General features: G+C 67.1%; 92 protein-coding genes and 3 pseudogenes (2 of these 95 running past the window's edge). 44 read left to right on the top strand and 51 right to left on the bottom strand.

The window, feature by feature from the left end:
• A protein-coding gene (dnaG, locus tag MFM001_RS07085) for a DNA primase (protein WP_116374546.1) crosses the window boundary here: on the bottom strand, positions 1–102 show its start. The gene continues 1,785 nt to the left of window position 1, outside the view; only the first 102 of its 1,887 coding nucleotides appear in the window; the start codon lies at positions 100–102; its stop codon lies beyond the left edge, outside the window.
• Positions 103–106: 4 nt separating this feature from the next.
• The gene (locus MFM001_RS07090) at positions 107–1,354 is read right to left on the bottom strand and encodes a deoxyguanosinetriphosphate triphosphohydrolase (protein ID WP_116374547.1); all 1,248 of its coding nucleotides are present in this window, start codon (positions 1,352–1,354) and stop codon (positions 107–109) included.
• 48 nt (positions 1,355–1,402) lie between these two features.
• Between MFM001_RS07090 and MFM001_RS07095 the strand changes: the two genes are divergently transcribed.
• A complete protein-coding gene (locus MFM001_RS07095) occupies positions 1,403–3,400 on the top strand; it encodes a TPM domain-containing protein (RefSeq protein ID WP_116374548.1) in 1,998 nt (665 codons plus the stop codon).
• A gap of 15 nt (positions 3,401–3,415) precedes the next feature.
• On the opposite strand, the gene MFM001_RS07100 is transcribed toward MFM001_RS07095, so the two are convergent.
• The gene (locus MFM001_RS07100) at positions 3,416–4,807 is read right to left on the bottom strand and encodes a glycine--tRNA ligase (RefSeq protein WP_116374549.1); all 1,392 of its coding nucleotides are present in this window, start codon (positions 4,805–4,807) and stop codon (positions 3,416–3,418) included.
• Positions 4,808–4,918: 111 nt separating this feature from the next.
• On the opposite strand from MFM001_RS07100, the gene MFM001_RS07105 reads away from it, so the two are divergent.
• Both MFM001_RS07105 and MFM001_RS07110 read left to right on the top strand, forming a co-directional pair.
• Complete coding sequence (locus MFM001_RS07105; protein WP_116374550.1) at positions 4,919–5,296, top strand: metalloregulator ArsR/SmtB family transcription factor; 378 nt, start codon at positions 4,919–4,921, stop codon at positions 5,294–5,296.
• Positions 5,293–5,685 (top strand): Fur family transcriptional regulator, encoded by a 393-nt coding sequence (locus MFM001_RS07110; protein ID WP_116374551.1) that lies wholly within the window; start codon positions 5,293–5,295, stop codon positions 5,683–5,685. Before MFM001_RS07105 ends, MFM001_RS07110 begins: the two co-directional genes overlap by 4 nt.
• A gap of 9 nt (positions 5,686–5,694) precedes the next feature.
• On the opposite strand, the gene MFM001_RS07115 is transcribed toward MFM001_RS07110, so the two are convergent.
• The 3 genes from MFM001_RS07115 to recO are packed head-to-tail and all read right to left on the bottom strand — an operon-like array spanning position 5,695 to position 7,767.
• Positions 5,695–6,096: a hypothetical protein gene (locus MFM001_RS07115; protein ID WP_116374552.1), complete on the bottom strand. Its 402-nt coding sequence runs from the start codon at positions 6,094–6,096 to the stop codon at positions 5,695–5,697.
• Positions 6,096–6,977 carry a decaprenyl diphosphate synthase gene (locus tag MFM001_RS07120; protein ID WP_116374728.1) on the bottom strand — a complete coding sequence of 294 codons (882 nt, stop codon included), beginning with the start codon at positions 6,975–6,977 and terminating at the stop codon, positions 6,096–6,098. Before MFM001_RS07120 ends, MFM001_RS07115 begins: the two co-directional genes overlap by 1 nt.
• Complete coding sequence (gene recO / locus MFM001_RS07125) at positions 6,952–7,767, bottom strand: DNA repair protein RecO (RefSeq protein ID WP_116374553.1); 816 nt, start codon at positions 7,765–7,767, stop codon at positions 6,952–6,954. Before recO ends, MFM001_RS07120 begins: the two co-directional genes overlap by 26 nt.
• A gap of 62 nt (positions 7,768–7,829) precedes the next feature.
• On the opposite strand from recO, the gene MFM001_RS07130 reads away from it, so the two are divergent.
• Positions 7,830–9,287, top strand: coding sequence for an amidase (locus MFM001_RS07130; protein WP_238158984.1), 1,458 nt, complete (start codon positions 7,830–7,832; stop codon positions 9,285–9,287).
• 4 nt (positions 9,288–9,291) lie between these two features.
• Here MFM001_RS07130 and MFM001_RS07135 read toward each other — a convergent pair whose 3' ends face one another.
• Positions 9,292–9,936, bottom strand: a complete 645-nt coding sequence (locus tag MFM001_RS07135; RefSeq protein WP_116374555.1) for a TetR/AcrR family transcriptional regulator — start codon at positions 9,934–9,936, stop codon at positions 9,292–9,294.
• A 64-nt stretch (positions 9,937–10,000) separates the two neighbouring features.
• Between MFM001_RS07135 and MFM001_RS07140 the strand changes: the two genes are divergently transcribed.
• Both MFM001_RS07140 and MFM001_RS07145 read left to right on the top strand, forming a co-directional pair.
• Positions 10,001–11,044 carry an oxygenase MpaB family protein gene (locus MFM001_RS07140; RefSeq protein WP_116374556.1) on the top strand — a complete coding sequence of 348 codons (1,044 nt, stop codon included), beginning with the start codon at positions 10,001–10,003 and terminating at the stop codon, positions 11,042–11,044.
• Entirely contained in the window at positions 11,044–11,520 is a 477-nt protein-coding gene (locus MFM001_RS07145; RefSeq protein ID WP_238158986.1) for an LGFP repeat-containing protein, read from the top strand. The genes MFM001_RS07140 and MFM001_RS07145 overlap by 1 nt, the downstream gene beginning before the upstream one ends.
• Positions 11,521–11,524: 4 nt before the next feature.
• Here MFM001_RS07145 and era read toward each other — a convergent pair whose 3' ends face one another.
• From era to hrcA, 8 genes and pseudogenes are all read right to left on the bottom strand, one after another.
• Positions 11,525–12,421, bottom strand: coding sequence for a GTPase Era (era, locus tag MFM001_RS07150; RefSeq protein WP_116374558.1), 897 nt, complete (start codon positions 12,419–12,421; stop codon positions 11,525–11,527).
• The gene (locus MFM001_RS07155) at positions 12,418–12,681 is read right to left on the bottom strand and encodes a cytidine deaminase (protein ID WP_238159010.1); all 264 of its coding nucleotides are present in this window, start codon (positions 12,679–12,681) and stop codon (positions 12,418–12,420) included. The genes era and MFM001_RS07155 overlap by 4 nt, the downstream gene beginning before the upstream one ends.
• Positions 12,682–12,730: 49 nt before the next feature.
• Complete coding sequence (locus tag MFM001_RS07160) at positions 12,731–14,029, bottom strand: hemolysin family protein (RefSeq protein ID WP_116374560.1); 1,299 nt, start codon at positions 14,027–14,029, stop codon at positions 12,731–12,733.
• Positions 14,026–14,562, bottom strand: a complete 537-nt coding sequence (ybeY, locus tag MFM001_RS07165; RefSeq protein ID WP_116374561.1) for an rRNA maturation RNase YbeY — start codon at positions 14,560–14,562, stop codon at positions 14,026–14,028. The genes MFM001_RS07160 and ybeY overlap by 4 nt, the downstream gene beginning before the upstream one ends.
• Positions 14,563–14,569: 7 nt before the next feature.
• Complete coding sequence (locus tag MFM001_RS07170) at positions 14,570–15,613, bottom strand: PhoH family protein (protein ID WP_116374562.1); 1,044 nt, start codon at positions 15,611–15,613, stop codon at positions 14,570–14,572.
• A gap of 7 nt (positions 15,614–15,620) precedes the next feature.
• Positions 15,621–16,497, bottom strand: a pseudogene (locus tag MFM001_RS07175) (16S rRNA (uracil(1498)-N(3))-methyltransferase).
• Positions 16,498–17,634 carry a molecular chaperone DnaJ gene (dnaJ, locus tag MFM001_RS07180; protein WP_116374564.1) on the bottom strand — a complete coding sequence of 379 codons (1,137 nt, stop codon included), beginning with the start codon at positions 17,632–17,634 and terminating at the stop codon, positions 16,498–16,500.
• Between the two features lie 34 nt (positions 17,635–17,668).
• Positions 17,669–18,712, bottom strand: coding sequence for a heat-inducible transcriptional repressor HrcA (hrcA, locus tag MFM001_RS07185; RefSeq protein ID WP_116374565.1), 1,044 nt, complete (start codon positions 18,710–18,712; stop codon positions 17,669–17,671).
• A 126-nt stretch (positions 18,713–18,838) separates the two neighbouring features.
• Between hrcA and MFM001_RS07190 the strand changes: the two genes are divergently transcribed.
• The 3 genes from MFM001_RS07190 to MFM001_RS07200 all read left to right on the top strand — a co-directional run bounded on the left by MFM001_RS07190 (position 18,839) and on the right by MFM001_RS07200 (position 20,674).
• A complete protein-coding gene (locus MFM001_RS07190) occupies positions 18,839–19,144 on the top strand; it encodes a type II toxin-antitoxin system VapB family antitoxin (RefSeq protein ID WP_116374566.1) in 306 nt (101 codons plus the stop codon).
• Between the two features lie 67 nt (positions 19,145–19,211).
• Positions 19,212–19,808, top strand: coding sequence for a carboxymuconolactone decarboxylase family protein (locus MFM001_RS07195; RefSeq protein ID WP_116374567.1), 597 nt, complete (start codon positions 19,212–19,214; stop codon positions 19,806–19,808).
• Entirely contained in the window at positions 19,805–20,674 is an 870-nt protein-coding gene (locus MFM001_RS07200; protein ID WP_116374729.1) for a sigma-70 family RNA polymerase sigma factor, read from the top strand. The genes MFM001_RS07195 and MFM001_RS07200 overlap by 4 nt, the downstream gene beginning before the upstream one ends.
• On the opposite strand, the gene MFM001_RS07205 is transcribed toward MFM001_RS07200, so the two are convergent.
• Complete coding sequence (locus MFM001_RS07205) at positions 20,671–21,180, bottom strand: hypothetical protein (protein WP_116374568.1); 510 nt, start codon at positions 21,178–21,180, stop codon at positions 20,671–20,673. The two genes, MFM001_RS07200 and MFM001_RS07205, sit on opposite strands and share 4 nt — an antisense overlap.
• A 37-nt stretch (positions 21,181–21,217) precedes the next feature.
• Complete coding sequence (locus MFM001_RS07210; RefSeq protein WP_116374569.1) at positions 21,218–21,715, bottom strand: hypothetical protein; 498 nt, start codon at positions 21,713–21,715, stop codon at positions 21,218–21,220.
• A 147-nt stretch (positions 21,716–21,862) separates the two neighbouring features.
• On the opposite strand from MFM001_RS07210, the gene MFM001_RS07215 reads away from it, so the two are divergent.
• Positions 21,863–23,221, top strand: coding sequence for a SagB family peptide dehydrogenase (locus MFM001_RS07215; RefSeq protein ID WP_192886874.1), 1,359 nt, complete (start codon positions 21,863–21,865; stop codon positions 23,219–23,221).
• On the opposite strand, the gene MFM001_RS07220 is transcribed toward MFM001_RS07215, so the two are convergent.
• From MFM001_RS07220 to MFM001_RS07230, 3 genes are read right to left on the bottom strand one after another with little or no spacing between them, the layout of a single operon-like run.
• The gene (locus MFM001_RS07220) at positions 23,222–26,635 is read right to left on the bottom strand and encodes a non-ribosomal peptide synthetase (RefSeq protein ID WP_116374570.1); all 3,414 of its coding nucleotides are present in this window, start codon (positions 26,633–26,635) and stop codon (positions 23,222–23,224) included.
• Entirely contained in the window at positions 26,632–31,158 is a 4,527-nt protein-coding gene (locus tag MFM001_RS07225) for a non-ribosomal peptide synthetase (RefSeq protein ID WP_192886875.1), read from the bottom strand. The genes MFM001_RS07220 and MFM001_RS07225 overlap by 4 nt, the downstream gene beginning before the upstream one ends.
• Entirely contained in the window at positions 31,140–36,131 is a 4,992-nt protein-coding gene (locus MFM001_RS07230) for a non-ribosomal peptide synthetase (RefSeq protein ID WP_116374572.1), read from the bottom strand. Before MFM001_RS07230 ends, MFM001_RS07225 begins: the two co-directional genes overlap by 19 nt.
• Positions 36,132–36,232: 101 nt before the next feature.
• Here MFM001_RS07230 and MFM001_RS07235 point away from each other — a divergent pair, with 101 nt between their 5' ends.
• The 4 genes from MFM001_RS07235 (at position 36,233) to nbtC (ending at position 42,048) form a co-directional block, all read left to right on the top strand.
• Positions 36,233–36,838, top strand: a complete 606-nt coding sequence (locus MFM001_RS07235; RefSeq protein WP_238158988.1) for a GNAT family N-acetyltransferase — start codon at positions 36,233–36,235, stop codon at positions 36,836–36,838.
• Between the two features lie 71 nt (positions 36,839–36,909).
• Entirely contained in the window at positions 36,910–37,737 is an 828-nt protein-coding gene (locus tag MFM001_RS07240; RefSeq protein WP_116374732.1) for a thioesterase II family protein, read from the top strand.
• Positions 37,734–39,047, top strand: a complete 1,314-nt coding sequence (locus tag MFM001_RS07245) for a polyketide synthase (RefSeq protein ID WP_116374573.1) — start codon at positions 37,734–37,736, stop codon at positions 39,045–39,047. Before MFM001_RS07240 ends, MFM001_RS07245 begins: the two co-directional genes overlap by 4 nt.
• Positions 39,034–42,048 carry a nocobactin polyketide synthase NbtC gene (gene nbtC / locus MFM001_RS07250; RefSeq protein ID WP_116374574.1) on the top strand — a complete coding sequence of 1,005 codons (3,015 nt, stop codon included), beginning with the start codon at positions 39,034–39,036 and terminating at the stop codon, positions 42,046–42,048. Before MFM001_RS07245 ends, nbtC begins: the two co-directional genes overlap by 14 nt.
• A gap of 16 nt (positions 42,049–42,064) precedes the next feature.
• Here nbtC and mbtG read toward each other — a convergent pair whose 3' ends face one another.
• On the bottom strand, positions 42,065–43,351 hold the full coding sequence (gene mbtG / locus MFM001_RS07255) for an NADPH-dependent L-lysine N(6)-monooxygenase MbtG (protein WP_116374575.1): 1,287 nt from the start codon (positions 43,349–43,351) through the stop codon (positions 42,065–42,067).
• Between the two features lie 70 nt (positions 43,352–43,421).
• On the opposite strand from mbtG, the gene MFM001_RS07260 reads away from it, so the two are divergent.
• Complete coding sequence (locus MFM001_RS07260) at positions 43,422–45,071, top strand: AMP-binding protein (protein WP_116374576.1); 1,650 nt, start codon at positions 43,422–43,424, stop codon at positions 45,069–45,071.
• A 3-nt stretch (positions 45,072–45,074) separates the two neighbouring features.
• Here MFM001_RS07260 and MFM001_RS07265 read toward each other — a convergent pair whose 3' ends face one another.
• Complete coding sequence (locus MFM001_RS07265) at positions 45,075–45,692, bottom strand: TetR/AcrR family transcriptional regulator (protein ID WP_116374577.1); 618 nt, start codon at positions 45,690–45,692, stop codon at positions 45,075–45,077.
• 68 nt (positions 45,693–45,760) lie between these two features.
• Positions 45,761–46,507 carry a maleylpyruvate isomerase family mycothiol-dependent enzyme gene (locus MFM001_RS07270; protein WP_116374578.1) on the bottom strand — a complete coding sequence of 249 codons (747 nt, stop codon included), beginning with the start codon at positions 46,505–46,507 and terminating at the stop codon, positions 45,761–45,763.
• 116 nt (positions 46,508–46,623) lie between these two features.
• On the opposite strand from MFM001_RS07270, the gene MFM001_RS07275 reads away from it, so the two are divergent.
• The 5 genes from MFM001_RS07275 (at position 46,624) to MFM001_RS07295 (ending at position 52,174) form a co-directional block, all read left to right on the top strand.
• Positions 46,624–47,493 carry an SDR family NAD(P)-dependent oxidoreductase gene (locus tag MFM001_RS07275; RefSeq protein WP_116374579.1) on the top strand — a complete coding sequence of 290 codons (870 nt, stop codon included), beginning with the start codon at positions 46,624–46,626 and terminating at the stop codon, positions 47,491–47,493.
• 24 nt (positions 47,494–47,517) lie between these two features.
• Positions 47,518–48,438 carry a ferritin-like domain-containing protein gene (locus MFM001_RS07280; RefSeq protein WP_116374580.1) on the top strand — a complete coding sequence of 307 codons (921 nt, stop codon included), beginning with the start codon at positions 47,518–47,520 and terminating at the stop codon, positions 48,436–48,438.
• A gap of 3 nt (positions 48,439–48,441) precedes the next feature.
• Positions 48,442–49,938: an NAD(P)/FAD-dependent oxidoreductase gene (locus MFM001_RS07285; protein ID WP_116374581.1), complete on the top strand. Its 1,497-nt coding sequence runs from the start codon at positions 48,442–48,444 to the stop codon at positions 49,936–49,938.
• Complete coding sequence (locus MFM001_RS07290) at positions 49,938–50,864, top strand: MerR family transcriptional regulator (protein ID WP_116374582.1); 927 nt, start codon at positions 49,938–49,940, stop codon at positions 50,862–50,864. Before MFM001_RS07285 ends, MFM001_RS07290 begins: the two co-directional genes overlap by 1 nt.
• A 122-nt stretch (positions 50,865–50,986) precedes the next feature.
• Entirely contained in the window at positions 50,987–52,174 is a 1,188-nt protein-coding gene (locus tag MFM001_RS07295; protein WP_116374583.1) for a sodium-dependent bicarbonate transport family permease, read from the top strand.
• Positions 52,175–52,183: 9 nt separating this feature from the next.
• On the opposite strand, the gene MFM001_RS07300 is transcribed toward MFM001_RS07295, so the two are convergent.
• On the bottom strand, positions 52,184–53,533 hold the full coding sequence (locus tag MFM001_RS07300) for a salicylate synthase (protein WP_116374584.1): 1,350 nt from the start codon (positions 53,531–53,533) through the stop codon (positions 52,184–52,186).
• A gap of 352 nt (positions 53,534–53,885) precedes the next feature.
• Between MFM001_RS07300 and MFM001_RS07305 the strand changes: the two genes are divergently transcribed.
• Complete coding sequence (locus MFM001_RS07305) at positions 53,886–54,086, top strand: hypothetical protein (protein WP_116374585.1); 201 nt, start codon at positions 53,886–53,888, stop codon at positions 54,084–54,086.
• On the opposite strand, the gene MFM001_RS07310 is transcribed toward MFM001_RS07305, so the two are convergent.
• The 4 genes from MFM001_RS07310 to MFM001_RS07325 all read right to left on the bottom strand — a co-directional run bounded on the left by MFM001_RS07310 (position 54,083) and on the right by MFM001_RS07325 (position 59,847).
• Positions 54,083–55,390, bottom strand: coding sequence for a cytochrome P450 (locus MFM001_RS07310; RefSeq protein ID WP_116374586.1), 1,308 nt, complete (start codon positions 55,388–55,390; stop codon positions 54,083–54,085). The genes MFM001_RS07305 and MFM001_RS07310 overlap by 4 nt on opposite strands.
• A complete protein-coding gene (locus MFM001_RS07315) occupies positions 55,387–57,108 on the bottom strand; it encodes an amidohydrolase family protein (RefSeq protein WP_116374587.1) in 1,722 nt (573 codons plus the stop codon). The genes MFM001_RS07310 and MFM001_RS07315 overlap by 4 nt, the downstream gene beginning before the upstream one ends.
• A complete protein-coding gene (locus tag MFM001_RS07320; RefSeq protein WP_116374588.1) occupies positions 57,093–58,289 on the bottom strand; it encodes an amidohydrolase family protein in 1,197 nt (398 codons plus the stop codon). Before MFM001_RS07320 ends, MFM001_RS07315 begins: the two co-directional genes overlap by 16 nt.
• 115 nt (positions 58,290–58,404) lie before the next feature.
• Positions 58,405–59,847 (bottom strand): aldehyde dehydrogenase family protein, encoded by a 1,443-nt coding sequence (locus tag MFM001_RS07325; RefSeq protein ID WP_116374589.1) that lies wholly within the window; start codon positions 59,845–59,847, stop codon positions 58,405–58,407.
• Positions 59,848–59,896: 49 nt separating this feature from the next.
• On the opposite strand from MFM001_RS07325, the gene MFM001_RS07330 reads away from it, so the two are divergent.
• On the top strand, positions 59,897–60,976 hold the full coding sequence (locus MFM001_RS07330; protein WP_116374590.1) for a Zn-dependent alcohol dehydrogenase: 1,080 nt from the start codon (positions 59,897–59,899) through the stop codon (positions 60,974–60,976).
• Here the strand turns inward: MFM001_RS07330 and MFM001_RS07335 are convergent.
• Entirely contained in the window at positions 60,973–61,287 is a 315-nt protein-coding gene (locus MFM001_RS07335) for a hypothetical protein (RefSeq protein ID WP_116374591.1), read from the bottom strand. The two genes, MFM001_RS07330 and MFM001_RS07335, sit on opposite strands and share 4 nt — an antisense overlap.
• Positions 61,288–61,426: 139 nt before the next feature.
• On the opposite strand from MFM001_RS07335, the gene MFM001_RS07340 reads away from it, so the two are divergent.
• Positions 61,427–62,077, top strand: a complete 651-nt coding sequence (locus tag MFM001_RS07340; protein WP_238158991.1) for a TetR/AcrR family transcriptional regulator — start codon at positions 61,427–61,429, stop codon at positions 62,075–62,077.
• Here the strand turns inward: MFM001_RS07340 and hemW are convergent.
• The 3 genes from hemW to MFM001_RS07355 are packed head-to-tail and all read right to left on the bottom strand — an operon-like array spanning position 62,074 to position 64,188.
• Positions 62,074–63,246, bottom strand: coding sequence for a radical SAM family heme chaperone HemW (gene hemW, locus MFM001_RS07345; protein WP_116374592.1), 1,173 nt, complete (start codon positions 63,244–63,246; stop codon positions 62,074–62,076). The two genes, MFM001_RS07340 and hemW, sit on opposite strands and share 4 nt — an antisense overlap.
• 31 nt (positions 63,247–63,277) lie before the next feature.
• Positions 63,278–63,658, bottom strand: coding sequence for a transglycosylase family protein (locus MFM001_RS07350; RefSeq protein WP_116374593.1), 381 nt, complete (start codon positions 63,656–63,658; stop codon positions 63,278–63,280).
• Positions 63,655–64,188, bottom strand: a complete 534-nt coding sequence (locus MFM001_RS07355; protein ID WP_116374594.1) for an Mce protein — start codon at positions 64,186–64,188, stop codon at positions 63,655–63,657. Before MFM001_RS07355 ends, MFM001_RS07350 begins: the two co-directional genes overlap by 4 nt.
• Positions 64,189–64,353: 165 nt before the next feature.
• Here MFM001_RS07355 and MFM001_RS25145 point away from each other — a divergent pair, with 165 nt between their 5' ends.
• The 4 genes from MFM001_RS25145 (at position 64,354) to MFM001_RS07375 (ending at position 67,647) form a co-directional block, all read left to right on the top strand.
• A complete protein-coding gene (locus MFM001_RS25145) occupies positions 64,354–64,449 on the top strand; it encodes an Ms4527A family Cys-rich leader peptide (protein ID WP_369386622.1) in 96 nt (31 codons plus the stop codon).
• A 113-nt stretch (positions 64,450–64,562) separates the two neighbouring features.
• Positions 64,563–66,230: a nitrite/sulfite reductase gene (locus MFM001_RS07365; RefSeq protein ID WP_116374595.1), complete on the top strand. Its 1,668-nt coding sequence runs from the start codon at positions 64,563–64,565 to the stop codon at positions 66,228–66,230.
• On the top strand, positions 66,227–66,955 hold the full coding sequence (locus tag MFM001_RS07370) for a phosphoadenylyl-sulfate reductase (protein WP_116374596.1): 729 nt from the start codon (positions 66,227–66,229) through the stop codon (positions 66,953–66,955). The genes MFM001_RS07365 and MFM001_RS07370 overlap by 4 nt, the downstream gene beginning before the upstream one ends.
• Positions 66,952–67,647, top strand: coding sequence for a sirohydrochlorin chelatase (locus MFM001_RS07375; RefSeq protein ID WP_116374597.1), 696 nt, complete (start codon positions 66,952–66,954; stop codon positions 67,645–67,647). Before MFM001_RS07370 ends, MFM001_RS07375 begins: the two co-directional genes overlap by 4 nt.
• Before the next feature lie 58 nt (positions 67,648–67,705).
• On the opposite strand, the gene MFM001_RS07380 is transcribed toward MFM001_RS07375, so the two are convergent.
• The 6 genes from MFM001_RS07380 to MFM001_RS07400 all read right to left on the bottom strand — a co-directional run bounded on the left by MFM001_RS07380 (position 67,706) and on the right by MFM001_RS07400 (position 71,948).
• The gene (locus MFM001_RS07380; protein ID WP_116374598.1) at positions 67,706–68,758 is read right to left on the bottom strand and encodes a sulfate/molybdate ABC transporter ATP-binding protein; all 1,053 of its coding nucleotides are present in this window, start codon (positions 68,756–68,758) and stop codon (positions 67,706–67,708) included.
• Entirely contained in the window at positions 68,755–69,570 is an 816-nt protein-coding gene (cysW, locus tag MFM001_RS07385; protein ID WP_116374599.1) for a sulfate ABC transporter permease subunit CysW, read from the bottom strand. The genes MFM001_RS07380 and cysW overlap by 4 nt, the downstream gene beginning before the upstream one ends.
• Positions 69,567–70,400 carry a sulfate ABC transporter permease subunit CysT gene (cysT, locus tag MFM001_RS07390; protein ID WP_238158995.1) on the bottom strand — a complete coding sequence of 278 codons (834 nt, stop codon included), beginning with the start codon at positions 70,398–70,400 and terminating at the stop codon, positions 69,567–69,569. Before cysT ends, cysW begins: the two co-directional genes overlap by 4 nt.
• Complete coding sequence (locus MFM001_RS07395; RefSeq protein ID WP_116374600.1) at positions 70,397–71,425, bottom strand: extracellular solute-binding protein; 1,029 nt, start codon at positions 71,423–71,425, stop codon at positions 70,397–70,399. The genes cysT and MFM001_RS07395 overlap by 4 nt, the downstream gene beginning before the upstream one ends.
• A gap of 124 nt (positions 71,426–71,549) precedes the next feature.
• Positions 71,550–71,642, bottom strand: a complete 93-nt coding sequence (locus MFM001_RS25150; protein WP_371685378.1) for an Ms4533A family Cys-rich leader peptide — start codon at positions 71,640–71,642, stop codon at positions 71,550–71,552.
• A 111-nt stretch (positions 71,643–71,753) separates the two neighbouring features.
• A complete protein-coding gene (locus MFM001_RS07400; RefSeq protein ID WP_116374601.1) occupies positions 71,754–71,948 on the bottom strand; it encodes a hypothetical protein in 195 nt (64 codons plus the stop codon).
• 113 nt (positions 71,949–72,061) lie between these two features.
• On the opposite strand from MFM001_RS07400, the gene MFM001_RS07405 reads away from it, so the two are divergent.
• Together MFM001_RS07405 and MFM001_RS07410 are read left to right on the top strand one after the other, a co-directional pair.
• Positions 72,062–74,062, top strand: a complete 2,001-nt coding sequence (locus tag MFM001_RS07405) for a glycoside hydrolase family 15 protein (protein ID WP_116374602.1) — start codon at positions 72,062–72,064, stop codon at positions 74,060–74,062.
• A gap of 114 nt (positions 74,063–74,176) precedes the next feature.
• Complete coding sequence (locus MFM001_RS07410) at positions 74,177–74,764, top strand: PepSY domain-containing protein (protein WP_142760676.1); 588 nt, start codon at positions 74,177–74,179, stop codon at positions 74,762–74,764.
• Here MFM001_RS07410 and lepA read toward each other — a convergent pair.
• Positions 74,765–76,724, bottom strand: a pseudogene (gene lepA, locus MFM001_RS07415) (translation elongation factor 4). It abuts the gene before it with no gap.
• Between lepA and MFM001_RS07420 the strand changes: the two are divergent.
• The gene (locus tag MFM001_RS07420) at positions 76,715–77,293 is read left to right on the top strand and encodes a type II toxin-antitoxin system PemK/MazF family toxin (protein WP_192886876.1); all 579 of its coding nucleotides are present in this window, start codon (positions 76,715–76,717) and stop codon (positions 77,291–77,293) included. The pseudogene lepA and the gene MFM001_RS07420 overlap by 10 nt on opposite strands.
• Before the next feature lie 4 nt (positions 77,294–77,297).
• Here the strand turns inward: MFM001_RS07420 and MFM001_RS07425 are convergent, their stop codons facing one another.
• Entirely contained in the window at positions 77,298–77,726 is a 429-nt protein-coding gene (locus MFM001_RS07425; protein WP_116374604.1) for a CBS domain-containing protein, read from the bottom strand.
• 157 nt (positions 77,727–77,883) lie between these two features.
• On the opposite strand from MFM001_RS07425, the gene MFM001_RS07430 reads away from it, so the two are divergent.
• The gene (locus MFM001_RS07430) at positions 77,884–78,726 is read left to right on the top strand and encodes a ribonuclease Z (protein WP_116374605.1); all 843 of its coding nucleotides are present in this window, start codon (positions 77,884–77,886) and stop codon (positions 78,724–78,726) included.
• Between the two features lie 7 nt (positions 78,727–78,733).
• Here the strand turns inward: MFM001_RS07430 and MFM001_RS07435 are convergent, their stop codons facing one another.
• The gene (locus tag MFM001_RS07435; protein WP_238158998.1) at positions 78,734–79,396 is read right to left on the bottom strand and encodes a hypothetical protein; all 663 of its coding nucleotides are present in this window, start codon (positions 79,394–79,396) and stop codon (positions 78,734–78,736) included.
• A gap of 166 nt (positions 79,397–79,562) precedes the next feature.
• Between MFM001_RS07435 and rpsT the strand changes: the two genes are divergently transcribed.
• Positions 79,563–79,823: a 30S ribosomal protein S20 gene (gene rpsT / locus MFM001_RS07440; RefSeq protein WP_116374606.1), complete on the top strand. Its 261-nt coding sequence runs from the start codon at positions 79,563–79,565 to the stop codon at positions 79,821–79,823.
• A 64-nt stretch (positions 79,824–79,887) separates the two neighbouring features.
• Here rpsT and holA read toward each other — a convergent pair whose 3' ends face one another.
• From holA to MFM001_RS07455, 3 genes are read right to left on the bottom strand one after another with little or no spacing between them, the layout of a single operon-like run.
• On the bottom strand, positions 79,888–80,838 hold the full coding sequence (gene holA, locus MFM001_RS07445) for a DNA polymerase III subunit delta (RefSeq protein ID WP_116374737.1): 951 nt from the start codon (positions 80,836–80,838) through the stop codon (positions 79,888–79,890).
• 8 nt (positions 80,839–80,846) lie between these two features.
• Positions 80,847–82,370 carry a ComEC/Rec2 family competence protein gene (locus MFM001_RS07450; protein ID WP_116374738.1) on the bottom strand — a complete coding sequence of 508 codons (1,524 nt, stop codon included), beginning with the start codon at positions 82,368–82,370 and terminating at the stop codon, positions 80,847–80,849.
• 47 nt (positions 82,371–82,417) lie between these two features.
• Positions 82,418–83,242: a ComEA family DNA-binding protein gene (locus MFM001_RS07455; protein WP_116374607.1), complete on the bottom strand. Its 825-nt coding sequence runs from the start codon at positions 83,240–83,242 to the stop codon at positions 82,418–82,420.
• A gap of 128 nt (positions 83,243–83,370) precedes the next feature.
• Here MFM001_RS07455 and MFM001_RS07460 point away from each other — a divergent pair, with 128 nt between their 5' ends.
• From MFM001_RS07460 to MFM001_RS07475, 4 genes are read left to right on the top strand one after another with little or no spacing between them, the layout of a single operon-like run.
• Positions 83,371–84,357: an NAD-dependent epimerase/dehydratase family protein gene (locus tag MFM001_RS07460; protein WP_116374608.1), complete on the top strand. Its 987-nt coding sequence runs from the start codon at positions 83,371–83,373 to the stop codon at positions 84,355–84,357.
• Positions 84,358–84,403: 46 nt separating this feature from the next.
• Positions 84,404–85,561 (top strand): acyl-CoA dehydrogenase family protein, encoded by a 1,158-nt coding sequence (locus MFM001_RS07465; RefSeq protein ID WP_116374609.1) that lies wholly within the window; start codon positions 84,404–84,406, stop codon positions 85,559–85,561.
• Between the two features lie 8 nt (positions 85,562–85,569).
• Positions 85,570–86,661, top strand: a complete 1,092-nt coding sequence (locus tag MFM001_RS07470; RefSeq protein ID WP_116374610.1) for an acyl-CoA dehydrogenase family protein — start codon at positions 85,570–85,572, stop codon at positions 86,659–86,661.
• Positions 86,662–86,663: 2 nt separating this feature from the next.
• Complete coding sequence (locus MFM001_RS07475) at positions 86,664–87,086, top strand: PPOX class F420-dependent oxidoreductase (RefSeq protein WP_116374611.1); 423 nt, start codon at positions 86,664–86,666, stop codon at positions 87,084–87,086.
• 14 nt (positions 87,087–87,100) lie between these two features.
• Here the strand turns inward: MFM001_RS07475 and MFM001_RS07480 are convergent, their stop codons facing one another.
• Positions 87,101–97,981 (bottom strand): type I polyketide synthase, encoded by a 10,881-nt coding sequence (locus MFM001_RS07480; RefSeq protein WP_116374612.1) that lies wholly within the window; start codon positions 97,979–97,981, stop codon positions 87,101–87,103.
• A gap of 292 nt (positions 97,982–98,273) precedes the next feature.
• Between MFM001_RS07480 and MFM001_RS07485 the strand changes: the two genes are divergently transcribed.
• The 5 genes from MFM001_RS07485 to MFM001_RS07505 are packed head-to-tail and all read left to right on the top strand — an operon-like array spanning position 98,274 to position 106,269.
• Positions 98,274–99,695, top strand: a complete 1,422-nt coding sequence (locus tag MFM001_RS07485; protein ID WP_116374613.1) for a condensation domain-containing protein — start codon at positions 98,274–98,276, stop codon at positions 99,693–99,695.
• A 7-nt stretch (positions 99,696–99,702) separates the two neighbouring features.
• On the top strand, positions 99,703–102,681 hold the full coding sequence (locus MFM001_RS07490) for an RND family transporter (RefSeq protein WP_192886877.1): 2,979 nt from the start codon (positions 99,703–99,705) through the stop codon (positions 102,679–102,681).
• Positions 102,682–102,725: 44 nt separating this feature from the next.
• Entirely contained in the window at positions 102,726–103,844 is a 1,119-nt protein-coding gene (pe, locus tag MFM001_RS07495) for an acyltransferase PE (RefSeq protein ID WP_116374614.1), read from the top strand.
• 9 nt (positions 103,845–103,853) lie between these two features.
• On the top strand, positions 103,854–105,587 hold the full coding sequence (locus MFM001_RS07500) for an AMP-binding protein (protein WP_116374615.1): 1,734 nt from the start codon (positions 103,854–103,856) through the stop codon (positions 105,585–105,587).
• Between the two features lie 31 nt (positions 105,588–105,618).
• Positions 105,619–106,269, top strand: coding sequence for a GAP family protein (locus MFM001_RS07505; RefSeq protein ID WP_116374616.1), 651 nt, complete (start codon positions 105,619–105,621; stop codon positions 106,267–106,269).
• Here the strand turns inward: MFM001_RS07505 and MFM001_RS07510 are convergent, their stop codons facing one another.
• Positions 106,270–107,130 (bottom strand): ParB N-terminal domain-containing protein, encoded by an 861-nt coding sequence (locus MFM001_RS07510; protein ID WP_160118000.1) that lies wholly within the window; start codon positions 107,128–107,130, stop codon positions 106,270–106,272.
• Positions 107,131–107,363: 233 nt separating this feature from the next.
• The gene (locus MFM001_RS07515; RefSeq protein WP_371685387.1) at positions 107,364–108,584 is read right to left on the bottom strand and encodes an enhanced intracellular survival protein Eis; all 1,221 of its coding nucleotides are present in this window, start codon (positions 108,582–108,584) and stop codon (positions 107,364–107,366) included.
• A gap of 36 nt (positions 108,585–108,620) precedes the next feature.
• On the opposite strand from MFM001_RS07515, the gene MFM001_RS07520 reads away from it, so the two are divergent.
• From MFM001_RS07520 to MFM001_RS07530, 3 genes are all read left to right on the top strand, one after another.
• Entirely contained in the window at positions 108,621–109,658 is a 1,038-nt protein-coding gene (locus MFM001_RS07520) for a dihydrodipicolinate reductase (protein WP_116374618.1), read from the top strand.
• Positions 109,659–109,885: 227 nt separating this feature from the next.
• Positions 109,886–110,314, top strand: a complete 429-nt coding sequence (locus tag MFM001_RS07525; RefSeq protein ID WP_116374741.1) for an MmpS family transport accessory protein — start codon at positions 109,886–109,888, stop codon at positions 110,312–110,314.
• Positions 110,311–113,190, top strand: a complete 2,880-nt coding sequence (locus MFM001_RS07530) for an RND family transporter (RefSeq protein ID WP_116374619.1) — start codon at positions 110,311–110,313, stop codon at positions 113,188–113,190. The genes MFM001_RS07525 and MFM001_RS07530 overlap by 4 nt, the downstream gene beginning before the upstream one ends.
• 64 nt (positions 113,191–113,254) lie before the next feature.
• Here the strand turns inward: MFM001_RS07530 and MFM001_RS25155 are convergent.
• The 4 genes and pseudogenes from MFM001_RS25155 to gpgP form a co-directional block, all read right to left on the bottom strand.
• Positions 113,255–113,410 (bottom strand): annotated as a pseudogene (locus MFM001_RS25155) (cytochrome P450); the annotation flags it as partial.
• A gap of 15 nt (positions 113,411–113,425) precedes the next feature.
• On the bottom strand, positions 113,426–114,259 hold the full coding sequence (locus tag MFM001_RS07540; RefSeq protein ID WP_116374620.1) for a DegV family protein: 834 nt from the start codon (positions 114,257–114,259) through the stop codon (positions 113,426–113,428).
• On the bottom strand, positions 114,247–114,978 hold the full coding sequence (gene octT / locus MFM001_RS07545; protein ID WP_116374621.1) for a diglucosylglycerate octanoyltransferase: 732 nt from the start codon (positions 114,976–114,978) through the stop codon (positions 114,247–114,249). Before octT ends, MFM001_RS07540 begins: the two co-directional genes overlap by 13 nt.
• Positions 114,968–115,343 carry the 3' portion of a glucosyl-3-phosphoglycerate phosphatase gene (gpgP, locus tag MFM001_RS07550; RefSeq protein WP_116374622.1) on the bottom strand. The gene runs 287 nt beyond the window's last position, so the window shows 376 of its 663 coding nt (coding positions 288–663); the start codon falls outside the window, past its right edge; the stop codon is at positions 114,968–114,970. The genes octT and gpgP overlap by 11 nt, the downstream gene beginning before the upstream one ends.

A 115,343-nucleotide genomic window follows, 5' to 3' on the forward strand; every position in this document is an offset into this window, starting at 1 on the left:
GGCGCCGGCGCGGCGCAGCTGGACGTAGTCGCCGACCACCTCGTCGATGCGGACTCGTTCACGGATGGCGGCGATATCGCGATCGGAGATACGGCCGGCCATCGGGTCAGTGTAAGGCGATCCGTTCCAGCCGTCCTTCGGTATACGAGGCGATCTGGTCGACGATCACCCGCAGTCGGGCCGCGTCGTCGGCGGCCGTGTTGAACGCCGGCACGAACACCGGGTCGAGGGTTCTCGGCGCACCCGCCAGCAGCCACTGCGCCACCCGGTGAATCCGTTCACGCTGGGCGACCTGCATTTCCAGATGCCGCGGGTCGGACATGATGAACTGCAGCGCCAAGATCTTCAGCACCGCGACCTCGGCGCGAACCAGATCGGGCACGTGCAGGTCTGCCCGATAGCGCCCCAGTGGGCCGGGCCCGGCTGCCTCACGGGTGGCCGCTATTGCCGCGGAGGCGAACCTGCCCACCAGCTCGCTGGTCAACCGTTTGAGCGCCACCGACGCCGCGAGCGTCCCGTCGTACTTGCCGACCGCAGCGACGACCGGCAGCCCTGACAGCCGCTGCGCGGCGGCCATCAGGTCGTCGGCAGCCACCCTCGAGAATTCCCGCTCCCCCAGCTTGGCCAGCGTGGCGGCTTCGTCGTCGTCGGCGAGCACCCGCAGGTCGATGCGGCCGGAGATGACGCCGTCCTCGACGTCGTGCACCGAATACGCGACGTCGTCGGCCCAGTCCATCACCTGCGCTTCCAGGCAGGCCCGCTCGGCCGGCGCTTGTGCGCGTACCCAGGCGGCCGGTTCGCTGTCGACGGCGTAGAAGCCGAACTTGCGTTTGCTGCTGCCGCGGGTCCACGGATATTTGGTGACCGCGTCCAGTGCGGCTCGAGTCAGGTTCAACCCGGCGCTACGCCCTTGCGGGTCAAGGACTTTGGGCTCGAGGCTGGTCAGGATCCGGAAGTTCTGCGCGTTGCCCTCGAATCCGCCGCAGGAGGCGGCGACTTCGTCGAGCGCCTGTTCCCCGTTATGTCCGTAGGGCGGATGTCCGATGTCGTGCGCCAGGCCGGCCAGGTCGACAAGGTCCGGGTCGCAGCCCAGCCCGATCGCCATCCCCCGCCCGATCTGGGCAACCTCCAGCGAGTGGGTCAACCGGGTCCGCGGGGTTTCGCTTTCCCGCGGCCCGACGACCTGCGTCTTGTCGGCCAGGCGGCGCAGCGCGGCACTGTGTAACACCCGGGCACGATCCCGGGCGAAGTCGGTGCGGTGCTGCCCCTCGGTGCCCGGTAGGCCGGCGGTCTTCGGCGCTTCGGGCACCAGCCGCTCACGGTCGTACTCGCTGTAGGGGTCCTGCGGGGTCATTGCCGTTCAGTCTGCCAGCACAGTCCAGCCCGCATTAGATTGGCGAGCATGCGCGTTGTCCGCCTGCTGGCCGTGTTGCTGGCAACCCTGACCACCGGAGTGCTGCTGGCGCCGTCGGCCACCGCAGAGCCGCCGTTCCGCCTCTCCGGTTACGTCACCGACAAGGCGGGCGCGTTGAGTGGGTCGGGTCGCGGCGCGGTCGGGTCGGCGGTGAACAAGCTCTACGGCGACCGCCACATCCGGCTGTGGGTGGTCTACGTCGACGACTTCTCGGGCCAACCGCCGACGAGCTGGGCCCAGAACACCTGGCGCGCCAGCGACTTGGACGGCAACGATGCGCTGCTGGCGGTGGCCACCGTCGACCATGCGTACGCATTTTTGGTGCCGTCGAGCGTGAAGAGCGTCAGCTCCAGCCAAGTCGACGACTTGCGGCGCAACCAGATTGAGCCCGCGCTGCATCGCGGCGACTGGGGCGGCGCGGCGGTTGCCGCGGCCAACGGGCTGAACCCCCCGCCCGGCTCGCCGAACTGGGTGCCGCTGCTGATCGCGCTGGGCGTGGTCGCGATCGCTGTCCTGGCTCTAGTGCTGGTGATGCGGTATCGGCGGCGACGACGGCGGGCCGCCGAGTTGGAGGCGGCGCGACGGGTCGATCCGACCGACCCGGATGCGCTGGCCGCCGTGCCGCTGGGAGCCCTCGACGATTTGTCGCGGTCGATGGTGGTCAACGTCGACAACGCGGTTCGCACCAGCGCCAACGAGCTGGCGCTGGCGATCGAGGAGTTCGGCGAGCAGCGAACCGAACCGTTCACCCGTGCCGTCGATAAGGCTAAAGAGGCTCTGGCCCAAGCTTTTTCGGTCCGCCAGCAACTCGACGACGCGATCCCGGAAACGCCGGCGCAACGGCGTGAGCTGCTGACCCGGGTGATCGTCTCGGCGGCACGGGCCGATCGCGAGCTCGAAGAACAGCGTGAGGCGTTCGAGCAATTGCGCGACCTGTTGATCAACGCGCCGACGCGGCTCGACGGGCTCACCCAGCAGCTGGTCGAGCTGACCGCGCGAATCTCACCGTCGGAGCAGCGATTGGCCGCGCTGCACGACGAGTTCGTCGCTGCCGCACTGACTTCGGTGTCAGGCAACGTGGCGTCGGCCAAAGAGCGGCTGGCCTTCGCCGAGCAGAACATCACCCGGGCACGCGATTTGGCGGCGCGACCGATCAGCGGCGCTCAGACCGGGCTGGTCGACGCGGTCCGCGCCGCCGAGTCGTCGCTGCGGCAAGCCCGTGCGCTGCTCGACGCCGTCGACAGCGCCGAAAGCGACATCCACCACGCCGTCGCCACCCTGCCGTCGCTGATCGCCGACATCCAGTCCGGGATCGAACACGCCAACACGCATCTGGCCCAGAATCTCAAGGCGCCGCATGCCCGCGAACTGGCCGGCGCACGCGATGCCGCGGTCAAGGCCGTCGACGCCGCGCGCGCAGGCGGCTCGGCCGACCCGCTCGGCGCGTTCACCCGATTGACCAAGGCCGACGCCGATCTGGACCGCCTGCTGGCCACCGTGGCCGAGGAGCAGGCCACCGCCGAACGGCTCAACCGCACGCTGGAGCAGGCGTTGTTCACCGCGCAGTCGCGGGTGCGGGCGGTGTCGGAATTCATCGACACCCGTCGCGGCAGCATCGGGCCGGAAGCACGGACCCGGCTCGCCGAAGCGAACCGGCAATTGCAAGCAGCCCTTGACAAACGGTCGACCGACGTCAGCGACGCAATCGCGACTGCAAACGCTGCGGCCGCGCTGGCCGCTCAGGCGCAGTCGCTTGCCAACGACGACGTCCAGTCGGTTCAGCGCGCCTACGCCGGCCGATATGGCGGCAACGACATGGGCGCCATGATGGGCGGGATCATCATCGGCGACCTGCTCGGCGGGGCGATGCGCGGTGGCTACGGCGGCTGGGGCGGCAGTGGCGGCTGGGGCGATGGCGGTTGGGGCCCAACGTCTTTCGGCGGTTCATCCGACGGCGGCTTCATGGGCGGCGGCGGGAGGTTCTAGAGCATCCCGTTGGGCTTAGCAGCCCTTGAGGCGCTTGGCCAGATAGTCGGCGACGGCGTCGATCGCCACCCGCTCCTGCGTCATCGCGTCACGCTCGCGCACGGTTACCGCTTGGTCGTCGAGCGTGTCGAAGTCCACCGTCACACAGAACGGCGTGCCGATCTCGTCCTGGCGCCGGTACCGCCGCCCGATCGCGCCGGCGTCGTCGAACTCGACATTCCAGCACTGCCGCAACTCGGCGGCCAGGGCGCGCGCCTTGGGGCTCAGGTCGGCGTGCCGGCTCAACGGCAACACCGCGGCCTTCACCGGCGCCAGCCGCGGATCCAGCCGCAGCACCGTGCGCTTGTCCATGCCGCCCTTGGCGTTTGGCGCCTCGTCCTCGCTGTACGCATCGATCAGAAACGCCATGAACGAGCGGGTCAGCCCCGCCGCCGGTTCGATCACATACGGCACATATCGGGTGTCGCTGCCCTGGTCGTAGAACGACAGGTCGACACCGGAATGCTTTGAGTGCGTGGACAAGTCGAAGTCGGTTCGGTTGGCCACACCTTCCAACTCGCCCCACGGGTTGCCCTGGAAGCCGAACCTGTACTCGATGTCGACCGTGCGGTCGGAGTAGTGCGACAGCTTGTCCTTCGGATGCTCCCACAGCCGCAGATTGTCGGGGTTGATGCCGAGGTCGATGTACCACTGCAACCGGGTGTCGATCCAATACTGGTGCCACTCCGGCGCGGTCGACGGCTCGACGAAGAACTCCATCTCCATCTGCTCGAACTCGCGCGTGCGGAAGATGAAGTTGCCCGGGGTGATCTCGTTGCGAAAGCTCTTGCCGATCTGCCCGATACCGAACGGCGGCTTGCGGCGCGCCGTCGTCACCACGTTGGCAAAGTTGACGAAGATGCCCTGTGCGGTCTCCGGCCGCAAGTAGTGCAGCCCCTCCTCGGTCTCGATCGGCCCGAGGTAGGTCTTGAGCATCATGTTGAACTCGCGCGGCTCGGTCCACTGGCCGGGTTCACCGGTCTCCGGGTCGCGGATGTCGGCCAAGCCGTTGGGCGGTGGATGCCCGTGCTTTTGCTCGTACGCCTCGATGAGGTGGTCGGCGCGATAGCGCTTGTGGGTGATCAGCGATTCGACCAGCGGGTCGTGGAACACCTCGACATGCCCGGAGGCGACCCACACCTCGCGCGGCAGGATGATCGAGGAATCCAGGCCGACAACGTCGTCGCGGCCGGTGACCACAGCGCGCCACCACTGCCGTTTGATGTTCTCCTTGAGTTCCACCCCCAACGGCCCGTAGTCCCAGGCCGATTTGGTGCCGCCGTAGATCTCCCCGGAGGGATAGACCAGCCCCCGCCGTTTGGCCAGGTTGACGACGGTGTCGATGACGGACGCCACGAGGTGGTGCACTCCTTGTCTACGGATGGTCTACGGATGAGGGGGCGGTGAGCAACCGTCATCGTAGCGAGCCACCCCGCAGTCTTTGACATGCGTCATTACGCATGTGACAGTGGAACCAACATGTCCCCCACCACATCAACGGCCGCCGACGGCGACGAGCTCGTCGAAAGCCATGACCACGGCGGATCGGCCGCCTTTCCGCCGCCCCCTCCGCGGGAGATTCTCGACGCCGCCGGCGAGTTGCTTCGTGCGCTGGCCGCACCGGTACGCATCGCGATCGTGCTGCAGTTACGCGAATCCCAGCGCTGCGTGCACGAGCTGGTCGACGCGCTGGGTGTGCCGCAGCCGCTGGTCAGCCAGCATTTGAAGATCCTCAAGGCGGCGGGCGTGGTGGCCGGGGAGCGCTCAGGCCGCGAAGTGCTCTACCGGCTGGCCGATCACCACCTCGCGCACATCGTGATCGACGCCGTGGCGCACGCGGGTGAGGACCACTCGTGACGCGGCCCAGCGTGCGCGCCACCCGGCAGCGGGCGGCGATTTCGACGCTGCTGGACAGCCTCGACGACTTCCGCTCGGCCCAGGAACTGCACGACGAGTTGCGCCGGCGCGGCGAGAACATCGGCCTGACGACCGTGTACCGCACGCTGCAGTCGATGTCGGCGGCGGGACTGCTCGACACGCTGCGCACCGACACCGGCGAATCCGTCTACCGGCGCTGCTCGGACGACCATCACCACCACCTGGTGTGCCGCAGCTGCGGGTCGACGGTCGAGGTCGGCGGTAACGACATCGAGAAGTGGGCCGCGCAGGTCGCGGCCGAGCACGGGTTTTCCGACGTCAGCCACACCATCGAGATCTTCGGCACCTGCGGAGCGTGCCAAGGCTGATTGGCGCACCTAAGCCGTTAGCGCGCGGCGGATTTCGGCGCCCCGCTCCAGCACCATCAGAATCAAGGTGCGCAGCGCCTCGTCGGTCAGGCCGTTGCCCGGGAAGTTGTAGCGCAGCATCACATCGGCAGTTTTGCCGGCGTCCTTCTCGACCAGCGCCACCGAGCCCAGCAGCGTGTTGTGCGCGGCGTCGGCCACCCGGTCACGAATCTTCTTGCCCAGCACCAGATCCCACGCCAGAACCTGGGTGAGCGAGATCAGGTCGAGGTCCTCGACGATGCTCACCACCCGCAACGACGCATAGGTGCCGTCGTGACGGATGGTCAGCGCGCCGTCGGCTTCTTCCTCGACGGACAGGATCTCGCGGAGCACCGCCGTCAACCGTTGCTGCAACTCAGGCCCTTCAGGCATCACGCGCTCCCGAAGCGACGGTGCCGCGAGGCGTATTCCTCGCAGGCCGCCCACAGGTCGCGACGATCGTAATCGGGCCACAGCTTGTCCTGAAAAATGAACTCCGCGTAGGCCGCTTGCCACAGCATGAAATTGCTGGAGCGCTGTTCACCGGAGGTTCGCAGCAGCAGGTCGACGTCGGGGATGTCGGGGCGCTGCATGTGACGTGCGATCGTCGCCTCGGTGATCCGCTCCGGGTTCAGCCTGCCTGCCGCAGCTTCGCGCGCGATATCCCTTGCCGCTTCGGTGATTTCGGTGCGGCCGCCGTAGTTGACGCAGTAGTTGACGGTGATGACGTCGTTGTCGCGGGTCATCTCCTCGGCGATCGCCAATTCCTTGATGACGCTGCGCCACAACCGCGGACGCGAACCGACCCACCGGATCTTGACACCCATCGCCTTGAGATTCACCCGCCGGCGTCGCACCACGTCGCGGTTGAACCCCATCAGGAACCGGACCTCCTCGGCTGAGCGCTTCCAGTTCTCGGTGGAAAACGCATACAGGCTGAGCCACTTGATGCCCATTTCGATTGCGCCGCAGACAATGTCGATGACCACCGCCTCCCCCATCTTGTGGCCCTCGACACGCGGCAGTCCACGCGCCGTGGCCCAGCGTCCGTTGCCGTCCATCACGATCGCCACGTGAACAGGCAACTGGTCGGCCGGGATTCGCGGCGCGACAGCTTTCGACCTGTGCTGCGGCGGGCGGCACGGGCCGCCGTCGGGCGACGGTGGCAGCTCCGGGAAGACGACGGGCCAGGTGGAGGTGTCGGGGAAAGTCGGGTAGTCGTCGGGGGCAGGGGGTAGTTGCGGGAATTCAGCCGGCTTCTGATTCCGCACCATGCGCCACATCCTGCCCGACCAGCGGAATCCTGCGGTCGGCGACCGTTCGATCAACCCAATAGACCCGCTCCACCAGCGGCAATGTCCGCAGCTGCCGCTCCAAATGCCACTGCAGATGCGCGGCCACCAATCCGCTGACGTGGCTGCGATGCGACGCCGGAGCGGCCTCCGCCGCCTCCCAGTCGCCGTCGCGCAGCGCAGACATCAGCTCGAGCACACCCACCGGCGGCGTGGTGGAGCCGGCCGGGCGGCAATACCCGCAGACGCTGCCGCCGGCGGCGATGTGAAACGCCCGATGCGGGCCGGGGGTGGCGCAGCGGGCGCACTCCGTCAGCGCCGGCGCCCACCCGGCGATGCTCATGGCGCGCAGCAGGTAGGCGTCCAGTACCAGTTCGCGAGGCCGTCGTCCGTCGGCCACCGCCCGCAGCGCGCCGACGGTCAGCCGGTGCAGCGCCGGGGCCGGTGCCCGTTCCTCACCGGCCAGGCGTTCGGCGGTCTCCAGCATGGCGCACGCGCAGGTGTACCGACCGTAGTCGCTGACGATGTCGGTGGCGAACGCGTCCAGCGAGACGACCTGGGTGACGATGTCGAGGTTGCGGCCCGGGTGCAGCTGCACGTCGATGTGGGCGAACGGCTCGAGCCGCGCACCGAACTTGCTGCGGGTACGGCGAACGCCCTTGGCCACCGCGCGGACCAGCCCGTGGTCGCGGGTGAGCAGGGTGACAATCCGGTCGGCCTCGCCGAGCTTGTGCTGGCGGCACACCACCGCCCGGTCCCGGTACAGCCGCATCACACCAGTCTGTCATCGCGCCGAGACATCACCGGGACCACGCGCCGATAATGTCGGTACCGATGAGTAACGCCGTTAACCCCCGCTTTCCCACCCTGACCGAGCAGCTCTACCAGCTGGCCAACGGCGAGGTGACCTCGGACGAACTGGTCCGCCGCTCGCTGCATGCGATCGACCTGAGCCAGTCCACGCTGAACGCCTTCCGGGTGGTGCTCACCGAGTCGGCGCTGGCCGATGCCGCCGAGGCCGACCGTCGCCGCGCCGCCGGCGACCAGGCGCCGCTGCTGGGAGTGCCGATCGCGGTCAAGGACGACACCGACATTGCGGGCGTCGCCACCTTTTTCGGCACGTCGGGGTATGTGCCCCCCGCGACCGCCGACGCCGAGGTGGTGCGTCGGCTCAAGGCGGCCGGTGCGGTGATCGTCGGCAAGACCAACACCTGCGAGCTGGGCCAATGGCCGTTCACCAGCGGGCCCGGGTTCGGGCACACCCGCAACCCGTGGTCGCGCAAGCACACGCCGGGCGGGTCGTCGGGCGGCAGCGCGGCCGCGGTGGCCGCCGGCCTGGTGGCCGCCGCCATCGGCTCCGACGGCGCCGGCAGCGTGCGCATCCCGGCGGCGTGGACGCATCTGGTGGGCATCAAGCCGCAGCGCGGCCGCATCTCGACCTGGCCGCTGCCGGAGGCGTTCAACGGCATCACGGTCAACGGTGTGCTGGCCCGAACCGTCGAGGACGCGGCGCTGGTGCTCGACGCCGTCTCCGGCAACGCCGAGGGTGACCTGCACAAGCCGCCGCCCGTGCAGGTGTCCGACCACGTGGGCACCGCACCCGGCGAACTGCGGATCGCGGTGTCAACCCGGTTCCCGTTCACCGGTTTTCGGGCCAAGCTGCATCCCGAGATCCGCGCCGCGGTGCACTCGGTGGCCGATCAACTGCAGCTGCTCGGCCACAGCACGGTGCCCGCCAACCCCGACTACGGGCTGTGGTTGTCGTGGAACTTCCTGTCGCGGTCCACGTCGGGACTGCTGGACTGGGCAGAGCGCCTCGGCGACGGCGTCGAATGGGATCAACGAACCCTGGCCAACATGCGGATGGGCCGGCTGCTGTCGCAGTGGATCTTGCGCTCCGCCCGTGCGCGTGAAGCAGCCGACCAGCGTCGGGTGGGCTCGATCTTCCGCTTCGTCGACGTCGTGCTGGCACCGACCACTGCACAGCCACCGCCTCCGGTGCACGCGTTCGACGGGCTGAGCGGCCTGCAAACCGACCGCGTGATGATCGCGGCGTGCCCGGTGACGTGGCCGTGGAACCTGCTGGGCTGGCCGTCGATCAACATTCCGGCGGGATTCACCTCCGAGGGGCTGCCGATCGGTGTGCAGTTGATGGGGCCGGCGAACAGCGAGCCGCTGCTGGTGTCGCTGGCCGCCGAATTGGAAGCGGTCGGCGGCTGGGCCGCCAAGCAGCCCGAGGTGTGGTGGAACACCGGCACCGATACCCCGCCACTGCCCAGCGGCCGAACGTGACGTCTCAGGCCAGTTCCCGGATTGCCCGATAGGCGGCGCGTCCGACCATCTCGCCGAGTTCGTCGGGCGTGTATGTGTTCTCCGGGGCGAGCAGGCTGCGCACACCGGCTTCGCCCATCGAGACGAACAACTCGACGACGACGGGCAGCCTGCGGTCGATGTCCTCGGTGCCCCAGCGCCGCAGGTCGGGTCTGACCAACTCGGCGAATTGCTCGGCGGCCCGGCGGCGTCCGCGGGCAAACAGCTCCGCGACGTCGGGTCCGGGGTTGCAGCAGAACAGGGTGCGCCAGGTATCGGGCTGGTCGGCGACCGTGCGCAGCCATGCCCGCATGCCGCCGATGTACGCGTCCTGGGTGCTGGCGTAACCGCCCCGGGTCGGATACGCGGCCAACATGCCGCTGAGCAACTTCTGCTCCTCGCGCGCCAGCAGTGCCTTGATCAGTGCGATCCGGTCCGGATAGCAGGCGTAGACGACGGGCCGGGTCACGCCGAGACGCTCGGCGACCGCACCGATGGTCACCGCCGGAAAGCCCCCTTGCAGCGCGATCTCTTTGGCGGCGTCAAGGACTTGGGGACGCCGCCGTTGCGGGCCCAGGTGGGCCGCGCGGGGCCGGTGAAGTGCCGGCCTCGAAACGGTTGCGTCACTCATAGCAGACAATGCTACAGTGCTGTAGGAATGGGCATTAACATTGGCCCGCGGAAGGACAACACTCATGCCTCAGCCCGCCGAGGACTACGGCTTCTTCGGTCCCGACTCGGTCACCTGGAAAGTGTGGAGCTACCCGACATCGCTGACTGTCGGATTCATCCGCTCGGTGGTGATCGAGGAACTCGACCCGGCGCTGGTCGCGTCCGTCGACCAAACCCACGACATCTACAAGCGGCCGCGCACCCGCTACGACCGGACGCTGCGTTATTTCGCGATGGTGGCATTCAGCGATTCCCGTTCCACCTCGCAGGCCGCCGACGTGCTGGTGAAAGTCCACTCCAAGGCGATCGGCACCGAGCCGTACAGCGGGCAGCGCTACGACGCGAACGATCCGCAGTCCCAGTTGTGGATCCACCTGACCGCGTGGCACTCGATCCTCTACGCCTACGAGAAATACGGGCCCGGCAAGCTCTCGGCCGAGGAGGAAGCCCGGTACTGGGAGGAATGCGCCGTTGCCGCGGAGCTGCAGACCTGCGATCCGGCCGACGTGCCGCGCAGCCGGGAGGGCATCCGGGCCTACTTCGAGCGAATGCGTCCGCAGCTGTCCGGTTCGCCGATCGCCCGCCAGGCCATGAAGCACCTGATCAACGGCGCCGCGTTGATCTCGCCGCTGCCGCGCTACCTTGCGCCGGTCACCTGGGTCATCAACCGCACCCTGCAAGCCGGCGTGATGGCGACCATGCCGCACTGGATGCGCGCGATGGGCGGCCTGAAACAGCCCCGGCTCTTCGACATCGCCGTCGTCCCGATGCTGCGGATTGCCTTTGCCGCGCTCAACGCCAGCCCGCCCACGATTCGGCTGTGGGTGCTGCGGCTGTTGTCGCCGGCGACGGTGCCGGTGGTGGCTCCGGTGCTGCTCGGCGTCCCGCCGCGGAACCCGGTCGTGGTTTCTCCTGCGGAGGCGCGCGCCCTGTACGGCTACGACAAGCCGGCCGAAGCACATCGGGAGTGGCGTGCCAAGCAGTACCGGCGGGTGTTCGCGGAAGGCAGCGCGCCCAGCGACGACGGGCTGATCGAGTCACAAGCGATCCTGGGGTCGATCGGTTGATGGCTCGTTATCGAAAAGCCTTGGCCTGCATCGCCGTTTCGGTGGCTGCGACGGCGGCTGCCGGCTGCAACAGCGTCGATCCGTCCAGTCTGGCCGAGTCCGGGACACCGGTGTCGACCAGCCGAATCCCCACTCCCAGCGGGCAATACGTGGTGCAGGGCGAAATCTTGCGCAAGTACGCCGACTCGGGCGGCCCGAGCGGGCCGCTGGGCACGCCGATCTCTAACGAGCTGCCGGCGCCAAACGGAGGCCAGTACACCAAGTTTCAGACCGGCGTCATCTACTGGTCGCCGCGTAGCGGCGCCCACATCCTGTCGGGAGCCATCCGGGCGGCGTGGGAAAGCAACGGCGGCCCCGACGGGCCACTGGGGTACCCGGTGAGCGATCAACGGCCCATCCCGGGCGGATCGGTGGCGGATTTCGAGCACGGCACCATCACCGACACCGGCGGCCAGGCGCATGTGGTGACCCGCTAGGTCGTCAAAACCCCAGCCTGCCAAGCTGTTTGGGGTCACGCTGCCAGTTCTTGGCGACCTTGACCCGCAGGTCGAGGTAGACCTTGGTGCCCAGCAGCTTCTCGATCTGGCCGCGCGCGGCGGTGCCGACGTGCCGCAGCCTCTCGCCCCCCTTGCCGATCACGATGCCCTTCTGGCTGTCGCGTTCGACATACAGCACCGCGTGCACGTCGATCAGATCGTCGCGCCCTTCCCGCGGTTCGACCTCGTCGATCACCACCGCGAGCGAATGCGGCAGCTCGTCGCGCACACCTTCCAAGGCCGCCTCGCGGATAAACTCGGCCATCAGAACTTCTTCGGGCTCGTCGGTCAACTCCCCGTCGGGGTAGAACGCCGGCCCGGGCGGCAGTGCGGCGGCCAGCACGTCGATCAGCACGTCGATCTGCTCGCCGGAGACCGCGGAGACCGGCACGATCTCGGCGTGATCGACGAGTTCGCCGACCGCCGCGAGTTGAGCGGCCAGCTTGTCCTTGGGCACCTTGTCGATCTTGGTGACGACGACAACCAGGGTGGTCTTGGGTGCGACGGAACGGATCTGCTCGACGATCCACCGATCCCCCGGGCCGATAGCCTCGTCGGCCGGAATGCACAACCCGATGGCGTCAACCTGGGAATAGGTGTCGCGGACAAGGTCGTTGAGCCGCTTGCCCAACAGTGTGCGCGGGCGGTGCAGCCCCGGTGTGTCGACCAGGATGATCTGGAAGTCGTCCCGATGCACGATGCCGCGAATCGTATGGCGGGTGGTCTGCGGCCGGTTCGACGTGATCGCGACCTTGGAACCGACCAGCGCATTGGTCAGCGTCGACTTGCCGGTGTTGGGCCGGCCGACGAAACAGACGAAGCCGGAATGGAATTCGCTCACACGACGACACCGTCGCGGTCGGTCACGATGATCGCTGCCGTCGGGGTGAGCTCCCGGACCGCGGCGATGCCGGCGTCGTCGGCCGAACCGGCCACCAGCACCGCGGCCTCCAGACCGGCGGCGCCGCTGGACACCGCCGCGGCCACCGCCGTCTGCAGTGCGGTCAGTTGCAGCGCCGAGAGGTTCACCGGCGCACCGGCGTAGGTGCGGCCGTCGAGGTCGCGCACCGCTGCGCCACTGCCGGACTCGGCGCGGGCCATCGCCGAGCGGGCCAGCACCACCAGTTTCGCATCTTCGGCGTCGAGCGGCTCAGCCGTCACCGTTGGTCTCCTGTCCGTCGGAGTCGATGCGGCTCAGCAAGACCGTGCCGACTCGGACCCGGCCTCGATGGTCGGGGCCGCCTTCCGCGCGCAGCCGCAATCCGTGTGATACCACTTCGGCGCCGGGCAGCGGAACCCGGCCCAGCTCTAGTGCCAGCAGGCCGCCGACGGTGTCGACGTCGAGGTCGTCGTCGAATTCCACGCCGCACAGCTCGCCGACGTCTTCGATGGGCAACCGAGCCGAGACCCGGAACCGGTTGTCGCCCAACTCTTCTATCGGCGCGGTTTCGGCCTGGTCGTACTCGTCGGCGATTTCGCCGACGATCTCCTCCAGCACGTCCTCGATGGTCACCAGCCCGGCGATCGCGCCGTACTCGTCGACGAGCAGCGCCATGTGGTTGCGGTCGCGCTGCATTTCGCGCAGCAGCGCATCGAGTGGCTTGGAGTCCGGCACGAACACCGCAGGGCGCATGACTTGTGCCACCGTGGTGTCCCGGCCGCCGTTAGTCGAGTAATACGTCTGCTGGACAAGGTCTTTCAGGTAGACGACGCCGACGATGTCGTCCACGTTCTCACCGATCACCGGGATGCGGGAGTGTCCGCTGCGCACCGCCAGCGAGGTCGCCTGGCCGGCCGATTTGTCGCTTTCGATCCAGATCATCTCGGTGCGCGGCACCATCACCTCCCGGGCCGGTGTGTCGCCGAGTTCGAAAACCGACTGGATCATGCGGCGTTCGTCGGCGGCGACCACGCCGCGTTGCTGGGCTAGGTCGACGACCTCACGCAGTTCGATCTCGGACGCGAACGGTCCGTTGCGAAATCCGCGGCCGGGGGTGAGCGCGTTACCGAGGACCACCAGTAGCCGGCTGAGCGGCATCAGCAGCCACGAAATCGCCTGCAGCGGAAAGGCTGCCGCCAATGAGATGGAGTAGGCGTTCTGGCGGCCGAGGGTACGCGGGCCGACGCCGACAACCACGAAGCTGGTCACCACCATGATCGCGGCGGCCAGTATCCGGCCCCATTCCAGCTGAAGGCTTGCCCGCAGGAAGACCACCAGCAGTACGGTGGCGGTGATTTCACAGGTGATGCGCAGCAGCACAACCAGGTTGATGTAGCGCGGCCGATCGGCCATCAGCTTGGCCAGCCTCACCGCACCGGGCCGCGCGTCACGTACCAGTTCTTGGACCCGGGCCATCGACACCGTGCTGATCGCGGCGTCGATCGCCGCGAAAAGCCCGCCCAGGCCTATCAATACGATCGCGCCGAGCAGCGGAGCAAATACGTTCACGGTTCGTCGAAGTACCTTGACTTGTCCAGCAACCGGCGATCTCTCTCGCTCTGGCGATCCAGGTGGTAGGCCTCGACCTGATCGGCAACCCACTCCTCGAGCAGCCGGTTCTGCAGAGCGAACATCTCTTTTTCCTCGTCCGGCTCGCCGTGGTCGTATCCCAGCAGGTGCAGCACGCCGTGGATGGTGAGCAGCGCCAGTTCGTGGCCCAGGGAATGCCCTGCGGCAGCGGCCTGTTCGGCGGCGAATTCGGGGCACAGCACGATGTCGCCGAGCATGGCCGGTCCCGGCTCGGGCGCATCGGGGCGGCCGCCCGGCTCGAGCTCGTCCATCGGGAAGCTCATTACGTCGGTGGGGCCGGGCAGGTCCATCCAGCGCATGTGCAGGTCTGCCATCGCCGCGGTGTCCAGCAGCATCATCGACAGCTCGGCGGCCGGGTTGACGTCCATCTTGGCCAGGACGAACCGCGCGACGCTGACCAGTTCGGTCTCGGAGACGTCAACGCCCGATTCGTTGGATACCTCGATGCTCATGGCGTCCTCACCGGCGGTGGCGCACGCTCGACGCGCGCCGGGCGGCCCGGTTCATCGTCAGACCGGGCTCTTCGTATTTGGCGTAGGCGTCGACGATTTCGGAAACCAGGCGATGGCGCACCACGTCGGCGCTGGTCAGCTCCGAAAGGTGGATGTCGTCGATGCCCTCGAGGATGTCGGCCGCGACGCGCAGGCCCGAGCGCGCGCCACCAGGAAGGTCGATCTGCGTAACGTCGCCGGTGACAACGACTTTGGAGCCGAAGCCCAGGCGAGTGAGGAACATCTTCATCTGTTCGGCGGTGGTGTTCTGCGCCTCGTCGAGAATGATAAAGGCATCATTGAGCGTGCGGCCACGCATATATGCGAGCGGTGCGACCTCAATTACCCCGGCGCTCATCAACTTTGGGATCAGTTCGGGATCCATCATGTCGTAGAGAGCGTCGTAGAGCGGCCGCAGATACGGGTCGATCTTTTCGCTCAGTGTGCCCGGCAGAAAGCCGAGGCGTTCACCGGCTTCCACCGCGGGCCGGGTCAGGATGATCCGGGTGACCTGTTTGGTCTGTAATGCATTGACCGCCTTCGCCATTGCCAGATAGGTCTTACCGGTTCCTGCCGGGCCAATCCCGAAGACGATGGTGTTGGCATCGATCGCGTCGACATAGCGTTTCTGGTTGAGCGTCTTGGGCCGAATCGTCTTGCCGCGACGCGAAAGGATGTCCAGGGTCAGGACCTCTGCGGGTGACTCGTTACCGGTGCCGACCAACATCGCGACACTGTGGCGCACCGCCTCCGGCGTCAGGGCGTGGCCTGTGGCGACGATCGTCACCAACTCCGAGATCACCCGCTCGCCCAGTGCGACGTCGGCCGGCTCACCGGCCAGGGTGACTGCGTTGCCTCGCACGTGCAGATCGGCGGCCAGGATCCGCTCGAGTGCGCGCAAATTTTCGTCAGCCGAACCGAGCAGGCCCACGACGAGGTCGGGCGGAACATCGATGCTGCTGCGAACCTGAGACGAGGAAGGGTCAGCGGCGTTGGTCTCGCGGGGCGTCACGTGGTTTCTAATGCCTGCTTTCTGGGTTGTCGGGTGACGACGCTCGGTAGTTCAGTTTACCGCTGGCAGCGTTCCTGGTCTCCAGTGTGAATTTGACGACGCCGCCGCGGCGTGCCGCGTCGTGAAATTCACAGTCGGGCGAGAAGGGCTCACGTCCATCGCGGCGTCAGGACGCCCAGCGCGCCCAAAGCCACCGCGGCCGCCGTCGACGTCCGCAATACGGTGGGCCCCAAGCGGACCGCGACCGCACCCGCATCGGTGAGCGCGTCGATCTCCTCGGGCGCAATGCCCCCTTCGGGGCCGACCACAAGCGTCACCGAATTCGCTTGCGCCACATCGATATCCGTCAGCCGGTCGGTCGCCGACTCGTGCAGCGCCAACACCACCGCCCCCTCGTCGCGCACGCGCTCGACCAGCTCCGCCGTCGACAAGACACCGTCGACCGGCGGGATGTGTGCGCGACGGGATTGCTGCGCCGCCGCACGGACCACCGCCCGCCAGCGTCGCAGACCCTTGTCCAGGCGCGGCCCGTCCCAGCGCGCCACGCAGCGCGCGGCCTGCCAGGCCACAAACGCATCCGCGCCCGCCTCGGTGGCCAGCTCGATCGCCAACTCGGAGCGATCGGCCTTCGGCAACGCCTGTACCACCGTCACCGGAGGTTGGGCGGGCGCGACGCTCCAGCGGTCGACCACGCGGGCGGTCAGTTGGTCGCGCCCCGCCTGCTCGACGACGCAGCTGGCCAAGCCGCCAGCGCCGTCGCCGAGCGTCAGCCGCTCGCCGGGACGGATCCGCCGCACGGTCGCGGCGTGGAAGCCCTCGTCGCCGCCGACGACGGCCAGTGCACCGGTTTCGGGCAGCACGTCGACGTAGAAAAGACCGGGCAATTAGCGACCGGAGAAGGTTTCGCGCAGCCGGCTGAACAATCCGCTGGTGGCGCCGGCGTGCGTCGAGCGGACTTCGGCAACGTCGCGGCCGCGGCGGCTCTTGAACTCGCGCAACAGTTCCGCGTCGCGGTGGTCGAGCCGCTCCGGCACCACCACTTCGACGTGTACGTGCAGATCACCGCGCACTCCGGAACGCAGGTGCGGCATGCCGTGACCGCGCAAGGTGACCACCGAACCGGGCTGGGTACCGGGCGGGACGGTGATCTCGGTGAGCCCGTCGAGGATCGCGTCGACCGTGACCGTGGTGCCCAGCGCGGCGTCGACCATCGGCACCGAGATGGTGCAGTGCAGGTCGTCGCCGTCGCGCATGAAGATGTCGTGCGGCTGCTCGTGCACCTCGACATAGAGGTCGCCGGCCGGTCCCCCGCCGGGCCCGACCTCGCCCTGGGCCGCCAGCCGCACTCGCATGCCGTCGCCGACACCGGCGGGAATCTTGACGCTGATCTCCCGGCGGGCGCGCACCCGGCCGTCGCCGCCGCACTGATTGCACGGGTCGAGGATGACCTCACCGACACCGCGGCAGGTCGGACACGGCCGCGACGTCATCACCTGCCCCAGCAGCGAACGCTGCACGGTTTGTACCTCGCCGCGGCCGCCGCAGGTGTCGCATTTCACCGGGCCGGAATTGCCGTTGGTGCCCCGCCCCTGGCATCGGTCGCACAGCACCGCGGTGTCGACGGTGACCTGCTTGGTGACGCCGGTGGCGCATTCGGTGAGGTCCAGCCGCATCCGCAGCAGCGAATCGGAGCCAGGCCGGACCCGGCCGACGGGACCGCGGGAGGTGGAGCCGCCACCGAAGAAGGCCTCGAACACGTCGCCGAGCCCGCCGAAGCCCGGGAAGCCGTTGGCCGTCGCCGCGTTCTCCAGCGGGTCGCCGCCCATGTCGACGATGCGCCGCTTCTCAGGGTCGGACAGCACCTCGTAGGCGACGCTGATCTCCTTGAACTTCGCCTGAGCTTGTTCGTCGGGATTGATGTCGGGGTGCAGCTCGCGCGCCAGCTTGCGATAGGCGCGTTTGATTTCCGTATCGCTGGCGTTCGGGCTGACGCCGAGCAGACCGTAGTAATCGCGTGCCACGCCTGACCTTTCCTATGCCTTGTATGGCCGCTTGTTATCGAGCACCCAGCACTTCGCCGATGTACATAGCAACCGCAGCGACACTAGCGATAGTTCCCGGATAGTCCATCCGGGTGGGCCCCAGTACACCCATCCCGCCGTAAACGGTGTCCGAGGTTCCGTAGGCGGTGGACACCACTGCTGCACCCGCTATCTGCTCGGCTTCGGTCTCGTGGCCGATGCGTACCGTCACTTTGCCGGCTTCCTGCTGCGCGGCCAGCAGTCGCAACACCACGACCTGCTCCTCGAGAGCTTCCAGAATCGACCGCAGCGAACCGCCGAAATCGGCGGTGTTCCGGGTCAGGTTGGCCGTTCCGCCCAGCAGCAGCCGTTCTTCGGTGTGCTCGACCAGCGACTCCAGCAACACCGTCGCCGAGCGGCCGACCGCGTCCGACAGGCTGTTGGTTTGCCCGCCGTGTCCGTTGAGCTGTCCGGCCAGCTCGGCGACCGCGGCCGAGGCCGCCGAGAGCTTTTTGCCCTCCAGCGCCTGGCCGAGCATTTCCCGCAGCTGGGAGAGCTGATGGTCGTCGATGACGTCGCCGAGTTCGACGACGCGCTGGTCGACCCGGCCGGTGTCGGTGATCACCACCATCAGCAGCCGCGCGGGTGTCAGCGCGATCACTTCCAGGTGCCGCACGGTCGACGTCGACAGCGTCGGGTACTGCACGATGGCCACCTGCCGGGTCAGCTGGGCCAGCAGCCGCACCGCACGACGCAGCACGTCGTCGAGGTCGACGCCGGACTCGAGGAACTTCTGAATGGCGCGCCGCTCCGCCGAGGACAGCGGTTTGACGTCGTGCAGCCGGTCGACGAATTCGCGATAGCCCTTCTCGGTCGGCACCCGTCCGGAGCTGGTATGCGGCTGTGTGATGTAGCCCTCGGCCTCCAGGACCGCCATGTCGTTGCGCACAGTGGCGGACGAGACTCCGAGGTTGTGGCGCTCCACCAATGACTTCGAGCCGATGGGCTCCTTGGTGGCGACGAAGTCGGCGACGATGGCGCGCAGCACTTCGAAGCGACGATCGTCGGCACTTCCCATTCCGAGTCCACCTCCTTAGCCGCGTCCATTTTACGGTGATCAGCAGCGGGTTACGGTCACCGGCAATCGGGGGTTAGCCTTATCAACCATGCTCACGTCGGACCGGGCACCGGAAACGGTCGGCGAATGATCTTCAAAGGAGTGCGGGAAGGCAAGCCGTACCCCGACCATGGCCTGTCGTATCGGGAGTGGTCGCAGATACCGCCGCGCCAGATCAGGCTCGACGAGCTGGTCACCACCACCACCGTGCTGGCCCTGGACCGGCTGCTCTCGGAGGACTCCACCTTTTACGGCGATCTGTTCCCACACGCGGTGAAGTGGCGGGGAATCATGTACCTCGAAGACGGCCTGCACCGGGCGGTGCGCGCAGCGCTGCGGAATCGCACGGTATTGCACGCAAGGCTTCTCGACATGGACGGGGCGCAGGCTTAAACACAGTCACGTTTCGACGACCGGCGGTGTCGAACTTGGTGAGACCACTTGCTGTAGGAGGACCACCATGGCACGACTTCCCGGAGTCTCCGACCGCGACGCGGGGCTGGGCGCCCGGATCGCCTTCTTCTTCACCAAGCGCCGGTTCAAGCAGATGACCGGCCTGCAAACCGCGACGATGCTCGAACCACTGCGGATGTACGCCCACATTCCCAAGCTGCTCAACGCAATCGGCCGGCTGGAACTGGCGGAGTCGAAACTGGACATGCTCAGCGCCCGCCACCGCGCGCTGGCCGAGCTCAAGGCGGCGACCACGGTGCGCTGCGAATACTGCATCGACTTGGGTTCGCAGATCGCGCGCGAGTGGGGCATCACCGACGAGGAATTGCTCGCGCTGTCCGACTACAAGAGTGCGTCGTGCTTCTCCGACGTCGAGAAGTTGATCCTCGAGTACGCCACGGCGATGAGCCGCACCCCGGTCGAGGTGAGCGACGAGTTATTCGACGCTCTGCGTGCGCGTTTCGACACCCCGCAACTGGTCGCCCTCACCCACGTCATCAATCTGGGCAACTTTCGGGCCCGGTTCAACCTGGCACTCGGGATCGGGTCATCCGGCTTCAGCGAGGGCAGGGTGTGCGCACTGCCGGACACGGCTGGCCGGTGACGACCTCACTGGCGGCCCGATTCGAGGCAGCTCGCCCCCAGCTGGGCGCACTCGCCTACCGCATGCTGGGTTCGGTCGACGACGCGCAGGACGCGGTGCAGGAGGCCTGGCTGCGGCTGAGCCGGGATCGCGCCGACGACATCGAGAACCTGGATGCGTGGCTGACCACCGTGGTGGCGCGGATCTGCCTGAACACGCTGCGCAGCCGGCGCGCCCGACGGGACGAGGAGCTCGTCGCGCATGTGCCGGATCCGGTGGTCGACGCGGTCGGGGAATTCGACCCCGAACACCAGGCGCTGCTGGCCGACGCGGTCGGACTGGCCCTGTTCGTCGTGCTGGACACCTTGCCGCCGGCCGAGCGGCTGGCGTTCGTGCTGCACGACGTCTTCGCGGTGCCGTTCGACCAGATCGCCGGGATCGTCGACCGGTCGCCGGAGGCGGCCCGCAAACTGGCCAGCCGGGCACGGCGGCGCATCCACGATGCGGCGCCGGACCCGGACGCCGACCTGAGCGCCCAACACGCGGTCGTCGACGCCTTTTTCGCGGCCGGTCGCTCCGGTGATCTCGACCGCTTGGTCGCGGTCCTGGACCCCGAGGTGGTGCTGCGCGGCGACTTCGGCCCCGACCAAACCCGCTGGGTGCGTGGCGCGTCGGCGGTGGCCGGCCTGGCACGCAGCTACGCCGCCCCCGAGCGCGAAGCGCGGCCCGCCACCGTCAACGGCGCCGCCGGCGCGGTGATCTTCGTCGACGGACACCCCGCCGCGATCATGGGCTTCGTGGTACGCGGCGAACGCGTCGCCGCGATCGACGTGCTGGCCGACCCGGCACGCATCGCGCGGATCGACCTGAGCGCGCTGTCCGGCTAATTGGTGGCCGTGGCCGCCTGGATCAGTGCGATCGCGGCGTCATGCTGCATGATCCAGTTGCCGTTTTCGTTAACGAACGCGAGTTGCTTGGTGACCGGCCCGGCGAACTTCGGACCCGAGATGGCCACGTCGGCGGTGGCCGCGTTCGGCCCAGCCGGTGCAATGTTCGTCACGTTGAACTGCTCCGGGAAGTTCCCGTTGCGGTAGGCCTTCCTCAGGTCGTGGTCGGCCACCATGCCCTCATTCTGAGGGATGCCGCCTTGGACGAGATTGTTCTTGTCGGTGTACCTCTCGCCGGGATCGGTGACCTGGTTGCACAAGTTTGCCAACTGGTCGGCGCTGGGCAGCTGCTCCTGCCCCGGCGGGGGCGGCGGCGGGTCCAGCGGTGCGCTGAAGACCACGGGCTGCACCTGGGCCGGCGCCGAGCTGGCCGGCATGTATCCGACTGCTGCGGCGCCGAGCGCGGCGACGGCTGCCACACCGGTGGCGAGAGCTTTGACAGTCATGGATGTCCCTTCGATTAGGAGGTCGGTGTGCAAAAGATTAGTGCCCCGAGGCCGCGTGGAGGAGCGTCATGGCCGAGTCGCGTGACAACATCCAGCTGCCCTGGTTCACGAACGTGACGTTCTGCGTGACAGGCGCGGTCAGCTTGGGACCCGAGACCGCCACGTCGGCGGTGGCGCTACCCGGAGCGGCAGCCTGGATGTTCGAGATGTTGAACGACAGCGGCAACTGACCCTTTTTGGCCGCCTTTTGCAGCGCGTGGTCGGCAAGCGCGGCCTCGGACGGGCTGACGCCACCCTCCACGAGCCCGGACTTGTTCGCGAACGGGACGTTGGGGTCGGCGAGACTGCTCAGCACGGTGGAAAGCTGCCCGACCGTCGGCAACGCGGTGGTCTGGTCCAGCGGCAGCGGCGCGCCGAAGACGACGGGCTGCACCTGGGGTGCGGCCGGGCCGCTGAAACTGGAGGTCAGGCCGGCGGCTGCGGCCCCGATCGCGGCTACGGCCGCCACACCGGTGGCGAGGGCTTTCACGGTCATGGTTGTCCCTTCGGAGCTGTTGTTGGTGGTGACGCTGATACTGGTGTGTCGTTTCGTCGGCCCGTCGTGTTACACCTGCTCGCCGCTGCCCTACGCTCATGGGCTTGGCACGGTGAATCCCGTGAGAGCAGCGAAAGAGGTCGCGGATTGTCCGCCGTCAGGTACCCCGATCAGACCACCTACGCGTTTCGGTCCGGCGTCACCTGCCTGACCACACCGGCGGGCGCCGTGCTGCTGAACCCTCCCCGCAGCGAGAAGCTGACCCGATTGAGCCCGGGCCAACTGCGCGCGCTCAAGACCCTCAACGTCGGGCCGGCGACGATCTCGGAACTATCGGAGGGCGGCGACGTCGGCGCATTGATAGAGCAGCTCACCACGGGCGGCTGGCTGACCGTCACGGTGCGCGACGGCGCACGCGCGCTGTACTCCATACTGCCGTTCGGCCGGCCCGCAGCGCGTCCAGAATCACTGCCGCCCGATACCACTCTGTCGAAATTCGCTGTCCTGCACCGGGATTCACAGGGATTCGTGCTCGAGCATCCGCTGGCGTGGTGTGATCTGCGGATCCATGAGCCGGCGCTGCTCCCGCTACTGGACGGACCTGTATCGGCCGAGCCGCCGGTGCCGGCTGACATTGCCGCACAGTTCGTCGACGACCTGCACTGGTGCGGCTTTCGGCGACCGCCCGGCGAGGAAGACCACAGCTTCGATTCGCTGGCCTGGAGCGCGCCGGACCTGTGGTTTCACCGCCGCAGCACACTCGGTGAACGCACCGTCACCTGGGAGCACTTCGGGCCGACCAAATGGGCCAAGGACCGATTCCCGCAGCCGCCGGCGCGCAGACCGGCTTACCCGGGCGAACCGATCGCCCTGTTCGTCCCCGACTTGACGGTCACACGAACGCAGGACCCGACCCTGACAGCTGTTCTCGAAGACCGTGTTTCGACAAGAGCCTTCGACGACGCCCACCCGATCACCGTCGAGCAACTCGGCGAGTTGCTGTACCGCACAGCGCGCACGCGGCGGACTGAGCCGGTCGGCCCCGGTGAGGAACTGCTGTCGCGGCCCTACCCGTCCGGCGGCGGTCTCTACGAACTCGAGCTGTACCCCGTGGTGCGGAATGTCGCCGGACTCGAGCCGGGCATGTACCACTACGACTCGTTCGACCACGCGCTGCGGCCAGTGGCCGGCGCGGAGTCGAAGGCGGTGTCCCGGCTTCTCAAGCCGGCTTCGGCGACGTTGACCGGTGGCGCCGAGCCGCAGGTGCTCGTCGCGATGGCCGCACGCAGCGGTCGCATCATGTGGACCTACGAGCAGATCGGCTACGCGGCGATTCTGAAAGATGTCGGCGTGCTGATGCAGACGATCTACTTGGCGGCAACCGCGATGGGACTCGGCGCGTGCGCCCAGGGATTCGGCGACACCGCCGCGTTCGTCGCGGCCACCGGAGTCGACGAGCGACAGGAATGCAACGTAGGCAGCATCATCGTCGGCTCCGTTGGCTGACTATTCCTGGGCGAGAACTTCTTCGTCGGTCAGCGCCGCAACCTCGAGGTAGGCACGCGCAATGACGGCAAGGCGATCCGGCGTACCACGCCCCGCCTCACGTTCGTTGAGTCGCTCGGCCAACGCTGCGACGGTTCGTGCGGCGAACAGGTCGACGACCACCGCATGGTCGATTTCCAGCCAGTAGCGCAGCCGGGCGATCACGGTGGTGGCCAGCACCGAATCGCCGCCCATCGCGAAGAAATCCTGATGCACGCCAACCGAATCCGCACCCAGCACCTCGGCGACAATCGCGGCGAGTGCGGCCTCCACGTCGTTTCTCGGCGCGCTGTCCTCGGTGGTATCCGGTTCGAGCCGCCTTGTGACTGCTTTGCGGTCCAGCTTTCCGTTGGGCGTCAACGGAATTCGGTCGAATGTCACGATGCGCTTGGGAACCATGTAGCTCGGCAGCAGCTCGGCCACCGCCCCGGCTACGTCATCCACCTCACCTGACACCGCAGCCACCAGTGTCGGAGCCGTGTCGCCGACCACCGCGGCGACGGCGTGACGCACTCCGGGCACGGTGCGCAGCGCACTCTCCACCTCGCCGAGTTCGACGCGGTAGCCGCGTATCTGGACCTGGTTGTCGGCCCGGCCCAAAAACTCGATGGTGCCATCGGGCCAGTATCGGGCCATGTCGCCGGTTTTGTACCAACGAACACCGTCATGCTCGACGAAGCGCTCCGCGGTTCGCTGTGGGTCGTTGCGGTATCCTGCTGCGACATTCGCGCCGCCGACCCACAGTTCGCCGGCCACCCAATCGGGGCAGTCGCGGCCCGACGGCGAGACAACCCGGCACCGCACATTTCGTAACGGGATGCCGAATGGCACCGTCGCCCAGTGTGCCGGCGGTTCGCCGACGACCTCGCAGATGGTGTGGTGAATCGACGTCTCGGTGGCACCACCCAGACCGGCGAACCGGCAGCCCGGCACTTGCCGGGCGAGTCTGCGCGCCAGCTCGGCGCCGACCCAGTCACCGCCGAGGGTGACGGCCCGCAACGAGTCGCCGAGCCGATCACCGCCGAGCTCCAAGATCATGTCGAGCATGCTCGGCACGCAGTTGAGGATCGAAACTCGGTGCCGCCGAAGCAGTTCGACCCACGTGGTGGCCGCGGCTCGCTGTTCGGAATCGACCGCAACCAGCGACCCGCCCACCGAGAACATGCCGAAGATGTCGTAGACGGATGCGTCGAACTCGAGGGCGGAGAGCGCGAGCACCCGGTCGGCGGCGCCGACGCCGAACCAGTCGTTGACGGCGTCGATGGTGTTCATCGCCCCGCTGTGCCGCACGTCGACTCCCTTGGGCAGCCCCGTCGAGCCGGAGGTGAAGATGACGTAGGCGATCTGGTCGGCGTCGGGGTAGACCGGCGCCGGCAGCGGTTCGGGGTGGCTGACCGCGGCGTCGATGGACAGGCTCGGAACCGAGTCCATCTGGACGCTCTCGGTGGTGATCGCCGCCACGATGTCAGCCGTTTGAAGTATCTTGGCGCGCCGCGCAATTGGCTGATCAAACCCGATCGGCACATACGTTGCCCCGGCGGCGAGCACCCCGAGCACGGCCAGTACTTGGTCGCGCCCCTTGGGGAGCTGGACGGCGACGGCGTCACCGCGACCCACACCTCGGGCATGCAGCGCCCCGGCAACCGCCAGCGCGCGCTCGGCAAGTTCGGCGTAACTCCATGCGCCCGCGTCATCGCCGAGTCCCCACATCACGGCCGGCGCGTCCGGCTTGGCGGCGGCATGGTCGAAGAACCCCTGGTGCAGGCAGCGGCCGCTGACCGGTCCGTCGGTCGCGTTGACCGCCGCACGCACCTTCGCCTGGGCGCTCGGCAACCGCACCGCCGCCTCGGCCTCCCACCCGGCATCGCCGTCGGCGAGGCGTTCGACGGCGTCGGTGAACCTGGCGAACATCGCGTCGATCAGTCCCGGTGGGAACGCCGCGTCCCGCACATCCCAGTTGAGCAGCAGTCCGCCTCGCAGCTCGGTGATTTGGGCGTCGAGCAGGACCTGGGGACCTTGCGACACGATCCACACCGGTTCGCCGAACGTGTCGACGACGGTGTCGGCGAACAACTCGCCGAGGTCGAGCGCGCTGGTGAACACGACCGGTGCCAGCACCGGTTCGCCGCGGTGTCTGCCGAGATCACGCAACACGTCCAGTCCGGAATAGGCGGCGTGGGCCGCACTTTCGTACATGCGGCGCTGAATGTCGCGGGCGCGGTCGGTGACCGACATGTTCTCGGTGACGTCGACCTCCAGCATGATCGACGAGGTGAAGTCGCCCACCACCCGATCAATGTCGGGGTGGATCGAGTCTCGGTGGAACAAGGGCACGTTCAGCAAGAACCTGCTCTGTGCGGACCAACCGCCGATGGTGTCGGCAAACAGCCCCGCCACAGCCATCGCCGGTGTGACGCCGCGGCGATGCGCGCCGGCCAGCAGCCGTTGCTTGGCGTCGGGCCCGAGCCAGTGCGCGTATCGGACGGTGCGATGCGACGTCGTGGCGACGGTGGGAAGTTCGGGCGCGCCGGGCATCTCGGCTATCCGCTGCTGCCACCACTGGCGGTCCTGCTCACGTGCGGCGCTGTCGCCGGTGCGCTCGGTGCGGTAGCGCCGGTAGGTATAGCCGGGTGCCGGCACGGTGGCGCCCCGGTACAACTCGGCCAGGTCGGAAACCAGCACCCGGTAACTCATCGCGTCGCCGGCCAGCATGTCGATGTCTAGATGCAGCCGGGTGCGGTCGCCGTCGCACACGGTCAGCGTGACGTCGATAACCTGTCCGTCTGCTATTGCCAGGCGCTGGTGGGTTTTGCGGTCGCGCAACTGTTCCAACGTGGCGTCAGGGCTTTGGCCGCGGAGGTCGACGACGCTGAATACCGGCCGGCCCGGCTTGGGCATCGTTTGCTGCGTCCCGTCGGGCAGGAAGCGGGTGCGAAGCATCGGGTGGGCGGCGACCAGGTCGGTTACCGCATGCTCCAACCGCGCGGGATCGACCGCACAGCCGTCGAATTCGACGTAGAGGTGGGCCGCGACCCCGCCGAGTTGTTGCTCATCGGAGCGACCGATCCAGTACGCGTGCTGCATGGTGGCCATCGGGAAGGGGGCGTCCTCGGGGGCGACGGGCTCGTCGGGAACCGGCTCTGCCGTGGTGGCCGTTCCGTCCACCAGGAGACCGTGCCACGACTCGACGGTCGGGTTGGCGGCGAGCTGGGCGAACGTGATGTCGGCCCCGCGTTTGCGCCACCCTCCCGCCAGTGCCATCATCCGAATCGAGTTGAGCCCCAGTTGGATGAGATCGTCGTGGTCGGCGACATCGGCGGCGGCGCACTCGAGTTGGGCCGCAACCGTTGCCCTGATCTCCTCCCTGCTGATCATGACGTGCGCTCCAGCCCGGCCGCCAGCGCCGCGATGCCGCGCCGCCAGAAACCTGCCAACACGTCGATGTCGGAGGCATCGAACAGGGCGTTGCTCCAGCGCAAATTGGTGATCAGTTGCGAGCCTTGCTCCGTGGTGCCCACCAGCGTGCTGATGTTCAGCGCGAAACGCAGCGGCAGGTCCGGTTCGGGGTCGATCGGCAGGGCGCCGATGTAGGGCTCGGTGAGCAACGACCACGGTTGGTCGCTGATGCCGCTGAGGTCCAACCGGCCCAGATAGCCGAACTGGATCTGCGGTTCGGCGGCGTCCTGCAATTCAGGGACGCGCTCGACGTAACGCAACAGCCCGTAATCCAGGCCGTCGTATGGGATCGCGCTCAGATGTGCTGTGACCGAATCGAAGAGCGTGAGGGCCACGCGGGGATCCTGTTCGGCTTGCTCGACGTCGACCGCCGACTCGCCCGCTCCGAGGCGCACCGGAAATGCCGTGGTGAACCAGCCGACGGTGTTGGTGGTGTCGGTGTCCAGGATCGCATCGGCTCGCCCGTGGCCTTCCAGCGCGAGAAGGGTGCCCGAAGCCGGATCCTGCCCCCGAACAGCGCGCCAGCTCGCCACCGCCATCGCGGTGACGGTGAGCAGGAATCCGCGCATGTTCTCGACTCGGGTGACAGACTCGGTGGTCTCGACAGGCGTGATCACCGGGGTGACGCGCAGGCTGGACCAGGTGTCGCGGGTGGGGTCCGGATGCCGTACACCCAATGCGGGATCGGGGTCGCGGACCTGCGCAGCCCAGTAGTCGCGTTGCGCGGCCGCCTCCGCCGTCGCCGCCCGCCGCCACATCAACTCCGACCACTGCCGGTAGGAAGTGAACTCCGGCAACGTCTTCGGCGCCGCACCGGACTGCACCGCGCGCCACGCCTCCGCGAGATTGCCCAGCATGATGTGCCAGGACACCACGTCGACCACCAAGTGGTGAGCGCTGATCAGCAGTACCGGTACGTGATCGGTACCGGATAGCCAGACCGCTCGCACCATGTCGCCGCGGCGCGGGTCGATGCCGTCGTTGGCCTGGCGTGCGTAACGCGTTATGGCGGTGGTCAGTTCGGCATCGGCCGACAGCTCTACACGGGTCAGGACGTCGGCGGCGCGAACCAAACCGGGTTCGCGGGTGACCAGCCTCGGTCCCTCCGGAGTGTCGTGCAGGACCGCGCGCAACGTGTCGTGGCCGTCGAGCAGCAATTGCAGCATCGACTGGATCGATGATTCGTCGATGCCGGCGGGCAGCCGCAGCAAGACGGTGTGGGTGAAGCGGCGGTAGTTGCCGTACTCGTAGAGCCAGGACACCATGGGCAGCGGCAGCACTTCGCCGTATTCGGCACTTTCCGCGGAGGCAGGTGCGTTGAGGCCTTCGTCGATGGCAGCCGCGAGCTGGCGAATTGTCGGGAAGGCGAACACCATTCGTGGGCTCACGGTCAGGCCGCGCCGCTGAGCCTTGTGCACCAACGAGATGGCCACGATGCTGTCCAGCCCGAGCGCAAAAAAGTCGTCGTCGATGTGTGGTGTCGCGCCGCCCAGCTGCTCTGCGAAAACGTCGCACAACAATCGTTCGGTCTCGGTGCTTGCCGACACCGCGCCGTCCGCGGTGCCGGCAAGCGCTTCCTCAGCCAGCCGAGCCAGGGCATGGCCGTCGAGCTTGCCGTTGGCGTTCACCGGTAACGCGGGCAGCGCGACGATCCGCGCCGGAACCATGTACAGCGGCAACAGCTCGGTGAGCCTGGCCCGCAACCGAACCGGATCACCTGCGGTGTTCTGCTGCCACACAACGAAACTCACTAATTGGGCGCCGCCGCCACGGCGCAGCACCGAAACCGCTGCGTCGTGCACCTCGGGCCGGCTACGCAGCGCAGCCTCGATCTCGCCGACTTCGACGCGGTAGCCGCGGATCTTGACCTGGGTGTCGGCGCGGCCCACATATGAGTAGCCGCCGTGCGGGAGCCGGCGGACCAGGTCACCGGTGCGATACATGCGTTGTCCCGGACGCAGCGGGTCGGCCACAAAGCGGCCGGCGGTCAACGCCGGCCGGCCGACGTAGCAGCGGGTCAGCTGCGCGCCCGACAAATACAGCTCGCCGACCACCCCGGTGGGGACCATCCGCAACGACGAATCCAGCACGTAGCCAACCGTTCCTGCGTTCGGCGTGCCGATCGTCGGCGCGGGATAGTCCGCGACCGAGGCCACCACCGCCTCGACCGTCATCTCGGTGGGCCCGTAGCAGTTGTAGACCTCGGTCGGTGACAGCGCGCGCAGTTGCTCCCACAGCGCGGTGTCGATCGCTTCGCCTCCCAGCGCAAGCACGGACAGCGGGCAGTCCAGCAGTCCGGCGGCACGGAGTTGGACGAACATCGACGGCGTGGTGTCGATCATGTCGATCCGCTGCGCGGCCATTCCGGACACCAGCCGGTCCGCGTCGCGCATCTCGTCGGCGTCGAACAGGTGCAGGGCGTGGCCGTCGAGCAGGCCGACCATGGGCTGCCAGGAGGCGTCGAAGCTGAACGACCAGGCGTGCGCGATCCGCAGGGCGCGGCCGAGCCGCACCCGGGCCGGCCGGTAGACCCGCTCGCGGTGATCGGCGAAATAGCCCAGTAGCGCTGCGTTGGTGCCGACAACCCCTTTGGGCTCGCCGGTGGAACCGGAGGTGAAGATGACGTATGCGCTGTGCTCGGGGTGGCGGCAAACGGGGGGTGCGACGGCCGGATGCTGGGAAAGACGGTCGGCCACAGCGTGATCGTCGAGAAGTAGCGACGACAATCCGGCCGGCAGCAGGTTGCGGCAACCGGCTACGGAAATCGCCATCACCGGGTTGGCCTGGGCCACAATGGATTCGATGCGCGCCTCGGGAAGTGTGATGTCGACCGGCAGGTAGGCGCCGCCGGCGGCGAGCACCGCCAGGATGGCGACGATGTATCGCGGCGAGCGTGGCAGCGCCAGCGCGACCACCGTTTCGGGCCCCACGCCGTGAGCGGCGAGCTCCCCCGCCAGCCGGCATGCTTGTCTGTGCAGTTCGGTATAGGTATACCGCTCACCGCTGGCGGCGCTCAGCGCGTCTGCTTCCGGGGTGGCGCGCACTTGCCGCTCGAACATCTCCCACACCGAGGCGTGCTCCACCGCGGGCGTCGGCTGCGCCGCGATGGCACGCTCGGCCCCGATGAGAATGTCGAGCCCGTCGGGAGTGCCGTCGCCGGCATCGGGTAGTTGACGCAGCACGGCAAGTAGTCGTTCACCGAGTTCCGCGGCCGGAAGGTGCGGCAGCGCTTCACGAATCGCCTCGACGACCACTACCAGCGCGTCGTCGCTCAGGTGTGAGACGACGGTGAGCGGATAGTGCGTCAGGCTTTCCATCTCCACCGGAGTGAAGCGGGCGCCGTCGGGTTGGGTCACCGTTTTGATGGCGTCCTCAATGGGGGCGTTCTCGAACACGAACATGCTGTCGAACAAGTTGCCCTGGCCGTGCGCGCGCTGCAGTTCCGATAGGCCGAAATAGCCGATGTCGCGCATCGTCGACAACTCGCGCTGCAACCGAACGCATTGGCCAACCACCGATTCGGTGCCGCTGAGTTGGTGCACGACCGGCACGGCGTTGATGAACAATCCGACCATGCTTTCGACACCGGGCAAGTTCTCGGGACGGCCGGAAACGATGGTGCCGAACACGACGTCGCGGCGGTCGGTGATCCTGCCGAGCACGACGGCCCAGGCGAACAGGACTGCGGTGCCCAGCGTGATCCCCGAACTGCTTGCCCATTGCCGCAGCCGCGCCGTGTCGGCGGCGGGCAGCAGCAGTGAAACCTTGTCCGGGACAAACTGTCCGGCAACGATGCTCGTGTCGGCCACCATCAAGGGCCCGGACACGCGCTGCAGATACTCTCGCCACTTACCGAATGCCGCCGCCTTGTCCTGCCCGGCGAGCCAGACGATGTAGTCGCGATAGGGACGCGCCGGGGGCAGCGCCTCCGGTGATCCGCCGGCCCGGTACACGGCCAGCATTTCGCTGAAGAACACCGCCAGCGCCCAGCCGTCCACCACGATGTGGTGCGCGGTGAAAATCATCCGCCGCCTGGTCTCGCCCGGCACGGTGAGCAGTAGGACGCGCAATGCGGGGCCGCGGCTCAAGTCGAACCGGCGACGGCGCTCCGAGCGTGCGATGGAGTCGAATTCCGTTGGCATGGCAACGCGTTCGAACCACGGCAACTCGGCTGCGGCGGGCACGATCTGCACCGGTTTTTCTACCCCGCGATCCCAGAAGGCGGCCCGCAGGTTCGGATGGCGGTCCAGCATGGTCTGCGCGCTGCGGCGCAGCAATTCCACGTCGACCGGCCCGTCGATGTCGACCACGAACTGCATGCTGTACAGGTCGACGCTGTCCTCGGCCAGCCGGTATAGCGCGAACAGCCCTTCCTGCAGCGGCGTGAGCGCCAGCACGTCCTCAATCTGCGGCGGGGCGCTGGTCACGACTGTTCTTGCCATGCCGCGGTGAGCTCGGCCAACGCATCGGTGCTCAGTCCGGATGCGCTCATCGGCGTGTACTCCTGCCCGGACGTCGCATCATCCTGAGGCGCTGCCGCATTGACCGCCGCGGCCAGCTCCCCGATTGTCATGTGCTCGAACACCATTGCCGGTGTCAGGGCCAGACCCTGCGCGGCCGCCTGCGCCGACCATTTGATGGAAATGATGCTGTCGCCCCCGAGCGCGAAGAAGTTGTCGTCGGGTTCGACTCCGGTGATGTCGAGCAACTCCTCGAGCAGGGAGATCAGCAGCCGCTCAGTTTCCGCGGAGCCGCGCCCAGCCGCTTGGGAGGGAGCCGCGCCGACCGGTTCTGGCGGGGCAAGCACTTTCGCCAAGTCGGCGGATGCCAGCAGCTCCACGGTCGAGACCGGACAGTCTGGGGTCGTCGCAAACGCATTGAGCGCGGCTTTCAGGGCATCGGCAATGAGCCGCACGGTCTGCGGTTCGTAGAGATCGGCATTGGCGACGACTCGCACGTCGAGTTCTCCGTGCGGCGTCACGTGCATACTCACGTCGAGATCCAGGAGCGAGACGTCGAAATCCATCGGAAGTGCCACGACGGTGGTCTGCCCCGTCGCGGTCAGATCCCGGGGTGTCGTTACCCAGTCCTGAGCGCGGAAATGGATCGTGTTCTGGTACAGCGGGTTACGGAATCGCGAGCGCGCCGGTTTGACGGCTTCGACAAGGCGCTCGATGGGGACTTCCTGGTGTGCGAACGCGTCGAGCACCATGTCGCGGCTGCGCCCTACCATGGCCCGCAGACTCGGGTTGCCGGACAAATCGTTGCGCAGCACAACAATGTTGGCGAAGAGCCCGACGAGGTTGGTGGTGGCCGGTTCGACGCGGGACGCGACCGGGCTGCCCAGCGCAATGTCCGTGCCGCCACCGAGCTTGTGCACCAATACCGCAACGGCCGCCTGGTACACCATGAACTCGGTGGCGCCGTTTTGCTCGGCGAGGCGTGCCAGCGCCGACCGCTGGGCCGCGGAGATCGTGAACGTCACTACTTCCCCGCGCTTCCCGATGACCGGTTGGCGTTCGTGGTCGGGCACTATCGAGGTCTCGTCGGGCAGGCCGGCCAGTGCCTCGCGCCAGTAGTCGATCTCGTGCTGGCCCCACCCGCTGGGCGCATTAAAGGCGTTGCGCTGCCACAGCGCGTAGTCCACGAACTGGGTGGGCAATGTGCTCCACTGCGGCGGCTGCCCTGCCAGCCGGGCCCGGTAGGCGGTGACGAGGTCGTCGTAGATGATCCCGAGCGAGGCGTGGTCGCTGACGATGTGGTGGACGATCACCAGCAGTACATGCGTATCCGGGTCGACCGCCAGGACGGTGGCCCGGATCAATGGCCCGGATTCGGGGGTCAGCACTTCGCGACGCAGCTCGGCGATCACCTCGTCGACCTGAGCCGCGCCGACGTGCCGGACGGGTAGTTCCAGCTCCAATCTCGGGTGCACGAATTGATAGGGAACCCCTTCGTGCTCAGCGAGATTGGTGCGCAACGCCTCGTGACGGGCGACGAGGTCGTTCAGCGCCTCGGCCAGTGCAGTGGTGTCCAGCGGACCACTGAACCGCAGCGCCAGCGGCAGGTTGAAGGCATCGCGGGCGCCTTCCATCCGGTACTGGAACCAGGCCGCGAGCTGCGAGTAGGACAACGGGATCCGATCGGGACGCGGGGCCGCGACGAGTTCCGGGCGTGATGTCTCGGCGGCGTCTTCGAATGTCTCGCCGACGTCCAGATCGTCGAGATCGATGTCGAATTCGGCACGAAACTGGTCGACGAGCCGGGCCGCCAACCCGGCCGGTGTCGGAGTGTCGAACACGGCACGAACAGCGAGTTCGATCCCGAACTCGGCGCGGACCTGCGCGACCAGTCGTGCGGCGAGCAGTGAGTGGCCGCCCAATTCGAAAAACGAGTCCTCGGCGCTGACTCGCTCGCAGCCGAACAGCCGGGCGAAGATCGCGCAGATCCGGCGCTCGGTCGCCGTGGCCGGCTCGCGGTAGGCGCGTGCCGCGACCGGCGTCGGTGGGGGCAGCGCGCGCTTGTCCAACTTTCCGCTGACGGTCAGCGGGATCTCGGGGATCATCGCAAATGCACTGGGCAGCATGTAATCCGGCAGCAGCGCCGCGGCATGGTCGCGTAACTCGTCGAGGTTCAGCGGCACCCGCGGCACCACGTAGGCGGCCAGCATCGGCCCCGCCTCGGTGTCGGTGGCGAGGACCAGACACTGTTGCACCCCTGGATGCGACGTGATCGCGGATTCGACCTCGCCCGGTTCGATGCGAAAACCACGAACTTTGACCTGTTCGTCGGCCCGGCCGACAAACTCCAACTCCCCCGCCATGTTCCGGCGGACCAGATCGCCGGTGCGATACAGCCGCATCCCGGGATTGAACGGGTCGGCGACGAACCGTTCGGCGGTCAGACCCGGGCGCCCGAGGTACCCGCGCGCCAATTGCGCACCGCCAAGGTAGAGTTCGCCGACCACTTCCGCGGGCACCGGCTGCAACTCCTGGTCGAGTACGTAGGTGTACACGTTGCGGTTCGGCACGCCGATCGGCACCACAGCTGTCCCGTACGACCGCTGCACCAGCTTGTGCGTCGAGCACACCACTGCCTCGGTCGGGCCGTAGTGGTTGCGCAACTGCGCGTCGAAGTAGGTGGCGAACTTGTCCGCGACCTGTCCCGGCAGCGCTTCTCCGCCCACCGGCACGTGGCGCAGCTGTCGCCACTGCTTGACCTCCGGCAGAGCCAGCAGCGTGCTGAGCAGCGACGGCACCATGTGCACCACCGTGATGCCATGGCGGTCAATGAGATCCGCGATGTAGCCGATGTCGCCGAACGCCTCGGGCCTCGGAACCACCAGCCGGGCGCCGATCGACAACGTCATGAAGATGTCGGGCAGCGACGCGTCGAAGCTCACCGACGACGACTGCAACATCCGGTCTTCGGCGGTCATGCTCCACTCGGCGATGAACCCGTCCACGTGTTCGGCGATCGCTCGATGGGCGACGGCCACGCCCTTGGGCCGTCCGGTCGAGCCCGACGTGTAGATGACGTAGGCCAGGTTGTCCGGGTGTAGCGGTCGCACACGCTCGGCGTCGGTGATCGTGGCGTCCGCCAAGTGGGCAGCGGCCGTTTCGGCGGCGTCGAGTTGCTGCCTCCCGATGACCATGCGCGGACGGCTGTCCGTTATCAGGTAATCGATGCGGTCCTGCGGGTAGGCCGGATCGATGGGCAGATACGCCGCGCCGGCCTTTTGCACGGCAAGCACCGCGACGATGAACTCGATCGACGTGGCCAAGCGCAGGCCGATAACGTCTTCTGCGCCGATCCCTTTTCCGATCAGCCAGCGCGCCAAGCGATTCGCGCGGCGATGCAGTTCGGCATAGGTCAGCTCTGCGTCGTCGGAAACCAACGCGACCGCGTCCGGCGTGGCCGCCGCAACCGATTCGAGCATGGCGACCAGCGTGGTGGCCGGCGTGTCGACGAGTTGGCCGTGGGACTGCGCGAGGACGGCGGCGCGCTCGCCGGCGCCGAGCATGTCCAGGCTGGTGATCCGGTGCTCCGGCTCACGCAGCGCGTTGTCGAGCAGCTGGAGGTAATGGGTCAGCATCTGGTCGACGAGTTCTGAAGGCAACGCGTCGACTTGATACTCGATCTCGGCGAGCGCTCCTTCGGGCTCGAGCACGATTGCTATCGCGAGCGGAACCTGTGCCGTGACCGCGCCGAGCTCGAGTTGCCGAATGACGATGCCGTCCAACGAGAATCCGCTGACGCTCTTGCGCATGCTGAAGCCCAGCCGGACCAGCTGCTCCATGCCGTCGCGCCCGGACGTCCGCTCTGGATGCGCCTCGTTCACCACCCGATCGATGCCGACGCACTGGTGGGCGAAGCCCCCCAGGCAGGTTTCGCGGACCGTGTCGACGAACGAGCCGAACGAATCGTGCGGTCCCGCAGCGAGTCGCAGCAACAGCGTGTTACCGAAATAGCCGATAGCGTTCTGCGCGGCGGCTCGCCGCTCGGTGACCGGGACTGCGACCACAAGGTCTGTGGCACCGGTGTAGCGACGGATCAGCACCCCGAACGCCGCCAGCAGCACCGTGAACGGTGACGTGGCGTGCTCGCGGGCAAAGGTTTCGACGCGGCCGAACAGATCGGCAGGCACTGCGCGAGTCCGGCGTTCGGCCCGCCGCGACGGATTTGCAGCCGCGGGGCCTGGCAACTCCACTACTTCAGGCAACGGCTGCAACGAGTTTCGCCAGTATTCGAGGTCGGCCGCGGTGGGTTCTGCCGGCGGCTCGAGCACTTCGACAGCGACGTACTGCGGTGCCTGGCCGACCGACGGCTGCCCGTTGTACGCGGCGCTCAGCTCGCCGAAGAAGAGATCCCAGCAGTCGTCGTCCCAGCAGATGTGGTGCACGACAAGGAGCAGCACGGACTCGTCGGCGCCCGTGCGCACCATGCTCACCCGCAGCGGCAACTCGTCGGCAAGATCAAACGGCCTGCCGAACTCGCCGGACGCCAGCGCCTCGAGTCGCCGATCGGCGTCGGACAGACCGGTCAAATCGTGTGTGTGCCACGGTATCTGGATATCGTCGCGGAATTCCTGATACGGCTCACCCTCGCCGTCGACGCGATAGGTGGTGCGCAAAATCGCGTGCCGCGCAACGACTTCGCTCACCGCGCTGCGAAGTCGGGCCTCGTCCAGCGGACCGGTCAATCGGTAGGCGACACAGATGTTCAGCGTGGAGTCCGACGCGTCCATGGTTTGCAGAAACCACATCCGGCGCTGGCCGCTCGACAACCGATAGCGCTCGCCCGGGTGGATCGCCGGCAGCTCGCCCGACTGGCCTGCCGTCACGCCGCTTTGGGCGATGCGCCTGCGCAGTAGTTCCCTGCGGCGGTCCTGCACGGTCTGGGCGTTGTCCGTCATTGGCTGGTCTCACTTAATCCGGTTTGCACGAGTCGCGTCAGCCACCAAAGCATCGCCTTAGCATAGGCTATGCTAACCATGCCGAGGCGCGAGGAGAGCCAGTGACCTACGTGGACCAATCCGGCGCGGAGGGCGCGGTGGTGGCCTCGCTGGACCTGCAGCACCGCCGTCTGGTGTTAGACCATGACACGATTTCAGGAGAGTTCTCGCTGCGCCGGCTGGACCCCGACGGCGACCTCGACCTGATGCACTCCTGGATGAACGATCCGGAGGTGGCCCGGTTCTGGCGCAAGCCCTGGCCCCGCGACCGAATCGGCTCGTATCTGCGCGACCAGGACCGCAGCACCCACTCCGTCCCGGTCCTCGGTGAACTCGACGGAGTGCCGATCAGCTACTGGGAGCTCTACCGCGCCGACCTCGACCCGCTGGCCCAGTACTACCCGGCTCGAGCCCATGACGTGGGCTTTCACATGCTGCTCGGCCCGGCGCGATACCGCGGCCGGGGGCTGGCCGCACGACTGATGGATGCGATCTCCACCTGGCTGCTCGATGCCGATCCGAGCGCCACCCGGGTGGTCACCGAGCCCGACATCACCAACGAAAGAGTGGTCCGGATGCTCGAGCGCGCCGGGTTCTACCGCCTCGCGGTCGTCGATCTGCCGGACAAGCGGGCGGCCCTGATGGTCCGCGATCGGGAGCAGCCCTAACCGCTGGCAGCTTATGTTAGCCTTCGCTAAGTTTTGGGGCCGCGGAGTCAGGCGATCGAGAGGTGGTGCCCATGCCGCGCACACTGGGTTGGATCAGGCAGTTCCACAAACCCGATTCGCCCGCGCGGCCTGTCCTGCTGGTCTTTCCTCACGCCGGTTCCGGCGCATCGGCCTACCGCGACTTCTCCAAAGTCCTCAGTAGCACGTTCTCCGTCCTGGTCTTTCAATACCCGGGCCGCCAGGACCGGGCCGGCGAAGCCCCACTGCTGTCCCTGCCGGCGATAGCGGCCGCGGCGTTCGAGGAGTTCAGCCGCTCGGAGCACAACCGCGGCGTCCCGATCGTCACCTTCGGTCACAGCATGGGCGCGCTGATCGCGTTCGAGTTCGTGCGGCTCGCCGAGGGCAGCGGAATCGACGTGCGCCAACTCAACGTCTCCGCGGCGGTGGCGCCCTGCCACGTCGCGGCCAAACCACCACATCCCACCGACGACGAGGCGATCCTCAACCACCTCGCGACCCTCGAGGGCACCGAGACCGACGTGTTCGCCAACCGCGAGCTGATGAGGCTGGCGCTGCCGGTCATCAAGGCTGACTACCAAGCGTTCGACGCCTACGACTGCGCGCCAGATGTCAAGGTAGCGGCGCCGATTCAGGCGATGGGCGGCGATCAAGATCCTTACGTCACGCTGGGCGACCTCTACGGGTGGGGCAAGCACACCGACACCGTGTCGGTGACGGTGTTCGACGGCGGGCACTTCTACCTCACCGATCACATCGACGCGGTGGCGAAGTTGTTGGCGGCATCCGCCGACTGTGCGGTTTCATCCGCAACACGCCGTGACGAGCGTACAAATCCGCACACTCGCGAAGGCCTCCACGTGTCGAGTGAGACCGCGTGAACCTTGACGACCCGGTCGTCATTGCCGGGATGGCGGTCGAGGCGCCCGGCGGAATCGACACTCCCGCCGCGCTGTGGTCGGCCCTCGCCGAAGCGCGGGAGCTGATCACCCCGTTCCCGCGCGATCGCGGCTGGCCGCTCGACGACCTGCTGTCGGTCTCCCGGCTCGACGGCTGGGGCCGGGTGTGCGACGCCGGGGGATTCCTCGACGGCGCAGCGATGTTCGACCCGTCGTTGTTCGGCATCACCTACCGCGAGGCCCTGGTGATGCACCCCCAACAGCGGGTCGCGATGCGGGTGGCGTGGAAGGCGCTGGAGAATTCCGGGATCAACCCCGCCACACTCGACGGCGAAGAGGGTGGCTGTTTCATCGGGATGTCGCCGATGGAGTACGGCCCGCGCGCGGCCACCGCCGACGCCTACAGCGGCCATCGGATCGCCAGCCTGGGGCAACTGGGTGCGGCCGGCCGAATCTCGCACAGCCTCGGACTGACCGGCCCGTCGATGTGCGTCGACTCGGCCTGCGCGTCGTCATTGACGGCGCTGCACCTGGCCGCCACCGCGGTGCGGACCGGCGAATGCGACTGGGCGCTCGCCGGTGGGGTGTGCGTAATGGGTTCTCCGGGCGCATTTTTCGAGTTCGCTCGGCTCAATGCGCTTTCCGAGGACGGTCATTGCCGCGCATACGCCGACGACGCCAGCGGGACCGTCTGGGGTGAAGGGGCGGGAGTGGTTCTCGTCGAAAGAGAATCGCGGGCACGGCAACTGGGACACCCCGTCTACGGACGCATCCTGGCCATCCGCACCAACCACAACGGCAAGGGCAAGCCCATCCTGGTTCCGCGGGTGCGCGCCCAAGAACAGCTCATTCGCAAGACGCTCGACGCGGCGGAGATCGACCCGGCCGATGTGGGCATGGTCGAAGGTCATGGCACCGCAACCCTTGCCGGCGACCCGGTGGAACTGCTCGCGCTGTTCAAGACTTACGGCGCAGCGGGATCCACCGCGCTGCTGGGCTCGATCAAGTCGAACGCCGGACACGCGCAAGCGGCATCCGGCATCCTCGGGCTGATCAAACTGTTGCTTGCAGGACAGCACGGCTCCATTCCGCCAACCCTGTTCTCGGACAACCCGACCACGAAGCTGGACTGGGATCTCGTCGGCATGCGGCTGGCCACCAAGCTGCACCGCTGGGAACCCAAAGACGGCATCCGATACGGTGCCGCATCGTCGTTCGGCGCCGGCGGCGCCAACGCGCACGCAATCATCGCCATGCCCGCCGGCGAGAGTGAGCCCAATGACGATTCGTAGCTACCGGCTGCCCGACGGCACCGTTCCCATCCTGCTGTCCGCGCCGACGCCCGACCTGCTCCGCGACGAGGCCGCTGCCTTGCTCGGCTACGCGGCGGCTCACCCCGAGACAGCGCCGGAAGCGATCGCCGACATGCTGTTTCGCACCCGGACCGCCCGCGCACACCGGGCGCTGGCCATGGTCACCGACCGCGACGAGTTGCTCGATGCGTGTAGGGCGATTGCCGATGGCCACGGCCACGGTTCGGTGGTGTGCAATGACACTCCCGCCACAGCGCGCAACCTGGCCTTCGTCTTTCCCGGCCAGGGCAGCCAGCGCCCCGGAATGGGACGAATGTTCTACGAATCGGTCCCCGCGTATCGCGCCGAGGTCGATCGCTGCGTCGCGGCCTTCCAGAGCATCAGCGGCGAATCACCGCTGGATTACCTTTTGGCAGAAGACTTCCCGGCCGAAGACACCGCCAGGACCGTCCAGCCCGCCTTGTTCGCCCAAATGGCCGGCCTGGCCGCGACGTGGCGCTCATTCGGTGTCGAACCGAACATCACCGTCGGGCACAGCCAGGGCGAGATCGCCGCGGCTTACGTGTCCGGCGCCATCACCCTGGCCGACGCCGTGCACCTTGTCGAAATCCGGTCCCATGCCGCCGACGAGTTCATCACCGGTGACTACGCGATGGCCGTTCTGGCCGCCGACCGCGACACCTGCGAAAGCGAACTCGCACGCAGCACAGGTTGGGCAGAGCTGTCGGTGGTCAATTCACCTGGAATGACCGGGATCTCGGGTGAGCGAGACGCGGTGCAGCGCATCGTCGAGACACTCACCGAGGGGGGTATCTTCGCGCGAGTCATCCGGGTTCGCTACCCCGCGCACACCAGCATGATCAACGCGCTCGCCGAGAAGGTCCGCGCCGCCGCGCAGCGCGAACTGCAGAACCCGGCTTTCCTCGACACAGAGACGCCCTGCGTGGGCGCCACCCTCGGCACTCCGATTACCACCGACTTTCCGCTCGACCACTATTGGTTCTGGAACCTGCGCAACACCGTCCGATTCGACAAGGCCATCGCGGCAGCATTGCCCCTCGGCGCCGACACCTTCGTCGAATTGGCCGAACATCCGACGCTGCAGTTGGCGATCGAGGAAAACCTCGCCGCCGCGGCCGGTGACCGCACGACGATGGTGATCGGCACGTCGAACCGAAATGCCGCCGACCTCGGCGGTTTCACTCGCAATCTTGCGCTGCTGGCAGTCCATGACCTGGATTACCGCTGGGACAGCCTGTGCACCGAGTCGGCCGGTCCGACCCCGTTGCCGCTGGCCGATTTTCCCAATACCCGCATGAACGAAGTGCTGCTCTGGCTGCCCTATGACGGCGGCTCACCGGAGCGGCAGCCCAGTGTCTTGGCGACTGCAGAACATCCCCAACCGCAACTGTTGGCCGAGCACTGGGTTCGACTGGCGCAGCGCTCGCTGATACCTCCCCGCACCATTGGCATCGTCGATCACACGGGGTCGTGCTCCGAGCTGGCCGCCGCGCTCTGCGCAGCGGCGGGAGACCTCGGCGCCACCGCGCGCGTCATCGACCTCCAAAGCTCCAGTGAGACAGCAGAACTCGATACGTACGTCATCCTCGTGCCGCAATCGCCGGAGTTGGACGACTACGCCGCTGCGGCCGAGGTCGCCTCGTTCTTCGGGAGCCGCGCTTGGTGGCCGGAAATCGCCGGCACCATCACTGACTGCTGGCTGGTGACAGTCGGAGGCGAGAAGGTGGTCGCCAACGATCCACCTCCCGATCTGGTGCACGCGGCGGCCAGCGCCGGCTTCCGCAGTATCGGCGCCGAATTTCCGCGGGTAGCATTCCGGCACCTCGATCTGCCGTCCGGGTCGACTTCCGCGACCGCGATCCTCGCGGCGCTGCACACCAAGGAGGAATCGGAGCTCGCGCTGCGCGACGGCGGTCTGTACGCCAAGCGGGTCACGCACGGCATTGCCGGCGACGCTCCCGAGCCGAGTCCTCCCGAGCATGTGGTGATCACCGGCGGGACCGGAAACCTGGGGCTGGAATTCTGCGAACACTTCGCTCGCCGCGGCGCACGCCGCATCACCCTGGTGAGCCGATCGGGCGAAACCGCGGCAGTCGCCGATCGGCTGCGGCAGATCCGTTCGGTCACCACGACGCGAATCGACACACCCCGGTGCGATGTCGGCGACCAGGCAGCGGTGTCACGTCTGGCCGAGAATCACGGCGACGTGCCAGCGGATCTGATCATCCATGCTGCGCTGGCGTATTCGGATGTCGACTGGGCGGACGTCACCGCCGAGACGGTCGAGAATACGTTGCGCGCCAAAGTGATCGGCGTCTGGCAGCTGCTGCGCACATTTCCGCGGACCGACACCTGCCGCGTCATGCTGTGTTCCTCGGCGGCGGCAACGATCTGCGGTCGGGGCCAGATCGTCTACGCCGCGGCCAATCGAATGCTCGACGCGATGGCGCACCGGTTGCGGTCCGAGGGTCTCGATTGCGTTTCGGTGCAGTGGGGTCAGTGGACGGTCCACAGTTTGGATGCTGCCGGCATGGCGAAGGTGACCGCCACCGGTCTGCTGCCGATGCGTCCGGCCGACGCGCTGGCAGTGGGTATGTCTCCGTTGCGGGACAACGCGATTGTCGCCGCGTTCGATCTGGATCGCGCACAGCCGGTGCTGGCGGCCTACGGGTACGGCCCGCTGATCTCCGAACTCGTTTCGCCCGCCGCGGCCACCCCGGTCACCGTCGGGGGTGGCGATCTCAAGCAGCGGCTGGCCAGCCTGCTGGCCGGAGCCATCGGTGTCGACGGCGTCGACGCGATCGACGCGGATGTGCCTATGGTTGCAATCGGCCTGGATTCGTTGCAGGCGCTGGAGTTTCGCCGCCGCGTCAAGAGCGAGTTCAACTACGACCTGGAGGTGTCGGATCTCCTCGGCGGAGCGTCGATCGCGGACGTGCTGGTCCGGATCGGCGGCTAGTGCACGCGCCGAACAATTAAACGGATTGGTACTCGGCGCTTCTCCGCATCGACGGCTCCGTCGTACCGATTTCGGCACCGAGGACCCGGTCGGACAGCAGCCCCAGGCAACTCAGGTTGGGGAAACCCGGACCCTCGTTGAGGCCGGACAGGTTGGGCAGCACCAATTTCGGAGTGGCGCCCCGGACAGCCAGGTCGGGGCCTATGGACTCCTCCAGCCGTTCGCCGGTCAGCGGTCCGCCCAGCCACAATTCCAGGCTGTCGACGGCATCCTGACTCAACAGCGGCACAAACCAGAGCGGGTCGGCGCCGGACCCGTCGATTACCAGGTCGAAACCGTGCACGGTCTCGATCCGTTCACCACCGCGGTCGTTGTGCAACGTGATCCAGATCCGGTTGTCGCGGTCGACCGCGTGAACGACGCGCCCGCGCAGATGCTTGATTCGCTCGTCGGCAAGCAGCGACTCCTGAACACGCGAGGAGAAAACTCCGCGGTCGGTGCGGGCGATGCACTCGCGCCGTTCCGCCAGGGTGAGGCTGCGCCAGTTCGCGGGATCGGAAAACAGCGAGTTCTCGAAGTAGCCCTCGCCGCGGGTGAACAACGTCGCCTGCGGCGAGATGGCCGTGATCGCCGAAACCCGGTGGTGGGAAAGCTCGTTGAGCATGGACGCCGCGGTCTCGCCACCGCCGATCACCGCGACGTTCTCGGCGGTGATCCGGTCCTTGCACGCGGTACGCTGCCAGAACTGCGCGATCGACAACATACGTGGATCACCGGAAAGAATGGACCGCTCCGGCTGGCCCGGGCCGGTGATCATCAAAGTGTCGGCGGGCAGGCGCGAATCGTGCGTATGCAGCATCCACCGTGACCCGTCGATCGAGATCTTCTCCAATTCGCCGTAAATGACGTTCAAGCCGGCCACATCGGCGACCCAGCGCAAATACTGCGCCCAGGTGTTGTGCGTCGGCGCCGGCCGGCCCCGGTCGACCCAACCGACGAATTGGTCAGTCGCGACCAGATACGACTGCCAGCTCCACTGCATCATCCGTTCGTTGAGCTCGGCGTCGCGACCGGGAACCAGCGTCGAGCGGTACGGGAAGCCGACGTCTTTCTCGGGACTGGTGCCGAGCCGCTGCAGACCGTCCGTCCAGCCGCCACCGGCACGCCAGTTGGCCGCCACGCCCGACCGCTCGATCGCCACGATGTCGACCGTCTCGACGCCCATCTGGCGCAGCGCGGCCGCCTTTGCGGCGACGGCCACCGCTTTCGCGCCGGCCCCGACGATCGCGAGTGTCCCGCTCATCTGAGAGCACCACCCACAATCGCACCCCGCTGATTAGCCCAGGCTTCCCTAACTTTCTGTACGCTACACGATGTCCCAGGACCAGAACACAGTTGCCCGGAGGAGTTGCGGAGTGCCTGTCGCCCTTCCATTGGACGGATTCGTTCCGTTCCCGCCGGATCGGGCGGCCCACTACCGCGCCGCCGGATATTGGACCGGCCAGACCGTCGATTCGCTGTTGCGCCGGGCCGCGACGACCTGGCCGGACCGCGTCGCCGTCGCCGATCCCGACAGCAGCCACACGTTCGCCGAGCTGGACAAACGCGTCGACGCCGCCGCCGGCGGGTTTGCCGCGATCGGCATCGCGCCCGGCGACCGGGTGCTGCTCGACCTGCCCAACTCGTGCCAGTTCGCCGTCGCGGTCTTCGGCCTGCTGCGCGCCGGGGCGATCCCGGTGATGTGTCTGCCGGGGCATCGCTTCACCGAGCTCAGCCACTTCGCCCAGGTGAGCGAGGCCGTCGGTTTGATCATCGCCGACACCGCGGGCGGATTCGACTACCGCGCGATGGCCGAACAGCTGGTCGCGACGCATCCGGCGCTGCGTCACGTCGTCGTCGACGGAGAGCCCGGACCGTTCACGTCGTTCGCCCAACTGCCCGAAAGTGATCCACCTGAGATCGTCTGCGACACAACACGTCCCGCGTTGCTCTTGGTGTCCGGCGGCACCACCGGGTTGCCCAAACTCATCCCCCGCACCCACGACGACTACGTCTACAACGCCACCGCAAGCGCCGAGCTGTGCCGGCTGACAAGCGATGACGTGTACTTGGTGGCGCTGCCTGCCGCGCACAACTTTCCGCTGGCCTGCCCCGGCCTGCTCGGCGCGATCAGCGTCGGCGCCACCACGCTCTTCGCCACCGATCCCAGCCCCGAGTCCGCGTTCGCCACCATCGCCCGCCACGGCGTCACGGTCACCGCGTTGGTGCCGGCGCTGGCCAAGCTGTGGGCGCAAGCGTGCGAGTGGGAGCCGGTCACGCCGACGTCGTTGCGGCTGCTGCAGGTCGGCGGCTCCAAACTCGCCGCCGAGGACGCGCGCCACATCCGCACCACCCTGACGCCGGGACTGCAGCAGGTGTTCGGGATGGCCGAGGGGCTGCTCAACTACACCCGCCTCGACGACCCGGCCGAGCTCGTCGAGAACACCCAGGGCCGGCCGCTGTGCGAGGCGGACGAGTTGCGGGTCGTGGACGACGCGGGCGCCGACGTACCGGAGGGCGAGCTGCTGGTGCGCGGCCCCTACACGTTGAACGGCTACTTTCGCGACGACGCGGCCAACGATCGGTCATTCACGCCCGATGGCTTCTACCGCACCGGCGACCGGGTGCGTCGCCGCGCCGACGGTTATCTCGAGGTCACCGGGCGCGTCAAAGATGTCATCCACCGCGGCGGTGAGACGGTCGCGGCCGCCGATCTCGAGGAGCACCTGCTCGCCCACCCGGCGATCCGGGCAGCGGCGGCAGTTCCGCTGCCCGATGAATATTTGGGCGAAAAGATCTGTGCCGCCGTCGTTTTCACTGGCGAGTCGGTGACACTGGCGGAACTGAACCGCTACCTGGACGACTGCGGAGTGGCAACGCACACCCGGCCCGACGCGCTGGTGGCGATGACGACCTTGCCCACCACAGCGATCGGCAAGGTCGACAAGAAGGCAATCGCCCGGCAGCTGACGTCTTCTCGCTGACCGCTAGCGACCACCGGTGGCGCGCAATGCGTCGAGGAGCCTGTCCATCACGGCGCCGGCGTCGGCGCGGGCTTGGTGTTGATCGTCTGCGCGGGCAATGTAGAGCGTCGCCTCACGCAGGGCCCCCATGATCGTCAAGGCAGTTGCCTCGACTGGCTGGGGCGGAATACTTCCGGAGTCGACGGCGTCGCTGAGCAGCGCCGTCACGAAGCCGATGTTGTAGCGGTGGCCGATGTCGCTCCAGCGTTCCCAGCCCAGCACCGCCAGCGCCTCGAGCAAGACAATGCGCTGAACCTCGGGTTCGGCGCATGCGTCCAGCCAAAGCCCCGCACACAGCCGCATGATCTCGACCGGATCGGACTGCCCCGCAGCCGCGACGGCCTCCCCCATGCGGGCGGCCATCTCCCCTTCCACCTGCTCGAACACCGCCGCGAACAGCTCGGTCTTGTCGGCGAAATGGTGGTACAGGGCGCCGCGCGTTACTCCGGCGTCGCGCACGATCGTTTCCAGGGATGCCTCCGCGAATCCCAATGACGCGAATAACGGTCGGGCGGCGCTGATTAACGCGTCGCGGGTTTCGGCTGCGCGCTCAGCCTGTGTGCGCCGACCACCCTGCGCCATGAGCCCCTTCGCCTTTCATAGACCGGTATGCACTCTCATACATACCGTATGAAGGCGGTCGGCATCGGTCAGAAAACCCGGAGTCGGCGGATGATGTCCAGAGTTGACGGCTCCCCTTCTGCCTGAACTCCCAGACTTTCCCAGGTGCCGCGCTGGGTAACCCACCGGACGAACGCTTGGGAATCAGACGTGACCCGCGCAGCCACGTCGGCGTCGCCGCCAATGCGTAGGGTCCGCGCGCATAATCCGTCCAGGCGCACCTCGACGCCGTTCTGTAGATCGTTGAGCAACTGCGAATTCTGCTGCGGCAGCGCCGCTTCGATCCATTCCAGCGTGGGAGCAAGCCGCAGCTCATCGCACGGCGGAGGGTCTCCCTCCAACGGCCCATCGGGAGCAAACAAGTCGTAGCGAAGGTGGATGAACTCCTCGAAGGCGAACGCGGTCGGCACAACGGATGCCGGATACGTGCCGACGTCGCCTATTGGTATCTCGATATCCTGACCCTCGACCGCGGCGAGCATCTCTAGTCCCCGCAGGCTGACCGACTCATAGTCGGCCACAACCTCTTCAGGGGTCATCGAGCGACGGGCATTGACGTAGAGGTCCGCTGCACGTTCGGCTGGCAGGCCACCAGGATCAGGCAATTTCGACGGATCGACAGCTAACCAAAAGCTGCATGCCATGTGCGACACAAGATCCTGTACCGACCAACCCGGGCACCCGCTGTTCTGCGCCCACATCGAATCGGGGAACTGCGAGCAGAGCTCTAAAACGGCGCTGCGGTCCTTCGCAATGGCTTTGAGCGTGGAACTCATGCGGCCCTCCTATTCATACATACTGTATGTACGAACATACCAACGATATGTATCTACAGCAAGAGCCGCGAACGTTGCCATTGACTAATGTCACCATTTGCGATTGACTTCGTTTCATGACGGCGTTGGTCGACGCAGCGACACGGTTGCTGCGCAACTCCCCCAAAACCAGCCACGGCGCATCGGCGGTGGTGACCGGTGCCGGCAGTGGGATCGGTGCGGCGTTCGCCGCCGAACTCGCCCGCCGTGGCGGTGCCGTCGTCTGCAGCGACATCGACGAAGCCGCCGCCACCGCAACGTCGGACGCCATCACCGCCCAGGGCGGTCGCGCCATTCCCCTCCACTGCGATGTCTCCCGATACGACGACGTGGCCGAACTCGCCGCCAAGTCGCAATCCTGGTTCGGCGGCCCACCCAGCCTGGTGATCAACAACGCCGGCGTCGGCGCCGGTGGGATGCCCATCGGCGAAGTCTCCCTTGACGATTGGCGCTGGACGCTGGGCGTCAATCTGTGGGGGCCGATCCACGGCTGCCATGTGTTCGCCCCGATCCTGCGGGAGGCCGAACCGTCGAAACCGCCGCGCGGGATCATCAACGTCGCGTCGGCTGCGGCATTCGGCGCCGCCCCCGGCATGGCCGCCTACAACGTCAGCAAGGCGGGTGTGCTCTCGCTGTCGGAAACGCTGGCGGCCGAATTGTCGGGCAGCGGAGTCAACGTCACGGTGCTGTGCCCCACCTTCGTCAAGACCAACATCGTCGAATCCGGCCGAATCACCGCCGAATCCACCGAATTGGCCGCGAGACTGATGCGCTGGACCGGCTTTTCGCCGGAAAAGGTCGCGCGCATCTGCCTGGACGCCCACGACCGCGGCGACCTGTACTGCATGCCGCAGTGGGACGCCAAGATCGGCTGGAACATCAAACGCCTCGCCCCGGGCGCATATACCCGGGCGGTCGGCCTGATATCCCGTGTCGCACCGCACTGACACGTCTCAAAGAAGGAGAATCCCATGGCCATCGACATGGACACGATGCTGGCCAAGATCAAAGACCGGCAGTGGGCGCTCGCCGACATCGACTGGGACGCGCCGGGTGCCGAAACGATCAGCGACGAATTCCGGCCCAAGCTCAAGGCATTCATGGCTGACCTGTGCTGGATCGAGAACATCGGCGCGCGCGGATTCGCGGCCCTCGCGAAGAAGGCGCCCAACCAGACGATCGCCGAGATCTACCGGTATTTCCACGCCGAGGAGCAACGCCACGCCAACGCCGAGCTGGCGCTGATGAAGCGCTGGGGCATGCTCGACGACGGCGAAATGCCCGAACCGAACGTCAACATTCGGTTGGCCATGCAGTGGCTGGACACCTACGCCGACGGAATGTCGCTGTCGATCCTGGGCACCGTGATACCGATGCTGGAGGTCGCGCTCGACGGCGCACTGCTGAAATTCCTGCTCGACGAGGTCGAGGATCCGGTCTGCCACCAGGTGTTCGAAAAGATCAACAACGACGAATCACGGCACCTCGCAGTCGACTTCGAAGTGCTCAACATGATCGGCCACGCCAAGGCACGCAGGCTGGCAATCGACTTCGTCGGCAACGTCGCCTCGCCGGGACTGATCATCGGCGCACTGATGTATCTGCCGCTGCTCAACCGGGTGCGCAACGAGATGGACGACATGGGCATGGAACCCGAGCGGCTTTACAACGCGGTCAAACGCTTCAAGCAGCTCGGTGAGCGCGGCGAATACACCTGGCGGGTCCCGACCTATCAGGTCCTCAAGCGGCACGCCGCGATGGTGGTCAACCCGCGCCACCCGTACCATCTGCTGGCCAACTCCATGGTGTGGCTGTCCGATCGCTATCCCCGGCCGCTGCTCAAACCGGTGCCCAGCTGGTTCAAAGAGCTGACCTACGAGCCGGCGGCATAACCCATGGCACGCAACGACACTCATGCGACACTGATCGTCGGCGCCGGTTTTACCGGCCTGGGCGCCGCGATCAAACTGGCCGAGGCGGGTGTGCAGGATTTCGTCATCCTCGAGCGCAGCGACCGGGTGGGCGGAACCTGGCGTGACACCACCTATCCCGGTGCCAGCTGCGACATCCCGTCGCTGTTGTACTCGTTCTCGTTCGTCAAGAACCCGAGCTGGTCGCGGACCTACTCCCCCGCCGAGGAGATCCGCCGCCACATCGAAGACATGGCGACCCGATTCGACATCCACCGGCGGATCCGGTTCGGCCAGGAGGTCAACGGGTTGTCGTTCGACGAGGATGCCGGGGTGTGGACTGCAACCACGGCAGGGCGCAAGCGATTTCGGGCTCGCACCGTGATCCTGGCGTCGGGCCCGTTGCCGGATTCCAGCTTTCCCGACATCCGCGGTCTCGACTCCTACCGCGGGCACAAGATCCACAGTGCGCGCTGGGATCACGACTACGACTTCACCGGCAAGCGGGTCGCCGTGATCGGCACGGGCGCCAGCGCCATCCAGATCATCCCCGAACTCGTCAAGCGAGCCGAGTTCGTCAAGGTGTTCCAGCGCACGCCGGGCTGGGTGCTGCCGCGCCTCGACGTCGCCACGCCGCCGGCGGTCCAAACGCTGTTTGCGAAAGTGCCTGCGGCCCAACAGGTTGCACGGCAGGCGTTGTTCTGGGGTCACGAGGCCAGCGCCACCGCGCTGGTGTGGAACACCCCGCTGACGTCGATGGTGGCGCGGCTGGGCAAGGCCCATCTGCGGCTGGCGGTCAAGGATCCGTGGTTGCGCCGACAGCTGACTCCCGACTTTGCGCCGGGCTGCAAACGCATGCTGGTCTCCAGCGATTACTACCCTGCGCTGCAACGCGATAACTGCAAGCTGATCGACTGGCCGATCGCGACGCTGAGCCCGGCCGGTATCCGCACCAGCGACGGCGTCGAGCACCACCTGGACTGCATCGTGTTCGCCACCGGCTACGACGTGCACCTGACCGGTCCGCCGTTCCCCGTCACCGGGCTTGGCGGCCGGTCGCTGGCCTCCGAATGGGCCAACGGCGCACAGGCTTACAAGAGCATCAACGCCCACGGCTACCCGAACCTGTTCTTCATGACCGGCCCCAACTCCGGACCGGGCCACAACTCGCTGCTGGTCTACATCGAAGGTCAGCTCGACTACGCGGTGCGCGGCATCACCACCATCCTCGAGGGCGACCTGCGCTACCTCGACGTGCGCGCCGACGTCCAGCGCCGATACAACCAACGCATCCAGAAGCGGCTGACCAGGACGACCTGGATGTCGGGATGCCGCAGTTGGTATCTCACCAAGGATGGTTTCAACGCGTCGATGTACCCGGGATTCGCCACGCAGTATCTTCGACAGATGCGGCATTTCCAGTTCGTCGACTATGACGCGGCCGCGCGTGCCGCCGATGTCCGGGTCAGCTCATCGGCCTGATGGCTCCGGACCGACCGCCACGAACAGAGACCGGCACGATCGCGGGCGTGCTGGCCAATCTGCGGCGCGCGCCCAAGCGCGTTCGCCGGCAGTCGCGGGAAGTCATCGAAACCGCTGTGTCGCAACTGTTCGACGCGGCGGTCCGTCACCCGCAGGGCTCCCCCGTCTCCGGGGAGTACCGCATCGACGACCTGGCCCGGCTGGCCGGGACCACCACCCGCAACATTAGGGTCTACCGCGACCGCGGGCTGTTGCCGCCGCCCGTGCGCGTGGGCCGGATCGCGCTGTTCAACGACACCCACCTGACCCGGCTGCGGTTGATCACCTCGATGCTCGACCGCGGATACAACATTGCGCACGTGCGGGAGATGCTCAGCGCCTGGGAAGAGGGCAAGAACCTCGGCGACGTGCTGGGCCTGGAGACCGCGATCGTCGGCACCTGGACCACCGAAAAGCCGGAAACCATACCGCTTTCCGACGCGCAGCGGCTGATCGGCGACGCGGCGGCATTCGATCGGCTGATGGGGCTGGGGGTGATTCGGGTAGACGGCGCACAGGCCACGATCACCCGGCCGAAACTGATCGAGGCGTTCAACGAGATCCGTGGCTACGGCGTGAACATGGACAAGCTGATCGATCTGCACGAGCAGATCGTTCCGCTGATCGACCAGATCAGCGAATTGCTGGTGCGGGCGGGCGCCGAGCATGTCGCCGACCGCGTCAAACCCGGCGAGGCCCTGCCCGCCGACACCGAAATCGCCGAATTGATCACGATGTTGGTGCGGTTCCGCACGCAGGCCGTCGCATCGGTGACGGCGACTCTCGCGTCGTCGATCGAGTCGACCATCGAATCGCTGGTCAGCAGCATCCTTTCCGACTACATGGAAAAGTCGGCGGCCAGTGAGGACTCGGTCATTCAATCTTGACAAAAGGTTCATTCTTGCGGAGCGCAGCCCCAAGCTAATCCCCAGCTTGACCTGTTTATGCTCTTAGCGCCATGCGGCGGGTCACGCGCCCGCCGCCGCGCCCATATTAGGGAGAGACCTTAATGCTCCTCGAGTTCTGGCAGAACTTCACCCATAACCTGTTCAAGCCGCTGCTGCTGTTCTTTTATCTCGGGTTCCTCATCCCAATTCTCAAGGTGGAGTTCGAATTTCCCTACGTGATCTACCAGGGCCTGACGATGTACCTGCTGCTGGCCATCGGCTGGCACGGGGGTGAAGAGCTCGCCACGATTCAGGCATCGAGCGTCGCCAACATCGCGGGATTCATCGTCCTGGGCTTCGCGCTGAACTTCGTGATAGGTCTGCTCGCCTACCAGCTGCTGAACCGCATGACGTCAATGCGGCGGATCGACAAGGCGACCGTCGCGGGTTACTACGGGTCGGACTCGGCGGGAACCTTCGCGACCTGCATCGGTGTCCTGGGCACCGTGGGAATGGCGTTCAACGGATTCATGCCGGTCATGCTGGCCGTCATGGAGGTGCCCGGCTGCCTGGTCGCGCTGTACCTGGCCGCTCGACTGCGCCACAAGGCCATGGACGCCGCGGGCAATATGCCGGGCGAGCCCGGGTACACCTCGCCAGTCAGACTCGGCCCCGGGGCGGCCGCCCGGCCGGCTCACGGCGACAACCTCGAGACGCGCGAACGGGCGATCGAGACCCAGCATCCCGACGATCTCTCTGAGGACGTCGCAACGCCGCGCATGGCCACCGGCAAACTGCTCAGAGAGGTCCTGCTCAATCCGGGGCTCTATCTTCTCTTCGGCGGCATCGTGATCGGCTTGGTCAGTCGGTTGCAGGGCGCCAAGGTTGTGCACGACGACGACAGCGTGTTCGTGACGGCCTTCCAGGGCGCGCTGTGCCTGTTCTTGCTCGAGATGGGCATGACGGCCTCGCGCAGACTCAAGGACCTCAAAGCGGCAGGGCCCGGGTTCATCTTCTTCGGCCTGCTGGCGCCCAACCTCTTCGCCACACTCGGCATCATCACCGCTCACAGCTACGCGCACCTCACCCACACCGAATTCAAGCCGGGCACGTACATCTTGTTCGCGGTGCTCTGCGGCGCGGCGTCGTATATTGCGGTTCCCGCGGTGCAGCGTCTGGCTATTCCGGAGGCCAGCCCGACGCTCCCGCTGGCCGCGTCACTGGGGTTGACGTTCTCCTACAACGTCACGATCGGGATCCCGCTGTATATCGAGATTTCCCGGCTCGTCGCACAGTGGTGGCCTCAGTGATGACGAGCATCAACGCGGCACCAAATACGGTGCCAGCGTGGTCAGCTTCTCGCAGGTTTCCTCGAACTCGCGGTCGGGCTGCGACGCCTCGATGATGCCCGCCCCGGCGCGTAACCACGTTCGCCCGTCGCGTTCGTAGGCCGCCCGCAGGGTCAGCGCCGCGTCAAGTCCGCCGTCGGCCGAAAACATCACCACCGCACCGGAATACAGGTCGCGCGGACTCTCGTCGAGACGCAGGATCGCGTCGACGCTCGCGGCCTTGGGAATGCCCGACGCGGTGACCGCGGGGAACAGTGTCTCCAAGGCGTCCATCCGGTCTTTCGACGTGTCGAGCCGCGCGCGGACCGTCGAGCCCAGGTGCTGCACGCTGCCCCGCTCCCGCACGGTCATGAAATCGCTGATCACTGCGCTGCCCGGCGTTGCCACCTCGCTGATCTCCGACAGCGAGCTGCGCACCGAAATAGCATGCTCGACAATCTCTTTGGAGTTCGACTCGAGGTCGACGCGGGCCTGGCCGTCGCACGCCGCGCCGCGGCCCAGCGCCCGGGTGCCGGCCAGCGGCTCGGTGATCACCGCGCCGTCGCGGTGTACCGCCGTCACCAGTTCCGGGCTGTAACCCACGGCCCGAACACCGCCGAGCCGCAACAGAAATGACCGTGCCGGCGTGTTGTGCCGACGGCCCAGCCGGTACGTGGACGGGAAGTCGAGTTTGAATGGCACGTCGACGCACCGGGACAGGATCACCTTGTGGTACTTGCCGGTCGCGATCTCGCCGATGGCCGCGGCAACCCGATCGTGATAGCCGGTGGCGTCGACGGCCACGTCGATCGCCGACGCCGACGGGATGTCCGGCAGCCCACCGCGCAGCAGCCGGTCGACCGTCTCGCGTTGACGCTCGTCGGCGTCGGACACCCGCACCGCCTCAGGCGTGACGACGATGCGCGTGCGCGGCCAGAACACCCGCGCCAGCGGGGTGTGCGGTGCGAGGCGGTCTTGCAGCCCGAAACGGTAGGCGCCGAATTCGAAGGCGACCCAGCCGAAGGCCTGCTCGGTTTCCAGCAGGAGCCGGTCGACAGCCTCGCCGAGAACCGGTCCCGGCCGCCCGGTCCACCTCTGGCGCTGGGTGACACCGTCGCGGATGACGCGCAGCTCGTCGCGATCCAGCTCGACCATGGCCAGCACACCGATGGCCAGCACCCATTGGCCGTCGTGCTCGTAGAGCAGGTATTCCTCCCCGTCGCGCTCGGGCAGCGCCGCAACCAGCTCGGCGGCCAGGTCGGCCGGGGCGATTCCGGGGGGTAGCCGAAACGACAGTGACGGGGCGCCTGCGGGACTTGTCTCGACACTGACCTCGGTCACGGTTAGTAAATGTAGCCTAACCTATCCACGGGTGGGCATCTCCGGGCCGACAACGAGCCCGGCCACCAGCGCGGCACTTCGGGTAGCGCTGACTTTAAATACCTGCGACGACCGCCATACCGGCCCTGAGCACGCCGTTCAGTCCTCCCTGCGACTGCCGGTGCGCTCTTCACGCGTCGGGCGGCCCGACCCCGACTGTGATTGGTTGGTCACTGAACGTTTGCGCAACGTTCAGTCCCCAGTCCCGCAGTGGATCTCGTCCAGAAGGGGGCCGTTCCTAGCATCACGGGCAGCCCAACCAGATCAGATCCGCGACCAACGCCAATCACGAAGACAGAGAGGGGCAACCGCCGTGTTCATCATCCGCCTCCTCGACGGTGAAGAAGTGCATGCCAGCGACGGCGACAAGCTCTCGATCAACCACGACACCGGCGTGCTCACAGTTTCTCGGGTGGACGGATTCGAGGAAGTCACGACGCACTATTCGCCGTCAGCGTGGGGTTCGGTGACGCACCGGGTCAAGGGCGCGGGGCTCAAAAAGGCGTCCGCCTAGAACTGCACCGGCAGTGCCGCCGGGGACCGGAATGCCACCCCGACCACGTGCGGCGGCGGTGCGTCGGGATCCAGCCGCAGATCCGGCAGCCGGTCGAGCAGCGCGTTGATCGCGACGGTGGATTCCATCCTTGCCAGGTGCATCCCCAGACACAGGTGCGGGCCGCCGCCGAACGTCAGGTGGGTGATGTTCGTGCGGGCCGGGTCGAACCGGTCGGGGTCCGGGTAGCGCGCCGGGTCGCGGTTGGCGGCGGCGACGCTGACGCTGACGTTCGTTCCGGCCGGAATGGCGACCCCGCTCAGCTCGCAGTCGTGCGCCGCTCTGCGCATCACCGTGGTGATCGGCGGCTCCCAGCGCAGCGCTTCCTCGATGGCTCCATGAACCAGGCCGCGGTCGGCGCGTACCGCCTCCCACAGCGGGGACTCAATTGCGCCGCTCCTCCTCATCGCTTCGCTCTGCATCGTCGCCGGCGGGGACTCAATTGCGCCGCTCCTCCTCATCGCTTCGCTCTGCATCGTCGCCGGCGCAGGCTCGGTGAGCAGGCCGACCAGCAGATTGCCCGAGGCGCGGTACGTCGTCTCGACTCCGGCGGGCAGGATCAGCAGCAGGAACGCGAAGATCTCGTCGTCGGACAGGCGGGCGCCGTCGATCTCGGATTCGGCCAACGTGCTGATCAGGTCGTCCTGCGGGTTACGGCGCCGCGCGGCAAGGATTTCCGCGAAGTACGACTTCAGTTCCGCCGATGCCGCGATCCCGCACTCCCAGTCATAGACCACGTTGAGCAGCTCGATCGACAGCCGCTGGAAGCGCAGGTAGTCCTGGCGCGGCAAGCCCATCATGCGGGCGATGACCTGAACCGGGAAAGCGAAGGTGAACTCGCGGGCCAGCTCAGCCCGCCCGCGCGGAGCGAAGCGGTCGATGAGCTCGTGCACGACGACCTCTACCAGCTCGCTGCGCCACCGCTCGAGCAGCGCCGAGCGGAACGACGGCGATACCAGCGCGCGGCTGGCCCGGTGCTCTGCGCCTTCGAGTTCGAGCAAGGTGCGGCCCATGACCGGGCCCATGATCTGCTCGTAGATCGAGGAGGAGAACGTGTCGGGATGGGTGAGCACTGTCTGGCACTCGTCGTATCCCAATACCGTCACGCCCGCGGAACCCAGTGTCTGGCTGGAGGTTTCGCTGAACGGGTTGCCGACCATGACCCGGTGTTTGGCGCGTGCCTCGCGGAGCCGCTCGTGCACGTTCTCGACTTGCTTGAGCAGGCCACCCTGCAGCTCGGCGGGGTCGAACTCGTCGATGGTCATGACGCCGTCACCGTTTCGGTGTCACGGCCGGACCGCAGCACGGTTCCGGGCATCGCTCCGGTGGCCATCCCGTCGCGGCACACCTCGACCCCGGCGACCAGCACCGAGCTGATGCCTTGCGCATCGGCGACCAGGCGTGGCGCGCCGGCCGGTAGGTCGTAGCGGGTGCGCTCGGGCCCATGGTCGACGGTCGCGGGGTCGAACAGCACCAGGTCGGCGTACCAGCCCGGCGCAATCCGGCCGCGGCAGGTCAGCCCGTACAGCCGGGCCGGCACGTCGGTGATCAGCCGCACCGCCTTCTCGAGCGTCACCACCTGATGCTCCCGAACCCCTTGGCCGAGCAGCGATGTCGTGTAGATCGCGCCGCACATCATATCCAGATGCGCCCCGGCGTCCGAACCGCCGATGACCGCGTCGCGGTGCCGCCACACCTCGGCGCGTGCCCGCCAGTCGGCGGCGTCGTCGCCGCTCCCCGGCGGGGTGAGTCCGGTGCGCAGCTCGTCGGCGATCACGATGTCGCACAGCGTGTCGAACGGCTCCGACCTCCGCGCGGCTGCCACCTCGCCCACGGAAAGCCCTGTCGCGTCGGCATTTTCGGGTGCAAACGTTTCGACGATGATCAGCCGCTCCCACTGCGACAGCCCGCGCAGAATCCCAGCCTCCTCGGATTGCGCGCCGGCGTCGAGGCGGCGGCGGACCTCGGGGTCTGCGAGCGCCTTGAGCCTGTCGGGCACCGGTAGGTGCATCGTGTCGCGCCAGCCGGGCAGCCCGTCGAGCACAAAGCCGGTCAGGAACGACAGCCGGATCTTCATCGCGTGCGGCAGGGTGAGCGCGACGACCCGTCCACCCCGCTCGGCGGCCACATCCGATGCCCGCAACTGATGCTTGTGGCCGGCCGGGTTGGCCGCCGACACTCCCAGCACATTCCAGTTCAGCGGCCGGTCGGCGGCCCGCGACATGTCGGTGAGCAGCGCGATGTCGTCGTCGGTGAATCCCGACAAGCAGCCCGGGATGATCGCCTCCAGCGTGGTGCCCGGGTGAGTGCGGAGCCCACCGGCCAGTGCCACCAGCTCGTCGCGTGATGCGCTGCGTGACGGCACCGGCTGCCCGGCGCCGTCGTTGTGGGTGTGCGACTGCGACGTCGAAAACCCCAGGGCCCCAGAACGTAAGGCCTCTTCGAGCAACGCAACCATCCGCTCGACCTGGTGCGGCGTCGCTGTGCCTCCGACCGCCTCGTCACCCATCGCCGCCAGCCGCAACGCCGAATGTCCAACGAGGAAGCCGGCATTCACCGCGGTACGGCCCTCGAGCCGCGTGAGCCAGTCGCCGAACGACGACCACTGCCAGTCCAATCCGGCCCGCAGCGCGTCCAACGGCATGCCCTCGACCCGCGCCAGCATCCGGGTGAGGTAGTCGCGCTGCTCCGGGGCTGCGGGCGCCAGCGTGAATCCGCAGTTGCCGCCGAACACCGTCGTGACGCCATGCTGCAGCGACGGGCTCGCGGTCGGATCCCAGAACAGTTGCGCGTCGTAGTGGGTATGCAGGTCGACAAAACCGGGCGCCAGCGTCTGGCCTCGCGCATCAACGGTTTTCGACGACAGATCGTCGGTCTCCCCCACCGCGACGATGCGCCCGTCCTTGACGCCGACGTCCCCGCGGCGGGCGGGCGTTCCAGTGCCGTCGACGATCTCGGCGTCGCGGATCAGCAGGTCGAGCATGTCAGCCAGCCGTTCTCCGGTAAGGGGTGGCGGAACAGCTCCGCCGCGTTGCGGTGCGTGATGCGGGCGGCGTCGTCGGCGGACAGCCCGGCAACATTGCGCGCGATCACGTCCTGGGTGTCCGGCCACGTCGAATCTGCGTGGGGGTAGTCGCTTTCCACCAGGATGCGCTCGGCGCCGATCGCGTCAAGCGCGCCGAATGCGTGCGGGTCGTCGATCGAACAGAACCAGAAGTTGCGCCGCAGCACCTCGCTGGGCAGCAGGTCGCTCGTCCACGCGCCGCCCTCGTGTCCGGACGCCGAGTGGGCCAGCACATAGTCGGCGCGGTCGCCCAGCATCGCCGCCCACCCGAGCCCGCCCTCGGCCAGCGTGATGTTCAGCCGCGGGAATCGCACCGGGATTCCCGACCACAGCATGTCGGCGCAGGCAACCAGAGCGTTGACGGGGAACAGCGTGGTGATGGTCTCGAATGGCGTGTCCGGCGCGGGAATTGGTGCCCACTGGGCCGATCCGGTGTGCAGGCACACGACGGTGCCGGTCTCCTCGCACGCGGCGAAAAACGGATCCCACACCCCGCTGTGCAGACTGGGCAGCCCGCATTGGGCGGGCAGCTCAGGGAAGCTGACCGCTTTGAAGCCGCGGGCGGCGTTCGCGCGGATTTCGTCGGCGGCCAGCTGCGGATCGGCCAGCCATGGCAGTTGCAGCGGAATGATGCGCTCCGGGAAGCTACCGGCCCAGACTTCCAGATGCCACTCGTTCCAGGCCCGTAGCACCGCCAGACCCAACTCGGGGTCTTCGCTCTTCCAGAACACGGTGCCGGAGAATCCGGCGATCAGCGACGGGAAGTTCAGCGACGCCCAGATCCCGGCCAGATCCATGTCGTAGATGCGCGCTTTGATATCCCAACAGCCACGGCGCATTTCGTCGAAGCGGGCCGGCTCCATGCTCCATTCCTCCGGCGGCCGTCCGACCACCGCGTTGAGCCCGACGTTGGGGTAGTCGCAGTCCTCGTAGCGCCACATCTGGCGCCCGTCGTCGGTTTCGACGATTCGCGGCGCCCGGTCGGCCAATGCGGTGGGCAGTCGCCCTTCGAACATGTCGGGCGGCTCGATGACGTGGTCGTCGACCGAGATCACCACGTGCCGTCGCTCGCGCGGAGCCGGGTCCGGCAGCAGCGCCATACCTGAAGCTAACGACGGGTTTTTGCGGCTGTCAATGCTATCTATGCAATGAAAGCAAGATTGACGATTTCGGCGCGATAATCGTCGCTCAGCGCAAGTAACCGCGCCGTAATCGCTACCGCGGCGCCGGATGGCGGACGAATGCGCGCGGCTGGGTGAACGCCCGGATGCCCTCGACCCCGAGCTCGCGGCCCAGCCCGGACTGCCCCACGCCGCCGAACGGCAGCCGCGGATCCTGCGCGGCCATGCCGTGGCAGTTGACGCTGACCGTGCCCGCGACCAACTGGGCGGCGACGCGGTCGGCCAGCGCGTCGTCGCCGGTCCAGACCGACGCGGTGAGCCCGAAATCGGTGGCGTTCGCGGCGTCCACCGCGTCGTCGACGCTGTGGTAGCCGAAGATCGGCAGCACCGGGCCGAACTGCTCCTCGGTGGCCAGCGCCGCATCGGGCGCCAACTCCGTGACGACCGTGGGCAGTACGAAGTAGCCGCCGGCCTCGGCGTCGGCCTCCCGGATGCGTCCGGCGCTGCGGACCGTCGCACCCTGCGCGTCGGCGTCGGCAACCAGCGTGTGCACCCGATCGCGCCCGGCGGCGGTGTGCAGCGGCCCCAGCGTGGTCTCCTCGGCCAGGCCGTCGCCGACCACCTCCCGCTCGCAGCGCGCCAGCACCGCGTCGGCCAGCTCGTCGACCCGACCGGCCGGCGCGTACAGCCGTTTGATCGCCATGCAGACCTGACCGCCGGTGGTGTAGGTCGCGGTCACCAGGCGCTCGACGAGCTCGTCGCTGATCTCGAGGTCCGGGCCGACGATCGCGGCGTCGTTGCCGCCGAGCTCGAGCAGCACCGGGGTGAGCCGAGGCGCGGCGGCCGCCATCACCGCACGCCCGGTGGCCACCCCGCCGGTCAGCGAGATCACGTCGATGCCCGGATGGGTGACCAGCGCCTGCGCCAGTTCGCTGCCCGGGCCGGCGAGCACGTTCACCACTCCCGGTGGCAGCGCCGCGGCGAACGCCGCGCCGAGCTGCAACGCGGCCAGCGGACAAGTCGGCGGCACCTTGACGACGGCGGTGTTGCCGGCAACCAGCGCCGAGGACAGCTTGGTCATCGTCAGCGCCAGCGGCCAATTGAACGGAAGAACAAGCGCCGCAACACCATACGGCTCGCGGTGCAGCCGGGGGTAGGGCTGTTGCGAGTCGATGCGCTCGGGTGTCAGCGCGCTCTCGGCCATCGAGCCGAGCAGCGCTGCCAGGACCGGCGCGGTGTCGATTTCGAAGCGGGCTTCCGACAACACCTTGCCGTGTTCGCGGGTGTACAGCCGGGCACCGTCCTGGGCGGTCAGCTGCTCGGCGGCCTTTGACGCCGCCGCGGTAATGGCCGCGACCCGCTCACCAATGTCCAGCGCGCGCCAGCCGGGTGCCGCCCGTCGCGCCGCGCGCACCGCCGCATCGAGCTGCTCGAGGTCGGCCGCCGGGGCGTCCCCGACGACCTCGGCCGGGCGCGCCGGATTGTGCACCGGGTAGGTGGCCGCGCCGGGTTGCGCCTCGCCGTCAATGGTGAGCATCGCGCTGCCTCCTTGACCTGGTGCGGTCGTGTCGCAATCGTAGGTCGCTATGCGGGCGCTTGTGCTGCGTCAGGTCGGACAACCCGCCGCGGTTGACGAACTCACGCTGCGACCGATCGCGAGCCACGAGGTGCGGGTGCGGCTTGCCGCCAGCGGTGTCTGCCATACCGATCTGTCGGTGCGCGACGGCGGCATGCCCGCCCTGTTGCCGTGCACGCTCGGCCACGAGGGCGCGGGAATCGTCACCGAGGTCGGCGACGGCGTCGGCAGCGTCGCGCCGGGCGATCACGTCGTACTCACCTGGAACGTGCCGTGCCGATCATGCTGGTACTGCTTGCGCGGCGATGCCCAGCTCTGCGCGCACGGCCTCGACCACGCCTTCGGCGAGCCGTACGCGCGTGACGGCGCCGGCCCGGTGTGGCCGGCGATGGGTGCGGGCACACTTGCCGAGGAGACACTGCTGCCGGCAGCCGCGGCGGTGCCCGTCGACCCGTCGCTCCGCCTCGACCACGCGGCGCTGCTGGGCTGCGCAGTAATCACCGGCGTCGGCGCGGTGCTGCGCACCGCGGTGGTCCGGCCCGGCCAGAGCGTGCTGGTAATCGGTTGCGGCGGCGTCGGTTTGGCCGCGATCCAGGGCGCTCGGCTCACGGGCGCGGCGCCGATCATCGCCGCCGACCGCGTGGCCGGCCAGCTGCCGGCCGCGACGGCCAACGGCGCTACCGACACCGTCGACGCCGCGGATCTGGTCACCGCGGTGCGCGAGCTGACCGGCGGCGACGGCGTCGACCATGCGATCGAAGTGGTTGGCAAGCCGGCCACCATCCGAGCCGCCTACGACGCCGCCCGCCGCGGCGGCACAGTCACGGTGGTGGGCGCGGCCGGCATCGACGAGACCGTGAGCTTTCCCGCGCTGTCAATGATGGCCGACGGCAAGACAATTCGCGGCTGTGTCTACGGCGGCAGCGATCCGGCGCGCGACATCCCGACGCTGGCCGCGCTGGCACGCCGCGGCCGGCTAGACCTCGAAGCTCTGGTGACGCGACGGATCGGCATCGACGACGTCGAAACGGCGTTCACCGACATGGCCGCCGGGCACGGGGCGCGCAGCGTGGTTTGCTTCGACGCTTAATACCGGGCCCAGGACAGGATCTCGTCGACGGCGGCGCGTTCGGCGTCGCTGAGCGGCCGCATCGTCGGATCGATCGAGTAGCCCAGGTACCAGTCCAGCGTGGCGTAATGGGCTCGCGCGTAAGGGCCCTCCGTCAGGTTGGCGACGGCGTCGCGTTTGGTCCGGTGCGAGCTGATGTAGGTGCCGTCGGCGGCGGTGACGCACCAGCCGGCGGGGTGGCGGGCAATGCACCAGGTGGAGGGCGGGTTCGCGAAATACCATGCCGCGACCCGGACGAACGCGTCCAACGTCGCATTGATCGGCTGACTCATGCTGATCTCCGAAAGGCAAGTGCGGCTGCGTATCTCGTCAGATGTCCTTCGCTCGGCAATGTGATACGAGGCGTATCGCGGTCCGACGATACATTGCGTATCAGCGGTTGGCCAGGCTCAATCTCGATAAAGTGGACTGGTGGCCACCCGGATTCCGGGGTCGTCTCGACGCGGCGGGGATTCCGCGCCGTCGGAGCGGCGCGAGCAGATCCTGGCGGCCGCACGAGCAGCCATCGAGGAGCACGGCCCCAGCGCGTTGACCGGCCAGATCGCGCAGCACGCCGGGCTGGCCCGCCCCAACGTCTACCGGCACTTCTCTTCCAAGGAGGACCTCGACCTCGCGCTGGCCCGCAGCGCGTATCAGGAGCTGCGCGCCGAGATCCGCGGCGGCCTTGACCTTTCCGGGGCCCCGCTCGACGTGATTCGGGCGCCGATCGCCGCGCAGGTCAACTGGGCAGATCTCCACCCGAACCTGTACCGGTTCCTCGTCAGCCAGGGTTATCAGCGCAACTCACAGCGGCAGCGGGTCGGCCGCAGCGACTTCGCCGCCGAACTCGCCGCGGCCGGGGCGCGCTACTTCCCGCGCTTCGCCGCGGATCCCGACGCCGCCGAGGCGACTCTGGTCGCGCTGATCGGGCTGGTCGACGCGTCGGTGCTGCGCTGGCTGAGCCGTCCGGTCGGCACTCGCGAGCAGCTCATCGACCGGCTCACCGCCCAGGCGTGGCTGATCATCGACCACCATCTGCGCGGGTTCGGCATCGAGGTGGACCCCTCGGTGCCGCTTTTCTAGTCGAGCAGCGTGCGCACCAGCGCGTCGGCGAGCAGCCGTCCGCGGTCGGTGAGCACCAGCCGCTCACCCTCGCGCGCCAGCAGGCCGTCGCCGACGGCGACCGCGGCGCGCTCCCGCTCCCCGGCGTCCAACAGGTCCAGTGGCAGCCCGTCGCGGATCCGAACGCGCAGCATGACCTCTTCGGTGTGCAGGGCGTCGGCGTCGAGTTGCTCGAAGCCGGCCACCGGCAGCGCCGCGTCGGCCAGCCGCTGCGCATAGGTGTTGGGGTGCTTGACATTCCACCAGCGAGTCGCGCCGACGAAGCTGTGCGCTCCCGGTCCGGCGCCCCACCACTGCCCGCCGTCCCAGTAGCCGATGTTGTGCCGGCACTGCCCGCCCGGACGGCTCCAGTTGGACACCTCGTACCAGTCGAAACCTGCTCCGCGCAGCCGCTCGTCGACCAGCTCGTAGCGGTGAGCCAACACGTCGTCGTCGGGAGCGGCCAGCTCCCCGCGTCGGATCCGCCGGGCCAGCGCCGTGCCGTCCTCGACGATCAGCGAATAGGCCGACACATGGTCGGCGCCGGCGTCGATCGCGACGTCCACCGACCGGCACACGTCGTCGTCGGTTTCGCCCGGCGTGCCGTAGATCAGGTCGAGGTTGACGTGCTCGAAGCCGGCCGCCAGCGCCTCACCGGCTGCGGCCGCCGCCCGCCCCGGCGAGTGCACCCGGTCCAGCGTCGCCAGCACCCGCGGCGCCACCGACTGCATGCCCAGCGATACCCGGGTATAGCCCGCCGCGCGCAGCGCCTCGAAGAGTTCAGGCGACGTCGACTCGGGGTTGGCCTCGGTGGTGACCTCGGCGTCCGGGGCGAGACCGAACTGCTGGCGCACCATCTCGAGCAGCGTGCACAGCCGCTCGCTGCCCAGCAGCGACGGCGTCCCGCCGCCGACGAACACGGTGTCCGCCGCCGGGCCGCCGAGCCGCGCGGCCGCCAGCTCGAGCTCGGAGCCCAGCACCCGCAGCCACGCGTCGGGGTTGACCCCGCCCAGCTCCGCCGGGGTGTAGGTGTTGAAGTCGCAGTATCCGCAGCGCGTCAGGCAAAACGGCACATGCACGTACACGCCGAAGGGGGTGCCGGGGCGCAAGTGGACGTCCGGCAGGTCGGCCGGGGCGGAAGGTGCCGTCATGCCACGACATCATCCCACCGCGAACGGGGTTCTATTTGATCCCGTCGAGCTGGGTGAACATGTAGGTCAACAAATGGTTCAGCGAGCCCACCGGCGCGACCCTGCGAGTAGGAGAAGCGCATCCCGGCCATGCCTTGGCCCCCTGCGTCTCATAAATCCGCTGCGCCACCTGGATCTGCTGGGCACGCGAGGCGTTTTCCGGTGAACCCACGCCGCCATTGGCCTCCCAGGTCGCCTGGCTGATCTGCAGGCCGCCGTAAAAACCGTTGCCGGTGTCGGCCGACCAGTTGCCGCCCGATTCGCATTGGGCAAGCGCGTCCCAGTTGACGGTGTCCGCCGAGGCAAGGTTGCTGAAGGGAACAATCGCTAGTGCCGCGAGCGCGATTGCCGCCGGCCTGACCTTAGCTTTCATCGCAGTTGCACCTTGCTGGCCAGCCACCGGCCGTCGACTCTCTCCATGGTCATGTTGATGCTGCTGAAGTCGACCACCGAGTCGGGAGCTTCGAGATTGCTGACCAGTTGCTCGACGAACAGCGCAACCTCGACCTTGTTGGTGCTGGCGGACTTGACCACCGATTCGACGACTTGGCCTTGCGCGTTCGCCTGGTGGTCGAGCAGCACCATCCGCAACACTCCATGGGATTTGTCGTAGCGCTGCTTGAATTCACCGGTCGCGCCGTCGCGAATCACCGCGATATTGCGGTCCATCGCCTGGCTGTCGAAATTTGTCAGCGCGACCGCATATTTCACGGCCGCAGCGACTGCCTGCTGTGCGGCGACGTCCGTCTGGTGTCGCTCGAATTGCAGCCGGCCCACGTAACCGCTCGCGCCAACCAGCACAACCGCTAACGCGATGGCGGCCAGCCAGCGTAGGTGTGCTCGCCGGGGCGCGGAGTGGCCTTCGTCACGAGCGCCGGCTTGCGGAGCTTCGACTTCATTCATGTCAACCGCCTACCTGCCCGCGCCGAATGGCGCGCACGCAGGTAGTTTGAGGCAGTTCAGCGGCTTTTTCGGCGATCGACACGCCTGTCTGCAGGCTTTTCGCTCATCGTGACGAAAACTTCGGCCTGATGAAACGGCCTGCCGGGTCTGTGGCACAATGGCCCGGTGACCGTCGCCTATTGCACCGAGTCTGGGGTTGCCCTGGTTGCGCGTCGGCACATCGATCTCAAGCGTGTCTGCAGCTGTCGCTGTCTGCCTTGATGTCGTAGACCCGCCCACCTGTACTTCCAGCTGGCTGTCGGATCTGCGCCGCCGGGACAGCCACCGGTGATCCGCGCGGTCCAAGCCGGCCACTCCGCAAAGGAGACCGCCGAATGACGACCACCCGCCCGGCCAAGAGCCGCAGCGAAGGCCAGTGGGCGCTGGGCGAGCGTGAACCGCTCAATCCCACCGAGCAGCTCAAGTTCGACGACGCTCCACTGAACGTGCGGGCCCGCGTCGAAAACGTCTACGCCCAGCAGGGTTTCGACAGCATCGACAAGACCGATCTGCGGGGCCGGTTCCGTTGGCTGGGGCTCTACACCCAGCGCGCGGAGGGCTACGACGGGACCTGGACCGGCGACGAGAACGCCGACCTGCTCGAGGCCAGCTACTTCATGATGCGGGTGCGCACGGACGGCAAGGCCCTGTCGGCCGCGGCGATGCGCACGCTCGGGCAGATCTCCACCGAATTCGCGCGCGACACCGCCGACATCTCCGACCGGGAGAATCTGCAGTGCCACTGGATCGAGATCGAAAACGTCCCGGAGATCTGGAAGCGGCTGGAAGCCGTCGGCCTGCAGACCACCGAAGCCTGCGGCGACTGCCCCCGCGGGATGCTCGGCTCGCCTCTGGCCGGTGACTCGCTGGAGGAGGTGCTCGACGCCACCCCCGCGCTCGACGAAATCGTGCGGCGCTACGTCGGCAAACCGGAGTACGCCAACCTGCCGCGGAAGTACAAGACCGCGGTATCGGGCCTTCAGGATGTGGCGCACGAGATCAACGACGTGTCGTTCATCGGCGTCAACCACCCCGAGCACGGGCCGGGCCTGGACCTGTGGGTCGGCGGTGGGCTGTCCACGAACCCGATGCTGGCCCAGCGGGTCGGTGTCTGGGTGCCGCTGGACGAGGTGCCCGACGTGTGGGAAGCGGTCACCTGTGTGTTCCGCGACTACGGCTACCGCCGGCTGCGCTCGAAGGCGCGGCTGAAGTTCCTGATCAAAGACTGGGGTGTCGAGAAGTTCCGCGAGGTTCTCGAAACCGAGTACCTCAAGCGGCCGTTGATCGACGGCCCTGCGCCCGAACCGGTCAAGCACCCGATCGACCACGTGGGCGTGCAACGGCTGAAGAACGGGCTCAATGCGATCGGGGTGGCCCCGATCGCCGGGCGGGTTTCCGGCACCACCCTGTCGAAGGTGGCCGACCTGATGGAGCGAGCCGGCTCCGACCGGGCGCGCTTCACGGCGTATCAGAAACTGATCATCCTCGACATTCCCGACGAGCGGCTCGACGAGACGGTCGCGGGCCTCGACGCGCTGGGACTGCCGTCGCGCCCGTCGCACTGGCGCCGAAACCTGATGGCGTGCAGCGGAATTGAGTTCTGCAAGCTATCGTTCGCCGAAACCCGCGGCCGCTCTCAGGTGTTGGTACCCGAGCTGGAGCGCAAGCTCGAAGACATCAACGCACAGCTCGACGTGCCGATCACCGTCAACATCAACGGCTGCCCCAACTCGTGCGCGCGAATTCAAGTGGCAGACATCGGGTTCAAGGGCCAGATGGTCGACGACGGCCACGGCGGCTCGGTCGAGGGCTTCCAGGTGCATCTCGGCGGCAGCCTCGGGTTCGACAGCGGGTTCGGCCGAAAACTGCGCCAGCACAAGGTCACCAGCGACGAACTGCCGGATTACATCGACCGGGTGGTCCGCAACTTCGTCAAGCAGCGCGACGAAGGCGAACGGTTCGCCACCTGGGCGGCCCGCGCCGACGAGGCGGATCTGCGATGACGTATAGCGAGGCAGAACTACGGGACTTGGCCGCGCGCGGCGCGGCCGAGTTGGACGGCGCCGGCGCCACCGACCTGCTGCGCTGGACCGACGAGAACTTCGGCGGCGTGCACGGCCCGCGCGGGGCGGCAACCTGTAACTACGTGGTGGCCTCCAACATGCAGGACGCGGTGCTGGTCGATTTGGCCGCCAAGGTCCGCCCGGGCGTGCCGGTGCTGTTCTTAGACACCGGTTATCACTTCGTAGAAACGATCGGCACCCGCGACGCGGTCGAGGCGGTCTACGACATTCACGTGCTCAACGTCACCCCCGAGCACTCCGTCGCCGAGCAGGACAAGTTGCTGGGCAAGGATCTGTTCGCCCGCGAACCCAACGAGTGCTGCCGGCTGCGCAAGGTCGAGCCGCTGTCCAAAGCGCTGCGCGGGTATTCCGCGTGGGTGACCGGGCTGCGCCGGGTCGAAGCGCCCACTCGCGCCAATGCGCCGCTGATCAGTTTCGACGAGGCCTTCAAGCTGGTGAAGATCAACCCGCTCGCCGCGTGGACCGATCAGGACATGGACGACTACATCGCTGAGAACGACGTGCTGGTCAATCCGCTTGTCTACGAAGGCTATCCGTCGATCGGCTGCGCGCCGTGCACGGCCAAGCCGGCCGAAGGCGCCGACCCGCGCAGCGGACGCTGGCAAGGCACCGGCAAGATCGAATGCGGGTTGCACGCGTCGTGACTTCGCTTGTGTTGACCGCCCACGGAAGCAGGGATTCGCGGTCGGCGGCCAATGCTAGAGCCGTCGCTCGACGGCTGCGGCTGTTGCGGCCGGGCCTTGACGTGCGCGTCGCGTTCTGCGAGCTGAACACACCCAGCCTGCCCGAGGTGCTGACGCCCGGCGCAGTGATTACCCCGTTCCTGCTGGCCGACGCCTACCACGCCCGCATCGACATCCCGGCACAGAGCGCGGGCTTCGCTGGTGTGCGACAGGCCGAGGTGCTCGGCGAGGACGATCGGCTGGTGGCGGTGCTGCGCGAAAGGCTCAGCGGCGTAGGCGTTTCTGATTCAGACGCCGACCTAGGCGTGGTGGTGGTCGCGATCGGCTCGTCACATGCGTTGGCGAACGCGCGCACCGCATCCGTCGCGGCGAAGCTGTCGATGGGCACCCGCTGGGCCAGTGCGACGACGGCGTTCGTCACCGGATCGGGGCCGTCGCCGGCGGATGCCGTGGAGACGTTGCGGCGGCGCGGCGCACGGCGGTTTGTCATCGCGCCGTGGTTCCTGGCGCCCGGGCTACTGCTCGATCGTGTGTCGGAGTATGCGCGGGACAACGGAATTCCGATGGCCGCAACCCTGGGCGCACACCCGCTGGTCGCGGAAACCGTGCTGGACCGCTACGACGAAGCGTTGGCGGAGCCGGTCGCGGCCTAACGCGTCCACCCCGACTGTGAACTCGGCGACGAGTTTTCGGCGTGTCGCGTCGTGAGATTCACGCTCGGCGGGCATCAGCCAGCACGTCGGCTACCGGTGCACTGACTTCCCCGGCCATCGGCGGCACCCGGGTGGCGGCCACGTAGACGGTGTCGCCCTCCCGTAGGGCCAGCGCCTCGGCGTCGCCCCGGGTGATCTGCGCGGTGAATGGCCCGCCGGTGGCGGCGTTGGTCAATTCCACCCGAACCTCGAAGCCCAGCATCACCACCCGATCGATCGTGGCGCGCACGACGCCGGCGGATTCGGCGGCGGCGTCGCTGGCGGCGATCTTCATGTCGGGTCTGCGGCCGACCCGGATGTCGTGTGGACGAACCAGGACGCCGTTGAGCGAGGACACCGCCCCCAAGAACGACATGACGAACGCGTTCGCCGGAGTGTCGTAAACCTCGGCCGGCGACCCGACCTGCTCGATGCGCCCTTTGTTGAGCACCGCGATGCGGTCCGCGACGTCGAGCGCCTCGGCCTGGTCGTGGGTCACCAACACGGTCGTGACATGCACCTCGTCGTGCAAGCGGCGCAGCCAAGACCGCAGATCCTCGCGGACTTTGGCGTCCAGCGCACCGAACGGCTCGTCGAGCAGCAGCACCTGCGGATCGACGGCCAGCGCGCGGGCCAGCGCCATCCGCTGGCGCTGCCCGCCAGAGAGCTGGTTCGGGTAGCGGTTCTGAAAACCGGACAGCCCCACCACTTCCAGCAGGTTGTCCACCTTCTTGGTGATCTCGGCCTTCGGTCGACGACGGATCTTCAACCCGAACGCGACGTTGTCGCGCACGCTCAGATGCTTGAACGCGGCGTAGTGCTGGAACACGAACCCGATGCCGCGCCGCTGGGGCGGGACCCGGGTGACGTCGCGGCCGTTGATCGTGATGGTTCCGGTGTCGGGCTGGTCGAGTCCGGCGATGGCGCGCAGCAGCGTCGACTTGCCCGAGCCGCTGGGTCCCAGCAGTGCGGTCAACGAGCCGGCGGGAACGGTGAAGTCGACGTCGTCGAGTGCGACGAAGTTTCCGTGACGCTTGTTGGCGCCCTGCACGATGATTGCGTTGTTGGTCATGCGACCTCCTTGCCTACCCGCCGGACGTCCAGCAGCACCTGAACGATCAGCACCACCACCGATACCGCCATCAGCAATGTCGACAACGCGTAGGCGCCGTATTCGGCGCCGCGGTTGTAGCGGTCGGATACCAGCAGCGTCAACGTCTGTGATTTTCCAGGCAAATTCGACGACACCATCAATACCGCGCCGTACTCGCCGAGTGTCCGGGCGATGGTCAGCACGATGCCGTAGGTCAGGCCCCACCGGATCGACGGCAACGTGACCCGCCAAAACGTCTGCCACCACGACGAACCCAGCGTTGCCGCGGCCTCTTCCTGATCGGTGCCCAGCTCGTGCAACACCGGTTCGACTTCACGAACCACGAACGGCAGCGTGACGAAAACGCTGGCCAGCACGATCCCGGGCAGTCCGAAGATGACCTTCAGCCCGAAATCTCGCTCCACGAAGCCCAGCGCGCCGGCCGACCCCCACAGCACGATCAACGCCACACCGACGATGACGGGTGAGACCGCGAACGGCAGGTCGATGATGGCCTGCAGCAGACCTTTGCCGCGGAACCTGTTGCGGGCCAGCATCAATGCGGTCGGGATGCCGAAGATCACGTTCAGCGGCACCACGATCGCGACCACCAGCAGCGACAGCTGCAGCGCCGAGATCGCCGCGGGCGTGCTGACCCAGGCGTAGAACTGGCCGAGGCCGGGCGAGAAGGTCCGCCACAGGATCAGCGCCACCGGCACCACCAACAGCACGGCGATATAGCCGAGCGCGAGGTAGCGAAGCAGGTAGCGGACTCGCGGTGAGGTCGTCATACCGACAACTCCTCGCGCTTGGCCGTACGCGCCCCCAACGTACGCAGGATGAACAGCACCACGAACGAAATACCTAGTAACACAATCGAAATCGCCGCAGCGCCGGTGCGGTCGTCGTTCTCGATCAAGGTGCGGATCCACTGCGACGACACTTCGGTTTTCCCCGGCACCGCGCCACCGATCAGCACGACCGAGCCGAATTCACCGATGGCCCGCGAAAATGCCAGGCCCGCACCGGACAACAACGCAGGCGTCAGCGACGGGAGCACCACCGACGTGAAGATCGTCGCGTTGTTGGCACCCAGCGACGCGGCCGCTTCTTCGGCCTCGCGGTCGATTTCGAGCAGCACCGGCTGCACTGCGCGCACCACGAACGGCAGCGTGACAAATGCCAGGGCCACCGCCACACCCCATCCGGTGTGCTGCAGATGCAGGCCGACCGGACTGTGCGGGCCATAAAGGGCCAGCATCACCAGGCTGGCGACGATGGTGGGCAACGCGAACGGCAGATCGATGATGGTGTCCACCAGCCGCTTGCCCGGGAAGTCGTCGCGCACCAGCACCCAGGCGATCAACAGGCCGAACGCCATGTTCAAGACGGTGACGCCGGCCGAAATCGTCAGCGTCACCCGGAACGACTCCACCGCAGCGTTGGAGCTGACCGCCAGCCAGAACGCGCGCCATCCGCCGCCGACGGCCTGCCAGCCGATTGCGGCCAAGGGCAGCAACACGATCACCGACAGCCACCCCATCGCCACCCCGACCCGCAGCGACGTGCCGCCGCGGCGTGCGTCGTTCAGATTGGGCATCAGTGTCGCCGGCGCGGTCATCCGGTGGCTCGCATGTAGATTCCGGTGATGCTGCCGGAGTTCTTGTCGAACAGCCGCGGATCGACGGTGTCCCAGCCGCCCAGATCGGTGATCGTCCACAGCTTGAGCGGCACCGGGAATTGGTCGCGAACCTGCGCGGCGACGGCTGGGTCGACCGGCCGGAAACCGGCCTGCGCCCACAGCTTTTGCGCCTTCTCGGTGTACTGGAAGTTCTTGAACGCGACCGCGCTGTCTAGGTGGGCGCTACTGGTCACCACCGCCAGCGGGTTCTCGATTTTGAAGGTCTGCGGCGGGTTGATGTGCGTGATCGGCTTGCCTTGCCGTTCAGTGGCGATGGCTTCGTTCTCATAGCTGATCAGCACGTCGCCGCTGCCCTGTACGAACACGTCGGTGGCCTCACGCCCTGAGCCGGGGCGCAATTTGACGTGCTGGCTCACCAATTTGTTGACGAAGTCCACGCCCGCCTGGGGATTTCGCCCGCCCTCGCTCTTGACGGCGTAGGGGGCCAGCAGGTTCCATTTGGCCGACCCCGAACTCAACGGGCTGGGTGTGATGACTTCCACGCCGGGCCGCAACAGGTCGTCCCAGTCCTTGATGTTTTTCGGATTGCCCTGCCGCACCACCAAGGTCACCACCGAGCCGAACGGAATGCCTTTGGTGGCGTCTTTGTCCCAATCCTTGGAAACCTTGCCGGCCTTGATAAGCCGGGTGATATCCGGTTCGACCGAGAAGTTGACGATGTCGGCGGGCTTACCGGCGGCGACGCCGCGTGACTGGTCGGCGGATGCGCCGTAGGAGGTGATCACCTGCACGCCCTTGCCTTCGGCAGAGGCGTTGAACGCCGGAATCACCTTGCTCCACCCTGGTTCTGGCGCCGAGTAGGCGACCAGTGTGATGCTCGTGCGCGCATTTGCCGGTCCCCCACCGCCGACGACGTCGCTGGCGCCGCCATGGCACGCCGCGGCCACACCGACGCCAGCCGCAAGGGCGATGACGCGCGAGGCAGCTTTGACGAAGTTGAGCATTGGACCTTTCCGTGCCGGGCTTTCGGATAACAATCCCGTCGCTGCGGAAAGGCCCTGGTCTGAAGTGATCAGTAATTGTCGAATTCCGCCGACACCGACGCCAGACCGCGCGCGGGTATTTCAGTCAGCGACAACAGTGCACGTCGGCTACAGCGCAATTCCCCACGGCAATGAGCGCCAAGACATAGCACTCTTTGTTGCCGGTCGCTGTATGCATGGCGCGAAGCCTAACAGAATCCGCCGGATCAGCGCGTCAGCCACCAGGTGACGATGACCAGGACCACCAGCGCGACAAGCACCAAGGTCACCTGCGAGCGGGGCATGCGGCTCATGTGGACCCTTCGTCACTGTGGCGGGCGCGGCGCATCAGCCGGATGCCGCGGCCCAGCATCGCGTCCAGCACGAGCGCGACAACGTAGGCCAACGCCAGCACAACCGGCATCACCACGATGGTCTGCAGTACGAACCCGAGCCCGGACAACCACAACTCGACGCCGTCCCACCAGCTGAGGAACCCGTCCACGGGCTCACCCTATTCGCCGCGGGCCGGCGAAACCAACGGCGACCGATTTCGCCCGGCGGGACACGCCCCACCCCTAGTGGACGGCGGCCGCGTCGGAAGAAGATGATGTCGGCATGGTCCTGCACGCCGAGTCTGCCGACGAGACCTCCGAAGCCAGCGTCGCGCCGTTCACCATCACGTCCCCGGTGCCGTTCGCGCCCGGCGGCTCGCTGCGGAACCCCTTCCCGCCGATTGCCGACTACGCGTTCTTGTCTGACTGCGAGACGACATGCCTGATCTCGCCGGCCGGTTCGGTGGAGTGGCTGTGCGTGCCGCGGCCGGACTCGCCGAGCGTCTTCGGCGCGATCCTGGACCGCAGCGCCGGCCACTTCAGGCTCGGGCCGTACGGCGTCTCGGTGCCCTCGGCGCGGCGCTACCTGCCCGGCAGCCTGATCATGGAGACCACGTGGCAAACCCACACCGGCTGGCTAATCGTGCGCGACGCGCTGGTGATGGGGCCTTGGCACGACATCGAGCGGCGGTCCCGCACACATCGTCGCACCCCGATGGACTGGGACGCCGAGCACATACTGCTGCGCACCGTGCGCTGCGTGTCCGGCACCGTCGAGCTGATGATGAGCTGCGAGCCGGCGTTCGACTACCACCGGGTCGGCGCTGCCTGGGAATACTCGGCCCACGCCTACGGCGAAGCGATCGCGCGGGCCAAACACAACCCCGACGGGCATCCGACGCTGCGGCTGACCACCAATCTGCGGATCGGCCTGGAAGGCCGGGAGGCGCGGGCGCGGACCCGGCTCAAGGAGGGCGACGACGTGTTCGTCGCGCTCAGTTGGTCCAAGCACCCCGCGCCGCAGACCTACGAAGAGGCCGCCGAGAAGATGTGGCAGACCACTGAGTCGTGGCGACAGTGGATCAACATCGGCAACTTCCCCGACCATCCGTGGCGGGCGTATCTGCAGCGCAGCGCGCTGACGCTGAAGGGGTTGACGTATTCGCCGACCGGCGCGCTGCTGGCGGCCAGCACCACCTCGCTGCCGGAAACGCCGCAGGGCGAGCGCAATTGGGACTACCGCTACGCCTGGATTCGCGATTCGACGTTCGCGCTGTGGGGCCTGTACACGCTGGGTCTGGATCGTGAGGCCGACGACTTCTTCGCGTTCATCGCCGACGTGTCCGGCGCCAACAACGGCGAACGCCATCCGCTGCAGGTGATGTACGGGGTCGGCGGCGAACGCAGCCTGGAGGAGTCCGAACTGCACCACTTGTCGGGCTATGACCACGCTCGCCCGGTGCGGATCGGCAACGGCGCCTACAACCAGGAACAACACGACATCTGGGGCAGCATCCTCGACTCGTTCTATCTGCACTCCAAATCGCGTGAGCAGATTCCGGAGACGCTGTGGCCGGTACTGAAAAAGCAGGTGGAAGAGGCGGCCAAGCACTGGCGTGAACCCGACCGCGGTATCTGGGAGGTGCGCGGTGAACCGCAGCACTTCACCTCGTCGAAGGTGATGTGCTGGGTGGCGCTGGACCGGGGCGCCAAGCTGGCCGAGCGGCAGGGCGAGAAGAGCTACGCGCAGCAGTGGCGGGCGACCGCCGAGGAGATCAAGGCCGACATCCTGGAGCACGGGGTCAACTCGAACGGTGTGTTCAAGCAGCACTACAACACCGACGCGCTGGATGCCTCGCTGCTGATGGTGGTGCTGACCCGATTCCTGCCGCCGAACGACCCGCGGGTGCGCTCGACGGTGCTGGCGATCGCCGACAACCTCACCGAACAGGGTCTGGTGCTGCGCTACCGCGTCGAGGAGACCGACGACGGGCTGACCGGCGAGGAGGGCACGTTCACCATCTGCTCGTTCTGGCTGGTGTCGGCGCTGGTCGAGATCGGCGAGGTGAGCCGGGCCAAGCATCTGTGCGAGCGACTGTTGTCGTTCGCCAGCCCGCTGCATCTCTACGCCGAGGAGATCGAGGCGCGCACCGGCCGGCACCTGGGCAACTTCCCGCAGGCGTTCACCCACCTGGCGCTGATCAACGCCGTCGTGCACGTGATCCGCGCCGAGGAAGAGGCCGACTCCACCGGGGTGTTCCAACCCGCCAACGCCCCGATGTGACTTGCGTCCTGCGCGAGCCCCTTAGCTGCGCGCCAACGACGGAAAACGCTTGCGCCGCCGCGTGTTCCACTCAGTCGACGCGATTGCGCGGCGTCGACGCGGTACGGTGCACTGATGGCTGCTATGACACGTCGATTCGCAATTCGGACCGCATTCGTTTGCATCACGCTGCTGGCACTGGCCGGATGCGGCCACGATGGTAAGCCCGCCGCGACGTCGGCGACCACAACCTCCAGCGCGTCGTGGCCCCGCCCGGACGCCCCGCCCGACCCGCACACGTTGTTGCGCGCCGGCGCCACTGCGGTGGGCACCGTGCCGAACAGCATCCTGACGTTCATCGCAAGCGAAACCGAGGACGAGGGAACCTGGAAGGCGCGGGTGGTCGCCCCGGATGGCACCGAGCAGCAACTGAAAATTGGGGTCGACGGTGTCACGGTGCTGGTGGGGCCGACGCCGAAGAACGACAGCGATACCGACAAGGCCCAGCACCGTTCATTGATCCAAGCCGCCCATCTGGACTATCAGGCCGCCGTGAACAAGATGCTGACCGTTGTTCCCAACGGCTCCATCACCGAGTTGAAGCTCGACGACACCAACAACACCACCGTGTGGAACGGCCACGTCTGGGACACCAATCTGGTCGGACACAAAGTCACGATCAACGCGGCGTCGGGTGAGGTCGTTGCGAACAAGCAGGAGTAGCTACTTCTTTGCCTTGTCCCCCGCGGCGTCGGCCGACAGCGCGGCGACGAAGGCTTCCTGCGGCACGTCGACCCGACCGATCGTCTTCATCCGCTTCTTGCCTTCCTTCTGCTTTTCCAGCAGTTTGCGCTTGCGGGTGATATCACCGCCGTAGCACTTGGACAGCACGTCCTTGCGGATGGCCCGAATATTCTCCCGGGCAATGATTTTCGAGCCGATCGCGGCCTGCACCGGCACCTCGAACTGCTGGCGCGGGATGAGTTCCTTGAGCTTGGTGGTCATCTTGTTGCCGTAGGCGGCCGCGGCGTCCTTGTGAACGATCGCGCTGAACGCGTCGACGGCCTCGCCCTGCAACAGGATGTCGACCTTGACCAACGCCGCCTCCTGCTCACCGGACTCTTCGTAGTCGAGGCTGGCGTAGCCGCGGGTGCGTGACTTCAGCGAGTCGAAGAAGTCGAAGATGATCTCGCCCAGCGGCATCGTGTAGCGCAGTTCGACCCGCTCCGGCGACAGGTAGTCCATGCCGCCGAGCTCGCCGCGCCGGGATTGGCACAGTTCCATGATGGTGCCGATGAATTCGCTGGGGGCGATGATCGTGGTCTTGACGACGGGTTCGTACACCGTGCGGATCTTGCCCTCCGGCCAGTCCGACGGATTGGTGACAACCGTCTCGGTCCCGTCGTCTTTGACCACTCGGTACACCACGTTGGGTGAGGTCGAGATCAGGTCGAGGTCGAATTCGCGCTCCAGCCGCTCACGGGTGATCTCCATGTGCAGCAAACCCAAGAAGCCGCAACGGAATCCGAACCCCAGCGCCACCGAGGTCTCCGGTTCGTAGGTGAGCGCGGCGTCGTTGAGCTGCAACTTGTCCAACGCGTCACGCAGGTCCGGGTAGTCCGACCCGTCGACGGGATACAGGCCCGAGTACACCATCGGCTTGGGTTCGCGGTAGCCGGTCAGCGGTTCGGTGGCGCCGTGGCGGGCCGTCGTCACGGTGTCACCGACCTTGGACTGCCGGACGTCCTTGACGCCGGTGATCAGGTAGCCGACCTCCCCCACGCCCAGCCCGTCGGAAGCCTTCGGTTCGGGCGAGACGATGCCGACTTCGAGCAGTTCGTGGGTGGCGCCGGTCGACATCATCGCGATCCGCTCGCGCGGGGTGATCTTGCCGTCGACCACCCTCACGTAGGTCACGACGCCGCGGTAGATGTCGTAGACGGAGTCGAAAATCATTGCCCGCGTTGGTGCTTCGGCGTTGCCCTGAGGTGGCGGAACCTGCTTGACGACGGCGTCCAGCAGTTCCGCCACACCCTCGCCGGTCTTCCCGGAAACCCTCAGGACGTCGTCGGGTTCGCAGCCGATGATGTGGGCGATCTCGCCGGCGTAGCGGTCGGGGTCGGCGGCGGGCAGATCGATCTTGTTGAGCACCGGGATGATCACCAGGTCGCGATCCAACGCCAGATACAGGTTGGCCAGCGTCTGCGCCTCGATGCCCTGCGCGGCGTCGACCAGCAGCACCGCGCCTTCGCAGGCGGCCAGCGCGCGGGACACCTCGTAGGTGAAGTCGACGTGGCCCGGGGTGTCGATCAGGTGCAGGACGTGGTCGGTGTCGCCCACCCGCCACGGCAGGCGCACATTCTGTGCCTTGATCGTGATGCCGCGTTCCCGCTCGATGTCCATTCGGTCGAGGTACTGCGCCCGCATGGACCGCTCGTCGACGACGCCGGTCAGCTGCAGCATCCGGTCGGCCAGCGTGGACTTGCCGTGGTCGATGTGGGCGATGATGCAGAAGTTCCTGATCTGCGCCGGCGCGGTGAAGGTCTGGTCGGCGAAACTGCTGATGGGAATCTCCTGGTACGACGGGTGCTGCGCGGCCGCGAGCGGGTATGTCCAGGGTATCGAGGCAGCACCACCGGGACACAATCGTGCCGGGCGTCCTATCCTGCGAACATGGCGTCACAGTGGAGGACGTTGCAGCGGTTCGCAGAGAACCTGGTGTTCAACGAAGCGCCGAAATTCATCCGCCAGCTGCAGAACTCGCCGGGAATCCAGCGCGGCATCAAGCTCGGCATGGACGTCATCGCCGGCACCGCGCCGTCGCCGCCCACCGAGATTGCCGCGGGCAGGCCGGTCACCCGGACCAGCGTTCCGACCGCGCACCGGGCCCGCAAGCTGGTCTACGCTCCCGACCTCGACGGTCGTGCGGATCCGGGCGAGATCGTGTGGACGTGGGTGGCCTACGAGGAGGACCCCACCCGCGGCAAGGACCGCCCAGTGCTGGTGGTGGGCCGTGACCGGCAGACGTTGCTCGGCCTGATGCTGTCCAGTCAGGAGCGCCACGCCGACGATCGCGATTGGGTCGGCATCGGCAGCGGCAGTTGGGACCACGAGGGCCGGTCGAGTTGGGTGCGACTGGACCGGGTGCTCGACGTGCCCGAGGAGGGGATCCGCCGCGAAGGCGCGATCCTGCAGCGCGAGATGTTCGACGTGGTGGCCGCGCGGTTGCGGGCCGACTACTCCTGGAGCTGAAGCTCTAGCCCTGGGTGATGTAGGACTGCAGCTGAGCCTGCTCGGCCTCCAGCTCTTCCATCCGGCTCTTCACCACGTCGCCGATGCTGACGATGCCGATCAGCTTGCCGTTCTCGATGACCGGCACATGCCGCACCCGGTTTTCGGTCATCAGCATGCTGATGGCGTCGACGGTGTCGCTCTTCTTACACGTCGACACGACGGCGGTCATGATCTTGGAGACCGGCCGGGAAAGCATTGCGGGGCCGTGGGCGTGCAGCTGGCGCACCACGTCCCGTTCGGAGACGATGCCCACGACGCCGTCAGGGCCGACGACCACCATCGCGCCGATGTTGTGCCTGGCAAGCGCCGCAAGGAGTTCGGTCACCGTCGCCTCGGGGTTGATCGTCACCACTGCCGCACCCTTGTTCCGCAGCACGTCTGCTATCCGCATCGGGGCCTCCCGTTGTGATCCGGTTCACACCAGGCTACGGCCAACTCGGTCGGCGTGAAAGCGGCGTATCAAAAACGGCACGTCCGTCCAGCTCAGCGGCCTGGTCGAATCGCCGATTTCACCCTTGAGCGGCCGGCATCCGTGCAGTATCTGGGTCATGATCGAGATCACGCTGCTCGGCACCGGAAGTCCGATCCCTGACCCCAACCGGGCCGGACCGTCGACCCTGGTGCGAGCAGACGGACAGGTATTCCTGGTGGATTGCGGACGCGGCGTGTTGCAGCGGGCGGCCGCAATCGGATTGGGCGCGAATGGCTTATCGGCGCTGCTGCTCACACACCTGCACAGCGACCACATCGCCGACCTCGGCGACGTGCTCATCACCCGCTGGGTGACGACGTTCGCGCCCGACCCGGCGCCGCTGCCGGTCATCGGGCCGCCGGGCACCGCGGAAGTGGTCGACGCGACGTTGAAAGCATTCGGCCACGACATCGGCTACCGGATCGCCCACCACGCCGACCTGACGGCACCGCCGCCGGTCGAGGTGCACGAATACACCGCGGGCACGGTCTGGGACCGCGACGGCGTCTCAATCCGGGTGGCGCCCACCGATCACCGTCCGGTGGCCCCGACGATCGGATTCCGGATCGACACGGGCGGCGCCTCGGTCGTCCTGGCCGGCGACACCGTGCCGTGCGAGACCCTCGATCGGCTGGCCGTCGGCGCGGATGCGTTGGTGCACACGGTGATCCGGAAGGACATCATCGGGCAGCTGCCGCAACAGCGGATCCGCGACATTTGTGACTACCACTCGTCGGTGCAGCAGGCCGCCACCACCGCGAAGCGCGCGGGGGTGGGCACCCTGGTGCTGACCCACTATGTGCCGGGGATCGCACCCGGCCAGGAAGAGCAGTGGCGTGCGCTGGCCGCCGCTGAGTTCGACGGCCGAATCGAACTCGGCGACGACCTGCATCGAGTCGAAATCCGGCCGCCTATCTGACCGTCATTCACCCCGAGCGGCGCTCGTTGCGGCGCAGCCGCATGCCGGCCAGCAGCAGCCATGCCAGCGCCGTAACTCGGGCGATCGGCAGCATCACGCCCAGGATCGGCCAGACCAGGACGAGCGTCGCCAGCTCGGCAAAGGCAGCGAGCGCCAGGCCGATCCAAGCCAGCGGCCGCGGCAGTAGCCCCAGCGCCACGGCCGGGACCGACATGCCGGCGACGAGCAGGCCGAGAGCCACGATGTGCGCCGGCCCCCCGATGAGAAACGCCAGGTAATACAGCGCCCGGACCAGGGCGGCGTCGCCGACGTCGGGGCGCGACAGCACCCAGCCCACCAGGCCCGTCGCACCGAGCGTGCCCGCGGCCAGGATTCCGCCGGCCAACGCCAGCGCCGACGAGCTCGCGGTGGCCCCCAACTCCCGCAGCCTGGCGCCGGCCGTCGCCGCGTAGCCGGCCAGCGGCACCGACGACGCGAACACGCCGACGGCGATGACCAGCACCGCCAGCCGCTGCTCGGCCACGTACTGCTGGACTGGGGCGGCCGGTCCGTACGGCAGCGGCATGACGCCGCCGAGCGCGACTCCGATCGCCACCGCCCCCACCAGCAGGGCGATGCATGCCGCGGCCCACAGGGCCAGCGGCGCTCCGTGCTGCGGGCGGGCGGCCATCACCGAACGATATGGTGGCGATTGCCTGTTCGAGGACCGTTTCCGCAGGCCAGTGAGCTCGGCTTTGGGAGAACTCCGCGGCTACTGATAACCTGGTCATTCGCTGCCGCCTGCCCGGCGCCTGCAGCCCAAAACTCCCGCTGAGATCGACGAAGGAACTTTTCCCGTGGCCAACATCAAGTCGCAGCAGAAGCGCAACCGCACCAACGAGCGCCGGCGACTGCGCAACAAGTCGGTGAAGTCGTCGCTTCGCACGGCTGTTCGCGCGTTCCGCGAGGCCACCGAGGCCGGCGAGAAGGACAAGGCCGCCGAGTTGTTGGCGTCGACCAGCCGCAAGCTGGACAAGGCAGCCAGCAAGGGTGTCATCCACAAGAACCAGGCGGCCAACAAGAAGTCGGCGCTGGCCCGGGCGTTGAACAAGCTCTGAGCCGACGCGCGACCATACGCAAAAGCACCCTGAAACCAGGGTGCTTTTACGTCTGTTGGCGCTGCTAGCGGCCCCGCTCGGCGACCAGCTCGGCAACCCGCCGCACGGCGGCCTCCAGCGCGTAGTCGGCGTCGGCGGCCGCGCCCTTGACGTCGGCGTTCAGCGCGGCGACCCATCTCATCGCCGTGGCCACCATGTCGCGTGACCACCGCCGCGCCTGTTTCTGCGCCTTTTGCACCCGCCAGGGCGGCATGCCGAGCTCGCCGGCCAGCCGGTACGGATCACCCGACAGCGGCCCGACCCGACCGATGGTGTGCACCGCCTCGGCCAGCGCGTCGGCCAACACCACATGCGGCTCGCCGCGCATCATCGCCCACCGCAGGGCTTCAGCGGCGCCTTCGACATCACCGACCACCGCCTTGTCGGCGATGTCGAAGCCCTTCACTTCGGCCTTGCCGCTGTGATAGCGCCGCACTGCGGCGGCGTCCACGCGGCCTCCGGTGTCGGCGACCAATTGTGAACACGCTGAGGCGAGTTCGCGTACATCCGAGCCGACCGCGTCGAGCAGGGCGTTGACGGTCTCCTGGTCGACCTTGGCTTGCAACGACCGGAACTCCTTGCGGACGAAGTCGGCGCGTTCGCTGGGTTTGGTGATACGCGCGCACGGATGTACTTGTGCGCCAAGTGTTTTCAGCTGATTGGCGAGCGCCTTGGCTCGCCCGCCGCCCGAATGCACGACGATCAGCACGGTGCCCGCCGGCACGTCACCCGCCGCGGCGGCGATCAATTCGGCCGCTTCCTTGCCCGCCTCACCGGCCGCTTCGAGAACCACCACCCGCTCGTCGGCGAACAGCGACGGGCTCAGCAGTTCGGCGAGCTCGTAAGTCCCGACTTCGCCGGCCCGAAGCCGGCTCACCGGAATGTCGTCGCTGCCGGTCCGCTGCCGTACCGACCGCAGCACACCGGCCACCGCGCGCTCGACAAGCAGTTCCTCGTCTCCCAGCACGAGGTGCAACGCCTGGCTCACCGGTCGATCGTTTCATGGGCGGCCGACAGTGATCCGCCGGGCTGGATTGGCATCAGCCCCGACAGCGACCAGGCCAGCAGACCAACCGCGCCGACGGCCATCACCACGCGGAACCAGCGCCACCGCCACAGCACGACGGTCAGCACCGCGGCGGCCGCGACGAGCACCACGCCGGGAGCGCCGGACGGAACAGGCATGCTGGCAGCCGGCACGCCGGCCGCCCAGTGCGCGATATGTAGCACCCACCACAGTTCCGGACCGGTGAACCGGATCAACAACGCCGCCGCGGCCGGCCAGACCATGCACAGCACAGCGGCCGCGCTGCCCAGCACGGTGATCGGGGCGATCAGCGCCGCGACAGCCAGATTCGCGACCGCAGCCACCAAGCTGACCCGCCCCGAAATGCCCGCCACCAGCGGGGCGGTCACCACTTGCGCGGCCCAGGCCACGCACACCGCGTCGGCCAGCGGCTTGGGCCAGCCGGCCGCTACCAGACGCGCCGACCAGACCGGCGCGATGACCACCAGCGCCGCGGTGGCAACCACCGACAGCGCAAAACCGACATCGACGGCCAGCTGCGGAGCGATCACCATCAACAGCAGCACCGTGGCCGACAGCGCCGGAATCGCCTGGCGGCGCCGCGAACTCAGCACGCCCGCCAACGCGATCGCGCCCATCACCGCCGCGCGCAACACGCTGGCCGTCGGCTGCACCACAATCACGAACGCCAGCAACGCGACCGCGGCCAGCCCGACCGCCGCCCGCGGGCCGACCAGCCGCGCGGTGAACAGCACTGCACCGCACACGATCGTGACGTTTGCGCCTGACACCGCCGTCAGGTGCGTCAGCCCGGCCGTCCGGAACTCCTGGGCCGTGATCGCGGTGACCGTCGACGTGTCGCCCAGGACCAGCCCCGGCAGCATGGCGGCTTGATCAGCCGGCAGCACGCGACGCGCTCCGGCAGCGAACCGATCACGCCCGACATGCGCGGCACGATGCACCGGCGCGGCGCGGCCGGTCGTCGGCGCTCCGATCGCGTTGACCACCGCCACCGTCAGGTCATGGCGAGTGGGACGGGTGATCCTTGCCCGAAACCGCATCGGCTGGCCCACCATCACGTCGTGGAAACTGGATACGGGTGCGAAAACCACTACCCGACCGGATATCTCGTCGTCCCCGAGCCGCTGGGCGGTGGCGCGGAACATCAGCCGGCCGCGCCCCAGCGTCAATGCGCTCTCGCTGGGGGTGACCGTCACCCACGTGGCCGTCCCGAACGCCGCGGTGATCGGGTGACGAGCGACCGCGTTGGCTCGCAACGCGATCGCGAAGCCGAACCCCGCCCCCACCACACCGATGGCGACCAGACCGATGCCGAACGTGCGCAGTCGCGACGTGCGCGCTGAGAGCGCACCCGCCACGGCGGTCAGAACGCCCAGCGCCGCAAGGACATTGCCGACCGGCCAGACGATTCCCGCGGCGGTGACCAGCCAGCCGGTCAGCGCGGCCGGCACCAGACGCACATCCAGCCGCGCCGGCGGCGGGCCGCCGAACGGGGTGTGCACCGCCGTCAGACACGGACCAGGGCGCGCAGCTTCTCCAGCCGCGCCGGGCCGATGCCGTCGACCTCGGCGAGTTGGTCGACGCTGTTGAATTTGCCGTTGGCTTCGCGCCACGCGACGATCGCGGCCGCGGTCACCGGCCCGATGCCGGGCAGGGTGTCCAACTGTTGCACCGTCGCGGTGTTCAGGTCGATCACCTGGCCCGGCTTCGCCGAGGTGGGTCCGGACGGCTTGCCCGGCGCCGCGGGCGCCGCCGGCGCGGCCGAACCCGGGTTGACCGAACTGCCCAGCGCCGCCGGTTGCCCTTTCGGCGGCGCGATTCCGACCACGATCTGCTCGCCGTCACCGACCTGGCGGGCCATGTTCAGGCCCATCGTGTCGGCGCCGTCCACCGCACCGCCGGCCGCGTTGAGCGCGTCGGCGATCCGCGCGCCGGGCGCCAACGTGACCAACCCCGGGCTGTGCACGAGCCCGACCACGCTGACCACCACCGGCGGGGCCGGCCCGGCCGACGGGCTCGCGCTCGGACTGCGGGTCGCCGACGACACCATCTCCACCGGAGGCAACTTCGCCGACACCACGGGCGCCGGCCGGTCGCGCACCAGCGTGAAGACGGTGACCAGCACGGCGATCGCGGCGATCACCGCCAGCGCGATGGCGCCGGCACGCCCGGGATCGGCGCGCACCCTGGCGAGCAGGCTCTGCTGCGCGGAGCCGTCCGGGACCCACCGTGGCAGCAGCGAATTCGGATCACCGTCGCCGTCGTCGTCGGACGTGTCGGATTGGGCGCCCAGGCGCCGGTGCAGCCGCTCGGCAGGCAGTTCTGTTCGCATGGGCCGACGGTAGGTGCGCCGACCGTCAACGGCGCTCGCCGCGCGGCGCGCCGAGGCGGGGCTGTGGAGGAACGCCCGACTGTGGACAGCCCAGGTTTGACGACCGACCACGCGGGTAGCCGGGCGCAATGGGACTCACTGTCGCGGTCACCGGGCCGACCGGCGAGATCGGCACCTCCGCGGTCGCGGCGCTGGAACGCGACCCGGCCGTCGACCGCATCATCGGCATGGCCCGTCGACCCTTCGAGCCGTCGTCCCGGGGTTGGACCAACACGACATACCGGCAGGGCGACATCACCGACCGCGACGCGGTGGACGCGCTGGTCGCCGACGCCGACGTGGTCGTCCACCTGGCGTTCATCATCATGGGATCGCGGGAGGAAAGCGCGCGGGTGAACCTGGCCGGCACCCGCAACGTCTTCGAAGCCTGCGCGGCCGGTTCCGCCGAAGGACGCCCCCGCCGCCTGGTGTACAGCTCCTCGGTGGCCGCCTACGGTTACCACGCCGACAATCCGGTCCCGCTCACCGAGGACGTGCCGCCGCGGGGCTCGCCCGAGCACTACTACTCCGAACAGAAGGCCGCCTGCGAAGCCGCCCTGCAGGAGATCACCGCGGGTTCGCCGTTGGAGGTGTTCGTTCTGCGGCCGTGCATCGTCGCCGGCCCGCAGGCACATGCGCTGGCCGACGCGATGCCGTGGAACCGTATCCCCTACGCGGCCACCGCAACCCGGGTGTTGCCGCTGCTCAAACCCCCGGTTCCCGACCCCGGCAACCCACTGCAGCTGGTGCACCACGACGACGTCGCCGCGGCCATCGCGCTGGCGGCGACGGGTTCGGCGCCGCCCGGGGCCTACAACATCGCTAGCGACGGGGTGGTGTCCGTCTCCGAGGTGGCCTCGGCGCTCGGCGGCCGGCCGGTGCGGGTCCCGACCGCGGCGGCGACGGCGGCGTCGGCGGTGATCGCCCGGCTGCCGTTTGTGCCTTCCGCGGCGGAATGGCTGCACGTCGCGCGCACGTCGGTGGTGATGGACACCACCAAGGCCAAGACGCAGCTGGGCTGGACGCCGCGCCACACGTCGGCCGAGACGTTGGAGGCTCTTGCGGCGTCGCTCTGATAGGGGCGCTAACGTGCAGGGAGTTCACCAACTACAGGAGACAGCCATGCAACTGGCGCTCACCGCGGAGGAAGCCGCCTTCCGCGACGAACTGCGCACCTTCTACACGACGCAGATCCCGGCCGACGTGCGCGAGCGGGTCCGGCTGGGGGAAATCAACCGTGACGACATTGCCACCAGCCACAAGATCCTCCACGAGCACGGGCTGGCGGTGCCGAACTGGCCGGTGGAATGGGGCGGCAAGGACTGGACGCCGGCCCAACATCAGATCTGGCTCGACGAGATGCAGCTGGCCTGTGTGCCCGAGCCGCTGAACTTCAACGCGAAGATGGTCGGCCCGGTGATCGCCGAGTTCGGTTCCCAGGAGACCAAACAACGCTTCCTGCCGCCCACGGCCAGCCTGGACATCTGGTGGTGTCAGGGATTCTCCGAACCGGAAGCCGGCTCTGACTTGGCGTCGCTGCGCACCACCGCGATACGCGACGGCGACAGCTATGTCGTCAACGGGCAGAAGACCTGGACCACGCTGGGCCAGTATGCGGATTGGATTTTCTGCCTGGTGCGCACCGACCCGCAGGCACCCAAGAAGCAGGCCGGCATCTCGTTCCTGCTGATCGACCTTGACACCCCGGGGATCACGATGCGGCCCATCAAGCTGATCGACGGCGGCCACGAGGTCAACGAGGTGTTCTTCGAGGACGTGCGGGTGCCCGCCGATCAGCTTGTGGGGGAAGAGAATCAGGGCTGGACCTACGCAAAGTTCCTGTTGGGCAACGAACGGACGGGTATCGCCGGCGTCGGCCGCACCAAGATCCGTCTCGCCGAGGTCAAGCAACGCGCCACCGAGACCGGCCTGCTTGACGATCCGCTGTTCGCCGCCCGGCTCGCCGAAGCCGAAAACGACGTGCTGGCACTGGAACTCACCCAGATGCGGGTGGCGTCGAGCTCGTCGGGAGGCAAGCCCAACCCGGCGTCGTCGGTGCTCAAACTGCGGGGCAGCCAGCTGCAGCAGACCGCCACGGAGCTTCTGGTCGAGGTGGCCGGCCCAGATGCCCTGCCGTTCGACGCCGGCGACGACATCGCGTCACCGCGATGGGCACAGCACAGCGCGCCGCATTACCTGAACTACCGCAAGACGTCGATTTACGGCGGCAGCAACGAAGTGCAGCGCACGATCATCGCGTCGACGATCTTGGGATTGTGAGGTAAGCCATGGACTTTCAGTTGAGCGACGAACAGGTGCTACTGCGCGACACCACCCGCGATCTGCTCGCGCGCAGCTACGATCCCGAAAGCCGGCTCAAGGTCGTCGACACCGAGCTGGGCTGGAGCCGTGAGGTGTGGAGCCAGCTGGCCGACACCGGAATACTCGGCCTGGGTTTCGACCCCGAGGAGGCGGGCCAGCTCGAAATCATGGTGTTGCTCACCGAAATCGGGCGCCGGCTGGCCCCCGAACCGGTGGTACACGCGGCGCTGGTCCCGGGCGCGATCATCGCCGAGTTGGGCACCGAGACGCAGAAGCAGCTGCTGGACGAGGTGGCGGCCGGGCAGCGGCTGCTGGCGTTCGCGCACCTCGAGCCACGCGGCGCCGAGGCGACGACGGCTGTGTCGCAAGGTGATTCGTGGGTTTTGAGCGGCCGCAAGAACCCGGTGCTGGCAGGCGACTGCGCGGACGCTCTGGTGGTCAGCGCAGCATTGCCCGACGGCGGAACGGGACTGTTTCTGGTCGACGCCGGCGCCGTCACCCGGCATCCCTATCAGACGTTCGACGGTCAGCGTGGCGCCCAGATCGACTTCGACAAGACGCCGGGCGAGCCGCTGGGTGAGGCCGGCGACGCGTCGGCGGCAATCCGCGACGCCGTGATCCGCATCCAGTCGGCGTTGTGCGCGGAGGCGGTCGGCGCGATGGAGGAAGCGCTTCGGCTGACCACCGATTACCTCAAGACCCGCAAGCAGTTCGGCGTCACGCTGAACACCTTCCAGACGCTGACTCAGCGGGCCGCGGACATGTACGTCTCGCTCGAGTTGGCCCGCAGTATGAACTACTACGCGGCGATGTCGATTGCCGACGGCAACCTCGACCCGGTGATCGCGGCGCGGGCCAAGCTGCAGATCGGCCGCTCGGGGCGGCACATCGGGCAAGAAGCGATTCAGCTGCACGGCGGCATCGGCATGACGGCGGAATACCCGGTCGGGCACTATGCGGCCCGGCTCACCGCGATCGAGCACACGCTGGGTTCGTCGCAGGACCAGTTGCACATCCTCGCCGACCAGGTCGGCGACTACGAGGTCGTCACCCTGTAGGCATGACCGAACTCTCCGCGGAAGTCATCGAATTCCTGTCGGCGGGCACCCGCACCGGCATGCTGGGATACGCCGCTTCCGACGGTCGTCCACTGGTTGCCCCGGTGTGGTTCATCATCGACGACGGCGAGCTGGTGTTCAACACCGGGCGTAACACCGCGAAAGCCCGTGCGCTGGCGCGGGATTCACGTGTGGTGATCTGCGTGGACGACCCGCATCCGCCCTACTCGTTCGTCCAGGTGCAGGGCGTTGCCACGACGGCCGAGGATGCGCCCGAGCTTCTCGACATCGCGACGCGGATCGGCGGGCGTTACATGGGTATCCACCGCGCGACCGAGTTCGGCCGGCGCAACGCCGTTCCCGGCGAACTGGTGGTGCGAGTCCGCCCCACCAAGGTCGTCGCCGCGTTCAACATCGCCGACTGACTATCGGCGAGCACCTAGTCTGATTCCGGCAGCTGACCGGCCAGGTACTCGGCGAGCCCGCCGATGGTCGGGTAGTCGAATACCGCGGTGGCGTTGATCGTGAACATGCCACCGAACTGGCTGTGCAACCGGTTTCGCAGCTCGATCGCCATCAGTGAATCCGTGCCCAGGTCCAAGAACCGGCTGGTTGCGGCGGGCGGTTGCGCGAGCCGCAGGAATCCCTGCACTTCGCGCTGCAGGAATTCGGTGATGAACGCGGCACGCTGCGCCACCGGTATCTCCTGCAGCTGCCGGAGCAACTCGGCATCCCCGGTAGACTCCCCGGCCGCACTCGGCAACACGAGGTCCAGAATCGGTGGCCGAGAACTGCCCAGCACCTTCAGGGCACGCTGCCAATTGGCCTTGAGGACGGTGGCCTGCGCAGTTCCGTTCGCGACGACCTCGGCCAGCGCGCCGAGGGCTGCCGACGGTTCCAGCGGAATCAGGCCCTGCGCAGTGAGATTGGCGCGCGCGGCCTCCGACGAGGCCATGCCGCCCTGTGCCCAGGGACCAAAATTGACACCGGTGGCCGGCAAGCCTCGGGCCTGCCGCTGGGCGACCAGCCCGTCGAGCAGCGCATTGGCGGTCGAGTAGTTGGCCTGCCCGGGTGAACCGAGCAAGCTGGACACCGAAGAGGACACGATGAAGAAGTCCAGATCATCATCGTTCGTCAGCCGATCCAAGTAGCAGGCACCGAATGCTTTGGCCGCCAGCGTCGTTCGGAACCGCTCCGGCGTCTGCTCAGAGAGCAGCGCGTCGTCGAGCACGCCCGCCAGATGCGCCACACCGGCCAGCGGCGGCAACTCCGCGCGAATCCGCTCCAGCAGCTTTTCCACTTCTGACTCGTCGCCGACGTCGGCCGTAAACGTGTGGATCCGGCAACGGTAGCGCTCGATGATGTCCTCGATGACCCGCTGCGCGTCCGCGTCGGGGGTGCGCCGGCTGGTCAGCACAATGTCACCGGCGCCGAGTTGGGCCAGATACGACGCCGTGTGCAGGCCAATCGCACCGAGTCCACCGGTGATCAGATAGCTGCGATCACCGCGCGGCTGTAGCGGTTTGGGCATTTGCAGCACGATCTTGCCGATATGGCGCGCCTGCTGCATGCGCCGAAACGCCGTCTTGGCCTCGGTCAGCGGGTAGATCTCGGCGGGCAGCGGCGTCCACTCGCCGCTGGCCAGCCCGTCCGACACCTCGCCCAGCAGGCGACGAATGCGCTCAGGCTCTTGCACGCAGGCCCAGTCCAACGCGACGATCTCGTAAGCGATATCGGGACGGGCCGCCGCCATCTGCTCCCGAGTCCAGATGTCGCGCTTGGCGATCTCGACGAAACGGCCATTCTGGGCGGTGGCCCGAACCGTCGCTTCGATGAACCCCTCGTTGGTCAGGCTGTTGAGCACCACGTCCACACCGGCACCGTCGGTGTCGGCGAGGATCTGATCGGCGAAATCCGTACTGCGCGAGTCGTAGACGTATTCCACTCCCAGCTTTCGCAGTGTCGCGCGTTTGTAGGTGCTCGCGGTGGCGAAGACGACCGCACCGTGCTGCTGGGCCATCTGGATGGCGGCCAAGCCCACACCACCACTGGCGGCGTGGATGAGCACCCGGTCGCCGGGTTTCAGCTGCGCCCAGTCGAACGCGAGCCGGACGGTGAGTGCCGCAGCGGGAATGGTCGCCGCCTCTATCGCACTCACGCCGTTGGGAATCGGCGCCAACAACTGGGCCGGCACGTTGAACCGGCTGGCGAACGCGCCCTGCATGAAACCGTAGACACGTTGGCCGATCTCGAGCCCGGTGACGCCGTCACCCAACTGTGTGACGACGCCGGCGAAGTCGCCGCCGAGCGGGCCCGGATCACCCGGGTAGAGGCCCAGCACATTCAGCACTTCCCGGAAGTTCAACCCACCGGCCTCGACCCTCACCTGTACACAGCCCTCGTCCGGCGGCGCCACTTCGGTCTCGCTCACCCGCAGGTTGTCGATCGCGCCGCGTTCAGTCGGCGCCAGGACGTAGTCGGCCGCACGCGGTATCGCGAGGTGACCGCTGCGTGACCATTGCAGCAACCTGGGCGTCAAGAACTTCCCTTGCCGCAGAGCGAGTTCGGGCTCGCCGGCCGGTGTACCAAGGAGGCCGGCCAGTGCGTGCACAGCTTCGTTCGAGCCGTCGTAATCGACGAGCCTGCAACGCAGAGCCGGTTCCTCATTGATGACGGTGCGCCCCAGTCCCCACAGCGCCGCCTGCACCGGATCGACCGGCTCGCCGGACTCGGTTGCCACGGCCCGTTCGGTGACGATCCACAGCCCGTTGGGAAGCTTGACCGCCTCATCGGCCTGCAGCGTATGCACCACGCTGAGCAGGTGGGCGATCTCGCTTTCCAGCCGCGCAGCAGCGTCAGCGGTCGACTCGTCTGCGCTCGCCCCGGCGCCGCGCCAGACAATCCCGGAGATCGGCATCCCGCGCTCGTGAGCCTGTGCAACCAGCTTCCCAGCCAGTTCTGGATCTGTCTTCCGGTCAAAAGAGATGCAGCCCGGCAGCTCGGCTGCGAGTTCGTCGAATCCGGCGACCAGCCATGTGCCACTGGCATTTCCGAGGCCCTCACCTGAGGGTGGGGGCGGCACCTCGTGCCAGCCGAGGCTATACAGCAGCCTGGTGGAATCGCCGCCGAGCCCCCGCAACAGCGCCTCCCGTGGCGCGCGCTTGACGGTGAACTCGCGAATCCCGCCCAGCTGGCGGCCATCTCGATCGACGAAATCGATATCGAAGACTTGCGTTTCGCTGTCGAGAGCGCTGGCATGCCACTTCCCGCGGCAATAGAACCGCCGGGGCATCTTCTCCCGCAACATCACTTGCCCGTACCGCAGCGGCAACAGCAGGTCGGTCAAACCCTGTTCGGCCGCGGTAATCGCCGGGAACGCCGGGAAGACAACGCCGGTGCACAGATCGAGCAGCACCGGGTGCATCGGCTCGGTTCCAAGGTGTTCGGCGAGTTCGTCGCCGGCGACGATATCGCCGATCGCCTCACCCTCACCAACCCACAGCGACTTCAAGGAACCGGACCAGGTGGTCCCCCATTCCAGCTCGCTGGCGGCAAAAGACTCGAACAGTTCCTGCGGACGCATGCGGTCCGACCGCTCGATCGCCGCCTCGATGGAGTCCGCCGGATCGGGTGCCGGCTCGTCATCGACACCGCTTACGACGGTGCCGTCGGCGTTCAACGACCATTCGGCATCACGGACGCCATACGGACGGCTGTTCACGCGGAAGCTCCACCCCCCGTCGTCGAGCGGATGCAACGTCAGCTGCACTTCGCGGGAGTCCTTCTCGGGCAGGACGATCGGCTCGTAGAAGATCACGTCTTTCACCCGCGCCGGCGGACCGACTGCGGCCAGGGCCATCGCCGCATACGTCGCCCCGGGAACGACCACGGTGCCGTAGATGACGTGATCGGAAAGCCACGGCTGCGACTTGACGGACAGCCTGCTGGTATACACAGAGTCGCCCGAGGCCAGATCCTTTGCGGTGCCGAGGATTCCGGATGCTGCGGCACCATCCACGGCGATACCGGAGGTCTTGGGCCAGAAGCGGCGGCGCTGGAACGGGTAGGTGGGCAACTCGAGCCTGCGGCGAGGCGCACGATGCAACGCATCGAACTCGGGGCGATGACCGCTGACATAGGCGCCCGCCAAGGCTTCTGCGATTTGACGCCGGTCACCTACGCCCTTGCGCAGAGAAACGATCGCACGCGGCGCGGCCAGGTGTTCCGGCCAGACCTGCACCGCCGCCCCGGTCAGCACGGGTTGCGGACCGATCTCCATCAGCACCGAGCATCCCAGCGCCGCGACGGTGCGCACGCTTTCGGCGAACTGCACCGGCTGGCGGGAATGCCGCCGCCAATACCCCGCGTCGAGTGGGGTTGCCGCGGTGAGCACGGTGCCGGTGCGGTTGCAGACCAGCGGCAACGTCGGCGCAGCGAACTGCAACCGCGCGGCGTACGACTCGAACTCGCCGAGTACCGGCTCCAGCAACTCCGAATGGAACGCGTGGCTGGTTTCCAGCCAGCTGCAGCGGATTCCGTCGTTGCCAAACGTTGCGACTATCTGCTCTAGATCTGCGCCGGGACCCGAGAGCACCGTGTTGGGGCCGTTGTAGGCCGCAACCGACACTCGGGGAAATTCGGTGGCGAGCGCCTCGACCTGCTTGGCGTCGGCGAACACCGCGACCATGCGCCCGCCTTCCGGCAGGCTGCCGAACAGCCGGCCCCGCTCGGCCATCAGCCGCGCCCCGTCCTCCATGCTGAATACCCCGGCCACACACGCCGCGGCGTATTGGCCGACGCTGTGCCCCAGCACCACATCGGGCTCGATGCCCCACGACTGCCATAGCCGGGCCAGGCCCATCTCGACGGCGAAAAGCGCCGGCTGGGCAAACGAGGTGTGCCGCAACGTTTCTGCGGTGTCCCTGTCGGCGGCGAACAGCACGTCCAGCAACGGTCGCGCCAGGATCTCGTTGGCTGCGTCCGCGCAGCGGGTCACCGCGTCAGCGAAAACCGGTTCGGCGTCGAACAATTCGCGCGCCATTCCGGGATGCTGGCTGCCCTGGCCGGTGAACAGCCACGCCGTCGTCGGCCGGTCAGCGCACTCGCCACGTAGCACACCGGGCCGCAGACGGTTGTCGGCCAAGTCGGCCAAGCCGTCTCGTGCTGTCCGGACGGAATCCACGACCAGCGCGGCCCGGTGTTCGAAATGCGATCGCCCCACCCCGGCCGTCAGGCACACGTCGACGATGTCGACGTCCGGGTGGCCGTCCAGCCAGGAGCCGTAGCGTTGCGCCAACGCCACCAACGCTTCTGGCGACCGCGCCGAGAGCGGCAGCACGCTCACCGCATCGTCGTGAGCGTCCGACTCGGGCTCGGTGGGGGCTGCCGGTTGCGGCGCCTCTTCGACCAGCACGTGCGCGTTGGTGCCGGTGAACCCGAACGAGCTGACGCCCGCACGTCGCGGCCTGCCGTTGGCCTGCCACGGAGTTGGCTTGTCCAGGACCTGCACGGGCAGTGAATCCCACGGGATGTGCGGCGACGGCTTGTCGAAGTGCAGGCTGGCCGGCAGCACTCCGTGTTGCAGCGACAACACGACCTTGATCAGACCTGCGGCCCCCGATGCCGACTCGAGGTGGCCGATGTTGGTCTTGACGGAACCCATCAGCAGTGGGCGGCCCGAGTCACGGCCGTCGCCGTAAACGGCGCCGGCGGCCTGCGCTTCGATCGGATCACCCAGCGGGGTACCCGTCCCATGCGCCTCGAGGTAATCGACGTCGCCGCCGGTCAGGCCGGCACGCGCCAGCGCCGTGGCGATAAGCCGTTGCTGTGCACCACCGTTGGGCACGGTCAAGCCGCTGGACGCGCCGTCCTGGTTGACCGCGCTGCCCGGGATCACCGCGGCAACCCGGTCGCCGTCGCGCACCGCGTCGCTGAGCCTCTTGAGCACCAAAATCCCGCAGCCTTCGCTGCGGACATAGCCGTCGGCGGAGGCGTCGAACGTCTTGCACCGCCCGACGGGCGAGAGCATCCTGGCGCGCGAGGCCGCGACCACCGTTACCGGGCTCAGTAGGACATTCACGCCGCCGGCCAGCGCCAGATCGCAGTCACCGGAATGCAATGCCTGGCAGGCCTGATGGACGGCGACAAGCGACGAGCTGCACGCGGTGTCGACCGCCACCGCCGGCCCTTCGAAGCCTAAGGCGAAAGCAACCCGACCGGAGATGGCATTGAGCGCATTGCCGGTGATGAAGTAGGGCTCGATTTTGTCGATCGACTCGGCGGACAGCAGATGGGCGTATTCGTTGGCGGCCACCCCCGCGAAGATGCCGGTTCGGCTGCCGCGCAAGGCAGATGGTGCATACCCGGCCCTTTCGAGGGCTTCCCAAACCGTTTCGAGCATCAGCCGCTGCTGCGGCTCGATCCAGACGGCTTCGCGCGGCGAGATGCCGAAGAATTCCGGATCGAATCCGTCGATCCCGTCGAGGAATCCGCCGAAGCGCGTGTAGGTCTTGCCCGCACTATCTGGATCCGGGTCGTAGAACTCGTCGATGTCGAACCGGTCCTCCGGGACCTCCCGGATGGCGTCTACACCGTCGGACAACACCTCCCAGAACGCTTCCGGATTGGGCGCGCCCGGGAAACGGCACGACACAGCAACGATCGCGATCGGCTCGTCGGTGCGTGTCGGTGCTACCGACGCCGGCTGGGGCGCTGAAGCTTTCTCGCCGAGCTCGAGCACGTCGCCGAGCAGGTAGTCCACGACGTTGGACAGACGCGGGTAGTCCATCGCCAGCGTCGCCGGGATTTCCTTGCCCACTCCTTGCTCGATGCGGCGCCGCAATTCCACGGCCATCAGCGAATCCATGCCGAGATCGAAAAATCCGGCGTCCTCCCGGATCTCCGCGGCGTCGACGCGCGTCACTTCTGCTACCGCGTCGCGCAGGTAATCCGTCATGAGCTTCCTGCGCTGCTGCACCGGAGCTGCTGCGAGCCGCTCGACCAGTTCCGGCTTGCCCGACGGCGTCGTCGCCGGTACCGCGCTGGGCACCTCGCGTTCCAACTCCGCCAGGAACCCGCGCCGGCCGGCCTGCTGGTAGAGCGGCAGGAAGCGGGCCCAGTCGATGCGGGCCACAACGGCTTGCCCCGACGACGCCATGGCATCGGCCATACCCGCGAGCGCATCGGCGGGCGATAGCGTTCGGACTCCGCGCTGATCCAGTCGCGCCCGAGCCTGGGCGTCGGCCATGCCCGCCGACCACGGACCGAAATTCACACTCAGCCCGGGAACGCCCCGCTCCCGCAGCCGCCAGGCCAGCCCGTCGAGGAAAGCATTAGCGGCGCCGTAGGCGGTCTGCCCGAAGCTTCCCCATACTGACGCGATCGAGGAGGTGCTCAGGAAAAAGTCCAGCTGCAGGTCAGCGGCCGCTTCGCTCAAATGCCAAGCACCCCAGACCTTCCCGGCGAAAACGCGGTCCAGCTCGGCATCGTCCGGGGCGCTCAGCGGGGTGTTGCCGACCTCGCCCGCGGCATGGACGATGCCGGCCAACGGCGGCAGTTCGGCCTGCACAGTGGCCAGCAGGCGTGCGACGTCGTGCGCGTCGGCGACATCGGCAGCAACGACCCGGAATTCGCAACCGTGTGCTTCGCTCAACGCGTCGATGCGTCGTTGTGCCGCTTCGCCGGGCGAGCGTCGGCCGGTCAACACCAGATGACGGGCGCCGTGCGCGGCCAGGTATCCGGCAATTTCCAGCCCGAGCGAACCGAGCCCTCCGGTCACCAGATATGTTGCGTCACCGCGCAGTGCCGGTGTTGTGGCGCTGGGCTGTCCATCGCGTCGAACCAGCCGTGGCACGTAGACCGTCTGATCACGCAGGGCCAGTTGGTCTTCCCTGATGGCCGACTCGCGTGCGGGGGCACCTACCTGATCGAGCAGCCGCGACCATTCCTCGGCGGTGCCGTCGGCCAGATCCACCAGTCCGCCCCATACCTGGGGATGCTCCAGTGCGGCGGCACGGCCGAACCCCCAGAGGCAGCTCTGATCCGGCGACAGAGTGTCGGCGTCGGTGACACGCTGCGCGCCGCGGGTCACCAGCCAAATCGGTGTGCGCACTTCGGCTGCGACCGCGGCGCGGAAGAGTCGGCGTGTCCCGCGCAGGATTTGGTGTTGCATCCGCAACAGCGACTGCATCGACGGTGCGGTGTCGGGGCCGACGGCCGCGACATGCAGGATTCGTAGTGCCGGTTCGTCTTCCGCCGCAGCGCGCAGCGCGGTCGCAAGCTGTTCCTCTTCCGCGTCGGACATCGGCAACCCGAGGGTTCGATAGTGGTATCCGCGCGCGCTCAACGCGTCAACCAAAGGCTGAACTACGTCGGGATCGTCGCCGACGACGAGCCACGTGGATCCCTCGCCGGCGCCTGCACCGGCGATCGCGGATTTCTCCCACCGGAACTCGTAGCGGGCATCCGAGATCGACTGGGTTTTACGCTGCCGATTGTGTTGTGCGGCAAGCTTTGCCAACACGCTCAGGGTCTGGTGATCGTCGCTCGCGCCGTCGATCAGGGCCGCGAGCTCCTCGATCCGGCCATCCTCGAGGAGCCGAACGGCCTGCGACTGCGCCGCGCCGTTTTGTTGTTGGTCACGGTTGGGTCGATTGTCTCGGAACGAGTACTGGCGACGCTGGAATGGGTAGGTCGGCAGGTCGAGCTTGCGCGCCGGGCCCAGGACAGCGCCGAAGTCGGGCTGGTGGCCCAAAACGTACGCGTCGGCAAGGGCTTCGGTGATCTGTCGGTGGTCGGCGGTGTTGCGGCGCAATGACGCGATTGCCCGCGGTGTGGTTGCTGGGTCAGGCCATGCCCGCATAGATGCGGCGGTGAGCACCGGCTGCGGGCCGATCTCCAACAGCACTTTGCAGCCCAGATCGGCCAGGGTGCGCACGCTCTTGGCGAATTCCACCGGCTGCCGCGCGTGGCGGCGCCAGTAGTTGCCGTCCAGCTTCACGCTCCGGCCCACTGTGCCGCCGGTGCGGTTGCAGACCAGAATGCGTTGTGGCGAACTGAAGTTGAACTGGTTCGCATAGGACTCGAAGTCGTCGAGGATCGGATCGAGCAGCGCCGAGTGGAATGCGTGGCTGGTCTCGAGCCAGTCACACCGGACACCGTCGGCCTGAAGCGCCGACACCGCCTGCTCCAGATCCTGTGCGGGTCCTGACAATACGGTGTTCGCGCCGTTGTAGGCGGCCACCGACAGGCTCGGGAACTCGTCGGTGAAGCTCTCCACCCGCTCGGCGGCGGTGAACACCGCGGCCATCCGGCCGCCCGCGGGCAAGCTGCCGAAAAGGCGGCCGCGCTCGGCCATCAGCAGCATGCCGTCTTCGAGGCGCAGCACGCCCGCGACACATGCCGCCGAGTACTGGCCGACGCTGTGGCCCAGCACCACGTCGGGTTCGAAGCCCCAGGACTGCCACAGCCGGGCCAGGCCCATCTCCACCGCGAACAGCGCAGGCTGGGCGTACGACGTTTGTCGCAGCGTGTCGTCGTTGCCCGGGCCGAAAATCACGTCGAGCAAGGGTTTTTCGAGAACGTCAGCGACCACTTCTGCGCACCGGGTCAGAGTCTCGGCGAAAACCGGCTCGGTGTCGAACAACTCGCGGGCCATGCCCGGGTACTGGCTACCCTGACCGGTGAACAGCCACGCCGTTTTCGGCGCGTCGTCGGATACTCCGCGCACCAAACCGGGCGCCGGGCGGTCGTCGGCGAGTGCAGCGAGCAACTCGCCGACAGATTCTCGCGAGTTGACCACCAACGCGGCCCGGTGCTCCACGTGTGCTCGTCCCACCCCGGCGGTAAAGCAGACGTCGGCCAACGTGGCCTCCGGGTGTGAGCTCAACCAGGTGCGGTATTGATCGGCAAGCTGCACCAAAGCGGCGGGGGTGCGCGCCGACAGCGGAAGTATGCGGAAGCGCCGCTGGTCGACCGGAAGCGGTGCCACAGCGGGCTCGGCCGGCTCCTCGGGCGCTTCGGAGAGGATGACGTGTGCGTTGGTCCCGGCGAACCCGAACGAGCTGACGCCCGCAATACGCGGCTGCCCGTTGCGTTCCCAGGCAGTCGCCTCCTGCACAACCTGCAGCGGAAGCCGGTCCCAGGGAATGTGCGGCGACGGATTGCGGAAATGCAGGTGCCCTGGCAGCAACCCGTGCTCAAGTGACAGGACCACCTTGATGACACCTGCGATCCCGGCGGCGGCTTCCAGATGCCCGATGTTCGTTTTCACCGAGCCGATCAACAGCGGCCGGCTCGCGTCGCGCCCGACGCCGAGCACCGCACCCGCGGCCTGGGCCTCGATCGGATCGCCCAGCGATGTCCCAGTCCCATGCGCCTCCAGGTACTCGACGTCGCTGGCCGCCAGACCGGCGCGCTTCAGCGCCTCGGCGATAACCCGTTGCTGGGCACCACCATTCGGCACCGTCAAGCCGCCCGATGCGCCGTCCTGGTTGACCGCGCTGCCCCGGATCACGGCGCGGATCCGGTCGCCGTCGCGAATCGCGTCCTCGAGCCGCTTGACGACAATGACACCGCAACCCTCGCCGCGGACATAGCCGTCTGCAGCCGCGTCGAATGTCTTGCACCGGCCGTCGGGTGCGAGCATGTGCGCACTGGAAAAAGTGATCATCGTTGCGGGCGTGAGCAAGACGTTCGCGCCGCCGGCCAGCGCAAGGTCGCATTCCCCCAAGCGGAGCGCTTGGCATGCCTGGTGGATTGCCACCAACGACGAGCTGCACGCCGTGTCGACGGCGACCGCCGGGCCCTGCAGCCCCAACCGGTAGCTGATCCGCCCGGCCGCGGCGGCGTTCGACGTACCGATCGCCATATAGGCTTCGATTTCGGAATAGGTCAGCTCGTCAGATGCCATCCCCAGGTAGTCGTGCGTGGACAACCCGACGAATACACCGGTGTTGGTATTCGCCAAAGCCGTTGGCGCGGTGCCCGAATGCTCCACCGCCCGCCACGCCGTCTCCAGCAAGATCCGATGCTGCGGGTCCATCAACCTGACCTCGCGCGCCGACATGCCGAAAAACGGCGCGTCGAACCCCGTTACGTCGTCGACGAAACCTGCCCGCCGGGTCACCACCTTGCCGGGTGCGTCGGGATCCGGGTCGAAGAATTCATCGGCATCCCACCGCTCCTGCGGCACCTCCGATACCGCGTCCCGGCCGTGCCGCAGCACGTCCCAAAACTCGTCCGTGTTCGCAGCACCCGGGAAGCGCGCCGCGTAGCCGACGATCGCGAAACTTGACTGCTGCTCGCCTTCGGCGGATGCCATACGGCTGTCCCTCTCTGTTGGGGCGGTGACGATTCGGTCGTCGCGCACGTCCGCGCGGCTCGGTCGCGCATCAGAATTGCTGCCGCGGGCCAGGATTGCAAGTGCGTTGCCGGCACCGGTGCCGCGCACCGTACCGCAGGGTATGGCTGGTGGACAAGCGTTCCGTGCCGGGTGATTTAGCGCGTGCGGTCTGGAGCGACTGACACTGGGCGACACCCAGTGCGAAGAACGCTATGTTGGTCTCGCCGCCAGCCTGACCGGACGAGCCGATCACACCGAGGAGGACGAAGTCTTGCGCATCGGGAAGATTACGATCGGCTCGCTCGGCGATTGGACATTAACCCCAGGCGTCGTCACTTCGTGGCACCCGACGGACATGGCTCTGGCAAAGGTCCGGCAAGCACCGGTGAGCTCGGTGCCAGTCAGTTACATGCAGGGCCAACATCTTCGCAACTATCACGAACGGACATCCGCGGGGCTGGACTTCTCCCGACAAATCATCGCCACCTGCGAAGTGCCCGGCCAGTGCGACATTTCGGCCATGAATGAGGCCCTCAACGCATACCTGCGCCGGCATGACACGTTCCGCAGCTGGTTCGAGCGCGCCGGCGATGGCGAGTTCGTCAGGCATACCCTGCGCGATCCCGCTGATATCGAGTTCGTGCCCCGCAAGCACGGCCAGATGACGGCTGACGAGATACGTGCGCATGTCGTGGCCATACCGAATCCGCTGGAATGGGGCTGTTTCAGCTTCGGGATTGTCCAAAGCGAAAGCTTCTTCACGTTCTTCGCCGCGATGGATCACGTCCATGGCGACGCGACGTTGATCGGCACGACGATGCTCGAGGCCAACGGCATGTATTCGGCGTTGAGCGCAGGCGGTGAGGCCCTTGCGCTTCCCGAGGCCGGCAGTTACGACGACTTCTGCACCCGCGAACGCCAGTACACCTCAACGTTAACCGTAGATTCACCTGAGGTGCGCGCGTGGATCGAGTTCGCCGAGAACAACAATGGCGGCTTTCCCGAGTTCCCGCTGCCCTTGGGTAACCCGTCGGAGCCGTGCGGCAGCGCGATGGTCTCCGAGCTCCTGATGGACGCCGAGCAGACGGAGCGATTCGAATCAGCCTGCTCAGCGGTGGGCGCGCGCTTCGTCGGCGGCTTGTTCGCCTGCATCGCGCTGGTGGAGCACGAGTTCACCGGTGCTCTCACGTATTACGGTCTTACTCCCCGGGATTCCCGCACCGCCGCGGACAATTTCATGACGCAGGGCTGGTTTACCGGCCTGATCCCGATCACTGTGCCGATAGCTGCGGCCTCATTCGGCGAGGCCGCATGGTCGGCGCAGGCTTCCTTCGACTCTGGTCTGGACATGGCGAAGGTGCCGTATTACCGCGTCTTGGAATTGGTGCCGTCGCTGCGCTGGCCGCAACCGAACTTCCCGGTGTCGAACTTCTTTCATGGCGGCGCCGCTCCGCTCAACGCCGTGCTCGCCGCTGCTGACCTGGGTCTTGCCAACAACATCGGGATCTACTCCGACGGCCGGTACTCATATCAGCTGACCATCTACATATTTCGGTACGGGGAAGGCACGGTGATGGCGATCATGCATCCCGACAACCCCGTCGCCGAAAAATCCGTCACCCGTTACATGGAGGCGATGAGGTCCGTGTGTGTTCGCGTCGCCGGCAGCGGGCACTGGGGACGCGTCGCATGAGGGCGGTATGCAGCGGCTAGCCGATTTTGTGGTGCGGTGGCCCTGGGTCGTGATCGGGATCTGGGTCGCCGTTGCGGTGGCGCTGCCACTGACGGTCCCATCGCTGGGCGAGATGGCCCAGAAGCACCCGCTCGCTATCTTGCCCAGCGATGCACCGTCGAGCGTCACGGCCCGAAAGATGACCGAGGCGTTTCACGAATCGGGCTCAGAGGATCTCCTGCTGGTAGTCCTGACCAACGACAAAGGGCTTGGCCCCGCCGACGAAGCCACCTACCGCAAACTGGTAGACGCGCTGCGCCGGGACACCCGAGATGTCGTGATGTTGCAGGATTTCGTCAGCACGCCGCCGCTGCGTTCGGCCGTGACCAGCAAGGACCGCAAGGCATGGGTGCTGCCGGTCGGCGTTGCAGGCGAGTTGGGCACTCCACAGTCCTACGCCGCTTTCAACCGCATCAGCGAAATCGTCGAAAACACAGTCGCCGGAACATCGCTGACCGCAAACATCACCGGCCCGGCGGCAACCGTGGCCGACCTGACTGTCGCGGGCAATCGGGATCGCATGCCAATCGAGCTGGCGATCGCGGTATTGGTGCTCATCGTCCTGCTGGTGGTCTACCGCAGCGCGGTCACCATGCTGCTGCCGTTGCTGACGATCGGGTTGTCGCTGGTGATCGCGCAGGCCGTGGTAGCCGGATACTCCCAACTGACGGGTTCGGGCGTCTCGAACCAATCCATCGTATTTCTGAGCGCGATAATGGCCGGCGCCGGAACGGATTACGCGGTCTTCCTGATCAGCCGCTATCACGACCATCTGCGGTCGGGGGCATCGTTCGACCAGGCGGTCAAGCGGGCGATGATCTCGATCGGAAAGGTGATCGCCGCTTCGGCGGCCACCGTCGGCATCACTTTTCTGGTCATCAGCTTCGCCCGGATGGGCGTGTTCAAGACTGTCGGAACGTCGTCGGCGATCGGGATCGGCGTGGCATTCCTTGCGGCCGTGACGTTGCTGCCGGCGATTCTGGTGCTGGCCGGGCCACGCGGCTGGGTCAAGCCGCGGCGCGAGCTGACCGCGCGGTTCTGGCGGCGTTCCGGCATTCGCATTGTGCGCAGGCCGAAGGTCCATCTGGTTGCCAGCTTGCTTGTGCTGATTGCGCTGGCCGGCTGCGCCGCCTTCGTGCGCTACAACTACGACGACCGCAAGGCCGTGCGGGCTTCTGCGCCGAGCTCGATCGGATACGCGGCGCTGGATCGGCACTTCCCGGTGAATCAGTCGATTCCGGAATACATCCTGGTCTCCTCCCCGCATGACCTGCGCACGCCGCAGGCACTTGCGGACTTGGAGCAGATGGCCCACCGAGTCAGTCAACTGCCGAATATCGCTGCGGTCAGCGGCATCACCCGTCCCACGGGAGCTGTGCCGAACGAATTCAAGGCCACGTATCAGGCGGGCGCCATCGGCACCGTCCTGGCCGACGGATCCACGCTGATCAACGACCACACCGACGACCTCAACCGCCTGGCGGACGGAGCCGGCACGCTGGCCGACAATCTCAACCACGTGCGCGGCCAGGTCAGCCGGCTCGCGGCCAGCGTCCAGAACCTGGTCGACTCCTTCTCGTCGATGAAAGACCAATACAGCGGCGACGCTTTGGTCAAGCAGGTCGACACCGCGGCCAAGCTCGTCGACCACGTCAACTCGCTCAGCAACAACATGGGCTGGAACTTTTCGGCCGGCAAGAATATGTTTGCCTGGATAGGCCCGGTGTTGACTGCGCTGCAGGGCAATCCGGTCTGCGATCTCGACGAATCGTGCAGCGCCACCCGCGGCACATTCGAGCGGCTGACCGGTGGACGCGATCAGGAAGACCTCGACGCGATCAGCGACCTATGGGGGCAGCTGCAGTCTTTCCCGGACAAAAAATCGCTGAACGCCTCGGTGGACCGCGTGCGTGGGGCACTCACCAACCTCACCAAGGTGATGCATTCCATGGGCATGGACCAACCCGGTGGCCTGCAGGCAAACCTGAGCAGCATGCAAGACGGCGCAAACCGATTCGCCGGTGGGAGCAGGCAGGTGGCCGACGCGGTGACACAACTCGTCGACCAGGTCAAACAACTGGGTGCCGGGCTCGATCAGGCGTCGGCCTTCTTGTTGTCGCTGAAACGTGATGCCGCGCAACCGGCAATGGCCGGGTTCAACATCCCGACGCAGGTGCTGCACCTCAAGCAGTTCAAGAACGCCGCCAAGATCTTCATCTCGCCGGACGGCCACTCCGCGCGTTACCTGGTTCAAACCAAACTCAATCCGTTCAGCAGCGAAGCCATGGACCAGGTCAACACGATCACCCAGACCGCTCGGGGAGCCCAACCGAATACCACATTGGCGGACGCCACGATATCGATGGCGGGATACACCGTCGGGCTCAAAGACACCCGCGACTACTACCGGCACGACATCCGGTTCATCATCGCGGTCACTCTCATCGTCGTGCTACTGACCCTGATGGCGCTCCTGCGTGCGATTATCGCACCGCTGTATCTGGTTGCTTCCGTGGTCGTTTCGTACCTGTCCGCGGTGGGCGTCGGCACGCTGGTATTCCAATTCATCCTCGGCCAGCAGTTACATTGGAGCGTGCCGCCACTGGCCTTCGTGGTCTTGGTCGCGGTGGGCGCCGACTACAACATGCTGCTCGTCTCGCGAATGCGCGACGAGTCTCCGAACAGCATGCGTTACGGCATCATCCGCACTCTGAGTTCGACCGGCGGCGTGATCACCGCGGCGGGTCTGATCTTCGCTGCGTCGATGTGCGGACTGTTGTTCTCCAGCATCGGCACCGTGGTCCAGGGTGGTTTCGTGATCGGTGTGGGAATTTTGCTGGATACCTTCGTAGTTCGCACGATCACGGTTCCGGCTATCGCTGCGCTCGTCGGCCGGGCGAACTGGTGGCCGTCACGTCTCGGGGCGCGGGTTAGCGAGCACACCTGATGTGTGTGAAACTACGAGGCGATGCCGAGCGATCAGGAGTAGGGATGAAAAAACTCCTCGCAGGAGTCACGGCGCTGGTAACTGTCGGCGCCACAGGCTATTTCGGCGTCAGGACTGCCTCGGCTGACGACACACCTGTCGGCGGGCCGCCCACCCCCGGCGCACCGGGCGATCAGACCGCGTTCGCCCTCGGCGGCGCCCATGTTCTCGGCATCCCCTACGACGAGTACATCCGCCAGGAGGGAGCCCAATGGTTCCCCGGCCAGAAGCGCGAAATCGTCCGCTACCCGGCAGGCCAGGTCCAGGGCCACGTGCTGGAACGACTCTTCCCGGGCATCGGCAAGGTCGGCGAAGAACTGCTCCCCGGCCTGGGTCTGGACGGCCCCAGTGTCGGCGAGTCCGTCGACGTGGGAGTAGACAACCTCGATGCGGCGATCCGCACCGGTCGCCCCGGCACGGCAATCGGCTTGTCCGAGGGCGCTTTCGTGGTCGACGGCGAGCAGGCCCGGCTGGCCCATGACCCGGCCGCTCCCCCGTCGGACACCCTGAACTTCGCGACGTTCGGCGACCCGGTCGGGCGCCACGCCTTCGGGGAGAGCTTCCTAACCGCCATGTTCCCGGTCGGCACCGTCGTTCCCGCGCTCGACTACACCATGCAACCGCCCTATGAGAGCCAGTACGACACATACCGGTTCGTGGCAGCGTACGACTCGATCGCGGACTTCCCCGACCGTCCGGACAACTTGTTCGCCCTGGGCAACACGCTGATGGGCCTCGCAACCGGTCACACAGCGGTGGCCTTCACGAACCCCAGCATGGTGCCGCCGCAGAACATCCGGACGACGATCAACTCGCGGGGCGCCAGGGACACGACGATCATGGTCCCGGAAAAGCACCTTCCGCTTGTCATGCCCCTGGCCTACATCGGCATCCCGGAAGACACGCTGAACAAGCTCGACGCGATCCTGATGCCCCGGGTGAACGCGGGCTACTCCCGAAACGACGACCCGGCGACCGCGCCGGTTCAGGTGGACCCGGTGCACGGCTTCGACCCGGCGGAAGTCACCGCGCCGGCCAACCAGGCGACATTCGGCGGCGGCGCCGACCCGCTCTCGCAGATCCTCAGCGGTGCCATGTCCGTGTTGTCGCACGGGAAGGGCTGACGACACACTATGTCTGCGCCATCGATTCTTTCCATGCTGCACGGACGTGCCAGCCTGCGGCCCAACGACATAGCGTTCACCTTCACGAATTACGAAGACGACCAGTCGGGTGCGCCCGAGAGTCTGACGTGGTCGCAGTTGTCCCGCCGAACACACAATGTGGCCCGCGAGCTCAGCTTTCACGGGTCGGCCGGAGACAGGGCGGTCATCCTGGCTCCCCAGTCCCTTGAATACATTGCGGCTTTCCTGGGATCCATGCAGGCCGGTTTGATCGCGGTCCCCCTCCCGTTGCCCCACCGCGGCTCGAGCCACGAGCGGGTAGGCGCGGTCCTTGTCGATACGTCGCCCTCCGTTGTTCTCACCACGTCTGCTGTCGCCGACGATGTCGCCCAATACGTCGACGACGCACGCATGGACTCGGTGCCAAAGATCGTCGAAATCGATTCGATGAATCTGGACGCGGATCCCGAAGCAAACGTTCGGACAGCAGATTTGCCGAGCACCGCGTATTTGCAGTACAGCTCGGGCTCGACCCGACTGCCGACCGGGGTGATGGTCTCGCACCGCAACCTGCAGGCTAATTTCGAGCAGCTGATGCGCAGCTTCTTCGCCGACCGCAAAGCCCCGTCGGTTGCGACGATCGTGTCGTGGTTGCCCTTCTACCACGACATGGGGTTGGTGCTGGGAGTCTGCGCACCAATCCTGGGCGGCTATCGCGGCGAGCTGACGAGTCCGGTTTCGTTCTTGGAGCGACCGGCCAGATGGGTTCAGGCGCTGGCCCGCAACCCTCGCGCGTGGTCAGCGGCGCCCAACTTCGCCTTCGACTTGGCCGCCCGCAAAACAGCCGACGCTGACCTGGCCGGTCTCGACCTCGGGGACGTGCTGGGCATCATCAGCGGCGCCGAACGTGTCGAGCCGGCCACACTACAACGCTTCGTCGATCGGTTCGCGCACTTCAATTTTCGGGACCACATGTTGCGTCCCTCCTATGGCTTGGCGGAGGCAACCGTCTTCGTGGCGACCGGCACCTGGAGTGAGTCGTCGCCGGCAGTTCATTTCGACAGCGAAAAGCTGGGCGAGAACCGCGCGGAGCGGTGTGCGGCCGGCACCGGCACAACGCTGGTCAAATACCAACTGCCGCAATCCCCCATGCTGCGGATCGTCGACGTCGACGCGCACCGCGAGTGCCCGCAAAACGTGGTCGGCGAGATCTGGGTGCACGGCGACAACGTCGCCGAGGGCTACTGGCGTAAACCGCCCGACGAGCAGCGCTGTTTCGGCGCAACGCTCGCCGACCCTTCGCCGGGCACGCCGCACGGACCCTGGCTGCGAACCGGCGACCTCGGTTTTGTCCACGAGGGTGAGTTGTTCATTGTGGGACGCATCAAGGATCTGCTGATCATCCGCGGGCGTAATCACTATCCCGAGGACATCGAGACGACGGTCCAAGAGATCACGGGTGGCCGGGTCGCGGCGATATCGGTTCCGGTGAACAGCACCGAGAAGCTGGTCACCGTCATCGAACTCAAGAAGCGCGGCGCGGCCAACGAGGACGCGACGCAGTGGCTCACCAGCATCAAAAGCGACGTCACCTCCGCGATATCCAACGCACACGGTTTGAATGTCGGGGACCTTGTTCTGGTCCCGCCCGGTTCGATTCCCACCACGACGAGCGGCAAGATTCGGCGCGCCGCCTGCGTCGAGCAGTACCGGCGGGACCAATTCACCCGGTTGGACGCCTAGCGGGCCGCGCGGGGCGCACCCCGAAATACCAATGCTGGTCACTGTTCTGGTCATGGCCCTGGCCGTTAGCGTCGAACCATTCCGGGTCGGTATGACGGTGCTGATGCTGAACAGGCCGCGGCCCGCGCTGCAGCTTCTGGCGTTTCTCTGCGGCGGTTTCGTGATGGGAACAACCGTGGGTCTGGCTGTGCTGTTCGTCTTTCGGCGCAGCCTGCTCGGGTCTACCTACGTCACAGTGCCCAAAGTTCAGATCCTGATCGGGCTCTTGGCGCTGTCGATCGCAGTACTCGTAGCCATGGACATCCGCGGGCGGTTGGGTTCGCGCCCGGCACGGTTGGCGACGCCGGGCAGGCGCCTGCTGAACGGGAATTCGCTGTCGGTCGCAGGGATCGCCGGTCTCGGCATCGCGTTGCCGTCGGTCGACTACCTTGCCGCGCTGGCGGTCATCCTCGCCTCCGGCGCGGCAGCGCTGACGCAGGTCGCCGTGCTGTTGATGTTCAACGTCGTGGCATTCGCGCTCATCGAGATTCCGTTGCTGGCCTACCTGCTAGCGCCCGAAGCGACCGCCAGATCGGTGGCTGCGCTGCACAACTGGATTCGATCGCGGCGGCGCCGCGACGTCGCGCTTCTGCTGGCCGCGTTGGGCGCTGCGTTCGTCGCGGTCGGTGTGGCTGGGCTCTAGTTACGAAGCGTCGAACTGGTCCGCGATTTCTTGCCAAGCGCGAGCGTACTTTCTCGCTATTTCAGCGATGGTGCCTGAGCAGTGGATCGGAACGGCTTCAGCGAACTCATTACAGGCGCTAATTGCCACCACGACGGTGGACAGCAGCCGCAGCAGCGCACGCCCTCTCTCGGAGGATCGGACTGACGGATCTTTTCTCAGTCTTTGGAGAAGATCGTGCCCCGGTTGTTCAGAGCGTTGCCTCGAATTATTGGCCAGATTGCCAGGCAGAGGATTCTCGCCTTTGCCGATACGCTGGCGCACATCGCGCGCTGTGCTGACCGAGACACCCGCTTCGCGTGCTATTTCCCGTAGGGACGCGCGCGGATTCATCGACAAATATTTGGCGGCGCGTCGCCGGCCATTGACCGGACTGGCCGGCCGGAGCTTTCCGTCGCGGCCGAGCCGGTGACCCAACTGGGAAATTTCCTCAGTTGTACACCCACGCAATTTGCCTACCGTTTTGTTCGAGACTCCGGTGATCAGCGCAATGGACCGATCTGACCAGTGAGGGTAAGATCGCACGATTCGGCGCGCCGCGGCCTTTCTCTCGGCAAGGGTCAGCGGCAGGCCATGGGTTACATTCAAATGGACGGCGAGCGCGAAAGCCTCGGCGTCACTACCCTCGAAAAACCTCGCCGGTATCGTGACATCACCGCGCAATTCGGTTGCGCGTAGCCGATGCACACCGTCGATCACCCACATCGAGGTCCGATGAACCACTATCGGAGGCAACGGCAATGGTGATTGGGCCAAGATCTTGACGTAGTGCTCGTTGATTTTGCTCTTGCGGGGCGTATACGAATTGCGAATCGACGCCACCGAAACATTCTCGACGGGCAAAGAGCCACTTCGTCGAGCCCACGACAGCGGGTCCGAGTTACCGTACGCGTCCATCAGACCGTGAGACGGACTTCCGGTGACCACAGCAATGCCACATTGATGAACATGTCCTCGCGTACTTACTCTCGAGTAGGTTACTCTAGAGTAAGTACCGCAGCACGGAGCGATTGTCAACGCCGCCCGCGACCACAGCGCGCGGCGAGCGCCAAACTTCAGAAGCCGAACCCCAATTGGGCGGGTACATCGCTGGCGAACGCCGCTTCGAGTCGTCGCACCAGCGCAGAATCCTTGGCGCGCAACCTGTTCGCCGCGGCCAGGGCCGACGGGTGATGCGCACCCAGGTACAGGCTGCCCAGCACGTCGAGGTCCATCTCGACCTCGGCCGGCGCGTCGCTGGCCGCACATCGTGCGCGACCGTCGCGAATCTCCAGCGCGAACCGGCCGCCGCCGGACAACTCGAGCACGGTGTGCAGATCCGCCTGGTAGGTACGGGCCTCCAGGGCGGCGGGGACGTCCATGATCCGCAACCACAAATCGTCCTGGCGTCCGGTGCTGCGGGCCAGCCGACTGTCGGTTAACAGGTAGGGCAGCGGGTCGGCCGGATGAGTGTCGACGGTGACGGTTTCGATCAGGTCCAGCCCCAGCAGCGTGCGCCACAGCGCAATGTGCGCGTCGGTGGTCGCCGCCTTGAGCTCGCTCACCCGCGCGACGCGCCGATCGTCGCTGTGCACTCGGTACAGCGCGTAGCCATCGGGATGCACGAACGCAAACCACGGGGTGCCGCCGCGGCGGGTGGTCTCCCGGTCGGCCAATAGCTCGTCCCACAACGCTTGCGGACGCTCCAACCCGCCCGGTGTTCGGCGGCGCCATCGCTCGTAGATGGCGGCGAGATCGTCGCGGTGCTGCGCGGGCCTGACCAGGCGGACACCGCCGGGGTCGGGCGCCTCGTCGTGGAAGCGCGCGAAGCGGCGATCGATGGTCAGTTCTTGTTCGATGGTGGCCGGGCCGTAGCCGAACCGCCCGTAGATGCCGCCCTCGCTGGCAGTCAACGCCGCCATCGGATACCCCGAATCGGTTATGCGGCTGTGTAATTCGGTGAGCATCGCTCGCAGCAGGCCGCGCCGGCGATGGGTCGGTGCGACGGACACCCCGCTGAGCCCCGCGGTGCGCAGTACCGCTCCGCCCGGCACGGTGAGCTGCAGATCGAGATACACCGCAAACCCGACGACGGCCTCGTCTAATGAGCGGTCACACACCACCACCGCGGCGTCGGCGGGCGTCAGAGCGCGCCAGGCGGACATGGAATCCGGGTGGGTGGACACGCCGAAATTGGTGTCGTCCAGCAGCAGGATCGCCGGCCAGTCGTCGTCGGTGACCGTGCGCAGCGTCAGGGGCTCGGGCAACTCGGCGGACACGGAATTCGACAGTGGCACAAACAGCGGCCGACCGCATCCGAATATCGTGGGGCGGTGACCTCACCGCTGCGGGTAATTCAATGGACCACCGGCAACATCGGGCGGCGATCGCTGCACGCCATCATCGGCAGACCCGACATGGAGCTGGTCGGGGTGTACGCCCACGGGCAGGACAAGGTCGGCGTCGACGCCGCCGAACTGTCCGGCTGGCCGGAGCCGACGGGTGTGAAGGCCACCAACGACATCGACGCGCTGCTGGCGCTGAAACCCGACGCCTGTTGCTATAACCCATTGTGGCCCAACATCGATGAGCTGGTGCGGCTGCTCGAGTCCGGTGTGAATGTGTGCTCCAGCGCGGCGTGGATCACCGGCGGCAAGCAGACGCCCGAAGACCGGCAGCGCATTGTCGATGCCTGCGAGCGCGGCAGCTCGACGATCTTCGGCAGCGGCGCGCACCCGGGCATCACGAACATGGTCGGCATGGTGCTGTCCGGCTGCTGCGAACGCGTCGACGAGATCCGCATCACCGAGTCGGTGGACTGCTCGACGTACGAGTCGGCCGGCACCCAGACGGCGATGGGCTTCTCGCAAGATCCCGATACGCCGGGGCTGGCCGACAGCGTGCGGCGGGAAAGCGAGGTCTTCGCCGAGGCGGCGGCGATGATGGCCGACGCGATCGGGGCGAAGCTCGACAAGATGACCTTCGACGTCACGTTCACCGCGGCCACCGCCGACACCGATCTGGGCTTCATGAAGATCCCCGCCGGCACCGTCGGCAGCGTTTACGGCTATCACCGCGGCTGGGTGGGCGATCGCAATGTGGTCAGCGTCGGGTTCAACTGGATCATGGGTGAGCACGTGACGCCGCCCAAGCCGCTCGAACACGGCCATGTCATCCAGGTGTTCGGGCTGCCCAATATGCGCACGGTGATTCACTGTCTGCCGCCGAAGGACTGGACGGAGCCGGGTTTCATGGGTTTGGGAATGATCTACACCGCGATGCCGGTCACCAATGCCGTGCCTGCTGTGGTGGCCGCCAGACCGGGAATCGTGACCCTGGCCGACCTGCCACCGATCACCGGCCGGGTATAGCGGCGATCACCAGCGCGGCGAAGCCGGGCGCAGTGGGTCGCCGCGCGAAGGCACGGGACCGGGTGAACGCCGCCGTGCTCTACGGTTTACGATACTTAGGCAGGCGAAGGTTCCGTTGACAGCGGCGACAGCGGATCGCACCACGGACACCTTTGCTGCCTGGGTCGATCCGTGGCTGACACACTCGTACGAACGATCGTGGACCTGGAGGTGACGGGGTGAGCGCGATTGCCAGGTTGATCAAACGGGCATGGATCCCCATCGTCTTGGTGGTCGTACTCGCGGTCTCCGGGCTGATCGTGTCGCGGCTCCACCGCGTCTTCGGTTCGCAAGACCTCAATGCCGGCGCCGGCGCCGGGATCGAGATCGTGCAGTTCAACCCCAAGGTCGTGACCTATGAGGTCTGGGGCCCTGCCGGGACCACTGCGAGCATCAACTATTGGGACGCGGAAGCGAACACCCATCAGGTTGACGGAGCGCCGTTGCCGTGGTCGTACACGATCAGCACCACCCTGCCCGCCGTCAGCGCCAACATCATGGCGCAAGGCGACGGCGACCGGATCGGTTGCCGCATCACCATCGACGGGGTGGTCCGCGAAGAGAAAACCGTTAACGGCGAGAACGCCCAGACCTTTTGCCTGGTGAAGTCCGCATGACCGAGACGCACACCCGCCCCCACCGCCCCGTTATCCCACACACGATCCGGTGGTTGGCGGTGCCGATCATCGTGGGTTGGGTCTTGCTGACGATCGTGGTGAACACCATCGTCCCGTCATTGGAAGTCGTGGGCGAGGCGCACTCGGCGCCGATGGCGCCGATGGACGCGCCGTCGATGAAGGCGATGATGCGGCTGGGCCACAACTTCAAGGAGTTCGACTCCAACAGCACGATCATGGTGGTGCTGGAAGGGCAGCAGCCGCTGGGCGATGCCGCACACCGCTATTACAACGACATCGTCCGCCAACTGCGAGACGACCCCGAACATGTGCAGCACATTCAGGACTTCTGGAGCGATCGGCTAACCGCAGCCGGTGTGCAGGCCTCCGACGCCAAGGGCGCCTACGTGATGCTGAATCTCGCAGGCAACCAGGGCACCACGCTGGCGAACGAATCCGTCGAGGCGGTCCGGGATGTCATCAAGCGGACACCGGCGCCTCCCGGTGTGCAGGCCCATGTCACCGGTCCTGCGGCGCTGTCTGATGACATGCACGTGATCGGTAACGCCAGCCTCGCCAAGATCACGCTGTTCACCCTCGGCGCGATCGCGGTCATGCTGTTTCTGGTCTATCGCTCGATCGTCACCACCGTGGTGCAGCTTTTCATGACCGGGGTGGCGTTGGCGTCGGCTCGAGGCATCGTCGCAGTGTTGGCATACCACAACGCATTCGGGCTGACCACGTTCGCGGCGAACATTCTCACGATGCTGGCGATCGCCGCCGGCACCGACTACGGGATCTTCCTCATCGGCCGCTACCAAGAGGCGCGACGAGCCGGCGAGGATCGCGAAACCGCCTACTACACAACATTTCGCGGGGTAGCCCCAGTCGTGTTGGGGTCAGGCCTGACGATTGCCGGGGCGGTGTACTGCCTCAGCTTTGCCCGACTGCCCTGGTTCCACACGATGGGCGCACCGGCGGCGATAGGCATGCTGGTCGTGGTGGCGGCCGGCCTCACGCTGGGTCCGGCTGTTCTTTTCGTGGGCAGCCGTTTTGGTCTGTTCGAGCCCAAGGGCGCGGCCCGGGGGCGGCTGTGGCGGCGGATCGGCACCGCCGTGGTGCGTTGGCCCGCACCGATTTTGGCGGTGAGCGGGGCGGTGGTGCTGGTCGGCATGCTGGGTCTGCCGAGCTATGTCACCAGTTACAACGACCGCTACTACCTGCCGACCAGCGCGCCGTCCAATATCGGGTACGCCGCCGCGGACCGGCATTTCTCCCAGGCCAGAATGAACCCGGACCTGCTGATGGTCGAGGCCGATCACGACATGCGCAACCCCGCTGACATGTTGGTGCTGGATCGAGTGGCCAAAAACGTTCTGCGCGTGCAGGGCATCGTGATGGTGCAGGACATCACCCGACCGCTCGGGATTCCGATTCAGCACAGTTCCATACCGTTTCAGAACAGCATGCAGAGCCAGATGCTCATGCAGAACATGGCGTTTTTGAAGGACCGCATGGGCGACATCCTCAAGATGGCCGACGAAATGCAGGTCACGATCAACTACCTGGAACGCATGCTCGACATCACCAAGGGGCTGTCCGACACCACCCACGACATGTCCGGTGTCACCGACGACATGGTCGCGGTCACCGACAAAATGCGGGACCACCTTGCCGATTTCGACGATTTCTGGCGGCCCATCCGTAGCTACTTCTACTGGGAAAAGCACTGCTTCGATATTCCGATCTGCTGGTCGTTGAGGTCGATCTTCGACGCCCTGGACGGCATCGATCAGCTCGACGAACAGTTCGGCCGGATGTCGAAGGACATCCACAGCATGGATGCCCTGCAACGCGAAATGGTCGCGATCTTGCCGCCGCAGATCCAGAGCATGAAGACAACCCACGCCTTGACGCTGACCATGCACAGCACCTTCCAGGCGATGATCAACCAGATGGAGTCGATGAGCGACACCGCCATCGTCATGGGACAAAGTTTCGACGGCGCCAAGAACGACGACTTCTTCTACCTGCCCCCGGAGGCGTTCGACAACCCGGACTTCAAGCGGGGACTGGTGCAGTTCTTGTCGCCGGACGGCAAGTCCGCCCGCTTCTTCATCACGCACCAGGGCGATCCGATGACGCCGGAAGGGATTTCGCGCGTCGACGCGGAGCGAACGGCTGCCCAGGAGGGTCTGAAGCAGTCATCGCTGTCCGATGCCAAGGTTTATCTCGGCGGCACGGCGGCGACGTTCCGCGACATGCATGACGGCGCGAAATACGACCTGATGATCGCGGTGGTGTCGTCGCTGACACTGATCTTCATGATCATGCTGCTGCTCACGCGCAGCGTGGTCGCCGCGTTGGTGATCGTCGGCACCGCGGCAAGCTCGATCGCGGCATCCTTCGGGCTCTCGGTGCTCATCTGGCAGGACTTGTTCGGCATCAAGATCCACTGGATCGTGATGGCGCTGTCGGTGATCATCCTGCTGGCCGTCGGATCCGACTACAACCTGCTACTGGTCTCCCGATTCCGCGAAGAGATCCACAACGGGCTCAAGACGGGATACATCCGGTCGATGGCGGGCACAGGTGGGGTGGTGACGGCCGCAGGTCTGGTCTTCGCGTTCACCATGGCCGCCATGCTCGGCAGCGATCTACGGGTGCTGGGCCAGTTCGGATCCACGGTCTGCATTGGTCTATTGCTCGACACACTGGTCGTGCGCACGTTGTTCATGCCTTCGATGGCAACGCTGTTGGGCCGCTGGTTCTGGTGGCCACGGGTCGTCCACCCGCGCGGGGACAACGCGCGGCGGCGGCAACCTGAGCCGCTCAGCGACGACACCGCCCCCCTGGCGGTGCCGGCCCACCGCTAGTCGGCGATGGTCAATTGCTGCCGCCGGCGCGTGGCAGCGCGTGGAAGAACAAGCCCGGAGGGCACTATCGGATCTCCACCGTGATTGGCAGGTGGGCGAAACCGCGGACGTTGCTAGAGTGGGCTCGGACCGAATTGTCCTCGTCCACTTCGTATCCGCGGATGCGTTTGAAGAGCTCGCTCAGCGCGATTCTGGCTTCCATACGGGCCAGGCCGGCGCCGAAACGAATGGCTCCCTACTCGGCGACCTCGACGCACACCGCGAGCGCTCCGGCGCCGACGTGCAGCGCCAGCACCGGGCCCAGGTCGGTCACGATTGCCGGTTCGCACGCCGGCAGCCGCTCGGCCAGCGCGGCAACAACGGCGTCAGCGCCGTCGCGGTTGGCGACGTGCTGCACCGCAAGCGCCGCGGAACGGTCGCCGACCACGTCGCAGACCCGGTCGATCATCGCCGCCACCGCCTTGCTGGCGGTGCGAACACGTTGCGCCAGAACGAGTTTGCCCTCGTCGATGCGCAGCAGCGGCTTGAGCGACAGTGCGGTGCCCAGCCAGGCCGCGGCGCCGCCGATCCGTCCGCTGCGGCGCAGGTTGTCCAGCCGGTGCACGACGATAAAACCGTGATTGCGGTTCACCGCGGCGGCGGCGGCCTGCGTGACCGCGTCCAGGTCGGCTCCGTCGGCCGCGGCCCGGCCCGCGGCCAGCGCAACGAAACCGGTGTTCATCGCCGTCGACCTGGAGTCGACAACCCGCACCCCCGAGCCGATCTCGGCGGCCGTCGTCTCGGCGGCGCCGACGGTCCCGGACAGTGCCGACGAAAGGTGCACCGCCACTACGCCATCGCCGCCGCTGTCGGTCAGCGCCTGCCGGTAAACCTCGGCGAGTTCGGCCGGTGTGGCCGCCGCGGTGGTTGCGCCGGGACGCAAGTGAACGTCGTCGGGAACGTCGTCGACGCCGTCGCGCAGGTCGGAGCCGTCGACCAGGATGTGCAGCGGCACTTGGCGGATCGCCCACTTGTGTCGCAGGTCGTCGGGCAGGCGCGACGACGAGTCGGTGACGACTATGACTGGCATGGCTGTACGCCAGCTTCGGCCAGCGCCTTGAGCATCAACTCTGCGACCGCCTGGTGAGCCTCGAAATTCCAGTGAATACCGTCGGGATTGCCGCGACCGCTCATGATGTGTTCGGCGACTGCGGCTTTCAGATCGACCAGCGGAATGTCGTGCTGCTGTGCCCATTCGGTGATGGCCGCGGCTGTGCCGGGCCGGCCGTGGTGGGCTTTGCCGTAGGTCTCCGCGATGTGCACCGACGGCAGCGACGCCACGATCGGGATGCCAGGCCGGTTGAAATCGATTGCGCCGCGGGTTAATTCGAGGTACTCCGCGCTCAGGTGCGGCGGCAGCGCGGCCCGGGCGAACGGGGATAGCCGCGGCTGCAGCCAGCCGTAGCCGTCGCGCACCCAGCGCCGCAGCCACGGCGGCCGCACATAGCGGATCAGCTCGCGCAGCGCCGTCGGCAACACCGACGGCAGCGAGTCCATCCCGCCGGTGGCGAAGACCACCGCGCCCGCTTTCGGCAGCGCCGCCCAGGCCCGCGGGTCCTGGGTGGCCGCCCACCAGACGTCGCGGCAGGTCCAGCCGATGCGGCCGATCAGCTCGACGTCCCAACCCAGTTGTGCACCAACGATATTGGGCCAGATGCGTGGGTCGTCGGCGGGTAGGCCGCCGGTCGGGCCGTAATAGGCCAGTGAGTCGGCAAAGATCAGCAGCACGGGGCGCAACTCAGAGGACATCGCCTGCGACCTGTGCCGAAGCGTTCCACACGTCGAGGCGCCAGCTGATGCCGTCCAGGTCGGCGTCGTCGTCGGAGTGGCCGGACAGCTGTGTCCAGCTGGCGTTGCCCATTCCGCCCAGCGCGGGCCAGTTTTCGACCGGCAGCCGCAGCAGCGCAGCCGTCAGTGCGGCGATCAGGCCGCCGTGCGCCACCAGCACCACGGGTCGCTCGTCGGCGCCCCATTCCGGTTCGCCGGTGACCAGTTCGCCGATCAGCGGCATGCTGCGGTCGGCCACGTCGACCCGGCTCTCCCCGCCGTGCGGTGCCCAGGTAGCGTCCTCACGCCAGGCCAGCCGGGCCCCGGGCGCGGCCGCGTCGATCTGT

It is taken from the genome of Mycobacterium sp. MFM001, from assembly GCF_003402475.1.
Taxonomy (GTDB): Bacteria; Actinomycetota; Actinomycetes; order Mycobacteriales; family Mycobacteriaceae; genus Mycobacterium.

Coding starts and splice junctions, on each gene's coding strand:
- MFM001_RS07365 (WP_116374595.1), top strand. CDS start 64,563: ATGACGACCACCCGCCCGGCCAAGAGCCGCAGCGAAGGCCAGTGGGCG.
- cysT (WP_238158995.1), bottom strand. CDS start 70,400: ATGACCGCGCCGGCGACACTGATGCCCAATCTGAACGACGCACGCCGC.
- MFM001_RS07350 (WP_116374593.1), bottom strand. CDS start 63,658: ATGAAAGCTAAGGTCAGGCCGGCGGCAATCGCGCTCGCGGCACTAGCG.
- MFM001_RS07355 (WP_116374594.1), bottom strand. CDS start 64,188: ATGAATGAAGTCGAAGCTCCGCAAGCCGGCGCTCGTGACGAAGGCCAC.
- MFM001_RS07090 (WP_116374547.1), bottom strand. CDS start 1,354: ATGACCCCGCAGGACCCCTACAGCGAGTACGACCGTGAGCGGCTGGTG.
- octT (WP_116374621.1), bottom strand. CDS start 114,978: ATGTCCTCTGAGTTGCGCCCCGTGCTGCTGATCTTTGCCGACTCACTG.
- MFM001_RS07295 (WP_116374583.1), top strand. CDS start 50,987: ATGCTCCTCGAGTTCTGGCAGAACTTCACCCATAACCTGTTCAAGCCG.
- MFM001_RS07240 (WP_116374732.1), top strand. CDS start 36,910: ATGCCGCGCACACTGGGTTGGATCAGGCAGTTCCACAAACCCGATTCG.
- ybeY (WP_116374561.1), bottom strand. CDS start 14,562: ATGAGCATCGAGGTATCCAACGAATCGGGCGTTGACGTCTCCGAGACC.
- MFM001_RS07460 (WP_116374608.1), top strand. CDS start 83,371: ATGGGACTCACTGTCGCGGTCACCGGGCCGACCGGCGAGATCGGCACC.
- MFM001_RS07145 (WP_238158986.1), top strand. CDS start 11,044: ATGGCTCGTTATCGAAAAGCCTTGGCCTGCATCGCCGTTTCGGTGGCT.
- MFM001_RS07130 (WP_238158984.1), top strand. CDS start 7,830: ATGAGTAACGCCGTTAACCCCCGCTTTCCCACCCTGACCGAGCAGCTC.
- MFM001_RS07205 (WP_116374568.1), bottom strand. CDS start 21,180: ATGACTGTCAAAGCTCTCGCCACCGGTGTGGCAGCCGTCGCCGCGCTC.
- MFM001_RS07095 (WP_116374548.1), top strand. CDS start 1,403: ATGCGCGTTGTCCGCCTGCTGGCCGTGTTGCTGGCAACCCTGACCACC.
- MFM001_RS07220 (WP_116374570.1), bottom strand. CDS start 26,635: ATGATCAGCAGGGAGGAGATCAGGGCAACGGTTGCGGCCCAACTCGAG.
- mbtG (WP_116374575.1), bottom strand. CDS start 43,351: ATGAGCGGGACACTCGCGATCGTCGGGGCCGGCGCGAAAGCGGTGGCC.
- MFM001_RS07155 (WP_238159010.1), bottom strand. CDS start 12,681: ATGGCCCGCGCCGAGTCCGGCAGTGGCGCAGCGGTGCGCGACCTCGAC.
- MFM001_RS07500 (WP_116374615.1), top strand. CDS start 103,854: ATGTCTGCGCCATCGATTCTTTCCATGCTGCACGGACGTGCCAGCCTG.
- MFM001_RS07140 (WP_116374556.1), top strand. CDS start 10,001: ATGCCTCAGCCCGCCGAGGACTACGGCTTCTTCGGTCCCGACTCGGTC.
- MFM001_RS07310 (WP_116374586.1), bottom strand. CDS start 55,390: ATGACCATCGACGAGTTCGACCCCGCCGAGCTGCAGGGTGGCCTGCTC.
- hrcA (WP_116374565.1), bottom strand. CDS start 18,712: ATGGGAAGTGCCGACGATCGTCGCTTCGAAGTGCTGCGCGCCATCGTC.
- MFM001_RS07275 (WP_116374579.1), top strand. CDS start 46,624: ATGACGGCGTTGGTCGACGCAGCGACACGGTTGCTGCGCAACTCCCCC.
- pe (WP_116374614.1), top strand. CDS start 102,726: ATGAAAAAACTCCTCGCAGGAGTCACGGCGCTGGTAACTGTCGGCGCC.
- MFM001_RS07285 (WP_116374581.1), top strand. CDS start 48,442: ATGGCACGCAACGACACTCATGCGACACTGATCGTCGGCGCCGGTTTT.
- MFM001_RS07530 (WP_116374619.1), top strand. CDS start 110,311: ATGACCGAGACGCACACCCGCCCCCACCGCCCCGTTATCCCACACACG.
- MFM001_RS07435 (WP_238158998.1), bottom strand. CDS start 79,396: ATGGCCGCCCGCCCGCAGCACGGAGCGCCGCTGGCCCTGTGGGCCGCG.
- MFM001_RS07210 (WP_116374569.1), bottom strand. CDS start 21,715: ATGACCGTGAAAGCCCTCGCCACCGGTGTGGCGGCCGTAGCCGCGATC.
- MFM001_RS07395 (WP_116374600.1), bottom strand. CDS start 71,425: ATGCTCAACTTCGTCAAAGCTGCCTCGCGCGTCATCGCCCTTGCGGCT.
- MFM001_RS07230 (WP_116374572.1), bottom strand. CDS start 36,131: ATGACGGACAACGCCCAGACCGTGCAGGACCGCCGCAGGGAACTACTG.
- MFM001_RS07490 (WP_192886877.1), top strand. CDS start 99,703: ATGCAGCGGCTAGCCGATTTTGTGGTGCGGTGGCCCTGGGTCGTGATC.
- MFM001_RS25150 (WP_371685378.1), bottom strand. CDS start 71,642: ATGCATACAGCGACCGGCAACAAAGAGTGCTATGTCTTGGCGCTCATT.
- MFM001_RS07425 (WP_116374604.1), bottom strand. CDS start 77,726: ATGCGGATAGCAGACGTGCTGCGGAACAAGGGTGCGGCAGTGGTGACG.
- MFM001_RS07190 (WP_116374566.1), top strand. CDS start 18,839: ATGATCTTCAAAGGAGTGCGGGAAGGCAAGCCGTACCCCGACCATGGC.
- MFM001_RS07420 (WP_192886876.1), top strand. CDS start 76,715: ATGGCGTCACAGTGGAGGACGTTGCAGCGGTTCGCAGAGAACCTGGTG.
- MFM001_RS07475 (WP_116374611.1), top strand. CDS start 86,664: ATGACCGAACTCTCCGCGGAAGTCATCGAATTCCTGTCGGCGGGCACC.
- MFM001_RS07505 (WP_116374616.1), top strand. CDS start 105,619: ATGCTGGTCACTGTTCTGGTCATGGCCCTGGCCGTTAGCGTCGAACCA.
- MFM001_RS07290 (WP_116374582.1), top strand. CDS start 49,938: ATGGCTCCGGACCGACCGCCACGAACAGAGACCGGCACGATCGCGGGC.
- MFM001_RS07430 (WP_116374605.1), top strand. CDS start 77,884: ATGATCGAGATCACGCTGCTCGGCACCGGAAGTCCGATCCCTGACCCC.
- MFM001_RS07370 (WP_116374596.1), top strand. CDS start 66,227: ATGACGTATAGCGAGGCAGAACTACGGGACTTGGCCGCGCGCGGCGCG.
- MFM001_RS07225 (WP_192886875.1), bottom strand. CDS start 31,158: ATGGCAAGAACAGTCGTGACCAGCGCCCCGCCGCAGATTGAGGACGTG.
- MFM001_RS07195 (WP_116374567.1), top strand. CDS start 19,212: ATGGCACGACTTCCCGGAGTCTCCGACCGCGACGCGGGGCTGGGCGCC.
- MFM001_RS07405 (WP_116374602.1), top strand. CDS start 72,062: ATGGTCCTGCACGCCGAGTCTGCCGACGAGACCTCCGAAGCCAGCGTC.
- MFM001_RS07315 (WP_116374587.1), bottom strand. CDS start 57,108: ATGCTCGACCTGCTGATCCGCGACGCCGAGATCGTCGACGGCACTGGA.
- MFM001_RS07540 (WP_116374620.1), bottom strand. CDS start 114,259: ATGCCAGTCATAGTCGTCACCGACTCGTCGTCGCGCCTGCCCGACGAC.
- MFM001_RS07335 (WP_116374591.1), bottom strand. CDS start 61,287: ATGAGTCAGCCGATCAATGCGACGTTGGACGCGTTCGTCCGGGTCGCG.
- MFM001_RS07455 (WP_116374607.1), bottom strand. CDS start 83,242: ATGCGAACAGAACTGCCTGCCGAGCGGCTGCACCGGCGCCTGGGCGCC.
- MFM001_RS07260 (WP_116374576.1), top strand. CDS start 43,422: ATGTCCCAGGACCAGAACACAGTTGCCCGGAGGAGTTGCGGAGTGCCT.
- MFM001_RS07470 (WP_116374610.1), top strand. CDS start 85,570: ATGGACTTTCAGTTGAGCGACGAACAGGTGCTACTGCGCGACACCACC.
- MFM001_RS07270 (WP_116374578.1), bottom strand. CDS start 46,507: ATGAGTTCCACGCTCAAAGCCATTGCGAAGGACCGCAGCGCCGTTTTA.
- MFM001_RS07480 (WP_116374612.1), bottom strand. CDS start 97,981: ATGGCATCCGCCGAAGGCGAGCAGCAGTCAAGTTTCGCGATCGTCGGC.
- nbtC (WP_116374574.1), top strand. CDS start 39,034: ATGACGATTCGTAGCTACCGGCTGCCCGACGGCACCGTTCCCATCCTG.
- MFM001_RS07120 (WP_116374728.1), bottom strand. CDS start 6,977: ATGGTGCGGAATCAGAAGCCGGCTGAATTCCCGCAACTACCCCCTGCC.
- MFM001_RS07465 (WP_116374609.1), top strand. CDS start 84,404: ATGCAACTGGCGCTCACCGCGGAGGAAGCCGCCTTCCGCGACGAACTG.
- MFM001_RS07330 (WP_116374590.1), top strand. CDS start 59,897: ATGCGGGCGCTTGTGCTGCGTCAGGTCGGACAACCCGCCGCGGTTGAC.
- MFM001_RS07115 (WP_116374552.1), bottom strand. CDS start 6,096: ATGCCTGAAGGGCCTGAGTTGCAGCAACGGTTGACGGCGGTGCTCCGC.
- MFM001_RS07135 (WP_116374555.1), bottom strand. CDS start 9,936: ATGAGTGACGCAACCGTTTCGAGGCCGGCACTTCACCGGCCCCGCGCG.
- hemW (WP_116374592.1), bottom strand. CDS start 63,246: ATGACGGCACCTTCCGCCCCGGCCGACCTGCCGGACGTCCACTTGCGC.
- MFM001_RS07380 (WP_116374598.1), bottom strand. CDS start 68,758: ATGACCAACAACGCAATCATCGTGCAGGGCGCCAACAAGCGTCACGGA.
- MFM001_RS07325 (WP_116374589.1), bottom strand. CDS start 59,847: ATGCTCACCATTGACGGCGAGGCGCAACCCGGCGCGGCCACCTACCCG.
- MFM001_RS07410 (WP_142760676.1), top strand. CDS start 74,177: ATGGCTGCTATGACACGTCGATTCGCAATTCGGACCGCATTCGTTTGC.
- cysW (WP_116374599.1), bottom strand. CDS start 69,570: ATGACGACCTCACCGCGAGTCCGCTACCTGCTTCGCTACCTCGCGCTC.
- MFM001_RS07320 (WP_116374588.1), bottom strand. CDS start 58,289: ATGGCGCTGCTGCCGGACCCGGCTCCGCGCGAGCGACGGCACGTGGTG.
- MFM001_RS07105 (WP_116374550.1), top strand. CDS start 4,919: ATGTCCCCCACCACATCAACGGCCGCCGACGGCGACGAGCTCGTCGAA.
- MFM001_RS07265 (WP_116374577.1), bottom strand. CDS start 45,692: ATGGCGCAGGGTGGTCGGCGCACACAGGCTGAGCGCGCAGCCGAAACC.
- recO (WP_116374553.1), bottom strand. CDS start 7,767: ATGCGGCTGTACCGGGACCGGGCGGTGGTGTGCCGCCAGCACAAGCTC.
- MFM001_RS07280 (WP_116374580.1), top strand. CDS start 47,518: ATGGCCATCGACATGGACACGATGCTGGCCAAGATCAAAGACCGGCAG.